This window comes from Thalassotalea marina, from assembly GCF_014656435.1.
GTDB lineage: Bacteria > Pseudomonadota > Gammaproteobacteria > Enterobacterales > Alteromonadaceae > Thalassotalea_C > Thalassotalea_C marina.
On the sequence record NZ_BNCK01000006.1, the window covers coordinates 173015 to 288357 of the forward strand.

The window sequence follows — 115343 nt, forward strand, 5'->3', positions numbered from 1 at the left end:
ATCAAATAACATGGTGGTTATACCCATTAATCTGTTTGAAGTGAGAGGTTTAAGCGAACTAGCTTGTGACTCATTTTCAGGTGAAACCGCAACTAACTTAAACCTTTCTTTGATGTGCTCTGTGCTTTCTGCAAGCACAATTTTGCCGTCTTGAATAAAGGCGACGTCGGTTAAAATGTGCTCTATTTCTTCAATTTGATGAGTCGTGATTAATATACACTTCTCTTCAGTGTAAAACTCTTCCAGTAAGTGACTATAAAACTGACGTCTTGTTAATAGATCTAAACCCAACGTAGGCTCGTCTAGAACTAACACTTGCGCATCAATTGCTAAAATTAATGCTAAATGTAGTTGCACCACCATACCTTTAGATAACTGCCCGACTTTACTAGTTAAGCCAATATTGGTTTTTGCTAAAAATGATTCAGCTTTTTCGCGGCTAAATTTAGGATGTATAGATTCCATGTAACTGAGTAACTGGTTTGCAGTTATCCACTTTGGTAAAACGGCAACATCTGCGATATAGGCTACTTGTTCTAACATGGCTGTGCGTTGCGACTTTGGTTCAAACCCCAATACGTCAATTTCACCGTCGTAGTCAGTTAAGCCAAGTAAACTTTGTAAACACGTTGTTTTACCCGCGCCATTTGGGCCTACTAAACCCACAATTTGTCCTGCGCTTATTGTTAAATCAACCTGATCAACAACAGCTTTTTTACCATACTGTTTAGACACCTTTTTAAGTGAAACTAAATTTTCCATTAAGCTTCTCCTTTGGTTGATAACAATTGTTCAGCAGACAATTTAAGACGATTGATTTGCGCTAACACTTGAGGCCATTGCTCGGTTAAAAAGATATCTCGCTCACGCACTAACATCAGCTCTTGCACACCTTCTTTGACAAACAAACCTTTGCCACGCTGTTTTTCAACTAAGTTTTCATCCTGCAACATTTGATACGCCTTTGAAATTGTTAATGGGTTTAGCTGATATTGCGCTGCCACTTTACGAACAGAAGGCAATGCTTCTCCCTCTTTAATATGCCCATCGATAATCCTCAATACCACCTGCTGATATAATTGCAGGTATATCGGCTTATCGTCTTGCCAGTGTATTGTCATATCCTTCTTCCATCATAAACAACCTAACAGTGTTATACATCACCAACACACCAAAACACAAGTAACTCAAAACACAAAAAATAGTTCTTATTGACGATTTAGCTAAAAAATAAAGTAAAAGCCCTTAATGGATAAGGGCTTGAATAGGGTTTTCGAAAATGTAAAAAAATATGAATGATTTTTAAGCAGTGAATAACAAACTAACTAGAACGCCACAGCTTTTGTGAGAATTCACCTGCACTGGCTTTGGGCTCATTAACTAACCAATTAACAATTTCTTTAGCAACATCTGGTGTTTTTCGTCTTGGCTGAGTCGGTAAATGTTTTAGCCAATGTTCAATCCTGTTTGGTTCAATGTCGCTCATGATTTCGCCAAGCCCAAGTTGTTTAAGCGCTAAAGCATTAGACTCCTGCTCCATTTGCCCACTGATAGGTTTGGTTAATATTGGGATGCCCAAGTGGATACATTCGCTGTTTAGTTCAAAACCGCTATTACAAATCACACCACTGGCGCGCTTTAAATCCGCTTTAAAGCCTTCATAACAAGTTTTACGTAAGTCCACATTGCCAAGCTGACTATTGTCTAGCTCCTGTGAATACTGAACAAAATGAAATTCTGGGAATTCGTTTAATACTTCAGTGACATAGTGCTGATCTTCAAACGGCAAGTAGACTAAAATCGGTCCATTGTTTTCCGTTTTTTCTAATTCAACATCGATGATTGGCGGTAAAACGTTTTCGTCAAACTTTGACCAATGTAAACCAAACGACTGCTCAGCAGGAGCAAAGTGTTGCATAATTTTGCGCGCTATATACGTTTCGCCAGCTACTGGGGTATTGGGGCCAAATGCGTATTGATGGCCAATTGCTAAAGATTTAACCCCTTGGCGCTTGGCAGCCCATGCTGTGATGGGTTCAAAATCTGTAATCACCAAATCATATTCACTGACATCAAGCGAATAAATATCACGAATAAAACCAAAAACATTGTTAGTAAACAGTGTTTTAACATAGTTCATTTGCCCAGCAGACGTTGAAAATGTCAAACCTCGGCGATACAGGTAATCACCAAATATTTCCATATCAAACAACTTTTCTTGCTCTCTACCTGAGAATAAATACGTCACATCCACCTTGTGTTGTTTAAGGTATTTTGCCATCACCCTAGAGCGAGAAATGTGGCCATTTCCCGTTGCTTGAATACCATAAAGTATTTTCATAAAGTCACTACACCATAGGCAATTGAAGTACCTAACAAGGCACCTGCAATTGTGTCTGAAGGAAAATGCACCCCTAATATCACGCGTGACGCGGCCACTAGGCATGCCCAAATATAAAGTGGAAATGCAGCTACCCCAATCGACATGGCGGCCAATCCAGCCAATAAAAACGCTGCCATGGTATGTCCAGATGGAAAGCTAAATTGATCAGATGCTCTAATAATACTCGTGAAGTCGGGCACAACCTCAGGTGGCCTTCTGCGCTTGAGCACATTTTTTAATACATAATAAATCGGCCGCTCAATGGCAAATGCTAACAGCGCCAGCATAAAAAATGCTTTACCTGTTATGGGACTAAACAACCAGTACATTGCAGGAAAAATAAATTGCATGTAACCGTCACCCGTTTTAGATAAGGCTCTAACGGCTAAGATAAATTGCGGATAGTATCTCGACTTCCTGCACCAAAGCAAAAGCCTGAGATCCGCTCGATAGATGTTGTCTAGCATCGCCATAAGTACAAAAAGTAGCCCCTTTATATGACAATGACATGACACAATCTTTGAAGTTAAATGACAAAATTTAGACAAAATTGACAAGTTTTGTCACATAACAATTGCCATGAACTACACTTGAGTGATTGGGAGGGGCTTATGTGGTTACGCTGGTGTGAGTTTTTCGGTATTTTTTGGTTGTTGCCAATGGCTCTGTTTATTTTTCGTGAGCACCTTGGAGCTTTTGCTGTTCCTATTATTGTCGTGATCGCCCTGTGTTGTGCTCAGCTGTTATATCGGCGAGGAATTTTACAAAAGCACTGGCAGCGCATGAAAAAAATGCAACTAGCTGATCTCAACCCCCTAGTTAAAACCTTTGCTGCAACCTCTTCAGTATTATTGTTATTAACGATATTGTTTTTACCTGATAAGCTCCTGACGCTGCCCTTTGAACACACTAATAAGTGGCTGCTGCTGTTATTGCTTTACCCCATTTTATCGGTCATTCCACAAGAAATTGTCTTTCGTACTTTTTTCTTTCATCGTTATAAAAAAATTATTCAAAAGAAAAAACACCGAGCCTTACTAGGGAGCGTTAGTTTTGGCATTGCACATCTAATTTACGGTAATTGGGTTGCGGTATTACTGTCATTTATTGGCAGTTTATTGTTCAGTTTTCGCTTTATCGAATCTAAATCAACCGCTGTCGTTGTTATTGAACATAGTGCACTTGGCCTGTTTGTTTTTACTATTGGTTTAGGACAATATTTTGTCGCGCACCACTTAATTTAAACAAAAAGTGTCGCGAATTTGTCACACTAGTTTCATCTGTCATTCATATTGTGTTCGCAAACTAATCAGTAATATTCATGGCCAACTAAACATCAATGATAAATAGCCTTGCTTATTCACCAATAACACGAACACCTACCAGTGAAGATTTTAGCCAGACTCTTTTATATCGCCATTTACATACACTATTAAGTAAACCATCAATAACGCCCAATGATGCTGGTTGTCAGCAATACTTAGCTGAGCAGCTTGTAGGTTTAGGTTTTAGCTGCCATCAATTTACCGTAAATGGTGTAAGTAATTTAGTTGCAAAAATTGGTCATGGTGACAAACGTATCGCCTTTGCCGGCCACACAGATGTTGTACCGCCAGGCGACTTAGCACGCTGGAAACACCAAGCATTCACGCCAACGATTGATCAGGGAAAAATTTATGCTCGAGGTATAGCCGACATGAAAGGTGGTATTGCCACCATGTTGCATGCCTTTTCACGAGTAAAGGAAACTCTAGATTTAGTCAACAATCAGTTTTTCTTTTTGATCACCAGTGATGAAGAAGGTGAAGCAGACTTTGGCACCAAAGAAATTGTCGCCTATCTGCAACAACAGCAATTGATGCCACACCTGTGTATCGTCGGTGAGCCAACGGCTTCTGAAGTAACCGGCGATGTCATCAAGGTTGGTCGCAGGGGTGCAATTTCAGGGGATATCGTTATTCAGGGCAAGCAAGGCCATGTTGCTTATCCTCATGTCGCTAAAAACGCCGCTCACGGTGCAGCAAAGCTCGCCTATTTACTCAGTGAATTAGCTTGGGATGAAGGTAGTGTCGATTTCCCAGGTTCAAGTTTACAAGTAACGTCTATTGATACCGGACCTTGGACAGATAATATAATTCCGGGTAGTGCAAAAGTCAGTTTTAACGTCAGGTACAGCCATAAATACCATCAAGAAACAGTAGAGCAGCGCATCAAACAAATCGTTGATGAAATGATCAATGATGAGCTGACCCTCTCTTTAACTTGGCAGCGCCCCTGCATTCCTTATTTTACTGAAAAACCGAACAATAACAGTATCTCGTTGATTACCGCAGCAGAACAGGCGATATATCAGGTTTGTCATCGCTTCCCTCGCCTTTCAACGTCTGGCGGCACCTCAGATGGTCGATTTTTAGCTCAATCAGGCTGCCAAGTTATTGAGCTAGGTGTTCCTAATAAAACAATCCATCAAGTTAATGAATCTGTAGAAATTGAAGATATCTTAGTGTTAGATAATATCTATCAACAGCTGCTATTAAACTTAATGGCGTAACAAAAAACAAAACCAGACATAAGGTCTGGTTTTGTTACACGGCTGATTGTTTATATCTTGAACACCATATTAGAAGTAAATTTTATTTGTTGTGTAGTCAACGACCAATTTGTTGTTCGTGAAGTTTGACAAACCCATCAATAACACAGGTTTATCTTTGTAACCTAGTGCATGAAATACCGGTAAATCTGAGGCAACATTTTTCACGCTCGTTAATAGGTTTTCTCCAACATGAAAGCTGACATTGCCTAACTTTTGCTTAGTAACACCGTGGTTATTTAAACCTTTTAGCTCTTTTTTCTCTAGTTGCTCGGTATCCACTTTTGCCAACAACGCCGGATTTAATATATTAACCGGAGAGCCCGTATCTAAAATCGCCTCAATGATTTCACCTGAAAAGCGAGTATTTAGTTTAATCATGCCATCTTCAAGCCAAAACTCGCTAACCTTCAATTCGCTGACCAGCTCATTAGGGCAACCATTTTTAGCAAAAGTTACTTGTTTATTTTTAAAATCAAATACAGTGCAGTAGTTTTCTAAAAAGCCTTTGCCGATAATGCCTGGAATTCTTCCATCGGGTAAAGCAAGGGATGACATATCCTGCACCACATACCCTAAGTCGCTAACTTGAGCCTCTGCAATTTGAGTATTATTTAATTCAGCTTTAGTTAAAGTTACCTTGCCAACTGCTCCCTGGGTTTCTTCTGTAAATAGTTTATCTTTTGCAATGTTTAACTCGTTAAACCAAGATTTAGGAATAACTCCAGCCGTCGCTGCAGTATCTAGTATCATAGCTTGCTCAACGCGGTCATTGATTTGTGCTGATACATAAACGTGACCATACTTATTCAATTGCATCGGTACTGTGGTTACGTTATGTGTAGGGTCTGCCAATACGTTAGTTGAAACCATTGAGATAAAAGCTGCTGATAATGTTGATAATCTTGTTTTCATAAGTCACTCACCTGTTTTAATTCTTGTTGATGGTGAGAACTTTACAAAGCAATTGTTAAGCAATTATCAAGAAATGTCAGAAAATCTTAACGTAAAGGTTGCTCCTTTATTTGGTGCGCTATGTAACAGCAACTGTGCATCCATTAATTCAGCCAGTTGACGACAAATAGCTAAACCTAATCCTAAGCTATTTTTATCACTGCGAGATTGTTGAGCGCGGTAAAAGCGACCAAATACCGCTTGTTGTTGCTGTTCATTCATCCCCTGCCCTTTATCGCTAACCACAATGTCTGTATATTGCTCAGAACGCTCTAATGTTAAAGCAATAACTTTGCCTTGAGCGCCATATTTAAAGGCGTTATCTAGTAAATTCACCACGATTTGCCGCACTCTTAAGGCATCAATATTTGCAATAACATTCGATTGAATATTTACCTGCAACTCAATTCCCGCTTGTACAGCTTGTAATTGATATCGGGCAGCGATTTCATCAAGCAGATCAGACAAACTGATTTTACTCAGTTCTAACACCAGCTGTTTTGACTCGGTAAGCGACAACAAACTTAAATCATCAACTAGCTGATTTAGCGAATTAAGATCAGCCGATAATATACTGAGTTGCTCGGCATTCATCGGCACAATACCATCTTCCATTGCTTCAATTCTTGAGCGAATAGCATTAATTGGCGTTCTCAACTCATGAGACAAATCTGAATTCATTTGACGGTATTGCTGATGCAAGGCATGAAGCCAAGCAGCAAGGCGATTAAAACCCGCGACAATATCGGCCACTTCATCTTTGCCTTTTACTGCAATTTGGGTATCAAGCTGCCCTTGCTCAATGGCGGTAAAACCTGACTTCAAACGTTTTAGTGGTCTTAAAAAATACCAAGCACCTAACCACGAAAGCCCAGCTGCCAAAAGTGATAACACTAACAAACTCACCATAAATTCATCCGCTAACCTAGACATCAATAAAGACTCTTGTTGTTTGCGATCAAGAGAGTCACGCGGTAACCAAAAAAGTGCGTAAGCCTTATTCTGCCAATTGAGCGTTAACTGTGCTCGGCTGTACTGAACTAAAAACGGAGAATGTCCAGGCAAAATCACCTTGAACTGGTGGCCATCGTCTACCGGAACATATTGAAATTCAGCATATGAGTTTTTGCCTTGAATGACCATATGTTGTTGTTCATCAAGCAAGACAAATATCTGGTCGTTATGTTTGGCCGCTAGCGCCGCTAGTTGCTCATTGATATTTAATGATTTGGGTATTTCCTGCCAAGAGGCTTCAACAATGTCGTCCTCTAACATGGCATTGGTAATTAACATCACACTTTTTTGGTTAAATTCAACAAAGGCATGACTGGCAGAGCGAATGGAAAGTAAATAGTAGCTGCCTAGCAACATTAACATGCAGCCCGCCACCAGTAGCGTAAACTTAGTTTTTAGCTTCACGACACTTTACCTGCGATAAATTGGTAACCCTGCCCATAATGGGTAGCAATAAATTTAGGTGCTTTTTTACTGTCGCCAAGTTTTTTGCGCAAATTGGCAAGATGGGTATCAACCGCTCGGTCAGTAATCTCTGCCGTATCGCCCCACACTTGGCTAATCAGCTGATCTCTCGAAATAATGTGTTGTGCTTTATTGGCTAAGTAAGTCAACATGGAAAATTCAACCGCGGTAAGTTTGATCGCTTGTTCGTTAACTTCAACCAGCTTGGTTTGTAAATCGATTTGTAAGCCTTGAAAGCGTAAGTTTTTTGTTTGCACCGTTTCACGATAAGTACGTTTTAATAAGGCTTGTACACGTGATACGACTTCTCTGGGACTATAGGGTTTACACACATAATCGTCTGCCCCTAAATCAAAGCCATTGATGCGATCATTTTCAGCAACCTTAGCAGTAACCATCATACTAGGGAGCGATTTCTCAACGGCCTTTTCCAACAGTGTTCTGCCGTCACCGCCAGGCAACATAATGTCGAAAATAGCTAAATGAAAGGAAAGGTTATCAAGTGCTCTGTTTGCATCAATGGCATTGTCGCAATAGGTCACTTTGTAGCCCTGCTTTTGTAAATACAAAGTGAGAATTTCTGCGCTGCTTTTATCGTCTTCTACATATAAAATGCAAATATCGTTTAGCAAAATGTTGCCCTTTAACCAATATTAAAGGGCAACAAAATAATACAGATTCAGTGACTTAACAAGTTGAGTGAAGAAAATCTATTCTGCGGCTTTTAAATACCGTGCTCGTTTTTTTGCCTTCAACTTTTCAATGTCTAGCAATACTAAGCCATCAACACAATTAGCAAAATCACAATCAACGCCAAAGTCGATAAACTGCACACCACCCGCTTCTGTTAGTTCACTATATTGCTTATAAAGCGTTGGCACTGTTGTCCCCATATTGGCGAGTAAATGTTTAAGCTGAGTGAAATCGGCTTTGTAATCATCGCCAGTAAATTGATGTTTAAGCTGCTCTACCACCGATTGCTGCAAAGTAAAGGGCGAACGTGAAGGAGCCAATGCTTGATCGCTACCAAAGTACAATTTGTAAAAATACACCATTAGTTCTTTTGCAGCCTGAGGCATATTGTTACTAATACTGACAGGGCCAAATAAATAGCGGTATTTAGGGTATTTGCTGATAAAGGCGCCAATGCCATACCACAAGTAATCTAAACTGCGTTTTCCCCAGTATTTGGGCTGAACAAAGCTTCGTCCAAGCTCAAGCCCTTGTTCTAAATAAGGGTTCATTTCATTGCTTAAAGCAAACAAAGTATGAGTGTATAAACCTTTGATCCCTTTATTGGCAATAACGTCTTTGGTATCAGCCAAACGATAAGCACCAACAATTTCTAAGTCTTCTTCATCCCATAAAATGAGGTGTAGATAATGTTTATCATAAACATCAATATCACGGCGTAAATTTGACCCTTCTCCTACCGCACGAAACGCTTCTTCTCTAAGCACACCTATTTCGCGCATAATCGGATCGTCTTCGCCAAAACGGTGCAGGTAAATCTGTTTGCCGTCTTGGGTTTGTCCTAAATGTTCACACGCTTTAATTGCCTTTTTCAGTAACTTAGGATCTTCGCGATTTGCGATCGCTGACTGTGTTTCAAAGATATCTGACTGGTTTTTCTTTAATCGATACAGATGACGCTTAAACAACTTAGTTTTGGTTTTAATATCTAATTTAGCTTGCTGATAACTCTCAAATGGAATTTTTCGACCCACACGCATGGCAAGGTTTTTCTGCTGCTGTTTAAACATTTCATCAACTAACAATAAAGTTGATGCTGGTTTATACATCATAGAAACACCATAAAAAGTTGCCGAGTTTTTTGCATCAATATACACAGGTACAATTGGCGATTTGGTTTGTTGGGCAAACTTTAAAAAACCCGAATGCCATTTAGTATCCCTAACTCCAACAGGTCTAAGTCGTGATACTTCCCCAGCAGGAAAAACGATAATTGCCCCTTCGTGTTGTAAGTGTGCATTGATGGCTTTTAAGTTATCTTTTGGAGTTTTACCGCCCATATTGTTTACTGGCAGCAAAATGGGTTGTAGTGGTTTTAATGCCATCAACATACTGTTGACCACTACTTTAACGTCGCGACGAATATCGCTCACTAATTTAATCAAAGCTAAACCATCAATTGAGCCAATCGGGTGGTTTGCAATAATCACCACTCGACCTTGGCTAGGAATATTTTCCCGTTCTACGTCACGCACAGAATAACTGATGTCTAGGTGCTCTAAACATTGCTCAACAAAATCAAAACCCGTTAAATGCGGATACTTTTCCTCAAATGCTTGGAATTTCTTTTCATGAAGTAAACTTTTTAGAATGGCTTTAATCGGTTTTTCAAGCCAAGGTTTGCCTTGAAGTTTAGGTAAGTTTTGCTCTACGACATCATCTACTTTTATCATCAGTGTTTGCTCAATTACTGCACTAAACTCACGATAGTGCGAAATAATGACACTCATGTTACTTTTGTATGACGCTTTTATTTCAAGCAGATAAACATAATAAGAATACAATCGCACTTTACTGTCAGTTGATAAAGCCGCTATGCTAAAACCACAACCAATAACAAGGTTAACCCCATCATTTAACTATGTATTTGCCATCATCAATTAAATTACAGGCTGATCCGGTACAACTTGAGCAACTTGACTTAAACAGTAGTGTTGTGGACAACAAAAAACATTATTTAAGCCGGCTAAACAAACTACAAAAGCAATTATTAAATATTCAACAGGCGTTTTATCACCAAGATGAAAGAGCAATCATTGTATTAGAGGGGCAAGATGCCAGCGGTAAAGGTGGCTTAATTCGCCGGCTTACAGAAAAACTTGATCCAAGAGGGTATCGCGTCTATCCAATATCAGCACCCAACAAAGAAGAACAAAGCAGACACTATTTATACCGTTTTCAAAAGCATCTACCACCTGCAGGAAAAATGGCTATATTTGACCGTTCATATTACGGGCGAGTATTAGTTGAACGCGTGGAAGGTTTTGCAAACACTACAGAGTGGCAAAGAGCCTATCAAGAAATAAACGAATTTGAGCGTATGTTAGTCGATGATAGAGTAAAAATTATCAAACTTTACTTACATACTTCACCTGAAGAACAGTTAAAGCGATTTGTTGAACGATTAAATAACCCACTAAAACGCTGGAAATTGACAGAAGAAGACATTCGCAACAGAGAAAAATGGCCGTTCTACATTGAGGCTGCCAACGAGATGTTTAAATATACCTCAACCGAAGCAGCGCCTTGGCATGCCATAGCGGCAGAACATAAATGGTTTGCTCGCTTATCAGGTTTAGAGGTCATTGCTAAAGGTTTAAGCAACAACTTAGACACCACACCGCCGCCAATTGATCCTGCTATCGTTAAATTGGCAACGGATAAACTTAGGATCTAATTTAATAATTACCGACGGTTACTCTCGCATCCACATAGCAGGCCACTGGTATACTTCAGATAATGTTCGGCTAATTTCATGTATAAGCCTAAAGCCATTATCTGAGTTGGTCATCACCACAAAACCTTTACCTGAATTGGCAAAAGACACGGCATAACAGGTAAACCCTGCGTTTCCGCCACTATGTCTAAAACGAAAAGCTTGTGCTTTACCATCAATACCTATACCAGTACCACCGGCACCTGGCACTCGAGTTAACATTATTTTTGCTGACTGCTGTGATAGCAATTTTTCACTCTCACCGCGATAAGCTTGACCCAAAGCAATCATAAACGTTGCTAAATCGCTGGGCGTACTCCATAACCCTGCTGCAGCTTTTTCTGGATAAAAATGGTGGCCTGCTGCAATCAATTTACCATCGCCATCGTAACCACTCGCTATATTTGACAAGGGAATGTGTTTGGGCTGCAACTCAAATGTACTGTTTGTCATAGTCAACGGTTCGAGTAATTGTTGTTTTAATAGCGCAGCAAAGGATTGTTCACTGCTATCTTCCATTAATAACTGCAATACCGTCATTCCACCACCAGAGTAATATTCTGACTGTCCAGGTGTTTGAAACACCCTAACTGCAGCTGAATTACTGCCATTTTCACCGTTTAAAATGTCTATTATCGAAGGAACTTGCTCTTTAGTTTCATAACCGGCAAAACCAGAAACACTCAAACCTGATGTGTGGCTCATGATATTACGAGGGGTTACTTTATGTTTTTTTGTATATTGGTTTTCTGGCACTTGCCAGTGCTTTAGCTTGTTATTGACATTTTCATCAAGGTCAAACTTACCACGTTCAATCATCTGAAAAGCGGCAACGCTAGTGACAGCCTTCGAAATAGACGCCGCCTGAAATACCGTATCGATTGTGACTTGTTGTTTTGGTGCTTTCATTGAAACACCATACCCCTGTGCCCATAGAATTTGATTATTATCAAAAACAGCAATGCTAACGCCAGGTACCGCCAATGCTTGCATACGAGATTGTATAGAACTTACTGTTTCACTACTTTCACCATTGTTATCAATCGCTCGAATACTGTTTTCAAATATTTTTTGTTTTGCTTTTACTGTGTCTGAGCTCGATTCATTTTCTTTAGCGCTAACGTTTACAGTAAAAGCAACTAGCAAAAATACCGTCGATAAATAATTTAACTTCATTGAATTCCCCCAGAAAATAAACATCTTCTATTAATGACGAGTTACTTGAGCAAATAGTTTGAATTGTTAATCAGCATCATAATCAAGTGCCTGAAAGGTGAATGTTTACAAGTTTCAAGGTTTAGCCATTGAATAGCATCAACAAAACATTCATATTGTTAGCGTAAGGTTTGAATTAACACAGTTGAATCATCAAAGGATGGAATAATGGCACCTTTACCTCCAGGACAAAAAGAATCAAATTCGTTTCATCGCTTTGGTCTACTACCATTTGCCACTCGATTTCCTCGCGAAACTAAAAGCCAACAAATTCGTTTATGTGGTGCTCTAGCCAATGAAATCGACCTCAATAATCCATTTGAAGGGCTTGAGCGTGTTAAACAAGTATCTGATTTTCATTGTGTTACCACATGGAGTTATCGAAATCTTTGCTGGGAAGGCGTTAGGTTTTGCGACTTTTATCAACAAGTAATCGAACCTCAAGCTAATCCAAATCAAACAGCTACACGTGTTGCCCTTAAAGCACAAGATGGCGCACGCACCGGCATGTATTTAGAAGATTTGCTCGATCCGAGTGTGATGTTAGTCGACCATTTAAATGGCGAGCCACTTTCGGTTGATCATGGTGCCCCGATTAGGTTAATCGCCCCTAAACATTACGGCTATAAATCGGTTAAATACCTAAGGGAGATAAAGTTTCTTTTACCAGAAGAGGATTATCGGGTATCGGGATTTCGCTTTATGGATCACCCAAGAGCAAGGGTTGATTTAGAAGAAAGAGGTCGAATATTACCGGGCTTTTTATTGCGATATTTATATCGCCCGCTCATTAGCACAACGGCAAAACGCTTTAAGGTAGCGTCTGATTACAGAAAGAATGAATCTAAATAATTCGTTAGTCACTAGAAACTAAGGAGCAAAGCCAGTTGACTTGCTCCTTGTTTATATCAGTTATAAGGCAAGTGTAAGTATTTCTCTTGCTTTAGTTAAGTCGATATCACCGTGTTCACCTAATGCCGTCATGCCATTTTTTTCTAGGTTGGCAATCACTGCATCAACCGCACTTTCGTTTAGGTCATAATCAGCTAGGCGTGTTTGTACCGACATTGATTCAAAGAAGTCTTGCACCGCTTTAATGGTTTGATCAATTTGTACTGCTTTATCATCTTGAGCAAGGCCAAACACACGTTCACCCAGTTGCAGTATTTTCTCAGCTTTTTTATCACGTTGAACATACATCACTGCAGGTAAAACAATCGCTAACGTTTGTGCATGATCTAAGTTATAAAGTGCAGTTAGTTCATGTCCAATCATATGTGTAGACCAATCTTGTGGCACACCCTGACCAATTAAGCCATTTAACGCCATGGTTGCCGACCACATGACATTGGCTCTAACGTCATAGTTTTCAGGCTCACTTAATGCTTTGGGACCTTCACTAATTAAGGTATGCAAAATACCTTCGGCAAATCTGTCTTGCAGTGGCGCATTAACAGGATAAGTTAAATACTGCTCAATAACATGGACAAAGGCATCTACCACACCATTACTCACCTGACGAGGCGGTAAAGAATAAGTATATTCTGGATCAAGTACGGCAAATTGTGGCTGTACTGTAGCAGAAGCAAAAGCACGTTTTTGTGACGTTGCTTTTTTAGTCACCACAGAATTACCATTACTCTCTGATCCTGTTGCTGGCAAGGTCAGCACAGCCCCAATTGGTAATGGGTTATGAAAAGCAGCGCCTTTGACTAAAATATCCCAAGGGTCGCCATCAAAATTAAAGGCTGCAGCTACAAATTTTGCACCGTCAATAACACTGCCACCACCAACAGCTAAGATAAAATTAACACTATGTTGTTTTGCTGTTGCAACAGCTTCCATTAAAGTTTCATACGTTGGATTTGGCTCTACACCCGAAAATTCAATAACATCAACATCGGCAAGTGCGCTCATTGCCTGATCATAAACACCATTTTTTTTAATTGAGCCACCACCGTACAACAACAAAACTTTCGCCTGCTGCGGTAATCTTGTAGTAACTTCACTCATTTGCCCTTTACCAAAAAGAATTTCTGTTTGGTTTTTAAATATAAAATTAAGCATGCTTAATTCCTTCTACGTCAAAATGCATTTATTTAATACGCTGTGTAATACGTTATTGCTGCTTTCTGCAGTTCATCGACTAAAATAATTAGCGTTAACACATCAAAATTATTATCACTAGTGCAATATTCAATAGTGATATGAATTAAGGAACTTTCCTTAAAGCAATTGTGTGGAGGCATACTAGATGATTTGCTAGGCTTTGTGAATTCGGATAAATTGGCAAGAGCAATCAGAATATTTATGGCTTGATAATTTTATGTCTCACCTAACACAATTAAAAACTTTTGTTGAAGTATATCGCTGTAGCAATATTACGAAAGCGGCCGCAAATTTAGGTATGTCACAACCTGCGGTCACTGCACATATTCAAACCATGGAGTCAGTTGTTGGGAAGCCCTTATTTGAACGCCAAGCGCGTGGTGTTAAACCTACACCAACGGCACATGACTTAGCCCTCCAAGTTTCTAGTCATATTGATATTCTTGAACAAAAAATCACGTCTATCCGCGCTCGTTCAGACGCTGTTTACGGCACATTAAATATTGCAGGCCCTGCAGAATACCTCAGCTTGGTTTCAGGGCCACAAATTGCCAACCTTCTACAAGCAGGCAATATCAATGTTGTACTGCACATTGGCAATAAAGTGAATATTTTTGAGTCACTTGTAAATGAAACCGCCGACATTGCAATTGCCGCTTCAGCGCCAGATCCTACACTGTTTGATTACGAAGTATTAGACAAAGAACAATTATGTTTAGTGATGAATCGCCTTGAAGGCAGAGAAATTCAAGATATAGATATATCTGCAGAATTACTAGCTAACTACCATGTTGTAACCTATGACCAAGATTTACCACTAATTAGACAGTACTTTGACCGAGTATTTAATACCAGATGTAGCTCAAACGTGATTGCCATCTGTCCTGATATCCGTGCCATCGCTAGCCTAATAAGGGCAGGTATTGGCTATTCTGTATTACCTGATTATTTATGTCGCGACCATATCAAAACTGGTGAATTGATCCAACTTGGCCCAATCGGACCTGAAAACAACATCTATTTAGTGTGGAAAAAAGGCGCGTTGAAACATCCAAGAATCGCCTTCGCCAAAGACGTGATATCAGCCTTTGCCAACCTCAATTATTTATCAAATTGAATGCGCTGCTACCAGTAACTTTCGATTAAGCTTTAAAAAGCTGCCAATTACCACCAAGGTAAACTAGCAGCTCAGATAGGGTTTTATAAATTTAAGGTTTTGATTTCGTTTTTGGTTTGTTGCTCAAGCTCTTCAAGCGTTTTGCCATGTGGTGCAGGTTGACCTGTTTCAGGATCAATTTGTACAAAAACGATATCATCTGCTTGGCAGATGGTTTTTTTGGTGATTTTATTGCGAACAAGACAAGAAACGGTGATCGATGTTCGACCCACTTTGGTTGTCTCCAAACCAAACTCAACCACATCACCTTGCATTGCTGGTGCTTCAAATGAAATTTCACCAATATGCTTAGTGACTAAGTAGTTTGTTTCAAGCTGACAAATGGCGTAAATTGCCGCTTCTTCGTCAATCCATTGTAACGCTCTGCCACCAAATAAGGATAAACCGTAATTCAAATCACTTGGCATCACCAGGCGTCTTGATAAAAATCGCATATATATACCCGTTTAAAAAATATCGACGCATTATACCTGATAGCAATGAAAATAAGAATTTATCTCACTTAGCTACAATAGATGTTCACTACATAGATTAACCTTGTTGATTTATTCACTTTGGCTTTGCCATGTCTTTTGTAAATCTATATAGGCATCTAAGTTTGCAACTTGTTGTTCGGTCGCCAGCACAATCGCTTTGTTTAACACTAGCATTGCTTTATCTTGCTGGTTAAGCTTTTTCATTAATTTAGCTGTTGCTAATTTTGCTTCCGCTGAATATGGCCAATCTTGTTGCCATCGGTTGGCAACCTGCAACGCTTGTTCTAATTTACCGGCACGCTCTAAACGAACACTCGTATGCCTAAGGTTGTTAACGCTATTCCAACGATCGCCTCTGGGTAATACTGTAAAACCAACTTGCTCACTTAATGTTTGATAAAATGCATCTATATTAGCCAAGGTATTTCCTGGTTGAGCTTCTAAATGTCGGTACTTGGGCGCCCATAAAGATTCAGGGTATTGCAACTCAAACACATTCATTAACGTTTTAAGCAGTGCATCGTAATGGCGTTCATTTTCAATACTAGCGACTTCTAACTGAAAGCCCGCTTTGGCTAAATCAGCTTTATACTGCTTAATTCGTTGATGGTTTTTAGCCGACAATTGATTTTTTTCAAGGTCATCATCAGCATCTGCTAAATATATTAGTGATTTATGTTTTATATTGTTCTTTTGCGGGAGGCTTGCAAGCTGTTCAATAATATCTACGTTTTTATCAAAGCCCATACCTATCATGTCACTCGACGCCAAAAATACATAATCACTAAAAAGATCACTGTCGTTTAACAAACTATAAAGTGGGTAAATTGAGCTACCTGAAACACCAATGATCATTCGCTTGTCGTTTGCTCGGTATTGCTGGGTTAAGTAGGGCAATAATTCTTGTTTCATAAACTGATTAAACAATTCAGGTTTACCGTATCGATCGATTACTTCCCTGCTTGTCCACATACCATTTGTGTTTATTTCAGGATAATGGCCGCTGTAATTTAAGCTGATCACAATGGATTCTGGCATGCGTTCAAAACGAGAATAGAATTCAACAAGTCCTGTTACCGCATGAAAAAACTGATTGCCATGCGCACCATTAATAAAAATAACAGGGTAAGTATGTTGTTTAGATTGTAAATGATAGTGTTTAGGTAAATAGAGATTAAATGGAATATCTTCATCGAGTAACTTGGAATGAAATTTCCCCTGCTTAGCAATGGTAATTTCACTCTCAAAAGTCACAGCATTGTTATTATTGGTTGTTGCTAAAGCGGTTGCACAAAAACAAGTAGCCGCCAATATTAAGTATATAAGTTTCATTTTTTTCAGCCCTATAGATAGACACATACAGTGTTTGCAAACTATTACCTAATCTTCATTAGTCGTCCTTTTTTTTGGCTGATTTTTCGCTGATTATTCACTGAAAACATAAAGTTATAGCTTATACTTACAATTAAAGTGTTAATTTACAGCTTCGCTATTTGCAAATTTATGTCATTCATTTAGCCTATAAGATAATAATAAAAGCATAAGAAATAATATGAGCCCGCAATTCTACCTTGATAACTTTTATATCGATTGCAGCCGAAACTTGGTTATTGAACAACATAACGATGGCCAACAAAAAGAGCAAAACCTGCCACCTAAAACCATTGAAGTGCTGTTTTACTTAGCCAGTCGTCAAGGTGAAGTGGTTAGTGTTGATGAATTGTTAGATCGGGTATGGTCAGAAACAGTGGTTTCAAACAATTCATTACAACGCTGTATTGCACAATTGAGAAAAGCCTTTGGTGATGACAGTAAAAAACAAGCCTTCATAAAAACACATGCAAAACGTGGTTATAGCTTGGAAGTAGCGGTTGTTTACCCGGAGGCAGTTAAAGTTGCTGTAGACAATGATAAAGCAAAACCGTATTTGCCAGAAAAAGAGGCTAATCAGCATAACGACGCAAATACCACCGATATTCAGATAACAGCGGCAACTTCTCATTCTTATAAAACAACAGCAGTTATCGTGTTTTCATTGCTGTTCATTACTGTCATTATTTTTTATTTACATGATAGCGCAGACACATGGCAATATAACAAGCTCACACCATTAACTAGCCATGACAAAAAAGAAACACATCCCCTATTTTCACCTGACGATAAATACATCACCTTTCATCGTTATGATGGCATGTGTGCCAACAACATTTGGGCAAAAGAGTTATCGACTGAGCGTGAGTTTCAATTAACACAAAGTACAGGATTTTATGGCGCGCATACCTTTGCTGAACAAGGCAATAAAATCGCATTTATGGCAAAAAACAATTGCTCAGGTGTTAGCGAACAAAGAGCCTGTTGGAGCTTGATGACCATAGATTTTCAACAAGCGCTAAATTCACCACAAGTACCTCAAACCGTTGCGACTTGTGATGACGGAAAACTGAGCTCGCCCGTATGGTTAAACAACCAAGCAATTGCAGTGTTACGTACCAACGAAGGAAAAACCCGAGTTGCCAAATATCAAGCTGACGCTCCAGATGCCACCGACATTTATTCTCCCGATAATTTAACGCTTTACCATTTACTGCAAACAGAAAACCGCCAACAAATTGCAGCGTTAGCGTTTGATCAAAACAATCAGCAGCAACTTATTTGGTTAGATAATACAGGGCAATTGCTCGAACAATTTCCTATACAGTTTCCAGAGTCAATCGCTGAAAGTCAGCTTCTAGATGCTCGCTATGACGTTCAAGGTGAGCAGTTTATTTTTAGTTTAGGCAACACCCTTTACGCACTTAATTATCAAGGGCAAATTTCCAAACTTTCTACTTTAGCATTTAATCATATTTTTGGTGTACAAAAAGCCAACAAACATAATCGACTCACCGCCAGTCAGGGTTTTGTCGACGCCGATATCGCCATGGTTAACATCAACATTCAAACAAATAAACCACCATTATTGGCGTCTGAATTAAATCAAACCGTATTGCCCTACCCGAGTATTTCTCGTTCAACGTTTAACGAACAACATGGTCAATTTCAGCCGAAAGGTCAAGCTATTGCATTTTACAGTGACAGAACCGGTGAGCAGCAGCTTTGGCTACAAAACAGTAATAATGAATTAACCAAGCTGACCAAATTTAACAGCGGCGATTTGTTGTCACGCTTTGTATGGAGCCCTAACGGCGACAGTATGCTATTAGCTAAAAACGGTGTATTAACTCAGGTATTTCTCGATAAGAGCGAAAAAACAATCGCGTTAAACTTCCCCGTCACTGAAGTTTACCAATGGACAGACAAGCAACAGCTGTTGATCAAAGTGAGATTAAACGGCCAGCTAACTTTAATAAAACTAAACCTTAAAGACCTCAAACCTACAGTATTGCTTGCTCAAGAGGTGTTATGGGCACAACTAGCAAACAACGGCGTTTTATATTATTTAGATACTGAGCAGCAAATTTGGCAGCTACAGCTAACAGGTGCCAGCCCTGTCACGTCTTTGCGACACCAAGTTACAGGCTCAGTATTTTTAATGCAAAACAATGACATTATCGGTATGAATGGCAAAGACGAATTGTGGCGATACCAAGTAATAACCGAAAAATTTCAGTTGTTAACGACAGTTGCACCACAATTTAGCAGGCTAAGTGATATCAAACATCACAGTGTGTTGGGTACACAAATCGCCTCATCAAGAAAAGATATTGTCTTGCTAGAAAAGTCCAATGACTGATCCTGAGGAGCTAATCTGTATAAGTATATACTTGAATATTTTTTGCTGATTGCAATATTTTCATTATTTTAGACTGGCTTGCTATGTGTCCGTCTCCGCCGATAGATGCTAACATGTCGTTGTCAATATCATGGTAAAACGCCACATATGGCTGAGTGAACTCAATAACCTTGGTAACTTGTTTCATTTGTGCAATAGATACATCAGGCTTAATAATCGGCTTAATATAATGCCTTAGTGTAGACAAGTCGTGTTCAGTTAATTCTATTTCTGTGGCAATTTTCAAGTAGTTAAAAACTTCTTGTTGCGTTAAATAACGCTGATTTTGAGTATCGTATATAAACAAAGCGGGAAAACTTAAACCAGCTTTACTTTCCTGCAATTGATAAATCCGCTCAAGCTCTTTCGCATTAACGGTTACCTTTTCGGCATACGCATTCTGAACACTAAAACCCAACAGTAATACTAATAACGAAATAGATTTCATGTTTACCTCCCTTTTGTACATTTCAACTATTGAAACTTATAAACATTAACGCTTTCAGCTTGTTGTAATACAGACAGAAACTTCTTTTCAGCTTCTGCAAAAGGTATTGCACTTTCACCTAACATGGCTAACATTTCTTGACCAACATTGTGGTAAATCACTAAATAAGGCTTATCAAACATAATATTGCTTGATACGGCTTTAATTTGCTCTTTTGAAATATCAGTTTTTTCTATCGCTTTTGATAAGTTTTTCATCATTTTTAGCTGTTTTTCAGAAAGCGAATGTTGAGCGATTTGTTGGATCCAAACCTCAGCTTGTTGCTTGGATAAGTAGTGTTGTTTCTCTGAGTCATACACGTAAAGCCCAGAGATAGGCAGAGATTTTTCAGACTGTTGTAACTTGTATAGATTAAGCAATTCTTGAGTTAGCGTTTTTACTTCCCCAGCTAACGCTACTTGGCTTATTAACAATATTAATCCGCTTATTATTATTTTCATGTTATTTCCTTATAGAGTGTCACTATTGCTTTTAATATTTTGATAGGTGTTTAAAGACTCGATTAACCTGTTGCTTTCACACCATGTAAAAAGCACATTTTTTAACCTACACAAGTTTGCATTATTATGTCAACTAATGTCTTCGTACAATGAAATAATAATATTTACAGTTTAAAAATTGCTTGAAACTTAATCATTTGTCCGATATGTTTTTTAGACCTACGAGGAGTTTACTAGGTTTAAAATCATGACAAGGACTGATATGAATTACAAAAATTTTAAAACACTTTCCGTAGCTTTCACCCCAGTTCCAAAGCACATAACTCAATGTAAAACATCAGATTTAATTTACTTAAACGCCTTAATGAATAGTTGAGGTGTGACATGTTTAGCATTCCAGAAGATAAAAAATTATCGATTAAATACCCTGTAATATTTACGACAGCAATTGTAATAAGTGTTTCAGTTTGGGCGATTTTTTTTCGTCACTCATCAATAGATGAACAACAAACACATCAAGTATTTAAGGGCGATTTGGTTGAAGAGATCCGCGCGCATGGCAAGTTAAAAGCCAATACCCGTAACAGTTTAATTGCACTTTCATCTGGCATGATTGAAGAAATTACCTTAAAGCCAGGGGCAAATGTGGTGAAAGGCCAGCCAATCATTAAGTTATTCAATCCTAAACTTAACCGACAGGTCGAGGAAGCTAAGCTGCAACTACTTGAAGAACAATCCAATATCGATGCCTTAAAAACTGAGCTTAATCAAGCCTATTGGCAGCAAGAATCCAGTATCGATATCGCTCAATCTGATCTAAGCATTTTAAAAGCTGATTTAGATGCTAAAACTCAGTTACATGAGAAGAACATCATTTCCAAGTTAGATTTACACAAAGCTAAAATGGCGTATGAAAATCAAAAGCTAAAAATACAAGTGGCTAAAAACAAACTGATTTCTATGGAGAAAATCAATAAAGCCAATTTAACTTCACATCAATACAAGTTACAGCGAGTTACTAGCCAACTAGAGATGTTAAAAAAAGACTTAGCTAATTTGGTGATCACAGCCCCTATTGACGGCATTGTATTGCAATTAAATGATAACTTAGAAATTGGCCAACAAATTGCCGAAGGTGTGCTGCTCGGCATGATAGTTGATAACAGTGACTTGTACGGAGAAATGACCATAAGCGCAAGTCAGGCTGATAAACTTCAAATAGAACAGTCTATTGCTATTAATATTCGAGGAGACCACTACCCGGCCAGCATCAGCAGAATTTCGCCCAATGTTAACAATGGTGAATTGGAATTCGACGTGGTATTTGAGCGCCCTTTACCACAACATATTTTACCCAATACCGACGTGTCCGGCAGCTTACAAGTTACCTTAGCCAATAGCACATTATTAGCCAATCGTATGCCCGCAGTTAATCGCCCCTACAGTTATTACGACTTGTGGGTGATGAACAATGGCGAAGATACTATGACAAAAACACAGATTCAAATTGGTGCCATTACCACCAATCATATGGAGATTTTAACTGGCGCAAAAGAAAGCCAATTATTGATGATACCGGCCAACAATTAAGGATAAAAAATGCACGAAGCAACAAGAAAAATAATCAGTGTACAAAATCTAAGTAAAAGTTTTGCTCAAACAGGCCAACCGCTAAACGTATTGCACCAAGTTAATATGGATGTGTTTGAACGAGATATGTTGGCCATTGTTGGGCCTTCTGGCAGCGGTAAATCTACATTGTTGTCTTTGTTAGGCCTACTCGATGAGCCAAGCAGTGGACACTACATGTTATGTAATAGCAATGTAGAAACGTTAAGTAATTATCAAAAAAGCCGACTGCGCAACGAAAACATTGGTTGGGTATTTCAAAACTTTAACCTGATTGAAGACATGACAGTGGCAGAAAATATTCAATTACCACTACGATTTAATAAAAATATTGCCAAAGCTGAATATGCCAAACGTACCACTGACGTGTTAGCAAAAGTAGGGTTACCGGACAAAGCCAATGCCTACCCAGCGCAACTTTCAGGAGGTCAACAGCAACGAATATCAATTGCACGCGCTCTAGTCACTCAACCAGATATTTTATTGTGTGACGAACCAACCGGTAATTTAGACAGTGAAAATTCAGCCGCTATCATGGCATTGTTTAAGTCACTTAACGACAGTGGTGTAACCATAGTGATCATTACCCACAGTGATGACGTTGCCAACGACTGCCACCAAATCTATCAAATGAAAGATGGTCACCTATCGAAAAAGTTTAACGCATAAGGATTTGCTATGTTTGATGTTATTTATGGTTGGCGAAAATGGCAGCACCAAAGGATAAAATATTGGCTGTTGTGTATTTCTAGTGCGCTTTTTGTAGCCATTATGAGCGTGGCATTAAACCTGTATTTATTGATTAACAGTGATAGGCCAGATTGGGTTGAATCAAACGCCCCAATGGCAACCGTTGCAACAAAAACAGCATTAGGTTTAGTCAGCCCCACTTCTCATTACAAAATAAAATTATTAGAAAAGGCACCTGCGGTAAAACAAAGCGCCAGCTTTTTCTTACAACAAATTAAACTGCGTGTTGAAGATGCCAACTTGGCGAAAGTGAATGTGGCATTTTACTCTGAAAATCTATTTTCCTTATTAAGTGCCAGTGCGCCATTTTCATCGTTGGCCTATCAAGAAAACCATGTATTTATCAGCCAAGATTTTGATCAACGTATTCTAAAAAATGCCAAGATAAACGCTCTTAACCAACAAATATTTTTAAAAGAACAAGCATTGCTCATCACGCATATATTGCCCAAGCAAGTTGGCGTTTTTGCCAATAGCCAAATTGATATTTGGATACCAGACAGGGACTTAGACTTGTTGGTGCCCTCTTTCGCAAAATCATCTGCTACATCATTTATTAACAGCCAACATCAGTTTTATGGTTTTGCTGAACTTCATACTGCGACAGAGCTTAAAACACTTGAAAACGACTACCGCCAACTATTACAAGACTTTCCTTATCGAGATGCTGTATTTGTCGATCCTGGAAATCAGGCATATCTAATTGACGGAATAGAGTTATCGCCAAGTCAAAAAGCCTTTTTAATCAAACAATGTTGGTCGCTGTTAACCTTGATCATTGGCTTTGGGTTTGTTCTTTTTTCAACGCTTTTGTCTTCATTTATCCAACAAGCCATTCAGCGTAAAAAAGAATATGCCATTAAGTTTTCATTAGGCGCTGATTTTGCCACTTTGGTGGTAAACCAAATACGTGAGAACATGGTATTTTTCAGCCTAATTGCACTGTTTTCACTTCTGTTTATTTATTGTGCCAATACTGTATTGCAACAAGGTAGTGTTTATCAAAGCTACTTTAATAGCGAGTTTGCATTAAACCCTGCTTATAGTGCCATTTCATTTATCGCCACCTTTTTAGTGATAACCCTGTGTAATGTCTATGCGTTACATAAGGTGGCAAATTCCAATTTGTTTGGCCGAAGTTTTCAAGCAGGCCTGTCAAAAAAACAAACCCGCTTTATGCTGGCCAATTTTAGTGTGTTTTTTATTATTTGTTCACTTGCTATTGTTTATACCCTCAATATTATTGGCATAGAAAAGCAAAAATTCACTCTAAGCAATATTGATGTTTCAGCCCAAGAGTTTTCAACTAAATTGCAAGCAAAACAAAAATTCTATACACCTAAAGATTTGCAGCAAGGTAACACCAGTATACTGGGCAATTTAGATATCGCCTTGAGTTCAAAAGCTTTTACAAAAACTAACTCTAGCGGCGCTAAGTATGCAACATTTGATCAGCGCAACGAACTTCAACCAGTGGCAAGTGGCTATGTATCTCCCAACTATTTTTCGGTATTAAGCATCCCATTTTTGGAAGGAAAAACCTTAGAAACAACCAGTGTAGTGATTAATGAAGTATTGGCTCAACAGATAATGCTAAACAAGGCCAGCGCTTTACCAATGAGCAGTTTACTAGGCCAACAACTGCGCATTCAGGACTTTATGCTTGATGGCAACTTTACCATCGCCGGTATCGTAAAAAATGCGCCACATTTTGGCGCGACCAATCATGCCCCTGTTTTATATCTGCCATTTGAAAAACAATTGCCAATGCAGGCCGAGTACATGGCACCATACTTTTATGCTAAGCAAATTGACGCTAACAGTGCTTTAACCATGATTAATCAATGGCTTGCCAAAGAACAAAGTAGCGTAATAAGTTATAGCAAAACAGGGACAATTAACCAGCTAGTTGAACAACTGAACCAAGGTGGAAAAATACTGCTATTTACCAGTGGCTTTATGTCTTTAGCTATTGTGACCTTGTTGGCCATTGCCTTGTATTTTCAAATTAAAGCCAGCTTTAAGCAAAACCAGCATAAATACGGCACTATGTTAGCGTTGGGCATGAGTAAACTTGAACTTTATAAACGAGTATTAGCAACACCGCTTTTAGCCCTAGCAATTGCGACAGCGGCACTGCTGTTTTTAATGATCTTGGGCTACAAACCAGCTCAAATTGATTTGAACCTTGCTGGCTCAGTGACTTTTATCGCATGGGGCATAATTTTCTTGATGGTGATGGTTTTTGGCCATTTGGCTTTGCACAAAGATTTGAAAAAACCGATTCGTGATTACTTCATGTAAATCAAGTGGTTCGGGCATTACTAATGATGCCCGAGTCACAGAATTTTTTTCCATCATTATGCTGTAAATACTGTCACATATGGGCTAGAGGCTAATCAGTTTGAGGGTAAAATAAACGGTCGCTAAACTTAAGGCTAAAAATAACACACTAAAAATCACAGTGAAAAGTGACGATAATTTGCGTTTAATACCAGCAAAAAACCCCTTTTTAGGCGTTGCACTTTCGGTTTCAGGCTGAAAACTCACCACCAATAAATTCAGCCAAACACCCCACAATAACATTAGTAAAATGGGCTCTAAATAGGCTTGTTGTTGCGTAACATCATTGCCAACAAATAGATAAATTAATGCCATTATCGAAGCAATGATAACAAAGCGAATGATCAGCGTTATAGGTGTAAAAATAGCAGAGAGTTTAATAAAAAAAGCGTTCATTTACTTAATGCAGTTAGTCAATTAACTAACCACATCATAATGGCGCAGGTGGAATTTTGCACTCAAAAACTTGTAAACAGCAAATTAGACGTTAAATTCAATGCCCTTTTCTTTCAACGACTTGTAGATAAAATTAAGCGCTTTACTGTTATCGATAATCGAATCTTGCCATTTATCACGCTTTTCAATCCCCATATCAGTGACAACAAAATAATGATCAACATTCACTGAGGCATTATCTAAACATAGCTTGGTACAGGAAAGTTCACAGCCATCAATAGCAATGGTTTGATATGCAGAAGTAGCTGTGGTTTTCATTTCATCAACATTGGCAGCAACACCTGAAACACATGACATTTCAGCTAAGCCATCACTGTCTAAATTCAACGCTATATCATGCGCTATACGTGCTACGTTTGAACAACCTGAGCAGGCATAAACAACGGGTTTTGACATCTAATAAATTCTTGCATAGGGGTGGTAGTTTGATGCTACCAAAGACGTCAAACAAGTTTTTGATTCAGATCAAATAGATCGATATTGCTGGTTAGTAGCCGCGATTTAAATTTACGGTCGCTGGCAATTGCCCGCCATTTATAAACTGATCAACGTTGTTAACCACAATGTCACTGGCTGAATTTACATTGGTTGGCGCCGAAATATGCGGTAAAACAGTGATGTGATCATGGCTCCAAAAAGCATGCTCTTCATCCAGTGGCTCAACGGCAAACACATCTAAGATCGCATGTTTAATTACACCATCATCGAGGGCTTCTAATAAGTGGTATTCATCAATAATGGCACCGCGACCAAAATTAATTAAGGTTGCCTGTGATGGCATTAACGCTAGGGTGTGTTGGTTAAATAAACCGTGAGTTTTTTCAGTCAATGGCAATAAACACACCACGATATCTGCTTGAGATAACACCTGAGGTAATTGTTCATCTCCGTTAAAACACTCAATACCCGCAATATCTTTAGCAGAGTTACTCCAGCCTATGACTTGAAAATTATTCGCCAGTAACTGCTGTGCCGCTTGTTGCCCAAGCTCACCTAAACCTAAAATTGCCACTTTAGTGTCACAAGCAAGTTTTACTGGATGTTGCTGCCAATGCTGTGCTCGCTGCTGCTGACGATATAGCGGCATGTCACGCATGGCATAAAATGACCAAGCCACCACAGCCTCACTCATGGTTTGTGCTAAGGTAGGATCAACTAAACGACTAATTTTTAATTCAGAACCTGCAAAGGTTTGCACTAGCTTTTCAACCCCAGCCCATACACTTTGCAGCCATTGAAGGTTAGCAAATAAACGAACGTGTTCTGGTTTGGGATTAGCAACAATAGCTACGTTGACTAATTCACGCTGAGCTTCACTGATCTCTTCCACCAATACCACTTTGGCGTTTATTTGCCGCTGTGCAAACTTATCATTTAAGACCACAAGCCATTGCTGTTGCTCGACTTTTGGCAGTTGATTAATAAAGGGAATTAATATCATTAGTTCAGCTTTACTTCCGTGTTATTTTTTTAAAGAAAGTACGTTACGTTTACTTTCTTTAGCATCCTCTAACTTTTCTTCTGCTTTAGCGTATGGATTAACATACAGCTTTTTCGGCGTAGGTGGTTTTTTGTTTGCTTTTGGCTTCGCATTGCTTTGCTTTGTATTGCCTTGTTTTGCTTTTGCCTTGGCAGCTGGCTTACTGTGTTTAAGCTGTAACGCCATTAAAAAGTTTCGCAATATTTGCGCTTTACAATGACGATAATTTTTATGATCCGGGTTTCTGAAAAACGCGGTTATTTCACCATTGCCAAGTTTGACATCAACACTAGCCAATAGCGCAATAATATCGTCAGTTTGCAACTCCAACGCAATTTTCAGTTTTTTCAAAATAAGATTTTTAGTTAGCTCTTTTTCAGGCGCTGGCATTGCTTTATCACCACGACCACGTTTTTCAACGATAAAACCGTTTAAAAAGCTCGCCAATTCGATATCAGCTAACGGCACCATCTCTGGCTCGTCGTCTTTTTTTAACCAAGCGGTGATTTGCTCTAGGGTAACCTGGCGGTTTGCTAAGGCAAAAATGTCTTTAACTTTTTGATCTTTTAAAGAAAAGGTATACCTTAAGCGGCGAAGAACATCGTTATTGGTCAATGGGGCATCTCAACATCATAAATTGCTAGCTGGCTATTATAGCGTTATTGCACGGGCAATTCGAAATAAATGTCGTCGATCCTTAACATTACTAAATGACTCGGGCGTTTTCCTCGCTTCTATTACATTTTTTTATACAAAATAGTGTTAAATAACAGCGGTTGCTGGGGTATGATCAGGCAGATTTTTTGTTCAGGGATTTAAAAAACGTATTTTCATGAGTAAACAACATCTTCTATTAGAACCCGTTTTGCCTAAACGCCGTGGTCAACAAGCCGACAAAAAAACTTGGTATAACCTGCTAGGCTCTAGCCGTTCGCTAGCTATTTATCAAGCAGCCAAATCAGCACAAGGCCCTGTATTGGTGATAACTCATGATACGCCAGCAGCCCTGCATTTAGAGCAAGAACTACACAGTATTAATCGCCAAAAGGCGCTTTCAGTTTGTTTATTTCCTGACTGGGAAACTTTACCCTACGATACCTTCTCGCCACACCAAGACATTATTTCACAGCGTTTAGCGACTATGTATCAGCTATCACGCATGAAACAAGGTATTGTCATCGTTCCTGTCTCTACTTTGTTGCAGCGCCTTGCCCCCAAAAGCTACCTTGAACAAAACAGCTTATTGGTAAAAAAAGGCGATAGAAAAGATCTACATCAACTAAGAGTTGAACTTGAAGCCAGTGGCTATCGCTGTGTTGACCAAGTGATGGAGCACGGCGAGTTTTCCGCTCGAGGTGCTATTCTCGACTTATTCCCTATGGGCAGCAATACCCCGTTCAGACTTGATTTTTTTGATGACGAAATTGATGAAATTCGCTTATTTGATCCTGAAAATCAACGTTCGAGTGACAAGGTAGAAGTGATAGAGCTTTTGCCAGCGCATGAGTTTCCAACTGACCAAGAAGGGATAAACACCTTTAGACGCCAATACCGTGATTTATTTACCGGCACGATTGATAAAGAGTCGATTTATCATCAAGTCAGTAACGGTATTATGCCTGCAGGTATTGAATACTATTTGCCACTATTTTTTGAGCAAACGAATACCCTATTCGATTATTTAGCTGACAACACCACCATCGTCATTACTGGCGATCTTGAACGTGCCATTACCAATTATTGGCATGATGCCGAGTATCGTTATGAAGACAGGCGATACGATCCTACACGGCCACTGCTTGCACCTGAGCAGTTGTTCTTAAATACTGATGAACTTTTTTCCTCGCTTAAACGCTTTGATCGCATCACCATTGAGCAGCAAATCAAAGATGAAACTGAACAGTCAAGCGCCCGTGGCTTAATTCATTATGATGTAAAGCCGCTTCCTAACATTGCGGTTGACCATCAACTAAAACAGCCTTTTGATTTACTAAATATCTTTTTAAACGATAAAAACTCACCGGGTAAAATACTGTTTGTTGCCGAAAGCCAGGGTAGACGTGAAAGTGTGCTTGAACTGTTAAAGCGCAATAAAATCACCACGCCAGTTTTTAAAGATATTGAAAGCTTTATCGACAGTGAAGACAAGTTAGGCATTACAGTAAACAGTTTAAGCCAAGGTTTTATTTTCCAGGCTAAAGGAACCTCGGCAAAAAATGCCATTGCGATTATCACCGAAGCAGAACTATTGGGTGATAGAGTCAGGCAATCTAGACGTCGCAAATCACAACAAGACGGTCAAGCTGATGCAATATTTAAAAATCTCGCCGAGCTTTCCATTGGTCAACCTGTTGTACACATTGAGCATGGTATTGGTCGTTACTTAGGTTTACAAACACTTGAAACTGGCGGCATTACCACAGAGTTTTTAACCTTAAGTTACGCCAACGACGCTAAGCTTTATGTGCCTGTTGCCTCTTTGCATTTAATTTCTCGCTATTCAGGTACCGATGCTGAGAGTGCGCCTCTTCATAAACTTGGCAACGACACTTGGAGTAAAGCCAAGAAAAAAGCGGCGGAAAAAGTTAAAGACGTCGCCGCAGAACTACTCGATATTTACGCCAAACGAGCGGCCAACAAAGGTTATAAATTTAATCGCAATAAAGAAGATTACCGCGCGTTTGCCGACAGTTTTGGTTTTGAAGAAACCTTAGATCAAGAACAAGCTATTAATGCGGTTGTTAGCGATATGTTATCTGACAAAACCATGGATCGCCTTGTTTGTGGTGACGTGGGCTTTGGTAAAACTGAAGTAGCGATGCGCGCAGCTTTTGTTGCGGTAAACGACGGCAAACAAGTAGCGATGTTAGTGCCAACTACCCTGCTTGCTCAACAGCACTATGAAAACTTTAAAGATCGCTTTGCCAACTGGCCGGTTTCAATTGAAGTATTATCGCGCTTTAAAACACCTAAAGAGCAAAATCAGGTGATTGAAAAAGTAGAAGCTGGCCAAGTTGATATTTTAATTGGAACACACAAGCTACTTCAAAACTCGATAAAATATAAAGCACTCGGCTTGTTGATTGTTGATGAAGAACACCGTTTTGGTGTTAAACAAAAAGAGAAGATTAAAAAGCTTCGAGCCAATGTTGATATTTTAACGTTAACAGCAACGCCAATTCCTAGAACACTTAACATGGCCATGGGTGGCATGCGTGACTTGTCGATTATTGCAACACCACCTGCCAAACGTTTAGCGGTAAAAACCTTTGTTAGACAGCGTGACGACAAGCTTATTCGTGAATCTATGCTGCGTGAAATTTTACGTGGTGGCCAAGTTTATTTCTTGCACAACAACGTAGATACCATCAACAAAACCGCGGCCGATATTGAAAAATTAGTGCCAGAAGCCAAAGTCACCATTGCCCATGGTCAAATGCGCGAGCGCGAACTTGAGCGTATCATGAGCGACTTTTATCATCAGCGCTACAATGTATTAGTTTGTACCACTATTATTGAAACAGGTATCGATGTACCAACAGCCAATACTATTATTATGGATCGCGCCGACAACCTTGGTTTAGCACAGCTGCATCAACTAAGGGGGCGTGTTGGTCGTTCACACCATCAAGCTTACGCCTACTTATTAACGCCGCACGAAAAACGCATGACTAAAGATGCCAAAAAACGCCTTGACGCCATTGCCTCTTTAGAAGATTTAGGTGCAGGTTTTACCCTAGCAACACACGACTTAGAAATTCGTGGCGCTGGTGAATTATTAGGTGAAGAACAAAGCGGCTCAATGAGTCAGGTTGGTTTTAGTTTGTATATGGACATGCTAGATCACGCGGTTAACGCCTTAAAAGAAGGCAAGCAGCCATCACTTGATCAAGTATTGTCAAAACAAACTGAAATTGAACTGCGTGTACCAGCGCTATTGCCAGATGATTACATTTTTGACGTTAGTTTACGTTTAAGTATTTATAAACGAATTGCCAGCAGCAAAGATAAAAATGAGCTCGATGATATTCAAGTAGAGCTTATCGATCGATTTGGCTTGTTGCCACAAGCAACCAAAAACCTAGTTCATATTGCTAAAATGCGTTTAAAAGCACAAAAAATTGGCATTGCAAAAATAGAGGCCAGCGCCGGTGGGGGTTCATTTGAATTTAGCGAAGATACCCAAATCGATCCTGTGCAAATTATTGGTCTGATCCAACAACAACCCAACATTTACAAAATGGAAGGTGCTAACAAATTGAAGTTTGTAAAAACCATGGAAGAAGCTGACGCTCGATTCACCTTTATTAATGGATTGATTGCTGAGCTAGCAAAAAATCGCGATTAACAGCGTAATGAAATCAAGGTATGATGCTAAGGCTTAACGACTTAGCATTGTTGAAACACCCCAACTTCTTGGTATTTAGATGAAAATAAAACAAACGATCGCATTACTTACCGGTGTATTTGCAGCCAATGCTTTAGCTGCAACCAGCAGATGGTCTGGTGATTGGTTTGAAATCGAAGTGATTTTACTGTCTAACCTTTCAGACAAAAATGAGGTCAAAGAAGTATTTGATCGTGCTAGATCCATGCCTGAATATAGCCGCTCATTAGATATTCTGCGATCAGTATTATCACCAGAAATATCAACGTTAAAGCAGCAACTGCCCTATTGTGATGATAAATATCAACGAGCGCCATTAATTACGCCGGCAAAAATGCCACAAGCTTTTCCATTGTTATCGCTTGAACAGATCAGCGCTCAGTTTACCGACGCAAGTATTTTTGAACGTTTAATGGCTGACGAACAAGCCAGATTAGAAAGCACCGATACCGTTGTTGACGATTTAAGCACTCAAGATACAGAACTCTCACAAGCTGTTGATGCAAGTATTAATACTGACGAACAAGCTCCACAGGCTGAGTTAGTGTTAACCGATGAAGAGTTAGCGTTAGTTGAACAAGCTGAGCAAAGGTTTTCAGAAATACAATTACGTTATCATGCTCAAACTAAACCTTTGTCAGCGTCGTTATGCGCTATTCACCCAGAAGCATTTCATGACTTAAACCCCAACCCACAGCTTTATACTTACAATGGTATTCCAACTGATGTGATGCCGCCAAGAATAGGCCAAGCAGAAGATCTTTACAGCAACACGCCTTATATTATTGACCGTGACTCTCTTGAATTAAAAGATGTATTTTTAAATTTAAGACGCAGTAAAAACTTCCGCCCATTATTGCATGTAGGGTGGCGACAGCAGGTATTTGAAGAGAACAAAAGTACGCCAGTAAAACTATACGCTGGTGACAATCTAGCGCGCATTTATCAATTGGCTTTAGCGCAATATCAGCAAGAATTAGAGCAAGAACAACATTCCGAAGCTGCGCTGCAACAAATTTTAGATGGTAGCGAAGCTGTGGAAAGCGGGCTTACACCAGCACAAGAGAAGCAACAGGCAAAACAGCAAAGATTAAACCAGATGTTTTCAACACTGGATAACTTTGATGAAAACCAAAGTATCGATATTTTAAATCGACCAGCGACACCTTTGCGCATTGGAAACAACGACGTGGCGATGGATGCGGCGCCTACCCCACCTATTCAGCCTTGGTATCTTGATGGCTTCTTAAACATATTTTTGGTGGGTAACTACTTAAACATTAAAGCTGATTTTTCAATTTTAAATTTATCCTTGGCAGAGCAAGAAACACTAAAATTAGTTCCTGATAGCGTCATTGATTTAAAGCCGATTAGGCTTTCACAGCAGCGACGTTTGATCAGCCGAGAAACCCACTATTTAGACCATCCTTATATGGGGCTGATCGTACAAATTCGCCGTCATGATCGTCCAGTAAAACAGGATGAAACAACAGATTTACTAGATTAGAGATAACAATAAATGGAAAAAGAAATAGAGATCCAAGCCGCGGTATTTAGACGTTTACTTCGCCATTTAGACAGCCGAAAAGACGTGCAAAACATTGAATTAATGAACTTAGCAGGTTTTTGTCGCAACTGTTTTTCAAAATGGACAGTCGCTGAAGCAGAAAAGCTAGGTGTTAATGTTGATATCGACGAAGCGCGTGAGCAAGTTTACGGCATGCCATACGACGAGTGGAAAGAAAAATACCAGCTACCAGCAACCGAAGAGCAATTAGCTAAGTTTAATGAACTACAAGCCAAAAAAGCCAAATAATACATTGGCTTGATTGTTATGTTTACAGGAGTAATTAGAAAGTGTTGTGGAGTCGAAAAGGCTGGTTAGCTCCAGTTGTTATAATTGGGACAATGGCGTTAGTTCAAGCTAGTTTCAATTTTGTTTATGGTAAAGATTTTTATATCCAAAATGAGTGGCCAAAAATGTTAGCTGCATTGGTAGGTTCAGCATCGGTAGGAATGCTTGGGTACTATTTAAATTATAAAACTAGAGAAGTACTCCATGAAAATACTAGATTGGAGAAAAAAGCTGAATTACACAAATTTATTGGTATACCAATTGAGTATTGGGCAATTATCTTTCCTGCAATGATCGCTTTTTCTATTTTAAAGTAAACATAACAAGACCGTTATGGCAATTGGACGCAAAACGCTTGGCTTGCGCTCATTTTTTAATTAATTTTAGCCAAGCATTTATGCGCCCACGTGGTGGTTTTTTATGCAAAGGAGAGCACAGTGGTAGCCGACAAATGGAGCCAAGTTGATAAGGCATTCGCCTTCTTTTCTCAAAAGTATGCACAAAAGAATTGTTTTCACCTAGAAGAATTAGCTGAAAACACAGGTTGGAGTTTGTCCACTGTTAAAACTTACTTACGTAAAAAGTGGTCGAAATTATTGGTTAAGGGCGAAGCTGGATACTCTGTAACTGAACTAATATCAAAATATAGTGAAGTAACTTTTAGACAACACCAAAGTCAAAACGTAGAAATTGAAAAATACTTTTATCAAACACTTGTAGATAAAGCTATTTCAGCCTGTATATCTGCCATTGAAATTTACAACAAACCAAACTTTGAATATCGTGAAGAAACATTTTCCATCTTAATGGTAAATGCGTGGGAGTTACTACTCAAAGCTAAACTTGTTAAAGATAATGATGATAACCGAAAAAGTATTTATTTCTACATTAAAGGCGAATCTGTAATTACACCAAGTGGAAACGCAAAAACAATTGGTGCTGTTCAAGCGATGAACCGCTTGATTGAAACTAAACAAATACCTAGATCTGTAGAATTAAATATTAGATTGCTTTTAAACATAAGAGATGACTCAGTTCATTTCATTCATGATGATGTTGAACTAAGCACCCAAATACAAGAAATCGGAACGGCTTCGCTCCAAAATTTCATGGCTTTAGCTATGAACTGGTTTAGTTACGATTTTACGCAGTTTAACTTTTATTTAATGCCTGTATCTTTCTTTCATTTGTCAGATGTCACTAGTTTCAGTATAGATAACGAGGTTAAAAGCAACCTTCTTTCATATTTGAAAAAAATCGAGAAAGAAGAAGAAAATTGCAATGATCCTAATTTTGCAATTTCATTGAAATTAATGACTAAGTTAGTGAAAACAACAGCGGAAGAAGCTCTTCAAGTAAGAGTTACAAATGATCCTGAAGCACCTGAAATTGTATTCTCAGAAGAAGAAGCTCTTAGAAACTACCCGAATGATTATTATCAAGTAATAGAAATATTTAAAAAACGGTATAAAGATTTTAAACAAAATAATAAATTTCACGATCAAATGCGCTCTTTAAAAGCTGAAGGCGAAAAATACTGTAAAGTTAGAAGGTTAGACCCAGATAATCCGAATAGTATTAATAAAACTTTTTACCACAACCGCGTAATTGATAAGTTTGATGAATGGTACGATCGTGTGTAGTCATTTGCATATAACACGCTGTATAAGTGCCCAATATTAGGGGACAGACCACGATTAAACATACTTTTTTCGAGGTCTACCGGCTTTAGCTGGTGTTACCCTTCTACCTAGTTCATTTTCAATCTGGTTTTTAAATTTATCATTACCTAATACAAAATTTCCATTAGTTGATTCTCTAATATCACTAATCATTCGTGAAGTCGGTGCTAGTAAAAATAACTCTCGGTAGGCTTTTAGTCTGGCGGTCGTATTAACTCCTAACGCTGTATACACAATATGCTCAGTTATTAAGTTAGATTCAGCGCCAAATGCGTTTACCTTATAACTACTCCATGGGTAGTCACTTGGCTGAGTTGTCATATTGGCGCGTATAGGATTTAACTCAATGTAGCGATAACAGTTAAGCAAATAATCTTCGCATTGAACCATACACGACTTAAACCTTCCTTCCCACAACGTACCTGAGCGACCATATTTGCGATTTATATATTGAACGTATCGTTGACCTAGTTGCTTCATAATTTGACATAAGCTATTTAATTTTCGAGGTGTTATTAACAAATGTACATGATTTGTCATCAACACAAAGGCGTGCACATCACAGAAGTATCTTTTAGCATATTCTTCAAGCCACTTGAGATAGTACTGATAATCTTTATTGCAGAAAAAACAGACTTGTCGGTTATTACCTCGTTGAACTACGTGATGAGGTACATTGGGTAACGTAACCCTTGCTCGTCTTGGCATAATAAAGCGTCCTTGCTTTTAAAACTTTTAACTATAGCAAGTAAAGAAGCAAGCGCCAGTTGATATAAAGCGAAAGAGAAATATCGATTTAACGAGAAAGACAGACCAATTAATCGTGGTCTGTCCCCCATTTACTAAAGCCAAACAATTTTATTGAGCTGATTTTCACCTTCAGCCAAATTCATCTTAATGACCTTATTTTCTTTTGTTACGGTAATTAGCCTTGGAATACCACCTTGGGCAAATTGCGCATAGATCTTTCTATCTGGATCAACGGCCAGTGGTACTTTAATACCATTTTCATCACGCCACTTAATCACTTGTTCTTGTGTTTCTTCTCGTGCTATGGCGATGACTTCAATATTTTCATCTTGTAATAACGGTGATTCATTCAACGCTTTTAGCGCACGGTTGGAGTCTGAACACCAAGTTGCAAAAAGAATAACCAGCTTTTGTTTATGTTGATTGCTTAGGTCGATAACCTTACCGTCTACATCAACGATGCTAGTAAGCGGTAACGTTTGTCCTGATTGAACGTACTCAGGGTATTTAGGGGTATTGTGAACCACGGTATCTTCCACTGAACTGCTATTGAGTTGACAACCCGTTACCACTAACGAAAGTATTGATGCGCCTATTAGTCGTTTCATTATTATCCTTATTTTTATTTAGACACTGCGCCAGCATTCTATCAAGTTATGCTGTGCTAACAATAAGTTTTAAAAGATGTTTACTAAAAGGATTTGTTTCAAAATATAAAGGTGCAAAGCTACAGAACTTGATTAAAAAAACGGTGACACAGGAATAGTTCACTGCGCCACCGCTCCCTTAAGCCCTCACAAAAGCTTTTGTGTTATTCGTATCTCAAGGCATGAACAGGGTTTTTGCGAGCAACTCGTGCGGCATTGCCACCAACGGTTAGCCAAGCGATGCTTAAACTCAATAAACCAACCAGTAAACAAATTGGCAGCAAGTACCATTGTTCTATACGATATGGAAATTCTTCTAACCACGAGTTCATGGCATACATTGCAATCGGCCATGCAATAAGGTTTGCCAAGGCAACAGGCTTTGAAAACTGCCAAATCAATAGTTTTACTATTTGGCTTACGTTCGCGCCCATAACCTTACGCAACCCTATTTCTTTAGTTCTGCGCTCAACTGTAAATGCTGATAAGCCATACAAACCTAAACATGACACCAAAATGGCTAAAGCGGAGAACACTAACAACAATTGTGCCGTGGTGGTTTCATCGCGATATTGTGCTGCCATCATTTCTGATAGAAATTGTAAATTCATCGGTTGTAATGGTACTTGTTGCTTCCAAATACGGTGAATATCGTCCATCAAGCCTGACACGTCATTACTTTGAAAAGCGATATTAGCCACTCTAAATCGGTTTTCATCCAATAAAAAAGCAGAAGCACGAATACCAAATTTAATCGAGCGAAAATGAATATCTGGAATAACGCCAATTACGGTTAGCTCGTGATCATTTAACACTAAGGTTTTACCAATAATTTGCTCAACGTCCGTAAAGCCAAGTTTGGTGACAGCTGCGCGGTTTAAAATTACGCTTGCTTTGCCCATGCCCTCATGGCCTTCAGGTAACTGAGTAATAGCGTCAGTACCATAGTTTTTATCGAAGAAACGACCTGCTAACAAATTAACGCCATAACTTTCAAAAAAGCCATAATCCATATGGTGATAGTTCAACAATAATGGCTCGAGTTTTTCACCTTGTTGATTAGGTTCAACTAACGAAAAATAATTATTGTTTTCGTTATCTTGGGTGGGTGATTCCGATGAAAACGCGACGTCTGTCACTTGCGGCAAATTCAATAGTTCTTGTTTAAGGCTATCAAGGTTGTCACCTGTGGCGCGAATGTTTAATACCAGCTTGTTATCATATTGATACCCCACATCAACCGAGGTTGAATACAAGGTTTGGCTATAAACCACTATGGTTGAAATCACTAGGATAATAGAAGTCGCAAATTGTCCAACGACTAATCCCGTTCTAAGCTTTGCAGAACTTTGCGACTCTGAACTTTTACTGGCCTTTAAGATATGGCCAGGTAAATATTTTGATAGATACAAGGCGGGATATAAACCTGCCCCAATGCCAACGGCAGTTGCAACTAAGCACAAACTGACCAGTAAATAAGGGTCGCTAAACAACATTAGCTGCAAGTTTTTGCCAATGATCTCATTGTAAAAAGGTAAAACAATTTCGGTTGCGGCAAGAGCAAACAGTAATGCAATAAAAACCAACGCCACCGCTTCACTTAAAAACTGAAACGCCACTTGTGTTCTTGAAGCGCCCAACACTTTTCTCATTGCCACTTCTTTAGCACGTTTGCTCGCTTTAGCTGTAGAGAGGTTCATAAAGTTGATACAAGCAATCACCAAAATCAGTAGCGCGACAACGACAAAGGTATTAATCATGTTTTGATCTCCCATAGGCGTTAGATCTCCCATATTGCCAGCATCATTTTTTGCGTTTAGGTGCAAGTCGGGAACTGACATGACATTGAGTTGGAAGGTATCTGTTACTTGCAAACCGTTCGCCGCATCACCTAAACGCTCTTTCAGCATGTTAACCATTGGGCTTTCATTATTAAGCCAATAGTTGATGCGATCTTGTAATTGCTCAACACTTATACCTTCACGCATTTTAAAGTAGGTATACACATTTAAGCTGCTCCAGGTGTTAAGCACGTTATCATTTTCACCAAACATCGCAGGGTTTAGATAAATAATAAAGTTAGCGTCTAGATGTGTCGCGTCAGGCAAATCTTTTAGTACACCAGTAACTTTCAGTGTTATCGGGTTGCCACCAAGGCAACAAAAGCTAATGGTTTCACCAAGCACGTTGGTGCGGCCAAAATATTTAGTTGCCATTTCTTCCGTGATAACTAAATCCATTGGCTTGTTAAAAGAGCTTTCAATATCACCGTGTAAAAATGGTAAGGCAAAAACATTAAAGAAGCTGTTATCCACCATGGTAATTTGCTCAGCAAAGCCTTCACCATTATGTTGAACTGTCGTGCCCCACTGAATTAAGCGCATGCCAGTTTCAACTTCATTGGTAGCGTAATCGCGAATTGCTTCCATCATGCGTCCGGCAGATCGCACCGTTAAAAACGCGGGTTGGTTTGGAATATTCACCGCGGTATGCATACGAACCAAACGATCTTTATCTTTGATCCAATCGTCGTAGCCCGTTTCTTCTCTAACAAATAACATGATCAAAATGCAGCTCATTAAACCCACTGCCAGACCAAAGATGTTGATCGCAGAAAACACGCCATTTTTAACAATGTTGCGCCAAGCGATAATTAAGTAATTTTTAAACATAAGGTTACCTTTAAGCTGCTCGAACGTTTTCTGTCACCACACTGCCATCAAACAAGTTGATGGTGCGTTTAGCGTAATCAGCATGGGCTGGGCTGTGGGTTACCATCACAATCGTGGTACCTTCTTTGTTTAGTGCCTGAAGCATTTCCATAACCTCTTCACCGTGCACACTATCGAGGTTACCTGTTGGCTCATCCGCCAAAATCATTTTTTGTTCGCCAACAACCGCTCGTGCAACGGCCACACGTTGCTGTTGACCACCAGATAATTGGCTAGGCATATGTTTTGCGCGATGTGCTATACCTACTTTGTCCATTACCTCAGCTACTTTAGCTTTACGCTCAGCGCTTGGAATGTTGTGGTACAACAAAGCCAATTCGATGTTCTCTTCAACCGTTAATTCATCAATCAAGTTAAAGTTTTGAAAAATAAAGCCTATGTTGCGTTTGCGGATACTTGCTAACTGAGCTTCTGAATAACCTGCAATGTTTTCATCGTTAAACCAGTATTCTCCTGAAGACGGCGAATCTAGCATGCCAATCGTGTTTAAAAGGGTTGATTTACCACAACCTGAAGGCCCCATAATGGCAACAAACTCACCTTGCGCAATTTCTATATTCACGTTGTTAAGCGCTAAGGTTTCTACATCTTCAGTGCGATATACGCGTGTTAAGTTGTGTAATTTAAGCATGGTTAATTCCTCTAAATTCTGTGCATTAGTTTAGTTTTAATGTGTCTATGTCTTGGTAACTACTGTAAGGACTGGTAATGACTTGCTCGCCAACTTCAAGCCCTTCAATAACTTCAATGTATTGATTATTTCTGCGACCCAAGCGAACTTGTCGTTTAACCGCTTTAGAGCCATCACCACTGACAACAAATAACCATTTACCGCCGGTGTCTTGATAAAATGCGCCATTAGGTATTAGCAAGGCTTTGCTCGCATCACCCAAGGTTAATTTGGTTTGTACGGTTTGACCTCGGCGGATGTCAGTTGGCTGCTGACCATCAAACGTCAGATCCACTTCAAATTGGCCGTTCACTACTTGTGGGTAAATTTTGCTGATCACCAATTGGTAACTATCAAATGAAGCCGATTGGCCAATATCAACTCGTCCTAAATAAAACTCATCAATAAAGGCGGTGATCTTATAATCGTCTGGTGTATCAATTTGGCCTAAACGTTCACCTCGGCCGATACTTTGACCTATTTCAATGTTAAATCCTGACAACTTACCGGCAACTGGCGCTTTAACACTCATGTTGTCTAGGTTTTGACGAGAAATCTCTAAGTTACTTTCTAATCGCGAACTGGTTTCTTTTAAAAACTTTAGTTGCTCTTCTTGCATACGAGTATCTGATGCTTGGCTTTCTAAGGTGATTTGTCTTCGGCTTTTATACCAATCTAATCTGTCTTGGGTGTCTTCAAACTCTGATTGATTTACCGCCCCAGTCGCCAATAGCTCTTGTTGCTGCTTGACTTGACGTGATAACACTTTAATTTGATATTCAATATCAATTAGGTTGCTTTTATGTCGAAGACGATTTTGTTCTAGATTCAACTCAATGGAACGCATACTGTTTAACTGTTCAGCCACGCGCGCTTCGTTACTTAATACGTTTAGCTGTAAAGACGCATTGGACAATTCAACAATTAACTGGCCAGCTTTTAATTCAACACCATCTTCAACCAGTATTTTTTCAACTCGTCCACCTTCTATCGCGTCTAAGTAAACAGTTTTTGCTGGTGCCACTCGACCACGAACGGGAATAAAGTCTTCAAAGGTTCCCTCAGTTACCTTAGATAAAATGATGCGCTGATCATTAACAGATAACACTTTGCCGTTGTTTGATGAAAGGCTTGTTAATAACAACCAAATCAAGGCGATGCCGACCACGCCATAAACAATCCAGATCAGTGTTTTGTTTTTACTCGTTTCCACTTTTCTATCCATGCCAGAGCCTGACACTGTTTGTGGCTTTGACTCATTCACCGCTTTCAAGGTATTCCCCATAATATTCACTTCGCTGTTAATGCCGTAAATCTTCTAGTTATCTAGTTACAAGAAACGTTCCAAAACATATCTAATTGAATTTTATTGATTTTTTAAAATAACGTTAGAATTTCAAAGAAAAAACTGTACGTTTACGAACACTAGGTGTACGTTATTGAACACTATGCAATGGGGAGTAATATCTTGAAACAACCGGCAAAAATCTTAATCGTGGATGATGATCAGGACATTCTAGTCGCAGGAAAGTTGCTCCTTAAACGCCACTATTCTCAAGTCGATATTTGTAATCGACCCGAGCAATTACCTACTCTGCTCGCTGACTGTGAATTTGATTTGATCTTACTTGATATGAACTTTGGTCCAGGTGAAAGCAGTGGTGAACAAGGTTTTTATTGGCTATCTCAAATACTGAAACTTCGCCCCGACAGCATCGTAATTTTGATCACCGCTCATGGTGGCATCGACATCGCCGTAGAAGCTATTAAACAAGGGGCAACCGATTTTATTGCCAAACCTTGGCATAATGAAAAAGTTCTGGCGACCATCAGCACCGCATTAGAGCTACATAAGTCACGACAAGAAACCAAGTCTTTACGTGCAGCAAACCAAGCTTTAGTGCAAGCTAGTACCGCCAGCGCCCAACACATTATTGGTAACTCCAGCGCTATGCAACAGGTACACGAGTTGGTGAACAGAGCCGCTCCAACAGACGCTAACGTACTCATTTTAGGAGAAAATGGTACTGGCAAAGAGTTAATCGCTAAAGAGCTACATTTAAAAAGCGCACGAGCACAACAAGTGTTTTTGTCGGTTGATTTGGGCGCTATTACTGAAACCTTATTCGAAAGTGAATTATTTGGTCATAAAAAAGGCGCTTTTACTGGTGCTCAACAAGATCGCGTCGGTAAAATTAAAGCCGCCGATGGTGGCACCTTGTTTCTTGATGAAATAGGCAATTTACCCCTTCATTTGCAAGCTAAATTGTTAACGGTATTAGCTCAACGAAAAGTAACCCCAGTCGGCGCTAATCAAGAAGAAGCTTTTGATGTTAGGATCATCGCCGCCACCAATGTCGATAAACATGCTCTACTTGATGAAGAAAAATTCAGACAAGATTTATTATTTCGCTTAAATACGGTCGAAATAACCTTACCGCCCCTAAGAGAGCGAAAAGAAGATATTGCAGCTATTGCCCAGCATTATGTTGATATCTACGGCAAAAAGTACCAAAAATCACCACTAACACTAGCAGATAACGCCGTTGAAGCACTGACTCATTATCATTGGCCTGGTAATGTTAGAGCGCTACGTCATGCGGTTGAACGTGCCGTTATCATGACAGACAACCAAGCCTTATCCGCAGACGATTTTCAACTTAAAAACACTGATGTTTCAGTTTCAGCTCCAGCTTCGTCATCACAAGTGCAACCAACCATTACCGCACCAGAAAATGATAGCGGTGAACTCAATTTAGAAATCATCGAAAAACAAACCATCAGCCGCGCTTTGAAACAACATAAATACAACATCAGTCACGCAGCAAAAGCATTAGGGTTAACCAGAGCGGCCTTGTATCGAAGGATGGAAAAACATGGACTTTAAAAAGTTTTCAATGCTCATCGCTGGAAGAACTATTCTAGCCATGATAACCCTAGTATTTTTAGTGCTATGTATTACTGCTGATGGCTATCACGCAGCTTCGATTATTCTCACCGCCTTATTAGGCATTCAGTTGTACACACTAATTCAATTTGTCAGCCGAACTAATGCTGAGTTAACACGATTTTTCAGTGCTGCTCGTTATGCAGATTTTTCTCAGCGCTTTGACTTATCAAAACTAGGCGCAGGGTTTGATGAACTCGGTGATGCCTTTGGCGACATATTGTCACAACTACAAAAAGCAAGAAATGAGCAAGAGCAAGGGTTACGGTATGTTAAAGCCGTGGTAGAGCATGTACCTGTACCACTATTAAGCGTTAACGAAAAATACCAGTTAACCCTGTGGAACAATAGTGCAAGGCGCTTGTTTGGTACACATGCGGTTATCAATATCAATGACCTTGCTCAGTTTAATTCAGATTTCCCAGCGCGGCTTTTATCACTAAAGCCAGGTGAACGTTCATTACTAACTATTGCAATTGATGGGCAACAACAGCAACTTAGCATTGCCGCTACACAAGTTACGGTTGATGGCAAAATAGAGCAGCTGATCAGTTTGCAAGACATACACTCAGAATTAGCGTCAGCACAACTTGATGCGTGGCAAGATCTAGTTAGAGTGTTAACCCATGAAATCATGAACAGTATTACGCCAGTCGCTTCACTAGCCAAAACAACGGTCGATTTGGTTGACGACATCAAACCTAAAGTTTCGCCGCAATGCCAAGATGACTTAAACGATATTAGTGAAGCGGTGCAAACCGTAGCAAGGCGCAGTGATGGATTAATGCAGTTTGTCTCTAGTTATCGAAAATTAACTAGGCTGCCAGCACCAAATAAACAAACAATTTGTGTCAAAGATCTACTGACCAATATGGCGTTATTAGCTGAACAAAACTGGCAAGATAGCAATATTGCGCTGAAGATTTCAGTACTGCCAGACACATTAACCCTTTTTGCCGACCGAGAGATGATTGAGCAGGTATTATTAAATTTACTGCAAAATGCCCAACATGCGGTCAATAAAGTACAATCAGCAACAATTACGGTATCAGCCTTTATTAACATTCGTGGCAATGTAGTCATCGAAGTACAAGATAACGGCACTGGGATCCCTGACGATATAGCCGATAAAATATTTATTCCTTTTTTCACTACAAAACGAGATGGCTCAGGCGTTGGTTTAGCATTAACTCGCCAGATTATGTTAGCCCATCAAGGCCATATCAATGTGAAAAGTGAAAAAAATCAAGGTAGTAGTTTTAGTTTGACGTTTTAAATATTGCCCCTGTGGTATACAGTTATCTAGTCAGGGAGATTTAGCTGGTAGTTTAAGGTAACAGCAAAACAGTTATTTTGCTGTAACAAGCACCTTTAACGGAATATTATCTACAAGCTAAACCCAAAAAAAGCAAGGAGAGCTAACATTATGCAACCATATACAAAAGTATTAACAAAATCTAAACACGGGCTAGTCACAGGTACATTGCGAGGCATGGCCGATTACTACAACTTAAATCTTGCTGGCCTGCAATTTGTCTTTTTAATCGCCGCATTTTTTGGTGTTGGTATTATTTTATACGTCGTACTGTGCATTAGTATCCCTTCTTATAAAGACCGAGCCGCTTTATTAAAAGAACGCCAAAACCAATCTTTAACACGCTAGCTTACGGCCCTATCATATATTACTGCGGCACTTTGCATATCAAACCTACATGCACATAGTGCCTTTAAAAACTTCACGTCTTATTGCGCATTGAAAAGTTTTTGACGATGCGTCACAATAAACAACATTACTTTGTACTCTTAATAGTTTTTAAGCTATTTTTCACAAACACCGATGAATATAAGGCACAAATTAATATCACATCTAACCTTTAACCACCTTCTAAACTAAGGCAAAGCATTTACCATGATTCGATTAATTCATTTGTTGAGTGTTGTTTTTATACTTGCTTCATTAAGCTTAAGTCAGCCAGTTGTCGCTGAAACAGCAGAAAAAACCGAAACAACCCAAGAGCCAGAAATTAAAGAGCCTTTATTTAAGCCTTTTATTGAACGGTATATTCTTGATGAATTAAAACAGCTTCGCCAAGATCAACAAGCGATGAAAGCCGAACTTGCCGATAAGGTGGCGACAATTCGATTAGATGCATCAGATCGCGCTATTCGCTACACCGCAGATACAACAAACAATATTTTTTACATTATTACAGCCGCAGCTTCGATCCTTGTTTTATTGGGTTGGAAATCCATTAAAGATATCAAAGACTCAACGGAACTCAGCATTAAAAAACGTGTTGATGAATTAACATTAGAGTACGAAAAAAGACTCGATAAATTAGAAGAAACGGTAAAAGAACGTTCTGATCAAATATTTGCTACTCAGAAAAAAATATCTGATAGCAATACTATTCACTCGCTGTGGATGCGCGCAGGGCTTGAGAAAAATGACACTGAAAAAATCAGAATTTACGATGAAATCTTAGAGTTAAGCCCGCAAGATGTTGAAGCTTTAACATACAAAGCAGATACCTTGCTCGACATGGACGAGGATTCTTGGGCACTGTCGCTAACAAATCAGGCTATTGAATGTGATAATGAATACGCCCTAGCCTATTGGCAACGTGGTTGTGCTGAAGCCAAATTAGGCCAACATTCACAGGCCATAGAAGACATTAAAACGGCGTTAACACTGGCCAGCAATTTAAAAGAAGAATTAACCGACGAATCGTATTTTGACAGTTTACGAGACAATGAAGCGTTTCAAGAACTCCTACAAAGCTAAGCTTTATTGACTTGGGCATGATTTACATCACTGTTTTTGTAACGCCATGCTATCAGCCAAGTAACTAGGCAGGGAATAATAATTGCCTGCAGTGAGAAAAATAAAAGCGTTAACAAGTTATTAAATTCGATGGCTTCCCCTTGTGGGACAAGCCATTGGTTGCCGATAGCTCCTGATGAAAATACAACCGCAGTGACAAAATTCCAGCCAAAATGTAAACCAAGTGGTGCGTATATCGATTTCGTTTTTGCAAAGGCAAAAGCAAACATCCATCCACCACTTGCTGTTAACAAAAATATGTAAATCATTAAAACTAGGTGCGCGCCAAACAGTCCGTAACTAAACCAGTGGTAAATTCCAAAAGCAATTGCGCTTAATATGCACGCTTTAATCGAACCAATACGCTGAATGAGCAAATAAAGAATAGCCCCTCTAAACACCAGCTCTTCAAAAGCAACCGATTTAAACAGCCAATATGATGCATCTAACAAAGCTAGCCAATCATAGGAAGGATTGATTTGATAATGGATATTTTTAAAATGCGCCTGCCATACAAAATTGATGGCGGCAAAACAGCCCATAATGACAATGCCAAGCACACATTCGAGCAGACGAGTTTTAGTAGGTAATATACCCAGTACAGTGATAGGCTCTTGCACCAGCCACTTAAGCAAAGCCCAAGAAATAAAAAGTAACACGACTAAGCCAATCATTAATGAGTTCCTTTTTCAGTCTATTCCTCGTGTAAATGATATGACCTAATAACAGCTTATTGTATTAACCAAGCTGTTGCATCACCTAGGTTGTCAAAATATTTAATGTCGCCAGATATAAACCATGACCCGACTTTTGCAGCGATCTCCTGCCAATTTTTATTACCAAAGATCGCAATTTTACCAAATTCATTGTTGTGTTTAAGGCCTAACTTAAAATCGTCCCAAGCAGCCCTTACTTCCCAACATTCAAGCTCAGTCGCGTCAATCAGTGCATCAACTTTTGGATCTTTTACTGAGGCTAGTGCTGAATCAATCATAGGCGTAATAATTTCATAATCAGCGTGAGTAAGTTTGCCTACCGCTTTTAAATTAAGAAAGAAATGGTTATCTATACGCTCAATCCCAATGGACAAGCCATGTTTAACTGTATTCATCTTAAGCTCTCCTTTAAATTACTGATGTTATTTCAAGCTTGCTCCTTACCTAATGGTTAAGCGAACAACAGAATTTATATAAAGCAAACTTTGATTATAGGTATAAGCTAACTTTTTTTAATCGCCAATAAATCCATAGCATCTATCAATAACTCATCTTCCGCACTAGGAGAATTGAGTTGTAAAAACCGACCAATAAACAAACCACCAAGCATTAAAAAACCAGATGTATCCGAATGTTCAAGAGTTAAATCAAAAACATTGAAGATTTCAGGAAAAAAGGCAACGATAAAACTTATGATTGCACATGCTAAATGTGTCCATTTATCTCGTTTTTGCTTTTTAACATAACTTTCAACTTTGTTTGCAAATTCCATTTTGGTCATGATTTTTCCTTAATAATTAAAAGTTAACGCCTGTAATATGGCGAGTAATTAATTGACTAAAACGTGTGATAAAGGAATGTAAGTCAACTATAACGCATTCTTTAACTTACTTTTTATAAGCCAATATAGTCAAACACTTTGTTTTGTTTTTTAAAGTTCAATATTGACTGTTCATGTTCGAGCTTATCACCAACTAAAACAAAGTTAACACCAAGTTCTTTACAAGCTTCTAAATCCCAACTGCCATCACCAAAATATGTGAACCCTAAACCACAACTCTTAACAGCTCGCTTTTCCGCAATTTTCATAATTTCAATTCTTGAGTAATGATCATTAGCAGAACTAATTGGAATGCTCGAAACATCAATGCCAGCAGACTCCAGCTTTAAAATAGCACTTTCATACCAGCCTCCTGTTGCAAGCGAAATTGCAACATTTTCCTTCTTTTTTAAACTGGCAATAAATGCAGCAGCACCAAGTATTTCATTAATTGGCTTTTTTGCGATTCGAGTTTGTATTTCAGATAAGAAGACATGTTTAATGCTTTCGAGAGCACTTTCAGTATTTTCAATATGCTTTTCTTTAAAAAATTGATTGAGGATCCCAGAATCTGTCACGTGTTTATAGCGAGACCAGTTTGTATCAATCTCATATCCAGTAACTTGCTTCACGGCTTCGACAAAACACTCAGTATCAAAATCATATGATTCGATAAGCGTTCCATCAATATCAAACATTACATGGATCATTGTGAATGTTCCTTTAGCTCATAAAGCTGCATAAGCATCAAAAGCCCGTTTTACACTTCAGCGGATTCATCGATATTTAGTTCGAGTAATGCAGTCTTCAATCTAGCTCTATCCACAAAACTTTCTCATATTAGTTTGTGATTAATGAATATTGCTTAAAAATTTAACAATAAGAATCTACTAAACCGAAGACACTGCATAGCTCGTTTAGTTTGCTTGTAATGAGTTTTTAACATCACTAATGTGCTTGCAAATATGAACGTATAGAAAAATAAGCCATATTTGAAATGGAATTACATCGATTGGCGTAGTAACAATCTCTTGATTCCCGGGGAAGGTATACATGTAGTAAGCAAGCAAAGCTATAAGCATTGGTATTAGTAATGCGATGAACCTGATTGAGACCACAAAGTTAATACTGAAAAAACGACCGAGAAAATCTGAGCCATTGGCACCACCATTTGCTTTGTAGGCGAAAAAAGTACCTGCGATAGGAATAATGAGATTGCTAATTGAATAAACAGTATCCCAAATATTAGGGCTTTCAATTGGCATATACATCATAGCTTCCATGCCGATAACACTTAGACTTATGTATATAAATGCATAAATGAACCGATCATTTTCCCTAACGTTGTCAGTTCTTATATCTTCTTTTAATTTTTCTATTTTCCAAAAATACATCGATATTCCTTATAACTCGTGACGCTAAACTAAGCCGAAAAATATAGTTTGGTTAAAGTATTGAACGTGGTGAAATTAACCAGCTGTAACTGTTCCGTTTGATCACATTATTGAGATTGTTTGCTTAATTCTGACTGCAGTTCTTTATGTAGTGCCTGCATTTTTGGAATAATGCTCTTTGAAGTTTCTTGCATTACTTGCATTGTAGCGTGCATTAGCTCAGGCATTTTTTTAAGCATCTTTTGACCTAGAGGAGACTGATAAAAAACTATTAATTCATCAATTTCCGCTTTAGTATAGACCTGAGAATAAGCTTCTATAATTGGTTCCTTGATTTTATCCCAGCTCATTGACTTAGCTAACATAGCGTGGAATTTTTTCTTATGTTTTTCATAGATTGGCTTTTGTTCGTCAGTAATATTTTTATTATCCGTCATTTGAGAAAATATCTGATCCATTTGCGCATAAGAAGCATCCAACATTGCTTGCATATCCGTAACTTCAAACATTTTTTCAATCGATTCCCTAACTCCAGAATCAGCATGACAGCTGCCTGAAATAGAAAAAGCAAAGACCAACGATACGATTAATTTTTTCATAAAACACTCCATAGTTTAATTACATTCCATTTGACCCATTCTAGGGCTTTTAATAGTTGGTTAAAATAACGAAAACAGTGAGAAAGTCCAGCTTTAAAACTTTCGCACTGTAATGGCTTATTATGTGTTCTTTTGCCCAGACGATTGAGAGTCAATCAACTGAAGCAATGCATCAATTCTTTTATGGACTTTGATATCAGAATTACTAGAACCAAACAAAAGAATGACCAGCATTACAAGAATGAATTTAGGATCCACAAATATAGAGTCTTCAGGCATATAAAAGGTTATGTAAAACATAAACGCTGATTGTATGACTAAACTTAACAGCCAACTATATTTCCACGGTTTGAGAGATTCTATCTCCAAAATAATCTTATCTTGCCTATCTTGAGAAATAGATTCTAATAATTCTTTTGCTTTATCTTGACTCATACTATTGACCTTCCTTGAATACGTTATGCCGTAATTTTGGGCATAATAATGCTTGCTTACAATTACCGAATAATGAACGCAAGCCAAGCGTTATGCGTTCAATGGCCTTGATGGACTTGTTAAACTCACTTTAACATTTCAATAAACTGAGCACCTTCGGGTGAAATCAACCAAGCAAATGCGCCAATATTTATTATCACCGTCATCCAATAAACAAACCTAAACTCTTTCTTCTTAGATTTATGCCTGAGTGTTTGCTGTGCGATAGCTGCACCTGGCCATCCTCCAGCTATTGAAAACAAGTGAAGTGTACTTTCAGGGGTACGCCAAGCCCCGCTTTGAGCTTTGGACTTATCAAATGCATAGATAATAAAAGTGATCAGGCTTAAGCCAAGATAGGCCAAGCATAATTTTATAGGCACATAGCCAAGAATAAACAGAATAAAAATGGCAATTAAAAACATAATGGACAAGTAAATTGAAAACTTACTTGCATGTTTTGTCTGTTTTTTCTTTAGCTTTTCCCCTGAAAAAGTAGCATCCTCGGCGCAATATCGTCCTTGTTTATCTTTAGCAATGGAGAAGGTTATGACATCGTTTAGTTGAGGTGTTCGCTGACGATTTGAAAATGCAGTTTTATGGATAAATACATGGTCGCCGCCACCATTTGGCGATATAAAGCCAAACGCTTTTTGAGCATCCCAATTGATTAATTTCCCTTTTAATCGCATTTAATTAAGTTCCTATTGAAGCAAAGTACAGCATGCCTATGATGCCACAATTAATCTGCTATTTTAAAACTGATTTTTTAAATGCTAACAAGGTATATTTGTAGAAGGTTGATGTAGTGATAAAAATAACTAACCGAGAAAACCCTAAGCCTATTTATCGATATAACAACATCAGCTTTAAAGTTTTGTAGTAGCGTAAAAAAATAGTGACCAATGCTAAAACATAAATCACTATTTTCATTTTGAACATTTGGTTGAAAACAACGCTTAAACCTGCAAAAAGTTTGCTCAGATAAGTACAAACCAGCTTGTCAAATACTAATCTGAAGTGGCTTTTTAACGTTCTCTTTTCGTCTATCTGGTGAAATACGAGAATCTAACCAACGACCTCTATTTTTCTGATGCTGACGGCGATCTTCACCAGATCGTCTTTCTACACTGTTCCAATTAGCAGCGGCTTCTTTTGTCTGTTCTTCTTGAATAGACTCTTCTTGCTCAGTGTCATGCTTTTTTGTTTTATGTTTTATCTGATGTTTGTTTTTTCTGTCTTTCGCCGTATTTTCAGACTTTGCCAGATAAGATGACGGTAATAATTCAGCAATAACATCCATTATTTTTTATATTCTCCATGTTAATCGTTGAAACCTGTACATTTAATCGGCAGAAAATTATCAAACTTTAATCTTTTTTATTAATTTTTTGACAAATTACACCAGTTCTACTACTGAAAGCTCTCAACCTCTTCGTCAGTTAAGTAACGCCATTGCCCTTCTGGTAAATCACCCAGTGCAACTTCTCCAATTTTTTCGCGATGAAGCTCCACCACTTTATTGCCAACCGCAGCAAACATACGCTTTACTTGATGATATTTTCCTTCCGTAATGGTCAGTAATACTTCTTGTTCGCTTAGTTGCTCTAATTTTGCAGGACGAGTGAGATTAGCTTCACCTTGTAACTGAACACCTTGTTCAAACTTTTCTGCCGTACATGCTTTTAATGGATCTCTAAGGCCAACTCGATACACTTTAGGGCAAGATTTTTTAGGTGAAATAATATTGTGTGACCACCTACCATCGTCAGTCACTAACACTAGCCCTGTGGTATCAGCGTCTAATCGTCCAGCAATGTGCATATCAAAAGCGCGGTCAACGTCAATATAATGCAATAAAGAGGGATACAGTTCGTCAACATTAGAACAAATCGTGTTTTGTGGTTTATGCATCATAATATAGCGAGATTGGCGAGCGGTAAGTTCAACACCTTCTAAGGTGATGCTATTGTTTTCATGCACTTGTAATGCAGCATCCCTAGTCACTTCACCATTAACTCTAACAGCACCTAACTTTAGTAATTTTTTTGCTTCGCTGCGCGTAAGCTCGGTACTTTTACAAATAAATTTATCTAATCGCATGAATAACGTATGTCGCCCTGTTCGATTTGAAGCCCAAGAAGTTTTACTTAACTCATTTTACGGCTATGATGTTTGACGCATTTTAATGTTTTACCTTGGAGAATCCAAATGGATCTAGTTTCTGGCCTATTATTAATTACCACGGTGCATTTACTCGCCGCTGCGTCTCCCGGTCCTGATTTTGTATTAGTGTCGCAACAAACCCTAACACACGGTAAAAAAGCTGGTTTATTGTGTGCGTTAGGCATTGCACTTGGTCTATCAATTCACATTATTTATTCAGCTTTTGGCTTGGCAGCAATCATCGCCAATTCAACCACTATTTTGTGGGGCATTAAAATTATAGGTGCTGGCTATTTGTTTTATTTGGGTTACCAAGGCTTACGTTCAAAACCTAAAGGTGCTACAACTCTCAATACTGAAACATCGCCAAAGCAACATTCGGCATTAAAAACTATAGGATTAGGCTTTTTATGTAACGCACTAAACCCTAAAGCTCCTATTTATTTTGTGGCATTATTTACGGTTGTACTTTCACCCGATTTGCCTCTAGAGCATATGATTATTTACGGTGTTTGGATGATGTTTATTCAGCTATTTTGGTTCTCTTGTGTTGCCATGTTGTTGTCGCAACCTAAAGTGAACGCGCAGTTTCAACGTGCCGGACATTGGCTTGATCGCATTATGGGCGGAGCTATGGTACTTTTGGGTATCAAAGTCCTTACCAGTAAGATATCGCAATGACCCAAAAACGTTTTCAACGTTTTAGTGAGTTTTACCCTTACTATTTAAGCGAACATAAGAATCGTACTTGCCGTCGCCTGCACTTTGTTGGCTCTTCTCTTGTGTTAGCTATTTTGCTGTACGCTTTAATAACAGCAAGCTGGAGCCTGCTTTGGCTAGTGCCACTAGCAGGTTATGGATTTGCTTGGGTCGGGCATTTTTTCTTTGAACACAACAAGCCTGCTACTTTTAGCTACCCGCTTTATAGCTTGCTGGGTGATTGGGTATTGTTTAAAGATATTTTGCTAGGAAAGATCAAATGGTAAGAGTATGCAACCATTGTACATACTCTTAACCAGTTACATTGTTCAAATTAAGACGAAGATTGTTGTTTTAACAACGCTTTAATTTCAGCCAGTTCAGCTTCTAACTTTTCAATTTGCGCACGACTTGCGGGTTCTCCACCTTCAGCGCTTTCGCCATGTTGTAATGCTCTATGTTGCTCATGCTCTTCATTCATTACTTCTAAAATGGTACCTACCATCATATTTAAAAAGATAAAGGCAGTTAGAAATATAAACGACAAATAAAACAACCAACTCATTGGGTAAACAGCCATGGTTTCATACATGACATCGGTCCAATCTTCAAAGGTTGCTACCCTGAACAAAGTTAACATTGAAATTGATACATCGCCCCAAAGCACTTCATTGATTTCATGAAATACAATGCTCCCAATCGCGGCATAGATGTAAAAAATAACAAACATCAACAAGGCAATGTAGCCCATTCGTGGGATGGCTTTGATTAGTGCATTTATTAACAAGCGTAGCTCGGGCACCATAGACACTAAACGCAGTACTCTAAATACTCGCAATAAACGTGCTAACAGCACACCTGAACCGCCATCTGGCACTAAACTACCGATAACAATTAACGTATCAAATATATTCCAACCATTTTTGAAAAATTGTGATTTTTTCGGCGTAGCTAAAAATCGGATGACAATTTCAATTAAGAAAAACACGGTTACCGCGTTATCTAGAAAGGTCAATATTCCTATCACAGATGGCGGTAAATCGTGTGTTCTAGCACCAATTAACAGAGCAGAAATAATAATGACCGATATCACTGTCCACTGAAACAGAGGACTCGAGTCGATTCTTTTTAATCGCTCTTGAAACTGAATAACACTTGTCGTCATGGCATATTACCTTGCATGATCACCAACAAAAGGATTAGAACGACGTTCTTCGCCAAATGTGCTCATTGGGCCGTGCCCTGGAATAAAACGCACTTGATCCCCCAGAGGAAACAAGTTTTCACGGATCGAGCGAATTAATGTTGCATGATCGCCACGAGGGAAATCGGTACGGCCAATTGAGCCTTTAAACAGTACATCACCTACTTGCGCCAATTCACTGCCTTTATGGTAAAACACTACGTGTCCTGGTGTGTGGCCAGGGCAAAAATATACGTCGAGCGTTTCCTTGCCTACAGTGACGGTATCACCTTGCGCTAACCAACGGGTTGGCTCAAAAAATTCAGCATGGGCAAAACCGAAGCGTGTCTTTTGTTCAGGGATAAGATCTATCCAAAATTTATCTTCTTTGTGAGGCCCTTCAATAGGTACTTCAAACTTTTCAGCTACGGCTTTTGTTGCGCCAGCATGATCGATATGGGCATGGGTTAATAACACCTTCGTTAGTTTAACGCCATGATGCTCAATCGCTTGTACAATTAACTCTATATCACCGCCGGGATCTACCACCGCAGCTTCTTTTGTTTGATCACACCAAAACAAGGTACAGTTTTGTTGAAATGGTGTAACTGGGATTATTTGATACTGCAACATAATTTGCTCTGTGTTGTTTTTTAACTTTGCTATTTTCCTTGGCAATCAAGATGGGTGCAAATAATTTTTTATTCAATATGTGTTTGTATCTTTTTACAGCATTACAACAGCAAAAAATGCGAAATTCCTTCCATAATCGGCTTTTACTCGGTAAGCTCGGCCACACATAAAAACAATAATTTACAAGTTATGGCACAACTTAGAGATTCATTTCATTCCCGTATCGGCTTTGTACTCGCGGCAGCTGGAGCAGCAATTGGCTTAGGTAATATTTGGGGTTTCCCAACCAATGCAGCCAATAATGGTGGCGGTGCATTTTTATTTGTTTACTTGGTTGTAACTGTATTGCTAGCACTACCAGCACTCTATGCTGAAATATATATTGGCAATCAATCACAAAAAAATCCCGTTTCTGCCTTAGGTGATGCCTGCAAAGGTGTCTCTGAACAATTAGGTCGAAAAGTAGGTGTCATTGGGCTTTGTGGCGCTATCATGATGCTTAGCTTTTACACCATAGTTGCTGGCTGGATGTTAGCGCATGCCTTGGCGGCCATCACTCAACTTATCGGGTTAACTGATATCTCAACTTGGCTTTCAAGTTCTAGCACCGAGAGAAACTTAGTTTTTACACCTATTTTTATTTTGCTTGGCGCCGCTATTATTTTCCAAGGCGTTAATGCTGGTATTGAAAAGTGGTCAACTCGACTTATGCCGGTCTTGTTGATTATGTTAATTGGTTTAATCATTTACATTTTACAACAACCGGGGGCAATGAAAGGTGTTGAAACCTACTTAGTGCCTGACTTTTCTAGAATAACCGACCCTAAACTGGTGGTTTCTGCGATGGGACAAGCGTTCTTCTCGTTGTCTATTGGTGTTGGTGGCATGATGGTTTATGGCTCTTACATGGCCAAAGATAAAAACCTAGGTAAATTAGTTCTTTCTATTACAGCACTTGATACTGGCATCGCATTTTTGGCTGGTCTGTTAATTATTCCTGCGCTTTTTGTTGCGCAACATGCAGGTCAACAAGTGTTTAATGGTGACCAACTCATTGGTGAAGGCCAATTAATTTTCCATATTTTACCTGAGCTATTTAACTCAATGGGCACTATCGGCCTTATTGTTGCAACGGGTTTCTTTTTATTGCTCTCTATTGCAGCGTTAACTTCTACTATTTCATCAACCGAAGTACCGGTTGCATACCTAGTGGAAGATAAAAACGTCACGCGTAAAACTGCCACTATTTGGGTTTCAGCAACCGTGTTGTTTTTCTCGATGTTGTTAATTGCGTTTTTTGACGTGTTATTTGGTGCATTTATTCGAATTCTAACCACCATAATGCAGCCGTTAAGCTGTTTGTTTTACTTTATCGTTGTAGGCTGGTTGTGGAAACGTGGTAATAAGCTTAGAGATGTGTCATTACAAGAGGGACGCCCGTGGTTAGTTCAATGGGGTAACTATTTACGTTTTGTTTGCCCTGTTTTATTGACGGTTGTATTTGTAAACGTTGCAATTTTAAATTAATTCACCATAACCACTAAAACTAATTGAAATAAGTAGCCACTTTTAACAGTGGCTATTTTTTTAACTTTTCTAAACCTTCATCCAACGCTTTAATAATCTTATTAGAAATAGGAAGTTTGCGGCTAAAGGCGACATAAATATCACTTTGGTGGTTTAATTCTCCCTTAGTGATGCTGTTGTCGGGCAAAGCCATTGCTTCTAGCGTATGTGTGGCTACCTTATCGAACATAATGGCCATATCAATGCGCTGAGCTCGCAGTAAACTCACCAACTGCTCTTGCGTTGAAACCCTTAATTCTTGAAAGCGATGTCGATGCTGCTCATAAGCATTACCATATTCGTAACCTCTGATAAGCCCGATCCGCGTGGCATCTGGAATTTGTGCAGGTGATTGATATGATTTTGGTTTGTCAGATGGGTAATAATAAGACGCTTGAGCAATGAGCAGTACTTGTTCACCAAATAAGAATCTTTGTTCGGTATCTGCTTGCCTTGTAACATTAAAGCAGCCATTTACTAAGCCGTGCTCTGTCAACTCTAGAGCTCGTGCGTAAGGTACAGCAATAAACTCTACCTCAAATTGACTTGCTGCTAAGGCTGCTTGAATAAGCTTTTTTGAAATGCCATTACCCGCTTTATCTGAATAAGGTGGCCAGCTATCTTCTGCGGCAAGGACAATAGTTTCTTTTGCTGCAGTTACTTGAACAAATGCCAAGCAAAACAACACAGCAGTGATATATCTCATTAGCGCCCAACTCCATTATTGGCTAACATTATTTCGGCCTTTACGCTTAGCGCGATAAAGCGCCTCGTCTGCCGATTTTACCACTTGTTCAAAGGAGAGTGCAGATTCTTTTTCTGCTAAGCCAATTGAGATAGTAACACTAACAGCTCTAGTAGTGTCAGCGCGCTTGTTATTACGCGATTTTTTATCTTTGCGAATAGGATGTCGAATAATGATTTTGTAATCGGCAATTAATTGTCTGATCTCTTCTAAAGCTGCTTCGGCTTCCTTTAGGTTTCGACGAGGAAATACAACAGTAAATTCCTCGCCACCGTAGCGAAAAGCTCGTCCGCCAGCTGAAACTTTCATGATCTTCGCAGCCACCAGCTTTAACACTTGATCGCCAATATCATGACCATAACTGTCATTAAACTTTTTAAAATGATCAACATCTAACATGGCGACACAATACTTACGCCCTAACGACAAGGCGTATTGATTTAGTGCTCGCCGAGACGGTATACCCGTTAGTTCATCACGATAGGCTAAATAATAAGAATCTATTACGACCACCAAGATGTAATGTACTAATAATAGGCTTAGCAATGCACTGAGCGGGATATCAACGTGTTGATGAAACACCAGTGATGCTAACACTAAACTAGTTAATAATGATGCAACAAGCAGGCTTGGATGCCTTAACGATTTATATAAAATAAATAGCGCAACTAAAAACAGCGGTAACTCTACAACAAGACTTTTTGCGTGTACTTGTGAAATTCCTACGCTAATTGCCGTTTTGATAAAATACGGCTCTGACATTAACCAAAGTTTTGCCAGTGCTATACACAAACAAATGCCTAAAATTCTCCATAAACCGTGAATGGAGAACAAGCCACGATCTTTAACACTGGTAAGAAATGCTAAGGTAAAGGTTGCGGATAAAAAGAACCAATCTTGTTGAGCAATCAACTGCTGTTCACCGCTTAATACACCATTATTGACCGCATAATATACCCCCAACATGGCGATAATTAGCGTGTAACGACTGCGACTAAACTGTGCGGTAAACAATACACCAACTAACAAAATGCCATAAACTACCTGTTCGATAAGGGAAATTTTTGCCATCCAATAAGGTTGGCTGACCATAGCAAAAACATAGGTAAGTGATACTGCTAACCCAGTCCAAAGGGTTGTTTTTAATCCTTCAAGTTTTTGAATCAAGATAAATGCCCTACCTCTAATACAAATTCAGCTACTGGCCAATTACTCGTTTAATACGTGTTCTAATGCGTCTTCTGTAGATGCTATATCGACTTGCTCAATCTTGTCAAAACGTGCGGTAATTTTATCTGCCGATGTATGAATTTGTTTAACATCGGTTGAGGCTTGTTCGATATGACGAGCCAAGTTGCTAAATCTTTGCCTGAAACGGCCAAAATCTTTAGACAATTCACCTAAATGTGCTTTGATCACATGCACTTGTTCACGAGTTGCCTCATCTTTTAATACCGCTCTTGCCGTTGTCAACACCGCCATTAAGGTTGTTGGCGATGTGATCCATACACGGCTTTTGTTTGCATGTTCAACAATGTCGGGAAACTGACTGTGAATTTCTGCAAATATTGCTTCTGCTGGAATAAACATGATAGCGCCATCAGCGGTTTCACCATCGATTAAATATTTGCTACTGATATCTTCTACATGCTTTTTAATGTCTGCCTTAAATTGTCGTTCAGCCGCTTTGCGATCTAATTCACCTAATTCAAGGTTGGTCATACGCTTGTAGCTTTCTAACGGGAATTTAGCATCAATCACCACGTTGCCTGTTGGCTCAGGCAGCCACAATATACAGTCAGCAATTTTTCCGTTTGATAAGGTGTGTTGCAGACTAAAGTGCTGCTCAGGCATCACGTTACGAATCAAACCGTTAAGTTGCACTTCGCCAAACGCCCCACGCGATCGCTTATCGGAAAGCACTTCTTGTAAGGAAACCACATTTGAAGAAAGTTCGGTAATTTTTTTCTGTGCGTCGTCGATTAACGCTAACCTTTTTACAATATCAGTAAAGGTTTTACTGGTTTTTTCAAAACCGTCCATCAAGCGTTTATCAACTTGTTCACTTATTTCTTTCAAGCGATTATCTGTGGTGCCAGTGAGCTCTTTTACTTTTGCTGAAATCATTTCACTGGCCGCATTTAACGATTTTGCCTGCTCTTCACGGTTTGCTTGATTAGTTTTAGTGAGTACGTCAACAATATGTTCTAGTGCTTGATTTTGACTGCGTAAAAATTCTTGCTGAAATTGATGCAACAGTTGCTGCGACTTGTGAGCATCGTCACGTAACCTTTGTTGCAACTTACTATCTTGCTCCGCTAATTGTTGTAACTGGCTCACCTTCACATCAGTTAATTGTTTATGTAGCCCATGTTGAAGTTGGTTTAATTGGCTGACTAACCATTGCTGTTGCTGATGCTGCGAGTTTTGCAAAGCTTGCTCTAGCCCTTGTGATATTTGACGATTAACCAAACGAGATTGACGAATATGCAAATAACAAAGCAATAACATGACACAGACAAGTGACAGTAAAACTAAAACAGTTTCAGGAGATTGAGCAAGGCGCTGGGTAATTGTTTCGAACATAGGCACAAACACACTGTAAATATTAACAGTTATTTAATCACATGTATTTGTTAAAACCAACAAAAAAGCGGACTATGTTATCCATAGTCCGCTTTTTTTTAACGCTCGTTTATCGGAATAAACTACTTAGAAAGCGCTTGATCTAATTCTTCAATTTTAGCTTGCCAAATTGCAGGACCTGTAACGTGTGCAGATTCACCCGTAGAGTCAACCGCTACCGTTACCGGCATATCTTCAACTTCAAATTCGTAAATCGCTTCCATACCTAACTCTTCAAAAGCAACCACTTTGGCTTTCTTGATTGCTTTAGACACTAGGTAAGCAGCGCCACCAACAGCCATTAAATACACTGACTTGTGGTTTTTAATACTTTGAACAGTCGCAGGGCCACGCTCAGCTTTACCAATGGTGCCTAACAAGCCAGTGTCAGCCAACATCATCTCAGTGAATTTATCCATACGTGTCGCAGTTGTAGGGCCCGCAGGACCGACTGCTTCATCACCAATGGCATCTACAGGACCTACGTAGTAAATAAATTTATTGGTGAAATCTACACCTTCAGGTAAACCTTCACCAGAAGTTAATAGCTCTTGAATTTTCTTATGTGCCGCGTCACGACCGGTTAAAATTTTGCCCGATAACAATACAGTTTCGCCGGTTTTCCACTCAGCGATATCAGCTTTTGATAAGTCATCAACGTTAACACGACGTACGTTTTCACCAACTTCCCAAGTGATTTCTGGCCAATCTTCCAATTTTGGAGGCTGTAAATCAGCTGGACCTGAACCATCTAAATGAAAGTGTACGTGACGTGTTGCTGCGCAGTTAGGGATCATAACCACTGGTTTTGACGCAGCATGAGTAGGAGCTGAGTTAATTTTCACATCAACTACCGTCGTTAATCCACCTAAACCTTGTGCACCAATACCTAACTTATTTACTCGATCGTAAATTTCTAAACGTAATTCTTCTTCGGCATTTTCTGGGCCACGGTCAATTAATTCTTGAATATCAACAGGATCCATTAAGCTTTCTTTTGCTAGTACTGCAGCTTTTTCTGCTGTACCACCAACACCAATACCGATCATACCCGGTGGACACCATCCCGCGCCCATTGTTGGTAAGGTTTTAACAACCCAATCAGCGATTGAATCACTTGGGTTTAACATCACCATTTTGGTTTTGTTTTCACTGCCGCCGCCTTTAGCCGCAATCATCACTTCAACTTCATCACCAGCTACCATGTCAATGTGCACAACTGCTGGTGTATTGTCTTTAGTATTTTTACGCGCACCTGTTGGGTCTGCAACAATTGAAGCACGTAATGGGTTGTCAGGGTTCAAGTAAGCTCTTCTGGTGCCTTCATCAACCATCTGCTGAACCGTCATGTCAGTTTTGTCCCACTTAACGTCCATTCCCACTTTTACAAAACAAGTGACAATGCCCGTGTCTTGACAAATAGGTCGTTTGCCGTGTGCTGACATACGTGAATTAATGAGAATTTGAGCGATTGCGTCTTTCGCTGCTTGGCTTTCTTCTTTGTGATATGCCTTTTCTAAGGCTTGAACAAAATCCAGAGGATGGTAATAAGAAATGTACTGCAAGGCGTCTGCAATACTGTCGATCATATCTTGTTGTTTGATAATAGCCATGATTGCCCTTTTCTCTATTTGTTTTAGTCCCTTTCAACATGGTCAGCCCGAAAATGTTGAAAGTTAAAATTTTGCCGATATGATACCCTGCTTGAAACGCACTCGCTAGTAGTGACGCTCGATTTAATATGCAGGTAGTAACATTGTCTGATCATTGTAGAACATTAATTTCAGCTAAGCCTTTGCACTTTAGTCAAACGCTTGCACCAGAAACTGTTTTTTCATCATTTGCTAACGAAAGTTGGGCGATATGGCTCGATTCTGGAAACAGTGATCATATAGACAGCCGTTATGACATTATGGTTTGGCAACCAGAAATCACATTGGTCACCGATGAACAGGCAACATGCATTAGTTACATTGCCAAGCAAACCAAGGAAACGTCGTTTGAAGATCCAATCAAACTGCTTCAAGTAGCCTGCGACGAGCTGTTTAGTAAATTCAAATTTGAACCCTCTGTGTTACCTTTTATAGGTGGAGCAGTTGGTTATTATGCTTATGATTTAGGAAGAAGATTTGAAGTTATCCCAACAATCGCAAGCAAAGACATTGAAATTCCTGAAATGGCGCAAGGCCTGTACACTCGGGCTTTAGTGTTTGATAAAACAACATCAACTTACTATTTAATTTGCCCAGAGCTAGAGCGCTGCACCATTGAGCAAGCACTTTACGCTAAAGTTGCGGCAAATCATGTTAAAGAAACATTTTCATTAACCACAAATTGGCAGGCCAATATTAGCAAAGCGCAGTACGGCGAAAAATTTGACAGTGTTCAACGTTACCTTAAAGAAGGTGACTGTTATCAAATTAACTTAACACAGCGATTTAGTGCCAAATATACCGGCAATGAATTTTCGGCCTATTTAACCCTCAGACACGCCAATAAAGCACCATTTTCCGCTTTTATGCGTTTTGACGACTTTGCCGTGCTGAGTGTTTCACCGGAGCGTTTTTTACAAGTTAAAAATAGCCAAGTTGAAACCAAACCAATCAAAGGCACCTTACCTCGCTCAGCAGATCAAAAAACTGATAAAGAGTTAGCCCTGCAATTACAACAGTCTGAAAAAGATAGAGCAGAAAACTTAATGATTGTTGATTTGCTGCGCAATGATATTAGTAAAGCCTGTATACCCGGTTCGGTTAAAGTGCCTAAGTTATTTGATATAGAAAGTTTTCCAGCCGTACACCATTTGGTTAGTACCGTTGTTGGCCAATTAGCCGAAGATAAAAATGCTTTAGATTTACTTCGAGGTGCTTTTCCTGGTGGTTCGATTACCGGCGCGCCAAAAATTCGCGCCATGGAAATTATTGACGAATTAGAGCCGCAGCGCAGAAGTTTATATTGCGGCTCTATCGGCTACATTTCAGCCTGTGGCAATATGGATACCAGCATTACCATTAGAACTTTAGTGTGTGAACAACAAAACATACACTGCTGGGCCGGTGGTGGTGTGGTAGCAGACTCTAATGTGGACGCGGAATATCAGGAAACATTAGATAAGGTTAATAAAATACTACCGATATTAACCAATAAGGCATAACATAACCCTATGTAAAGACCAGTTGTGGGAGAGATTTCGAAAATGAAAGCACAGGATTTTCTCAATAAATTTCATCTATCTCCCACGCTAGTTAACCAACATCTGCCTAAATTTATTGTCGATCAAGACGTAAAACAATCTGCAGTGTTAATCCCTTTGATTGAAGTGAATAATGCATTACAAGTATTGTTAACCAAACGAGCACAACACTTAAAACACCACCCGGGGCAAATTAGTTTTCCTGGCGGCAAAGTTGAGCCTACTGATATATCTCCTATAGAAACGGCATTGCGCGAAGCGCACGAGGAAATAGGACTAAAGCCAGAAAATGTACAAGTGATTGGCCAGCTCGATAATTATCAAACCCTGACAGGATTTAATATCAGACCAATTGTTGGTTTAATCCAACCACAAGAAAAATATATTATCGACCAAAACGAGGTAGCTGAAATTATTCAGGTGCCATTACAACACTTCATTAATAAAGAGCAACACGTCACGCTGATGGTTGAGCGTAAACAGCTGAGCTACCCACTGCACTTTATGCCTTATCAGGGACACAACATTTGGGGCGCAACCGCTGCTATATTAAATGACCTTTGTTTACATCTAGTGTAATTCAATTGGTATTACCGGCTAATATTAAAGTGTGTTGCCACTTTAAAAACATAAACAACTCAAACGAACTCCCATTAAACTTCTATACTGGTAAGTGAACATTATTTAAACGTTTAAATAGTTTTAGTATTAGTAAACTTTCAGTTATCATTACCGAAGAAAATATAATTATTAATATTAAAACAGATAAATATTCAGGTTTAACGCATGATTAGTGTATTTGATATGTTCTCTATCGGTATTGGGCCATCTAGCTCACATACTGTAGGGCCCATGAAAGCCGCCAAACTATTTGTCGATCATTTAGCAGAGCAAGGTTTAATTGATCAGGTTGATGGTATACGCACAGAGCTATTTGGTTCACTTGGGCAAACTGGCATTGGCCATGGCACAGGTAAAGCAGTGATATTAGGGCTATCAGGTGAAACACCTGAAAATATTGCTGTTGAATCGATTGATCGCATTTTGGCAGAAGTTAATGAAACTGAAGTCATTAAAATTAATGACAACAAAACCGTCAATTTTCCAAAAACAAACGCTATTGTTTATCATCGCAGGAAAACATTGCCAGCACACGCTAATGCCATGACCTTGTTTGCGTTAAAAAACAATGAAGTCATTTTTGAAGAAACCTACTATTCAATTGGTGGTGGTTTTATAGTTCAAGATTGTGATTTTGAAAAGGAAAAAGACAAAGCTTTGTCTATCCATTCAAACATCGTTAGACCACATAGATTTTCTAGTGCTGACGAATTAATAGGTATTGCCTCGGAAAAAGGTCTTAGCATAAGCACTATCATGATGGACAACGAGAAGTGCCTAGCTAATGAAGCAGACATTAGAAAGGGGCTTATCGATATTTGGCAAGCCATGAAAGAAAGTGTTGAGCGTGGCATGAAAACTGAGGGAATATTACCTGGTGGTTTAAAAGTGACACGCAGAGCGCCAGCGCTATTTCGCTCATTGTCGGTGGAAAGTAATAACGATCCATTGTCTGCCATGGATTGGGTAAACCTATTTGCTCTTGCAGTGAATGAAGAAAATGCTGCAGGCAGCCGCGTTGTGACAGCGCCTACAAATGGCGCAGCTGGCATCATCCCTGCCGTACTGTGTTATTACGATAAGTTTATTAAACCAGTTTCTGATGATGATTGTATTCGTTATCTTTTGACTGCAGCAGCAATTGGTATTCTGTACAAAACGAATGCTACCATTTCAGGCGCTGAAGGCGGTTGTCAGGCCGAAGTGGGTGTAGCTTGTTCAATGGCTGCAGGTGCACTGACTGAGATTATGGGTGGCAGTCCAAAACAAGTGGAAAATGCTGCAGAAATTGGTATGGAGCATAACCTTGGTCTTACCTGCGATCCGGTAGGTGGTTTAGTTCAAGTGCCTTGCATAGAACGAAATGCGATGGGTTCAGTAAAAGCCATTAATGCATCTCGCCTAGCACTTCGTGGTACAGGAACACAAAAAGTATCCCTAGACAAGGTGATTAAAACCATGTGGGAAACTGGTAATGATATGAAAACCAAGTACAAGGAAACATCTCGTGGTGGCTTAGCCGTTAATATTATCGAGTGTTAACCTTTTCTGAACTACTCTTGTAACTTCACAAGAGTAGTTCAATAAATCAGAACGTTATATTCAAATCAATTCGCTTTTCTTATTATTAAACATCCTGCATCATTACTACATCAAATATTTAGCGGCTAAGCTAAATAACAAGATTAACGACAAAGGTATGTGTAATGTTAAAAAATAAAGAAGGCCAATCAATTCCAGCAGTTTCATTTCCAGTACGTCAAGGAGATGCGTGGGTAAAACTGACGACAAGCGAACTTTTTGATAACAAAACGGTAATCGTATTTAGCCTACCAGGTGCTTTTACTCCAACATGTTCATCAAGTCATTTACCTCGCTACAACGAATTGTTTTCAACCTTTAAAGCTCATGGTGTTGACAATATCTTGTGTGTTTCTGTTAATGATACGTTTGTCATGAACGCTTGGCAGCAAGAACAAGATGCCGACAACATTCAATTTATTCCAGATGGGAACGGTGAGTTCACTGATGGTATGGGCATGTTAGTCGATAAAGCGGAGTTAGGCTTTGGCAAACGTTCTTGGCGTTACAGTATGTTAGTTAAAAATGGGATCATTGAAAAAATGTTTATTGAGCCAGATGAACCAGGCGACCCATTTAAAGTTTCTGATGCTGACACCATGTTAAGCTATATTGCGCCAAATGTTCGTTTACAAGAATCAATTACTGTATTTACTAAACCAGGATGCCCTTTCTGTGTTAAAGCAAAGCAACTATTGATTGATAAAGGCCTTCAATATGAGGAAGTGATTCTAGGTAAAGACGCAACCTCTGTAAGCTTACGAGCTATAACTAATCAGACAACTGTACCGCAGATATTTATTGGCGGAAAACATATAGGTGGCAGTGAAGCGTTAGAAAGCTTCCTAAATTAAACATGAAAAAAAAGCCCTGCTCTAAAAAAATAGAACAGGGCTTTTTATCAGAATTTTATTACCTAACTGGCAATTGAACGTCTGCGAACATTTCTTCAATTTCAGCATTGTTTTTCAACAATACCGCTCGCGTTACAACATCTCGGTTTAAGTGCGGAGCAAAACGTTCGATAAAATCAAACATATAACCACGTAAAAACGTACCGCGTCTGAAGCCAATTTTGGTGGTACTCGCTTTAAATAGGTGGCTAGCATCAAGTGTAACTAAGTCATCATCTAATTTAGGATCCATCGCCATCGTCGCGATAACACCAATACCTACTCCCATGCGGACATAAGTTTTAATAACGTCAGCATCTGTCGCAGTAAAAGCAATTTTAGGTTCAACACCTGCCTTTTTAAACGCATCGTCTAACTCTGAACGACCAGTGAAACCAAAGACGTAAGTAACTAATGAAAACTTTGCAATATCTTCAATGGTTAAGTCACGTTTATTTGCTAGCGGATGGTCTTTTCTAACAATAATACTTCGGTTCCAATGATAACAAGGCAACATGATCAAATCGTTGTATAAATGAAATGACTCAGTGGCAATTGCAAAGTCCGCTTCACCTTTAGTGGCTGCATCACTAATTTGAGCTGGCGTACCTTGATACATATGCAAAGAAACTTTTGAATATTTCTTCATAAACCCCTGAATAACATCTGGTAGTGCGTATCTAGCTTGTGTATGTGTCGTCGCTATTCTTAATTTACCTTCGTCAGGTTGCGTATGTTCTCTAGCAACCGCTTTAATCGCTTCAACTTTTGACAATATTTCGGTAGCAATCTTTATGACTTCTTGCCCTGCCGTTGTTACGTGCGTTAAGTGTTTACCGCTACGGCCAAAAATTTGAATACCCAGTTCGTCTTCAAGCATACGAACTTGTTTACTGATACCAGGTTGAGAGGTAAATAGACTCTCTGCGGTTGCAGAGACATTTAGATTGTTGTTTTGTACTTCGACGATATAACGGAGTTGTTGCAGCTTCATAATATGTATTAAACGTGACTTATGCCAAAAATATATACTTAAATAACAATTTATTCCATAGATTTATTCACATTATGTAAATAAATTTCAAAAAAAACTGAATAAAAAGACGTTATGAAAGAATATTACAACATTAAGAGAATTTAAAGCTCAAGTTTTAATCTTTTTGAAAAAAATCTAATATTCTTTCAAAATTAGTAAAGTAGACTACATTAAATATAAGGCTATGCTTATCTTTACATTTTTTGTAGACTGAGTGTATACAGGTGTAAAAAACTGAGTTGAGTTAAACGCATGGGAATTATAATAGGTTTAGTTATTGCATTGATTGTGATTGTTGTGGCAGTGAATGCCATCCAGCAACATAAAGAAAAACAAGATCAAGAAAAGCGTGCAAAAGCAGCTAAACAAAAAGCAATTATTGATGAAACAGAAGAGTTAATATTAAATTTAGCTCATTTACCCTCTAACCCAAAAGTTGTGGAAATTCTGAATCAACGCAGTTTAAATGCCGCCAAAGCGATGGCACAGATTTCACCAGAAATAAAAGGGTTGAAAAGTCGCATTAATGAAATGGAAGCACGTGTTAATGCGTCTAAGGATATATCGGCTGCTACCCCAGGTGATGATCGTTTTATTTTGCCGGACAATGAACAACAGCTAGTAATGATACTGCAAACCATTAAAAAGCTAAGAGTTACTTTAAAGTCAGAGCAATCTAAAGGCGCATTGGACGCTCAGACCTTTATGGCCGAAGATCAAAAATTAGAAGGTATGCAGCTCAAAATAAACGTTGAAAGCTTATATAAACGTGGATTAATTGCCTTTGATAAAGAGATGTTGGGCTCTGCTAGACAATACTTTGAAAAAGCGCTGCAGACGCTATCAGAGACTTCATTACAGGGTGAATATACAACAGCTAAACGCATGGAAGTTCAAGAAAAGCTTGACGAAATTACCAATAACCTGAAAAACAGTAATGCAGCAGACGCAGCTAAAAAAGCAAAAGCTGAAGAAGATGATTTAGACGTGTTATTCCAACCGAAAAAGAAATGGTAATAGTTTTCTACTTAAATAAAAAAGCTCAAGTTATTACTTGAGCTTTTTTATTTATATCATTGAATATGATTATTAAAATGGCATTTTAAAACCTGGAGGCATTTGCATACCGCCAGTTAAAGCGCCCATTTTTTCTTTATTTGTTTCTTCGACACGACGTACTGCATCATTAAATGCTGCAGCAACTAAGTCTTCAACCATTTCTTTGTCGTCTTCCATTAAGCTTTCATCAATTTCAACACGACGTACACTGTGACTACCTGTCATTGTCACTTTTACCATGCCAGCACCGGCTTCGCCCACTACTTCCATATTCGCTAGCTCTTCTTGCATTTTTTGCATCTTAGCTTGCATTTGTTGGGCTTGCTTCATGATATTGCCCATTCCACCTTTCATCATAATATTTCTCCAAATCGCTAATGAGGCAAAGATATGGCCATTTAGGCTAAATTTCAAGTGCAATAACTCGGTATATTAAGATATTGCCATTAATAGAACAGTTTAATCCTTGATGTTTCTATAACGCTTGTACAGATTCTTCATCTAAGATTGCATCGAACGAAGATTCAAGAGCTTTAATCAAGGGATCATCTCGTAACAACTGTTTTGCGTACTCATAACGCTTGTCATCTATGGTGTGCTGAATTTGAGCAGGATCGGCAATTGTTTGCTCTACTACTTGCAATTCGACTTCAACAGGTCGAGAGAAATAATCAGAGACAAAGGTATTTAATTGTTTGTGAGCTGCGTCAGAAATTAAATGTTTAATCGCTTGGTTTAAGCACAAAATGAGTTTGTCATCATTTGTCTCAGGCGAAATGGTTGCGTTTAACGCCAACTGTCGTAACCGGCCATTTAATGCCATTGCATCAATCATATTGGCCCATTTATCTACTTGATTAGCTTTTTTAATCGTTGCTGGATCAATCACTTCTTCCGTGAATGGTGTTTGAGGTAAAGTTTCAATTGCAGGAAGGTCTTCAACGACCTTAGGCTTAACCTCAATTTGCTCTAGTTGACGCTCTGACGCGCCATTAGACTTTTTTTCATCGCTCTCCAACGCTTTCTTTTGGCTTCTCAACATGTTCCGATTAGCCAACACCTTGCTAATCGGCGATTCTAACGGCTCTACCTCAGCTGGCTGTTCTTGCTCAGTTATGTTGCTAGGCTGTTGTACCTCTTCAGGTTGAGGTTGAGCTATTTCAGCAACCTCGATGTTAGGTAAAACTTCTGTCTCTTCACTGTGATTAGCTGTTGGAATATCTGTAGTTACAATATCGTCTTGTTGCAGTTGTTCATCATTTTTAAGACTCTCATCTTCATTCTGATGAGTTACTTCAAGAGCTGCTGGCTCAGGTAAGTCAGGTGCTAGGCCTGTATCTAATTCTAAATCATCAAACGTAACCTGCACTTCTCGTTGCTGGCTTTCTGGATTTTGGCTGACCAAGTCAGCTGCAGTTTGTGGTTTAAAAGCCAACAGCCTCAATAACACCATGTCAAAAGCAGCTTGTTCATCATATGCGTACGGCAGATCCTTACGACCATTCAACACAATCTGATAATACAACTGAACATCTTCTGGACTCATGGCTTGAGTAAATTTGTCGACTAAAGCGTTATGTTCCGGTGTAAGTTCAAAATGTGTATTAACAATTTGATTCATCGCAATTTGATGGAGTAATTGCAGTAACTCTGCCATCAAACGTCCATAATTAGGTGAATAAGACGCAATCTCTAACGATAATGCCATTAATCCGGCTGAGTCTTGCTTAATCAAGGCAATGAGTATTTTGAAAACCCAGTGATGATCTACCCCCCCCAACATTTGCTGAACATTTTGCCCAGTAATAGTTCCTTGCCCCTGCGCAATCGCTTGGTCGGTTAAACTCAAGCAGTCACGCATACTACCACGAGCAGCTTTCGCTAACAGTGATAGCCCTAAAGGCTCAATACTCACCTTTTCAGCTGTTAAAATTTCGCTTAACTTAGCTGAAATTTGTTGTACCGTTAGCGCTTTTAAGTGAAATTGTAAACAACGTGAAAGTACTGTTATTGGTAACTTTTGTGGATCCGTTGTTGCAAGAATGAATTTTACGTGTTCAGGTGGCTCTTCTAGGGTTTTAAGCAGTGCATTAAAACTGCTTCTCGATAACATGTGAACTTCATCGATTAAGTATACTTTGTATCGTCCTCTTGTTGGCGCATACTGCACGTTATCAAGGATTTCTCTTGTATCATCTACTTTGGTACGAGATGCCGCGTCAATCTCTAATAAATCGACAAAACGTCCCTGATCAATATCAATACAAGCATCACATTGGCCACAAGGGCTAGCAGTGATTCCTTTCTGACAGTTTAAACTTTTAGCAAAAATACGAGCAATGGTAGTTTTACCTACACCTCGAGTTCCAGTGAATAAGTATGCATGGTGCAACCTTTGTTGCATTAATGCATTAGATAAAACAGCGACAACATGCTCTTGACCACTTAGCTCCTGAAAACTTTTAGGACGCCATTTTCTTGCTAGAACTTGATAACTCATTGTTAATTATTCACCTACGTATTCAAGAAGTGCATAAACGTTTAAACCCAATGCTTGGAGTTTATCTTCACCGCCCAAATCAGGTAACGAAATGATAAATCCGGTATCTGTAACTTCAGCGCCAATTTTGTTAATCAGGTGGAAAGTCGCTTCAATAGTACCACCCGTTGCCAATAGATCATCGATAATTAACACCTTGTCTTGTTTGGTTAACGCATCTTGATGAATCTCTAGAGTATCAGTACCGTATTCTAATGTGTAATCTTGGCTATAAGTCTCGCGCGGAAGTTTGCCCGGTTTACGAACGGGTACAAACCCTATGCCTAATTTAAGCGCTAATGGTGCACCAAATAAAAAGCCACGAGCTTCTGTGCCTACTATTTTGGTGAAGCCTTTGTTTTTAAACTTATCAGCAAGTAATTCAATTGATAAGGCGAAGGCTTCAGCGTCATCAAGAATACCCGTTACATCACGAAACATTATTCCCTCTTTAGGGTAATTAGCAATGGTATGAACGGCGTTTAATAGAGTGGCTTGTTGTGTTTCAGTCATTTTATTATCAATAATTTTTACTCGTTGCGTAAGGATAATAGAATTATGACTATTTTTATATAGGAAGTGGCGGTAAAAATACCTAGTAAAGCAGGCAAAAGCTTTTATTGTTGAGATAAAGCTAAGAAGCTAGCTTCGGAAAATGTCAATGTATTAAGGTTGAAAACAAAACAGGGACATCAGTCCCTGTTAAATCAATATGCTTTTACTTTATTGTTAGTTTAATACTGTTAACCAGCCCATTAACATTGGAAGCAAAGGAGCAGCGATTAAAGCGGTTATCGCACCAAACAAGTGGCGCTTTGAAGAACTATCTTTAAAGTTATCATTGTGTGACATCATTAACTTCCCAATAAACTACAAAATGAACGGCGCGAATTCTAACCGATCAAGCAACATAAGCCTAGCATTATTTGATCTAGATCAAGTTTTCAAAGCTAACACAATAAAAATAAAGCAAAAAAAAACCAGCTAAGTAGCTGGTTTTTTATCAGTATAAAAGCTTTAAATAGGCTTACCTTTACGCTTAGCCGTATCTTTGATATGAGATACCCATCCACGAGCACTTTTGCGCGTTTTTGGATCTTTCATCGCTTCTTGTATCGCTTTATGAGCTTCCTTAAATTCATTAAGGTAAAAATGCGATATAGCGATTTCCATATAGATACTGCCTTTGTCTGACGCGCCAAGCTCAAGTGCTTTTTCAAGCGCTATAACAGCTTTTTTGTACTGTTCGTCTTGAGACAATAACTTACCAACTTTGGCATAATGTTTATATTCATTTGTTAGCTTAGCTAATTCATTATAAACATTTGCTGCCTTATCGATATGTTGTGCAGCGTGCCAAGCGTTTGCTAGAGCAAATAAACTTTGGTCATCACGTTTGATTTCACCAGATTCAATATGCTTTTCTAACAAAACTGCAGCTTTGTATGGAATATTACGCTGTGCGTACAACTGAGCCAACATTTTAAAATGTTGCTCTTTCTCAAAAAAGCCTTGTTTGTAGGCTAAATCAAGCGTTGCCATACCACGATCATAATCTTCCAATAGCAAATACATGTTACCAAGTTGGATCCAGAAAGCTTTTTCTTCTGGGAACAACTGTAACGCCGTTTCAAGCACTTTTGCCGAATTTTTATAATCTTTACGCTCATAGTACGACGTAAGTTTTAACAAATACGGGTTTTTATTATGCTTGTCGCCATAAGCTGCAATCGCTTTATCAGCAGGAACGATCATTTTGTCAAGCTGCTTTAATTGGTAGTGAGCATTAGCGATTCTTGTCCAAGTATCGCCATCTTCTTTACCAGTAAAGTCCATCCACGCATAAAAGTTCTTAATTGCATTGCTATAGTCTTCAGTCTGCATTTCTAACTGAGCTAATAACTTAAGTGCTTCACCATGATCAGCTTCATTAAGAATGTCTGGTTCAATAGCTAGCTTAAGACGTTTAATAGCTTCATCTGTATCACCTTTCATCGCATACATATTTGCAATGAAACGCTCAGTGTAAGCTTTATCGTAGTCTTTCTTTGCTTCTATTTCTAAAAGTAAAGCTAATGCGCCGTCAAGATCATCTGCTGAGTAAAGCTCGAAAGCTTTAGCTATTTTCTTACCAACACTTTGGCCTACTAATTGAACCTTACGCTTAGGCTTTTCTGCACTCTGTTCTGCAGCAACTGTCTGCATTGAAACAGGTAATTGCACTAAAGTTACAGTAGCTAGGAGCATTAATGATTTTGCTAATTTATGCATAATTAGTTACTCCCATCCATTTTAAAGTCCAACTGAACAGTAAGGCCTGTTTGTCTAACAGGTTTACCATCAACCACTTTAGCTTTGTATTTCCACTTTTTAAGTGCACGACGTGCCTCTTTGTCGAAAATACGCTTAGGTTCAGCATCGATGACTTCAACATCTTCAACACCACCTATTTCATTGATAGTAAAAGAAAGTTTTACCCATCCTTCGATACCATCACGTGCAGCTTGCATTGGGTATTTTGGATTAATACGTACAATCGGTGCAGCATCACCATCACGTGCAAAGCCAGCTCCAGGAGCGCTTAAGCCAGTGTCAGCTCCACCTAAGTTGATACCTGGTAAGTTAAAACTCATACCAGAGTTATCACTGCTCACCTCTGGCTCAGGAGTCTGAGGCTTAGGTGGCTGTTTAGGCGGCGGCGGTGGCGGTGGCGGCGCACGACGTCTAACTTCTGCTTTTGATTCCGGTGGCGTAGTGTTTACCTCTACAACGATGTTCTCAAGCTTTTCTTCTTCATTTCGATCACCACTAGCGATCAAATATGCCATAAAAGCGAACAACCCAAAGGTAACAGCTGCGCCCAGTAGTATTGATACTAAAAAGCGAACCATATTTACTACCCCCTTGAAGCAGCGATAGATATTTTGTCGATGCCTGCTTCTTTTATTGCGTCCATGACTTTAACAACTACACCATGTTTGGCATCTTTGTCAGCTTGAACGATAACAACTTCACTTGGCTGCTCTGCTAATAGCTTTTCAATATTAGCTGCAACACGCTCCACATCAACTCGGCGCTTATCTAACCAAATCTCACCAGTATCTCTGATTGCGATAAAGATATTGGCAGACTTTTGTCTTGTTTGATTCGCCGCTTTTGGTTTAGTTACCTCGATACCAGCTTCCTTGATAAAGGAAGTAGTAACGATGAAGAAGATAAGCATAATGAATACGATGTCTAGCATCGGAGTCATATCAACTGCCGCTTCTTCTTCTTCACGAATACGTTTACGTGCCATATTCAATCTCTCTCTAGTGGTGAGGCAAACTGTCGATCAGTTTGGCCTTAGCTAGTTTCACTTTAGCGTCTAAACGGCTGCTAAAAAATACACCAGATAATGCTGCAACCATGCCCGCCATTGTCGGAATAGTTGCCATTGATATACCCGCTGCCATTAGACGCGGATTACCTGTACCTTGTTGAGCCATAGTTTCAAATACTGAAATCATGCCTGTCACTGTACCAAGCAACCCGATAAGTGGACACATAGCCACTAAGGTTTTGATCGTAAGCATGTTACGGTCTAGTAATTCTGTCGCTTCGGAGATCCATGTATCTCTAATTCGATGTGCATACCAAGATGTAGTATCTGTTCTTGCATCCCATTTAGCGATAATGTTATCGCGCATTTTGGGATAAACAGATGCTAAGAACCAAAAACGTTCTATCATCAGTATCCACATCAAGAAGAGAGCAACGGCGACAAAGTAAAGTACGTTACCGCCGGTTGCAATAAAACTCCTGACAGATTCTAAAAGCTCCATCAGGAATAACATTATTTAGACTCCTTCTCAGCGATTTCAGCAATCAAACCAGCGCTTTGCTCGTCTAATTTGTGAAGAACCGCTTTACTGCGACCAGCTACAACACTGTGTACTAAAATTAGTGGAAGTGCTGCAATTAGACCTAGTGCAGTAGTTACAAGAGCAAGTGAGATGTTACCTGCCATGATCTTAGGATCACCTGTACCGAACAATGTAATTGTTTGGAACGTCATGATCATACCGATAACCGTACCTAATAGACCCATTAGAGGAGCGATAGCCGCAAACATCTTGATTAGGTTGATACCACGATCAATTGTTGGTGTTTCACGTAAAATTGCTTCATCCAGTTTAAGTTCTAACGTTTCAGCGTCAGCGCCTTTATTCTCATGATAAACTTTTAATAGGCGACCAAGAGGGTTATTTTCGTTTGGTTGACCCATGTTCTTCTGTTGAGCTTTCATCTTAGACGAAATTGAGCTAAGAACTACAAAGCGCTCAAGAGCAATTAATAAACCAATGATAAGTAGTGCAGTAATACCGTAACCTACTTGTTTACCTTGGTGGTAGAACTCTTCAAGAGTTTTCTTACGAGTTTCAAGCGTTAAGATAGCACCACGTGAAGGATCTAAATATAGAGGGTGGTAGCCAGAAGTTTCACCGAAGAATGAAGAAGCTGTATCTGAGATATAACCCGCTGGTTGTTTAGCTAGAGGTTGAATTTGAGATACTTCGTCATTGTAGTTCATGAAACCATTTGCCGAAACAAGGTTAAATGTACCGATACGAGTGATTGATTCAGTAGATTTTGAACCGTCTAACGCAGTAACTTCAGCAGTAAATTGTGAAATTTCACCTGATTGCGTCATTTCAGTTTGTAATGAGAACCAAAGTTCTTCAAGTTGTTCTAACTGAGGAATTTCTTTTGCATTCGCAATTTCATTTAGCTTGTCAGCACGGCCTGGGTATTCAGCACTTACGATTGAAGTAACGATTTGACCATAGGCAGTTGCAGCAGCCGCACGGCTAACACCGAACATTTCACCTAAAGTACCTTGAGCAGCTTCTAACTCAACTTCTTTTTGCGCTAACGTAATTTCGTTTTGTGCATATTCTTTAGTCAAACGGTCGTTACGATCGCGTTCTGCTTTTAGTTGTGCTTTAGCTTTGTTTAATAAAGCTTGTTTGTCTGCACGAGCAGCAGTGAATTCTGCTTCACGTTTTTTATCAAGTTTTGCTTCTGATAAACGGTCAGCTTTAACTTGCTCTAACAATTTGTTTAGGTCATTAGCATTAGCTGCTGAAACCATACCCGCTGTCATTGAAGCAGCAAGCAATACATAATTGATGATCTTTTTCATTATTGTGCTCCTGCTGCAAATACTGGCAACTTAGTTAAGTCCATTGGCAACTGCTTACGTGCCATACGGATACCGTCTGTAATAGGTTTAAGGTATTCATCACCTAGTTTTTCCCAAGAGCGAGAGCTATTATTCCAAACCCAAGCATTTTTCATGTCTAGTGACTGAGCAACTAGTGAAACACGGCCCATATGTAGGAAATCAACAGTTAACTTTTGACCACCAAGATCTAGTTCACCTTGATAAGCATCAAAAACAGTACCGTAGTTTGATTCAATTTCGTACGCTTCAAGTACTAAACGGAATTGCTCAGAAACACTTACGTTAGAATCGTTCATTACGTCACGTAACATTTGAACACGGTCTTTACGCGACTCAAATTTTACTGGAACGTCCAAATCGATGAATTTTTCTAGTGTATCAATCATGCGATACATTAAAGGAACAACACCTTGCTTAGTTTTATCGATACCAGCAATTTGCTTTTCTAAAGAAGCAAGACTTGCTCTTTGATCGTCAACCATACGTTGAACGTGATCATTGTATTCAGCTAATACTTCAGCCTCAGTAACTGTGTTGCGATATTCAACCAATAACTCAAGCGTTTGCTCATAGATATTGTCAATCTTAGCTTGTGATTTTTCTGACGCTTTGAAAATTTTTGATTCAGCTTTTTGAAGTTCAGTTAAGACATCTGCAGAAGCAATGTTGCTTACTGTCAATGCTAATGAGCCAACTATCGTTGAAGCGATGAGGCTTTTCTTGCTTAATATGGACATAGTTCCCAACCAATTGTTATTGAATTTAGATAACAAATTTCATTGTTATGGTAAATACTACTAAGTATCACCAAATTGTAAGTTTTAATTTCTCTAGAATAAAACCATGCAATATTCCCAAAGGACATGATTCATGTCAACCAGGCACACAAAAAAGACCGATAATTTTCAAACAATCTTCATAAAAATTTTGCCATTTGTAACAGCGCGAATAAAACGACGCTTAAACAAACTCAGATTGATTTTTAATCGGTTAACAAGTGTGCCAAGAATATTGGCTACCCTATGTTTTACTAATTCATTCGTACTAAGTCAAATATAATTACAATTTCTTAGGTGTTTTTTGAATAATTTTTATCAATTAATGTATAAAACCACAAAATCATCACTTCGAATTTAAAGATATACACCATTGTATTTAAAGTAATTTAGTTTGATTTAGAAATGTTTCTCTAAGTTTATCTTTTAAAATTGAACAAATTTGAAATATTTTTCTAGAAATTCATCACAACAACACCACTCGTCGTATTTTTGAGCAACTCTATCGCGTTTCTCATCCTCTTATTACGTATAACGATTGACTCTATTGATGCCAGGTTAACTATGTTAATATTGCCGCTTTATTTTCCCAAGTCACCTCCTACCCTACTATGGAAATTGCATTCGATTTAAATTTATGGCTGACATTATGTAGCATTGGCTTCATAGCTGGTTTAATCGATGCTATTGCTGGTGGGGGTGGTATGTTAACTATTCCAGCTTTATTAACTGCTGGCCTGCCTCCACATTTGGCTCTAGGTACCAATAAAGTGGCCGCTTCGTTTGCCTCTTTTACCGCTTCGGTTACTTTTTATCGCAAGAAACTTTTTGATATTAAATTTTGGCGATGGTCAATCTTCGCAACGGCAATTGGCGCAGTTATAGGTGCATTAACGGTTGATCATCTTCCAGTGGAGTTATTAGAAAAGGCACTACCTGTTATTATTGTCATGACGGCAATATATACACTTATTGCAAAAAATGCGGTTTATCAGGAAAGTAGTTTACCTAAAAATTCTAATAGCTTGAGAATCAAACAAACCGGACAAGGGCTTGTGCTTGGTTTTTATGACGGTGTTGCAGGACCAGGTACAGGCGCGTTTTGGACTGCTAGCTCTAGTGCACTTTATAAAATCAATATTTTGCTTAGTTTAGGATTAGCTCGCTCCACCAATTTTGTCAGCAACATAGTGAGTGTCGTTGCTTTTGTATATTTGGGTTATGTTAATTTTTTAATAGGTATTTCTATGGGAATATTTATGATGCTCGGTGCATGGGTCGGAGCTCACTGGGCCATTAAGTTTGGCTCAAAATACATTCGTCCAGTATTTATCTTTGTTGTCATTTCAATGTCAATTAATCTTGGGTATCAAGCTTGGTTTTAAAAATATAAACTACCACCTTACTGTAGCCCCCTAGTTGTTCAAAAACTGCTTCAACTAAACAAGCCTAATCAGTCACTTTCAATCAGCTTACCGATAAGCCATATTCGTTACTTCGCCAAACAGCTAAATAATCTATAATTTATGCTTAGCGTTTGCTATGGTTATAATTAAAGATAAATCAGTCTCATACTAGAGGAAGTTATGAAAATTTCTGACGATATTCACAACTATTATGAAAAGTTAGTTATGCAGCGTTTCATAGAGCTAAAACTGGAAGAAGCACATGATGCCGACTTTATTGCGGATTTAACTTGTGTTGTGCTCAATCAACTTCCAGCGCGATACATTAGACACGAAGTAGATATGGCGTTTTATTTACCAGCTTCCGAGCGGTTTGAGATGGAAAACAAAGTTAAAAAGGCAGTAAGTAAAGCACTAGAGTTTATGAAACTTCACTACGATGCTTAATAAGAAAATTTGATAAAAATCTGATTGGGTGGTAACCCAATCAGCCACATCATCATAGTCTTAGGCATTTAGATGATTTTGTGATGATGCGACGTAACAGTTTGAATTAATTAGAAACTTACACATGCATTTATACTAAATCATTTCTCTGCTTCCTCTCAATATTACCAACTGTGATACTGAGTGTGATACCAATGTCAAAAACAACACCTAAATATACAACCCTAAGAGGCCAAATTTTCTGGTTCCATTACAAGTTACCCTCTGCTATATATACCAAAAGCAACTTGTCATCACCACTAGTAAGACTATCGCTTAATACTAGAGATTCCGTAAAAGCTGGCTCAATCGCTCAGATTTTAGTCATAAAGCTTTGCGAATTTTATAATTCAACTCCAACTAACAACATAAATAAACTATCGATTAAAAAAGTGATAATCGATACCATGATAAGCCTAGGCGAAGCCACTACGCAGTCATTCAATAGAACAAATAGATGCACAAATACAATACTCATAAGTTCAGCCTTTGAGCGCTACAAAAGAGAGATGGTAGGTGCTAGTGTTTGGCGAATAAAAACTGAAAGTGATTATCACGCGGCTATAGCTAACCTTATAGAACTAATGACGGATATTGAGATAACTTCAATAGACGCAAACTTTTGCAGAGAATATAAAGATAAATTAATCCATTACCCACTTCACCGCCCTAAAACTCGCCATATAAAAAACGCTGAAGTCAACGAAATAATTAATTCTAAAACAATTTACCCCAAAATTAGTACGACAACTGTTAACAATCAAATTCGAAAGGGAACACTTTTTTCAATTGGTTAGTAAAACAAGGCTACATTCCCAACAACCCAATCTGCGGTATGAAAATAAAACAAAAAATGTCACCGAAAAACGCACGAACATCTTTCACTGATGACGAATTTTTTTGATTTTTTCAAGCACAATTTATACTGAACACAAATTCAAAAAAGATTATCAATTTTGGCTTCCCCTTATAGCTCTGTATAGTGGAGCTAGACTAGAAGAACTATGCCAATTACACCTACGTGACATACAACTAGAAACTACCCCACCTTACATTGACATCAACGACAACTTCGATGGGCAGCACATAAAAAACAATAGTAGTAGAAGAAAAATACCAATACACCCAGAGTTGATAGCCGTTGGCTTTGATAATTTTGTATCGCAAAAAAAGCTTTGCGGTGAAAAGATGTTATTTGGATACCTTGCACCACAAAGACAACAACTTGGTCATAAACCAAGCCAATGGTTCAGCAAATACAAAACAAGATTAGGCATCAATAACAATAAAAAGGTTTTTCATAGCTTTAGACACACCATGGTAGACCACCCAAAGAAAGCCAGAGCACGTGATTACGAGATAAAGTCGCTACTAGGACACAAGAATGGCTCCATCACTCATGACATTTATGGCTCCATCGACCCTCCTATTGATACAGTAAGTAAAATGCTAAACGAGTTATCTTTCAAAAAATTGACCAGTCAAATAAAAAAATGGAGCTAAACACATCTAAAACCTGCATCTATCAAACAGTATAAAAAGAACACTACAGCCTAGTAATACGTTGTTTTTTATATTAAATTAGACTTTTAACAATTAACTAATGGAATATACATGCCGCTACTGGAATCTATAGCACTAAAGAGCCTTACTGTATTAGCAACCTCAATAACGAAAAAGTTCACCGAAAGAGGGTGGAGTGCGCTAGCTACTGAATTTGAAGCTGCTTTCACCCGGAAAAGTATCACCGACTACTGTAAAGCTTGTAATGAATACGTAAATTTAAGAACGCTTTACTCTAGCCAGCATGACATTTTTATTGATGATGTGTACGTCCCTCTCTTTATGTCTCCCACTAATGACGACGAAGTAAAAATAGAAATAACCAACCTAAGTTTTTATAGCTCTGGAATAACGAACATCATAGGCCAAGCTGGTCAAGGAAAATCAACATTTTTACGAAAGATGCTAATCAATGAACTAACAAGCGGGAAGCACCTGCCTGTATTTTTCGAATTAAAATACCTTGACTGCAATGAGCCATTATTAAATCAAATCGTAAATTGGTTCAAAAGGCATGGCATCAACTCCAACAATAGAGGTATAGGCCGACTACTAAAAAGTGGATACATCAAACTATTTTTAGATGGTTTTGATGAAATGCCTCCATCATCACACGACCTCGCATTAGAAAAAATTAAAGACCTATCAAGAGACTATCCTGATACAACAATAATTGTTACTACAAGACCTGACACCCTGATAACTACCGAATCATATATCAGCAATTACAAAGTGTTAAACCTAACCATCGAAAACGTAAACCAGCTATTTTTAAATATATCGAATAACAACGTAGAAGCCACAAAAGATGCAATGGCTCAAATTGAAAAGTATCCCCGCATCAAAAGCATTGTAAAAACCCCTATCCTAGCGATATTACTTTTCATAACATACAGAGCATGGTCTAAAATCCCTGACAACCTTTCTGATTTTTACAAAAAAATATTCATCACTCTACTAACCCATCACGACTCACTTAAGTCAGGCAGAAAAATCGATAGAGGAATAGACATCCCACTAAACGACTACCAGATTGAAGAAACCTTCAGCATATTTTGTTTTAGAACCTTTAGCGAGGGGTTGACTTCATTTAGCATTGGAGAAGCAACACATTTCATGAAGCAAGCACTTGATAGTGAAGCTATAGAAGAAGTGTGTCCCAAAAACCTTGTTGAGGTTATAAAACAATGTACAGGGATAATTTGCAGTAACGGATATGATGACCTAACGTTTTCTCACAAATCACTTCAGGAATACTACACGGCACTTTACATCAAACAGCAAAGCCTTTATGACAAAAGGAACTTTTATAAATCTGTTCAAAACCATCTTGAGGAGTCAAAATACAACGCTGTTTTAGAATTCTTAAAAGGAATCGACACATACGATTACGTCAAGTACTACTACATCCCCTGCTTTCAAGAAATGTTCGATATTCATAAAGTCGACGTAACACCTGAAGAGGAGACCATCTCACGAGGGTTGGTCAAGGTATTCGAGTCCATTTCTGTTCCTTTCATAGTTGAAGAAAATGGCGATATAAAAGATGAAATGATTGGCTTATCGCTTCATCTAGATAATGATAGCTCCACATACTTTTACGTAAAATTAATAGCCGCTATCGCTATGTCTTTAGACAAACTAAAGCTCTATTCAAACTACATAAAACGCAACAAACAAAACATCGTAGATAACGCTGATGATAACGGTGAATCTTCTATAGGTGTAATTGATATTATTGCTAATGTTGATGATGAGCTTGCAGAAAAATTTACAGAGGTCATCGAAGGCTTCTTCGACAAAGTCATCCTCACAGAACATGAATATTTAATCAAAAAGCACAACCAGAAAAAGAAGCCCAGCTTACTAAAACAAGTATTCGACAAAAAGAAAAAGGCTGCTGAAAGCGCATAATTAATTCAAACTGTTACGTCGCACCATCACAAAATCATCTTACGAATATCTGAATAATGAATTTCGCCGTGGGCATCATCAGAATGGGAAATTACTCACAACACCCTTGATACGACTAACAACTTTTGATGAATGGGAAGCTGATACCGATAGCTACACAAGTATTGCGTTGATGATGAAGTATTATTGTTTTTGAAACTGTGATACCAATTGTGATACTTTCAGTATTAACCGAGAGGAAAAACTTGTTTTCTATGGCTTGTAAAGCAGGGATAAGGTTTGGGTGGTAACCCAATCAGCCACACTCCGGCACATGAGTCGTCTGCTGCGGTTGCTTCCTTCCGGACCTGGCCGAGTTCACAGAGTATCATTGCGGAGGGACCGAAGGGGTCACCATAATGAATGCTTCTTGTCGAAGCGCGGTGCATTATCACCAATACATTAAACGGTTGCAAGCCTTAGTTGATAATAAACAAATCAACCGTTTATAAATTAATCAGCACCTTGCTCTTCTCGTGCTCTTGCTAACTTCTCACTAATTTCTAACAGCACTGACTTAATCACTAAAAGGTTATCTTTGCCCAGTCGCAACATCAGCTTGTCTGCATCGTCTAAGCTTTCATACTCTTGATCTTTAAACTGATACATAACACTTGGGCGTTCGAGCTCTAACCTTTCCTTGGGTATTTCCATATCTAGCACTTTGGTTATTGCATCTTGCAAGATGTCGGTAAAATCTTCATTTTGATAACCAAGCTCTCTGTATGCTTCATCAACAAGAGGCTTAAGTTCAAAATACCAATCTACCAAAGTGTCGGTGTCTACTGTTCTTAATAAGTCAACATATAAACTGAAACGACGAGTAGTTGTTTCATCCCACTTCATTACAACTTCACCGTTCTGATTAATTTCTTTCGCGGTAAATGAAGAACTAGGCTTGATTAACGGGCTATGTTCATATGCCAATACACCCTGAGAAAAGTTATCGGTGAACACAACAAAGCGTCTGATCATATCGTCGTCTACAACCAGTTTTAGCAACTCCTTTCTCCAGGTAATAGTTGGTAACTTTTCTTTTAACCAATCATCACTCTCACTCAATGTCGGTAACATTGGCTTAGGTGGTTCAGGATGTTCGACAACAACCGGTTCTGGCGGAGGTGGTAATTCTTCAACAACTGGCTCTGGCGTTTCTTCAACCTTTTCTTCTACAATAGGGTCAGGTTGTTCAACTTTTGGTGGTTCGATTACAACGGGTTCTTTGGGCTCTTCTTGGTTTAAAAACCAAACTGCAGCAATTACAACGACAACAACAATTGCGCCAATGATAGCCCATGGAGTAGACGATGTTGATGAAGGTGATGAAGGTGAATTTTCCATACTTCCTCAAAAGATATCACACAAATAAAAATAAGGCGTTCAAAGCCATGTAAACTCTATTGCAACGCTTTTTTACTTATGTTGCAAGTGCCAATTTCAGATATTTACATTTTATTGCAAACTAAACTTGTTATTAAAACTAACAATTGTGCCCAAAGCACTCGCTTTGAGGAGGTTAACACTCAGTCAAGTCATGGGCCAAGATTTAAGGAAATAATGATAAATGCAAATAAGCACTAACCTTATTTCCACTAAATCCCAAACAATACTGACTTTTATTTGTTGCCGTTAACTAGCGTCATCTTGATTTTCCGGCAACGCAGAAATAAATGCTGGCAATAAATTGCAATTATCAACAATTCGACAAATTGTTGGAAATTCACTTAAATCAACATTAAAACGTCTAGCGTTATAGATTTGAGGCACTAAGGTTATATCTGCCGCTGTAACTTGGTCACCGAAACAGTATTTACCAGCAGTTGCTGCAAGTTTCTTTTCAAGTGCGTGAAAACCAAGTGTCATCCAGTGATGAGACCAAGCTAACTTTTGCTCTTCAGAAACATTAAGTTCCTTAACTAGATATTGTTGTACCCTTAAGTTATTAATTGGGTGTATTTCGCAAGCAATATCGAGTACCGCAGCTTGCACTTGAGCTTTTTGCGCTAGTTCTGAAGGATATAAAGGAGTTTCGGGAAACTTTGCTTCTAAGTAATCAATAATAGCTAAAGATTGGTTTAGTGTTACTTCACCATCTATTAAGGTAGGGACTAGCTCCGTAGGGTTTAGTTTTGCATATTCTACTTTATGCTGTTCGCCACCATCCTTAACTAAGTGCACAGGAATAGATTGGTAATTAATTCCTTTTAAGTTTAATGCAATTCTTACTCTGTAGGCAGCTGAAGAGCGCCAGTATCCGTAAAGTTTCATCTTAGGCCTCAATAGATAAAAAGCTATATCTTAATGAATCATGAATTCGCCTGCTAGCACATGGTGGTGAATTCTAATGCAGCAGGCTGTTGGTTTATATTTACAGTTATATTTTTACTGTTTTTTTGTTGATGTCGTATTCACGCAATTTGTTGGCAATAGCGGTATGACTTAAGCCTAACTTTTTAGCCAACTGACGAGTACTTGGATATGCCGGATAAAGTTTTCTTAACAGATCAGCCTCGAATGCTTTGACAGCTGAATCTAACGTCCCTTCAAACTCCTGCTCCAAATAGCCATGCTCTCTTGTATAGGCAGGTAATTGCAAATGAGAAGTTTGAATTATATTGCCTTCCATTAGCGATACTGCTCGAATAAGCACATTTTCAAGCTGTCTTACATTGCCAGGCCAAGGGTAATGCTCAATAAAATCACGACAATCATCTGACATACTAATATTCGACTTACCAATTCGTTGACCGAATTTAGCAATAAAGAATTCAGCTAGAGGAATAATATCAGAACGCCTTTCCCTTAATGACGGGATATTTAATCCTAATACATTAAGCCTGTAATATAGATCTTCACGAAACTCGCCTTGTTGCACCATGTTTAACAAATCATGGTTTGTAGAGCTAATGATACGAACGTTAACTGATATCTCTCTTTCATCATCTACTCGGCGAAACATGCCATTTTGTATTACACGAAGCAACTTAGTTTGTAGTTTAGGCGACATCTCCCCTACTTCATCAAGAAAAATGGTACCGCCATTAGCCAGTTCAAATAGCCCTTTTTTAACTTGCTCAGGGTTAGACGACCCCATACCAAACAACTCAGTTTCAGCGGCTTCGTCGGGTAAAGAAGCACAATTTAATGTCATAAATGGTTTATCAGCCCTGTCGCTTGCTGCGTGACATGCATGTGCAATGAGTTCTTTGCCAGTCCCTGTTTCACCAACAATTAACATTGATGACTCTAATAAAGCCATGCGTTTAGCTTCTCGAATTACTTTGCGCATTGCACCACTGGATGCCTGTATACCTGCAAAGTTATTTTCATTTGCTTGTTTAAAGGCACTTATCTGTTGCCCTAACCTCGCCTCAGATTTTAGAATTAAAACTGCGCCAGCAAGAACCGAATCACCATCATTATCCTCGACATGAATTGGCATAATATCGGCTACATAATCATCATCGACAAACTTCAACCGACGAGTTTGAGCCAGCACCTCAACACTGTCTAACCACTTAGAAAAGTTAAAACCTTTTAACCACTGTCCGACATGCTGACCTACAATATCAACTTCATTGCAACCAATAAGGCTTGCAGTAACATGATTAACAATACGAATATTCCCCTTAGCATCGATAGACACAAAGGGATCGGGAAAAGTTTTGATTAATGTTGATAATTCATTTTTTTCACGCTCTGATGGCATGTAAGGTGTTGTTTTTACATCTTCAACACCATCAATTAATCGGAGTTGTGGCATAAAGCTTTGTAATTCAGAAAAGTCTAAATCAGGAATATTAATAAAAATTTTTCCTGGACGTTTCAGTTCAATACCACGTAAATCTATGCCCCTTTCAACAAAAATACTGAGTACATCTTGGGCAATACCCACGCGGTCAAGACAACCAATTTCTAGACGCATTTAAGAAACTCTCCTGAGTTCAAAACAAACCAGCACATTGTAAACTAAAATTTACAACAAAAAAAAGCCCCCTGCTAGAGAGAGCTTTTAAAATATTATTCTAACAATGTAACTAAGTATTACCGATTATAGCAATGCATCTGTTTTTGCTGCACAAATAAAGTCATTCTTGTGAAGACCTCTGATGGCATGTGTCCACCAAGTTATTGTCACCTTGCCCCACTCTAATAGAATGGCAGGGTGGTGGAATTCTTCTTCAGCTAAGGTTGAAACTTTATTCGCGAACTCCCAAGCCAACTTATAGTTTTTGAATTTATAAACGCGCTCTAACATCATAACGCCATCTCTTACCTCTGGTACCCAATCAGGAAGTTGAGACATAAATGTTTGCAGCTCTTCGTCTGTTACTTTAGGTGCGTCAACATGACATGCTTCACATTGTTGATTCGATAAATTACTCATATTATTCAATTCCTAGCTTGCAATTTTATTTTCTTTTGGAGGAAATTTTGCTTCAAACAAACCGAGCTCTTTCGCTTGTTCTACCATCTCAAAAATTTCTTCTATTTCATATTTTCGAATTTCATCAAGATCAGAAACCTTACTTAACATAAAATAAATAGGTTGTAGTATGTCTATGCGATAAGGTGTTCTCAATACGTCAATTATATTTTCAGCACTCAATGGTTTACGCTCAACTTTAGTGTCGTTTAATGCATATTGCGTTTCGCTTGGTGATGATAAAATTCCACCACCATAAACTCGAAGACCTTCTGTTGTATCTAGCAGGCCAAACTCTACAGTAAACCAATATAATCTGGCTAAAAATACTCTTTGCTCTTTAGAGGCATTTAACCCCATTTTTCCATAAGCTTCAGTATAATTTGCAAATGAAGGATTGGTTAACAAAGGACAATGTCCAAAAATTTCGTGAAAGATATCGGGCTCTTGCAGGTAGTCAAATTCTTCGCGAGTACGAATAAAGGTAGCAACTGGGAATTTTTTTTCCGATAACAACCTAAAAAATTCGCCAAAACCAATTAGCGCAGGAACTGGCTCGCATTGCCAACCAGTTTCTTTACGCAATACTTCACTAACCTCTTCTAGTTGCGGTACGCGATCCATTGGTAAGTTTAGCTTTTGTAATCCTTCAATATATTCATCACAAGCAGCTCCATCTATACAAGAGAGTTGACGAGATATTAAGTCGTGCCAAATTTTATTTTCTTCATCACTCCAATGAATAAAGCCATTTTCATCCGGTTGATGAGATACATAGTTGGTTGATTTTGCCATGTTGTAACATTGTCCTGTCTATAAGAGCCGCCTTTTTTGTGTCGTTATTATTTCCTATTGGATCGGCGATTCTTTATCTTGCATGTATAACTATATATTAAGCGAGAAAAACCAAAAAAATCACCAAATATTATTCGTACATTTATTGAGCACCATAATTTTCCGTAAACAAAGTGTTACATCATCTTTTACAAGCACTAAAATAAGTCGTAAAAATGGCGAATCATGAAGATATTTACTTCACACTCCGCCTATTTTCACCGTATTTTATTCAGGACCTTTCGGAGATGTTCTTGATCTTTGCAATCAATTGTTTACGAACATCTTTAATTTTTGGTGAGTTTTGAGAAGAAAATGGAATGGGTCGACACATTTTCATGGTTTGAATACCAAGTCTTGCTGTTAACATTCCAGCACCAAGCCCTTGCGCCAACCTAGAAGACAATTTGCCAAGTAAATCTGCACCAATTAGATCAGCACCGACATCGACGATTAATTCACTAGCACCAGCATATGCCATGTTAATAAATACTTGTTTAATTAACTTAATACGCGCCCAATAACTTAGCTGTAAACCATAAAGCTGAGATATTTCATCGATCATTTTTAGATTTCGCCAAAACAAAATCATCATATCAACAATTGCAATTGGACTTAACGCAACTAAAACAGTAGCTTCAGCCGAAAACTTAGTGATTTTATCAATAGATTTTGCATCTGTTTCTGCTAAAACAGTTGATGAGAAAACACTAATCACTTCTTTTTGAGACAACTCAGCAGGAATAGTTGTTGACCATTTATTTTCAATAACTTGTTGCATATCACTGGGCAACTGTGCAGCAATCTCGTCACACATTTTTCTTGCATCTATATCACTTGCACTATGCAGAGCACTTATTATTTTTTCTTGTTGGTGTTTTCTTTTTTTAAGTGATCTAAGTGATTTAATTTCTTTATAAACAGTGTGCCCAAAAACCGTAGCGATTAAAGCAAACAGTAATGCATATATACTGGCAATAATTGGCGTATCATTGAAACCTTCTTGGAAGAAAAATACTGCTTCAATAACAATTAGCAGCCCGATAAGAGAAAAAATTAAACGACGTAGCCAGTTTTTCTTTCCTTTACTTTCAATGACGTCACTTATTTCAACCAAGTCATCTTCACGTTCGTCGACTTCTGTAAATTGCTCATCAGCAATCACAATTTGACTTTTAGGTTCACTTGCAACCGATAATTTTACTTCATCGGCAGGCTCTTCAAATAAAACCTGTTGTTTAAAGTCTTTTTCTGTGGAACTCATGACATCTTATCTCCAATTAAAAACTCTAACACTTGATCCATACGCAAGTGTGGTAACGCTTTAACTTCTGAAGCACTATGTAAAGGTGAAAAGGCAATAAAATTAAAATGATTCTTTTGCCAATAATTCTCATTAGGTAACTCAGCTGGGACTTCTCCGGGAAACAAAGTTATTGTCGAATTGTCGGCTAACTTGCATCCTTGAATGACTGAAATATCTTCACCACGATAGCTGCTTTTTCCAGCTTTGGTTGCTTTTATTGAGGCGATAGCTAAGGTATCAATTTGAATGTTCTCAAAACTTACTTGCTGCCGAATGGGCTGAACTAATTGATTTAACAATGACACTAAATTGCTATGTTGTTCAGGCGTAGTATGATCAGATTTAGTTGCCACAAACAATAGCTTATCGATTTTAGGAGAAAATAATCGGCTTAAAAAATTAGATTTTCCGTAACTAAAACTTTGGCTAATTAAAGCCAGTGTTTGTTGTAGGTCTTTGAAACTGTCAACACCCTGGTTAAGTGGCGTCAGGCAATCTGCCAGAATAACTTGACGGTCAAAATGGGCAAAATGCTTTTTATAAAACTGTTTAACAACCCGTTCTTTATACTCTAAAAATCGAGCTCGCATCATACCAATCATGGTTTCATCATTGGATTTTTGATAACGCTCAAAAGCAATGTCAGAAAAGTTAATAAAAGGCACAAATTGTAATATAGGCGCATTTTCAAGCTCTCCCGGTAAAATAAACCGACCAGGTTGTATCAGTGATAGCCCCAATTTTTCTCGAAATATATGTAAAAGTGCCGTGTATTCAGATGCTAACTCTGCTAAAGCATTTTCATCAGTCGGAGCGAAAGGGTCTAGCTGCTTTACTTTTTCAATGAATGATTTGGCAAATTCATGCCTAGGAGATGATTCAAGTAACACTTGCATCGCCTCACTCCATTCTTCATAAGTTTGATTTAGCATAGGCAAATCAAGCAACCATTCACCGGGATAATCTGTAATATCTATATTAAGTGTTGCAGTGTCAGTAGCATATTTAAGTATTGAACTATCTGGTTCAAATTTAACTGACAATCTCAGTTGAGTAATACCTTTGGTGGGTTCTGGCCACGCTGGTGGCGTTTGAGATAGAGCTCGCATAGCGCTCTCATAATCAAACCTAGGTACATGCAGATCTTTTTGAGGAACACGTTTTGCCGCGATAAAACGCCCATGATTAATCGCTTTAAAATAGCTCATATCAGACTGGCTACTTTCTGCCACTAATTGATTAACAAAAGAAGTAATAAAAGCAGTTTTACCACTTCGGCTTAATCCTGTTACCGCTAAATTGATATGCTGATCTAGGGCTCTTTTAGCCAGTTTATTTGCTTTTGATTTGAGTTGTTCTATATGCTCGTTATTAATAATTGCCATTGGAAATTCAATAGATTGTGATACAAGCTTGTTCACATCTTAACGTGAAAAAGTTTTAAAATATATGATAAAGCTTTTGAATAGAAAGAAAAAAGCGGCCAAGGCCGCTTTTATTATAGTTTGTTGATTTCTCTAGAAACAGTGAACTCTGGTGAAGTAACATATCGCTCGATTTTTCTTAACTCCTGTTCCATCACCTTAAATTTACGACTAATATCATGGAAGGCCTGTTTTGGCGGTTCACCGGCTTGCCAAATTCTAGCTTTGACCTTTATAGATTCAGAGCTCAATTCTTCCTGTACCGGCGAATCAGTGCTTTGTCCTTGAACATGGCTAGCGGTACTTTTATCTTTCAAAACCGCTTTTTTATCTAAAATAAACCAAGCAGCAATGTAAATAACAATAAACCAACCCATTCCCAGCAACACACCTGAAACAACAAGTATGCGCACTAACCAAGTTTCCCATCCAAAGTAATCAGCTACCCCAGCACAAACACCTGCAATTTTACCTTTGCTGGGAATTCTAAATAATTCACCACGGCGTTTGTTCATCATACTTTACTCCTCCAATCTGGAGTTTCAGCATCTAAAATAGCTTCTAACGTTTTGATACGGTCGGCCATTTTATCTGCCATTTCTGAGAGTTCTGATAACTGCTCGTATTCTTCCTGTGATAACCCTTGGCTAATTTGCCTTTTACTTCGATAGTGCAAAATTAACCAAATCGGCGCTACCACAAGCATGAATATAATCACTGGGGCTACAATAATTTCTTCCACGGAACTTCTCCTTCTATCTGTTTAGCCGAAAATTGATGACGATTACTTAGTTTTGCCTTTTGACTCAACCTTAGCTTTTAATTGAGCTAATTCATCATCGATCTTTTCGTCAGACTCTAATTCCGCAATTTCATCTGATAATGTCTTGCTTCCTAAATCGTATGATTCCACTTGAGCTTCAATATCATCGATTTTACGTTCGTAACGGTCAAAACGACTTAGTGCATCATTTACACGGTCACTATCAATTTTCTTTTTCACTTTAAGACGAGAACTCGCAGTTTTCTCTCTCATGATAATCGCTTTTTGGCGAGCCTTTGCATCGGCTAATTTTTCTTGCAACTGCGTAATTTCATCCTGAAGCTTTGATAAGTGCTCCTCAATGTGGTTTAACTCATCACGAATCGCTTCTGCATTTTCAGTACATTTTTTCTTTTCAATTAACGCTGATCTAGCTAAATCATCGCGGCCTTTACTTAAAGCTAGTTCAGCTTTTGCTTGCCACTCGTTTGCGTCATGTTCAAAACGCTCACTTTGTCGAGCCAACTCTTTTTTATCTGCTAGTGTTTTAGCTGAAGAAGAACGGACTTCGACTAAGGTATCTTCCATTTCCTGGATGATTAAGCGCACCATTTTTGCTGGGTCTTCAGCTTTATCCAACAAACTATTGATATTTGAGTTTATAATATCGGTAAATCTTGAAAAAATACCCATCTTTTACTTCCTCTTTCTAAACGAAATATTGAATCTGACAAACAACTATTCATTAATTAAGCCAACATTAAAAATTAAAATAAACCCATGTTTTTATTAACTTTATTTTAAAACACAAAAACTCTTTATTATCTACGCTTAATAAAATACACTATTTGTTAGTGAAAAAAACCAATAATTAGGCTTGAAATGTCTCGATTCAACCAACAAGATAATCTCATCGGACAATCCAATAGTTTTTTAGAAGTATTGGAACAAATTTCTCAAATCGCCCCATTAAGTAAACCAGTACTTATTATTGGCGAACGGGGTACAGGTAAAGAATTAGTTGCTGCCCGCTTGCATTACTTATCACAACGTTGGGATCAAAACTACCTGAAACTAAATTGTGCTGCATTAAATGAAAACCTATTAGAAAGTGAACTATTTGGCTATGAAAGTGGTGCTTTTACAGGCGCAACCAAAAGACACGAAGGTAGATTTGAGCGAGCAGATAAAGGCACATTATTTTTAGATGAGATTGCAAACACCTCGGGGTTAATCCAAGAAAAGCTGCTTCGAGTTGTAGAATATGGTGAATATGAGCGTGTTGGTGGCTCTCGTACCTTAAAAACCAACGCAAGGCTAATTGCAGCAACCAATGAGGATTTACCTTCAATGGCTGAAATTGGTGAATTTAGAGCCGATCTATTAGACAGATTAGCTTTTGACGTAATAACCCTACCGCCGTTAAGGGAGCGTATTGAAGATATTTTGGTACTCGCTGAGCATTTCGCTATCAATATGGCACGAGAACTAGAATTTGAACTTTTCAGTGGTTTCACTGAAAAAGCAAAACGTACCATGCTCGACTATCATTGGCCTGGTAACATACGAGAATTGAAAAACGTGGTAGAACGCAGCGTCTATCGCTGTAACAATCCTCATTTACCTGTGCACGAACTAGTTATCGATCCTTTTGAATCGCCATTTCGCCCGTCTAAGCGGGTCAAAACAGCAGATAGAATCGTGTCGCAGTCTTCCAACTCCCATGATGTAGAAGTACCTAGCGCAAATGATGAACAAGCAAAACAGTCACAAGTTCAAGAGAGTCCAGCTCTTGTGGCAAGCTTTCCATTGTCTTTAAAATCGCTATCGCAACAATATGAGGTTGACCTTATTAAAGCAGCGTTAGAAAATTGCCAGTATAATCAAAAGAAAACAGCTGATGCATTAGAGTTAACTTATCATCAACTGCGTGGTTATTTGAAAAAGTATAATTTACTCGACAGCAATAGTTCTGACATTTAACAAGGCGAACAAGTGGCAACAAATTTTGCTAATTTGCGATTTTATCGATGGCTTTCTTCACTAGTCCTAGTGTTAATTGCTGGCTGTGACTCTCAAGGCACTGCATCTTTAAGTGAAAATAGTGTTATTTACTGTAGTGAGGGTACACCAGCTATATTAAATCCCCAGCTAGAGACCTCTGGTGTTACCATTGATGCCACTGCAAAACAATTATATAACCAATTAATCGCCTTTGATCCCAAAGACAATAGTATTGCACCTTCATTAGCAAAGTCATGGCACGTTACAAAAGATAATAAAAAAATTACTTTTTATTTAAGGCAAAATGTCTTTTTCCATCAAACCGAGTACTTTACACCTACTCGGCCACTTAACGCTGACGACGTGCTTTTTAGTTTCAATCGAATTTTGGATAGAACACAAGTATTCCATTATGTTTCAGGCGGAAAATACCCATTTTTTCAAAGTGTTGGTTTCGCTGAGTTGATTGAATCTATCGAGCGAATTAATGACCACACAATTCGTTTTACGTTAAAACGCGCTGACAGTTCTTTTTTAGCTAATTTAGCAACAGATTTCGCCGTGATACTGTCAAAAGAATATGGCGAGCAGCTGATAAAAACCAATGAATTGGAAAAGCTTGATACTCAGCCTATAGGCACTGGACCATTTAAATTAAAAGAATATCGTGCTGGGTCTTATTTACGCCTAATGCCACATGACAACTATTGGGCGACACCGTCTTCATTAAAACAACTGATTTATGATATTACACCAAGTAACACAGGTAGATTAACTAAACTGCTTGCAGGTGAATGTGATGTAATTGCTTACCCGATCGCCCATCAAAAGATTACTGAAAATCCATTATTAACGCTTGAAAGCGTAACCGCGATGAATATAGGTTATTTGGGATTTAATACCACTAAGCCTCCATTTAATGATAAAAGAGTACGGCGAGCAATTGCTCACGCGATTAACAAGCCTGCAATATTAAATACTATTTACAAAGGTGATTCAGCGGCAGAGCCTGCAGTGTCAATACTTCCCCCCTCTTCTTGGGCTTACAACGACAACGTTGATACGATTGATTACTCTATTGATAAAGCGAAGGATTTACTTGAACAAGCAGGTATAGGTAGCGACTTAACCTTAAACCTTTGGGCCATGCCCGTTCAGCGCTCGTACAACCCTGATGCCGTGACTATGGCTAAGTTAATTCAAGCCGACTTAAAAAAAGTTGGTATAAGCGTGAAAATCGTAACCTATAACTGGCAGGAATTTTTACGCCGTTTAGCGCTGGGTGAACATGATGCAGTATTGCTTGGATGGTCAGCAGATCATCCTGATCCCGATAACTTCTTTTCCCCCTTGCTAAGTTGTGCCTCTGCAGAAACGGGCAACAACAGAACATTTTGGTGTAATGAAACTTTTGATGACCTGTTGCAATCTTCACTAGATACAACTGACATGAATGCGAGACGAGAATACTACCGTCAAGCACTAAACATTGTGGCAGATGAAATGCCGCTATTTCCAATCGCCCACTCAAAACGGTTCCAAGCAAAGAAACACAACCTAAAAGGGAACATTTTGCGCTCATACGGCGGTATCAGCTTTGAAGGGGTAGAAAAACACTAATATGTTTATTTTTACTCTACGGCGCTTAAACCTTTTTTTATTCACTATGTTTATCTTAACGATACTCACCTTTAGTTTAAGCTTTTTCTTTCCAGGTGAGCACTTAGCGAATATTTCTGGTCAAATAAATGCAACACCTGAGCAACTTGAACTTGTCGCGCTAGAATATGGTAAACACGAGTCAGTGTTGTATCAGTACTGGTACTATTTGAACCACCTGTTTCAAGGTAACCTTGGTGTATCGATGAATAGCCAACTACCTGTTGCTGATGAAATCATGAGCCATTTACCTGCAACGATCGAACTTACACTCGTTGCACTGTTTATTGCAATGATTGCTGGCATTCCAATTGGATTTATTGCCGCTATTCGACACAGAAAAAAAACAGATAACTTAATTTTATCGTTTTCCATGATTGGTTATTCAATACCGGTATTTTGGCTCGCTTTGTTGGCCATTTTGGTATTTTCAATCCAACTCGGATGGTTGCCTTCTGCTGGTCAAATTAGCTTGGTATACGAGATTGAACAAGTTACTGGCATCCTATTCATTGATATATTAATTAGTGATACACCGTATAAATGGCAAGCCTTTAATAATGCAACTACACATATTATTCTACCCGCTTGTGTTATCGCCCTAGCACCGGCCACCATTTTTGTTCGCTTGGCCAGAACGGCGATGCTGTCAGTATTAGATTCACATTACATAAAAGCAGCTATGGCAAAAGGGTTGAATACAAGACAAATTGTCTTCAGGCACGCAATACGTAACGCCATGGTCAATGTTATTAGAGATGTAGGACTTCAGTTTGCTAACTTGGTCACTTTAGCCATGGTAACAGAGGTTATTTTCAACTGGCCAGGAATTGGTAACTGGTTAATACAGAGCATATATCAACGAGACTATACGGCGATACAAGGTGGCTTGTTGGCGCTTTCAAGCTTTATTTTTATTGTGCACATATTAACTGATTTTATCTATGCTAGCTTAAATCCACTTGCTAGAGGTTCCAAACATGCGTCGTGATAATATCTATACAGAAGAAGAGTTTCCTTCTCCGCTAGCTGAACTTTGGCAAAATTTTAAACAATCACCAATCGTTATGGTGGGATTTTCATGTTTTGCGTTTTTGATATTATTTTCGATATTTTCACCAATAATTTCCCCTTACTCGCCAATTGAAAATAATTTAGACCACATACTATTGCCCCCAGCATGGCACGATGACGGTAATGTTAGTTTTCTACTTGGGACCGATAACTTAGGTAGAGACATGCTTTCACGCATCATACATGGTACATCATTAACTTTTGGTTTAAGTTTTGTTGTCGTTATTTTATCCATGATCATTGGGGTAATCATTGGCTCACTTTCAGCGTTAACTAGGGGAATTAAGTCCAGCTTCTTAAATCACTTTTTAGATGTTATTTTATCAATTCCCTCTTTATTACTAGCTATTGTAATTGTCGCTATCTTAGGCCCTGGTCTTAATAATACTCTGTGGGCTATCGTTATGGTGTTAATCCCACAGTTTGTGCATATAACGCGTAATGCCGTCGTTCAAGAGTTTAAAAAAGACTATGTATTAGCATCTAAGTTAGATGGCGCAAGCTCAATACGCATTTTGCACTACTCTATTTTTCCGAACATCACCGAGAAAATAATCAGTCAAGCAACGTTGGCACAATCAGCCGCCATTCTAGACATTGCAACCTTGGGCTTTCTAGGACTTGGGGCGCCAATTCCCATGCCTGAATGGGGTGCCATGTTAGCAAATGGAATAGACCTATTTTATATTGCCCCTTGGACCGTTTATTTACCTGGTTTAGCAATATTATTTGCAATAATTGCGACAAATCTTGTTGGTGAAGGCATGAAACACGCACTGAAGATGCAAAGGGAAAATTGATGAATCTATTAGATATACGTAATTTATCAATTAAGCTACTTTCGCCTACCGCCCCCATTTTGGCAGTTGATAGAGTTAGTTTAACCATGAAAGAAGGGGAAGTTCGAGGCCTTGTTGGTGAGTCCGGTTCCGGAAAGTCTCTATTAGCACAAGCTATCATGGGTGTTCTTGACGATAAATGGGAAGTACATGCTGATCGTTTTCATTGGCGTGGCCAAGATCTCATGCGTTTAACACCTGACGAACGTAAACAAATTATCACACAAGACGTCGCAATCATTTTCCAAGAGCCAATGGCTTGTTTAGATCCAACAACAACCATAGGTGAACAACTAGAAGAAGCAGTTTCAGTTGAAAAACTTTCAGGGTTCTTTTGGCAGCGAGGTAAACAAAGACGTTTGGCCGCAATTAACTTGCTGCACAAAGTAGGTATTAAAAACCATGAAATTTGTATCAAAAGCTACCCTCATGAATTAACAGAAGCATTGTGTCAACGAGTGATGATTGCCATGGCACTTGCAAGGCGACCTCTGCTACTGATCGCAGATGAACCAACTGCGGCAATGGAAAGTACAAACCAAGGTCAAATATTTAGACTTTTAGCCAGTTTGAACCAGTTAAAAAACATGTCTATTTTGTTGATAAGTCATGATTTGGAAAATCTTACACATTGGACCAACACAGTAACGGTGATGTATTCAGGACAGTTTGTTGAAGCCGGTACTACTGAGCAAATTTTTAACACGCCGTTTCACCCTTACACACGTGCACTTGTTGACAGTAGCCCGCGGGCTAATATGCATATTCCAGCCAAATCTCGATTGATGACTTTACCTGGAAGTATTCCTATATTACAGCATTTGCCAATTGGCTGTCGCTTGGGCCCTCGCTGCCCAAAAGCGCAACAAGCATGTGTGCAAGCACCCAAAGTTAAAAATTATCATGGCCATCAGGTCAGCTGTCACTATTCACTCAAGGATAGCTACTAAATGTCTTCTTTGCTCCAGGTCTATGACTTAAGTAAGTCATATCATGTATCTCAAAATATATTTAGTCGAAAGACCATTGTTGCTCTAGAGCCTGTCTCCTTTTCGCTAGAAGCACATCAAACTCTTGCAATAGTGGGCGAAATAGGCTCAGGAAAGTCTACGCTAGCAAAGCTATTAGTTGGTGCTGAAACACCCTCTTCGGGCAAAATAAAGTTAAATGGCCAAACATTACAACCTGGCAACTTTAAACAAAGATGCCAACACATACGCATGATTTTTCAAGATTCGGCAACAACGCTCAATCCAAGTTTAACAATTCGCCAACTTTTAGATGAACCTCTTTACTTAAATACTGATTTAAATGAAACCGAACGTTCTGAGCTAATTACGGCGACATTAAAAAAGGTAGGTTTGTTGGCTGAACACATGAACTTTTATCCTCATATGTTTTCTGGTGGCCAAAAACAACGAATTTCGCTGGCTAGAGCGATTATTTTACAACCACAAATCATTATTTTAGATGAGGCACTTGCTGCTTTGGATCCTTCCCTTCGCTCTCAAATGATTAATCTGTTACTCGATCTACAACAACAAATGGGACTGGGGTTTATTTTAATTTCTCACAACTTGGGTATAGTGAGGCACTTTAGCGATACCATGATGGTGCTATGTAATGGCCAAATGGTTGAAATGGGAAATACTCATGAGTTGTTAAAAGCCCCTAAGCACAAATACACTAAGAAATTGATCATGAGCCAACGTTTCCAGTTAGCCAATAAATAGACAACAAAACTTTATACGCCTATTTTTCTACCTCCGTAAGATACAGGCATTTAATCGTTTAGCATTATAAATTTGCATCCATAAAAAAAGCTGCCAAAGCAGCTTTTTAAAAAACAAATTCATTTCATCATTAGTACTGATTAGTCGCTTGAATTGAGCTACTACGCTTTATTTCCGCATCAGCTTTAAGCGCTTCAACATATCCTCTAAAAGCGATTTGTGCCACTTGCTGAGTTAATTGCTGAGCTAAACGAGGCGACTTTTCAGCTGTCTCGTCATTTTTCACAGCAGTTACTTCAACTACAGCTAAATCGCCATTTAACATGGCAACACTGCTCACAACGGTATTGTCTGCTGCAGGATGAGGTAATTTAAATGCTTCTCTTACAAGGTTAGCGTCTAATTGGCTACCATATCGAGCCACGTCTGCTTTTTCTTCAAATGTTGCGTTCAATTCAGTTAACTTAGCTTCCACAGTTTCGCCAGCTTGCAATGCAGCTACAAGCTCTTGTGCAGCATCCTGTGCTTGTTGTTGTGCTTTCTCAGCAACCAATAGTGCTTTGATTTCGTCAGTAACTTCAGCTAAGGCTTTAACATTAGCTGGTTGGTATTCATTTAAGCGTACCACCATTGCCAAGCTATCGCTGACTTCGATGATGTCAGAGTTCAACTGCTCTTGTTTTACAAGATCAGAAAATGCTGCATCTAACACTTTAAAATTATCAAATGGAGCATTGTTGCCATTTCGAGTTAACCAATCAGAAGTTTTTACTTCAACACCTATAGCATGTGCAGCATCGTCTAAACTATCTGGAACTTCAAAACTAAGTTGACCTGCTTGTTGCTGTAATTCAAAGTATTTATTTTGAGCTTGTTCTGTACTTACTGTAACTCTTAACTCATCAATTACGTCTGCCAATGGCTTAGTCTGCTCAGCTTTGTAGTCAGTTAGTTTAATTAAGTGAAAACCAAATTCAGTTTCAACAACATCTGAAACATCACCCACGTTTGTTAAAGCAAACGCAGCTTCATCAAACGCTTCATCCATTGCGCCCGGCTCAATCCACTCTAAATCACCACCGTTTTCACCACTAAAAACGTCAGCAGAAAGCTCTTGAGCTAATGTCGCAAAGTCTTCACCAGCATCTAATCGAGCTTTAATTTCTTCTATTTGAGCTTTAGCTGCAGCTTTATCTTCACTAGCTTCGATCAAGATATGAGAAACACGTCTTTGTTCAGTTTGACGATAATTAGCAATGTGATCGTTGTAGTAATTTTCTAAGTCTTGCTCCGTCACTTCGATAGTTTTAGCTATTTCATTTACATCGATAGTAATGTAGTCAAGTTTGATTTTTTCTTCATTTTGGAAGTTAATCTGGTTAGCTTGATAATAGTCACTAATTTCTGTCTCTGAAACTTCAATTACAGACTCGAATTGTTTGGCTGAAATTGTTGCGTATTTCAGATCACGCTTTTGACTTTGTAATGATTGAAGTTGTTCAACTTGGTATGGCAAGCTAAATTCAGTTGCTTCTACAGCAAGTGCAAGCTGTCTTCTTGTCATGTCCACACGAATGGCATCACGAAAATCTGAAGACTGGTAGTAACCCATTTGGTTTATTCTTGCTAAATAGGTGTTGTTATCAAACTTGCCATCAACTTGGAAAGCAGGAATTTCACGAATGTATTCCTTGATTGTTTCATCACTAACTCGAATAGCTAATTGATCCGAAGCTTGGTCTAACAATTCGCTGGTAATTAAATTATCAACAACGCCATTTCTAAAGTTAGCCATATAATTTTCGTCAGCAGCTAATGTTTCAAACATTTCGCCATATTGCTGAGCCATGCTGTTGCGTTGATTTTGATATGCTTTATCAAATTCTGCTTGAGAGATCTTTACGCCATTAACCTCTGCAACAGACGTATCGACACTATTGGTATAGCTTCCAATACCTGCAACAGCAAAGGTCAAAATAATAAAACCTAAGATGATTTTAGCAACCAATCCCTGAGAGTTTTCTCTTATATTTTCTAACATTGTTTTCTCTTTACACTATGTGTGTATGTTTATCGATAATTTAGCTTCGCGCGATTTTAACAGAAGGAAGGCTTTGCTTGAAGCCCGCCAACCGTACTATTTCACATATTGATTCACAAAAGCAGCGCTTAGAATCAATAGAAAAATAAAAAACCACCTAAAGGTGGCCTGTTTAATTTTCTAGTTATCTATACTAAACAACTAAGATTGGTTAAACCATTAAATAACGGAAATTATTAGACTTTTCATCAGAATTAGACCAATTTACGAATGTTTGTTTAGAACAAAGCTCTCATAAATAAGGTCGTTAGCTATCTAATGTATTTAACTCTGGTATATATAACAGAAATAAGGCCAAATTTTCTGCTGGAAAAAGAGTAATGGAAAGCCATAACAAATACAATGTGTTTTTATTAAGTGCTTAAAGTTTGAACTATCAAAAACTTGCATTGTTTGTAAAGCTTAAATAACAATAAGTTTTTTATTAACAATGAAACATCAAGGATTTACAATAACCACATATTATACGATGTCGAAGATTAAGGCCCATGGATTATATTTCACAATACAAACTTGCCTTTACAGTTTGCTTGATCATTTGGGCGGTTATCTTAAAGTTTGTCGTTAGCAAGGTGCTAAAACGCAAATACATTAAAAAAGGCGTAGACAAACGCTACCTAGTTAACAATGTTAAAAATACCATTAATTTTGCACTGATATTAACCTTAGTCGTATTTTGGAGCACTGAGCTTCAACATTTTGCCCTTTCCATCGCTGCTTTTGTTGTCGCTATTGTTATCGCCACTAAAGAAATAATCCAATGTATCATCGGTTTTATTTACCTATCAACAAGTGCACCATTTAGAATAGGTGATTGGATCCAAGTCAATGATACCTGTGGGGAAGTTTCAGAAATAGACTGGGCAAAAGTAACCTTGCTAGAAGTCGACTTGGACACCTATTCTTATACAGGCAAAACCATTTATTTGCCGAATAGTTTGTTGATGATGAAATCAATAAGAAACCTTAACTTTATGCGACGTTATGTAAACCATTCATTTAACATCGTTCGAGAAGATAAAGGTGTCATGCCAATAGACCTTGTAGCTAAGCTGCAAAGTAATGCAGAAGATTATTGTAAACGCTTTAAAGAAGTTGCTGAACGTTATAACACGTTAATTGAAAATAGGCTTGAAGTAAAAATTCCTGGACCAGCGCCAAACATCAGTGTATCAACCACCGATTTGGGCAGGATAAAAATTTCAATTAGTATCTTTTGCCCCATTGAAGAGGCGATTGAAATTGAACAAAAACTAACAGCAGATTTTTTTAGTATTTGGCAATTCAACGAAAGCTAAATTTAACAAGGGAAACGTATGGAAAACCTTACCCAAAGCGAAAGCTTAGATAATTTAATTGATGCCCTTGCCATTGAACCATTTCAATTAGAAGACGAGTATAAAGAATTAAACGCAACGCAATGGGCATGGGTGATTGAGAGTTTAACTAAAGAGCAGCGCCTAATATTGTGGCCTCACTTAGACTCCTCAATGCTAAGCAGTATTTTATCAGAGCTGCATGAAGATGTTAGGCAACAAATAGTCGCTCTGCTACCTAAAAAGGATATTGAAGCAACAGTCTGTGCTGGCACCTCTGTTGAGGCTCTTGATATTCTTGAAGTTCTACCTCAAAAAACCGCATCAAATATTATTAAAAAGCTCTCTTCAGAGACTCAAAGTGAAGTTGAAGCATCACTCAGTTACGAAGAAGATGAAGTGGGTCGTTATGCCAATAAACATGTTTATACCATTGCTGATGATGCTCTTGTTTCTACTGTTATTACGGCGATAAAAAATAGCGATACGAACTTAGAATCTAACGCACTTTTTGTCGTTTCAAGCGACTTAAAATTCTTAGGGGAAGTGTCTTTAAACGACTTATTAAATGCACCTAAAAGCTCTAACGTTTCAGCGATTGTTGAACGTTCAGACATGGTTCTCAATGACAAAGAGTCACTAATTGAAGCGTCAAAAGCAGTTCAAAGTACACAAAAAAGTTTAGTGCCTGTTATCAAAGAAAATGGACAGTTTGTTGGTGTATTCTCCATTCACGACGCCCTTTATATTTTTCAGGAATTTTATGAAGCACAAATGGCTCATATGGGTAAAGTTAACGATGAAGACTTATTTTCTCCTGTTTTGACAAGTACAAGACGTCGTGCCGTATGGTTAGGTATAAATTTACTAACAGCATTTTTAGCATCCTTTGTGATTGGTATGTTTGATAAAGTACTTATCGAAATCGTTGCGCTTGCGGTACTCATGCCAATAGTCGCTAGTATGGGGGGAATTACCGGGAGTCAGTCGCTAACCTTAACCATTCGAGGATTGGCGACAAATCAGATCAGCCAAGGTAATTTAAGCGCGTTACATAAAAAGGAGTTTTACGTGGCTTTGCTTAACAGCTTATGTTGGGCAACTGTCGTTGCTGTTATATGTTATTTTTGGTTCGAAAATTCAGTGTTAGCTGTCATCATAGCAATTGCAATTATCATTAATATGATTGTTGCAGCCTTTTCTGGCGTTTTTATTCCTGTCATTTTAGAAAAAATGGGGGTAGATCCGGCAATAGCTGGCTCAGTGATATTAACTACAGTTACCGATGTCGTGGGATTTTTTGTGTTTTTAGGTGGTGCTAGCATCATTTTCCTTTGGTAAATTCTTGAATTTCACCACAGGCTCTTTTAACTAATACCTCAAAAGAGCCTTTAATCCCCCTATGCACAAAACGAACATAACATTTTCCAACTAGTTTGTTTTTTATCACTATATATATCAAATCAACATCAAAACGCCGGAACTATTTCACAATTTTACTGGCGCTTAACAAGTCCTATCCTATTATTAATAAATAAGCAGAAAAAATAGAAAAGCTCAGTTGTAAAAAGGAATTTTACTCGTGTGCCAAAATATTTCCCCAACAACTGAATCAAATACTATTAATCGGCAGAAAATTTGTACTTTGCAAGTACAACAATAATTGACGGCCTAAAATTGGCTATTATCTGTTTTCTTGGCAACAGGGAGGTTGTAAATGGTAAATATAAACTCAATCGGATCTCGTATTTCATTGGGCATTTTTACCATTGTATTGATTTTGTGTACCATCGTTGGCATTAATGCAACACAACATGCCTCCATTAATCAGTTTTCAAAGCAAAGTTTTGAAGAAGACGTGCCCGGCACACAAATTAGCCTTAATTTAAAATTCCAGCTAGCACGAGCTTTAAACGCATTGAGCGGCTGGAGCGTAAATGGCGCCGAACAATACAAAAGAGATTTTAATCTCGCTTGGGATGAGATTACTTTTTACAAAAATGAATTAAGTAGTATCGCTAAATTTAGTGATAGTCAGCATAAAAAATCAATCGAATTTCAAGTTTCTTTACTGCAAGAAGTGTTAAATCGGCTACATAAAGCTCAGCAAGACGTGCTTGAAGTTGCTCAGTCCAGTAAAAACTTTCCTGGAATCAGATTACTCAACCTAGAAATTGCGCCAGCGGTAGATAGAATTAATGACCTTGCTTCTCAATTGATCAATGTAGAATCTAAAAAAGCACAAGCTCAACAAAATACTTCAAGGTTAAAGTTGATGGCGGACTTTCGGGCCAGTTTTGCTAATGCAACATCAAGCCTTCGCATTTACCTATTATCTAGTAACGAACAATATAGGATAGACCACCAATCGCAGTGGAAAGAAAATACAATACATTTTAATAGGTTACTCGATTCATCAGACATTCTTCCCGTAGAGCAACAACAAATTTTAGCTGAAATAAAAGTTCATCGTGATCTGTATGAACCAATGATTGACAAACTTATTGAGCTAAGAGCAGCTAATAATTGGAATATCGCGCAACATTTGTTAAATGGCGTAGTTGCGCCGCTGGACAATGAAGCTAAGAATTTAATTGATGATATTTATCTGAAAAATGATAAACATATGAAAGACAACATGACAAATATTGCAGATAGCCAAAAGTTTGCTTACCAAGTTTCGATAGCGTCGTTGTTGTTCGCCATTATCCTTGCCGCCATTTTAGCCTACTTTTTAACACGAATGATCACCAACCCAATCAAGGAAGTGCTAAATGTGGCCACTAACATTAGCAGGGGTAATTTTAATCAATCTACTACACCAAAAGGCGCAATCGAAATAAAACAAATGTTCGAAGCCTTGAGTAGCATGATCCGCATGTTAAGAAAAGTAGAAGAGCATGCAAAATCAGTATCACAAGGTGACTACTCCCATCCTTTTACACCTATTAGCACAGAAGACCAACTTGGTTTTGCCATTCAAAAAATGTCAAAAAATTTAGCAACCACTACGCTACAAAATGAAAAGCAAAATTGGGCGAATAAAGGCATTGCAGATTTTAATTCACACATCCAAGGACAAATTAACCTTGATGATATGCTGTCATCGATCAGTAACTTTATAGGTGATTATTTTGATGTTTCTGTTGTTGCACTATTTCTAGCACAAGGTAACACATTAAAACTGACTTCTTCATATGCCCTAAAATATCGTTCAACAACTGTTACTGAATATAGCATTGGTCAAGGTTTAGTAGGTCAATCAGCATTAGAAAAGAAAACACTTATTTTTAGAGATTCTGACACAGATCAAGATTGGCTAAATGTCGACACTGGCGTATCCATTGCCCACGCCCAGCATATTGCTGTTGTCCCAATGGTAAACAAACAAAGTAATGAAAACACCTTGGTTGGGGTTATCGTTGTTAGCAACATGGATAGGTTTAACGAAACTGAAATTCAAACACTTGAAAACATCGCACAAAGTGCTGCTGTTGCCATCGAAATGGTTGAGTCTAGAAGCCAACTTCAAGATTTATTGGAAGAGTCCCAAGTTCAAGCAGAAGAACTACAAGCACAACAAGATGAACTAAAAACAGCTAACGAGGAATTAGAACACCAAACTAATACTTTAACAAAAGCTAAAGCAGATCTTGAAGAGCAGAGTAAAAAGTTAGAAGAATCTAACTATGAGCTAACTTTACAATCAAAGATGCTTGAGGATCAAAAACACAGGTTAGAAATTAAAAACACAGAAGTGGAACAAGCAAAACAGCTAGTAGAACAAAAGGCTGAAGAGGTTGCACAAGCGAGTAAATACAAGTCAGAATTCTTAGCAAATATGTCACATGAGCTTAGAACACCGCTAAACTCACTGCTAATTTTATCTGAAAATTTAAAAGAAAATGAAACAAACAACCTCACTCAAGAACAGGTGGAAGATATCGACATTATTCATAGTGGCGGTACAAAATTACTCAACCTGATTAATGATATTTTAGACCTAGCTAAAGTAGAATCAGGAAAACTTTCCGTTAATTATGAAACATTGCCTTTAGAAAGTTTTATTAACGAAATTAATAAAGAATTTCACCCATTGGCTCAACGTAAACAATTAAAATTTAAGATATCTATTGCTGAAAACCTGCCTAAAGTTATTGAAAGCGACATCATGCGCTTATCTCAAATTATTCGAAACCTATTGTCCAACGCGATTAAGTTTACTAATGAAGGAGAGATATCATTAAAAGTCTCTCAATCGAACAAACAAAATATCATCGAAAGGCTTGCCAATGACAATACTCATCACCCCAAGCAAGCATTACTATTTGAGGTAAAAGATTCAGGAATAGGTATAGACAAATCGGTCCACAAAGCAATATTTGAAGCGTTTCAACAAGCAGATGGCTCTACGAGCAGAGTTTTTGGCGGGACCGGATTAGGACTGACGATATCTCGAGAGCTTGCTAACTTACTCGGCGGTTATATATCTATAAAAAGTAAACCCGACCATGGCTCAACATTTACTTTAACATTACCCTTGAGGAACTTAGAAGAAAAAGCTGTTGCCAATGATCATTTGTCGGCTTCTCAGGCCTTAGCTAAAGAAATAGAACAACCTATTATTGCTGATGATAGATATAATGTTTCAAGCAATGAACAACCTATTGTACTTATCATTGAACATAATGCTCAAACGGCTAAAGCAATATTGAGTATTGCTCACAACCACAACTTTCTAGGAATTGTTGCAAGTTCAGGAAAATCTGGTCTTGCTTTAGTGAACCAATACCAAATTTCAGCCATCATTTTAAATTTAGACTTACCTGATATCCACGGCGCTAAAGTCTTAGAAGGCTTAAAGACATCCCCTTTAACCCAAAATATTCCTGTTCACTTAATCAACGAACGACACGAATTCATTGAAAAGGTTGATGGCGCTGAAGGCTTTATTACTAAACCACTTGATACCGACAATATTAGTGAAATATTTAATCACGAACATAACGCCAACGCTCGTATCTTGATTATAGAAAATGACCAAAATAATTGTCATGCACTGAAAAAACTATTTAACAAAAAACAATTTCAACTAGAAACTACCGGAAGTGGATTAGAAGCCATTGAACTACTTAAAGAAATAAGTTTCGATTGTATAGTGTTAGATCTAACCCTAGATGATATGACAGGTATTCAATGGCTTGAACAGTGTCACAACAAAGAATTCACCCTACCACCAATTGTTATTTATACCGCGGAAGAGCTTAGCGAAGAGAAATACAAACAGCTATTAACATATACACAGAGCATTGTGATTAAAGGCCAACGCTCTGCAGAGCGATTACTAGATGAAGTGATTTTGTTTTTAACAACTAACTTAGCTAAAGCCAACATTGACGTCCCTTCCCAGTCAAAACAAGAAAATCCATTTCTTGATAAAAAAATATTACTGGTCGACGATGATATGCGAAACACTTATGCCCTATCAAAAATATTAAAAGCCAAAGGCATGAAAATCGTCATTGCTGACGATGGGCAAATGGCGGTAGACCAAGTTGCTCAACAGCAAGATATAGATCTGATCCTTATGGATATCATGATGCCAGTTATGGATGGCTACCAAGCAATAAAAAAGATTAGGGAAAACAACCAACATCCTTATCCGATCATTGCACTTACTGCCAAAGCAATGGCAGAAGATAGAGAACGCTGCTTAAATGCTGGAGCCAATGATTATCTTACCAAGCCCGTTCAAACTCAAAAATTGTTAGAGATGGTAAAATTATGGTTATACCAGTAAAAACTGACAATGTAACGGTTGATGAACAAGGCGTAGACGAATTACTTTCAGTGATCAAAACAGAGTTTGGTTTAGATTTCTATGACTACACACGAAGTTCAATTGTGCGCCGTTTGACTCGCAGAATGCAACTTTGGCATTTACAAGATATTAGAGACATAGCGCCCATCATATTAAATGACACCAACAAGTGGCAGCAACTTCTCAATGACTTATCAATATCAGTAACTTCACTATTTAGAGATCCGGCTGTTTTTAAGTCAATACAGCAACATGTATTTCCATTACTAGAGACATTCCCGTTTTTTAAAATATGGATCGCTGGTTGCTCTACTGGCGAGGAAGTTTATTCACTTGCAATTTTGTTACACGAGCACGGCATATTAAAACGAGCTCGAATTTATGGTACTGACTTCAACGATGCCGTTCTTAAACAAGCAAAAGAAGGGATATTTGATCAAAGTATTATTGAGCAAAATATAAAAGCATATTTAATGGCTGGTGGCCAATACTCGCTCGATCAATATTTCCACCTAGCTTACGGTAAAGGAAAAATTAAACCACATATTCTGAATCAAATTACTTTTTCAAATCACAACTTAACCACGGATGGCGCATTTGGTGAAGTTGAATTAATTCTCTGTAGAAATGTATTAATTTATTTTAATAAAACGTTAAAACAGAAAGCTTTTTCTATTTTTAACGAAAGTTTATACCCACGAGGATTTCTGATTTTAGGGACCAAAGAATCAATTATCGATAAAGACTTATCTATACTTTATGAGGAAATTGACAAAAACTCGAGTATTTACCAGAAAGTGATGACAACAGATGCAAACGCTTTTACCAAGTAAAGCTGCGGCATGGTTTTTACAGGCACATGATTAGTCACGATTTTTTAAAAGGAAGTAAAGCCAAATGAATTCATTAGCTGAAATTGAAGAAAATTACCTTGAAGACGAACAACATCAAGCCAAAATATTAATTGTAGATGACGGTCAAGAAAACCATAGAGTGATAGAAAGAATTCTAAAAAATACCGGGGCCAAATTTTACAATGCACTTTCAGGGCAAGAGGCGATCAAATTAACGCTAAGACACGATTTTACCTTAGTACTGTTAGACGTCATGATGCCAATAATGGATGGATTTGAGACGGCTGCCATTCTAAGAGTCAATGAAGCGACAAAAGACTTGCCCATCATTTTTATCACAGCTGCCGACCAAAATAATACTTTTGAACTGCAAGGTTATGAGTTAGGCGCCGTCGATTATTTGTCAAAACCAGTAAAGGCAACATCACTACTTAGCAAGGTGAATGTTTTTATTAAACTTGAGTCACAAAGATATCGTCTAGAGCAAACACTAGATGACATAAAACGCTTAGAAAATAGAAACAAATTGATTTTAGAGTCAGTTGGTGAAGGCATCATTGGTCTTGATATTGACGGCAAGATTACATTTTTAAATCCTGCAGGTGAAACCATTTTAAATGATTCATTTGAAACCGGCCGATTAAGACATTTCTTTGACATTATTTACATAGACGAAGATGACGGTCTTAAAACTAAGTGGACCAACACACCTATATTTGAATACTGTCAAACAGGGAAAAAATTTGTTGAAACAGCGGCAACCTTTAAGCGAGATAAAAACGAATTGTTTGCCGTTGAATATACCGCTACACCGATTGTTAATGGTGGCGATAAATTGTCGGGAATTGTGATTGCATTTCAAGATATTACAGAAAGAAAAAAAGCAGAAGAGCAACTAAACCATTTAGCACGCTGCGACTCTTTAACAGGTTTACTAAATCGGCACGCATTTGGTAATAACCTTAAGCAGATGATTTCACGAGCACAAAGAAATCAATCTTCCTTTGCCCTACTCTTTATCGACTTGGATAAATTTAAACAAATTAACGATACTCTGGGTCATGAAACTGGCGACTCTTTATTACAGGAAGTCGCGGTAAGGTTTCGCTCTGTGATTAGAGATTGTGACCTGCTGAGCCGTTTAGGCGGTGATGAATTTACCTTAGCTATTGAAGCAAATAGAAATCGTATTACTGGCGACGCCATTGTGGTATCTGAAAAGCTAATTAAAGTATTAGAGCTACCGTTTGTCATTTACGATCACGAAATATCCATTGGTGCAAGTATTGGGATTGCCATTTATCCTGATTCAGGATTAGAAACTTCTCAGCTAATGCAAGCCGCTGACTTAGCAATGTATAAAGCAAAAGACAAAGGCAGCAATCTTTTTCAGTTTTTTACCGAAGATATGCAACGTGAAGCTATTGAGAACATCGCTCTTGAAAGAAGGTTAAAAGCAGCTGTCGCGAATCAAGAGTTTACGCTAGTTTATCAGCCTAAAATAGATCTCGACAAAAACCAAGTGACAGGCGTCGAGGCTTTACTTCGTTGGCAAGTTAATGGCAAAAACATTCTTGGTCCTGATAAGTTCATCCCTGTTATAGAAGAGTTGGGATTAATCGAAAAGGTCAGTGAATGGGTTATTACTGCCGCTTGTCAATTCTCTAAAAAAATTAATCATGACAGTGCTGCTGCGCCGATTAAAACGGCAATAAACCTATCACTAAAAGAAATTAAAAACCCTCAGATCACGACCATTTTTTCCGAACAGCTCAAAGTACACAATTTACCTGGGGAATACTTTGAAATTGAAGTGACAGAAACCTCCATGATGCTTGAACCTACACAAACGCTTGAGCACCTCAATATTTTTAATGATTTAGGAGTTGCCATTGCTATTGATGACTTTGGTACAGGTTATTCCTCTCTCAGTCACCTGAGTAAGCTACCGTTAGACGTGCTAAAAATTGACAAATCTTTTTGCCAAGATATAGGAGAAAACCAATCAACCGAAAGCATCATAAAGTCAACTATTGCATTGGCTCATTCACTTAATTTACGAGTCATCGCTGAGGGTGTTGAAACTTATCATCAATTAGACTTTTTACGCAAACTACGATGCGATATTGTGCAAGGTTATTTATATAGCCGTCCTTTGTCCTATGAAGACTTAATTGATTTTATTGAACATTTTTCCAAAGATTCAAAATGATTAAATAATGCCGATAAAGTTAGAGCCTAGTTTATCTGAATAATGGCAGCGGCATACTTAGTTTGCTAGTGAATAAGCCTTTTTAAGAATGAAACACTAAGGTGTATCTCGGGATGTCATTAGTTCCTAGGATGCTGTTATTATTGCATGATTTCCTGAACCTGATCACGGACTCGATTCGCGTGTAAAAACCATCGGTTAATCAAGGTTTCTCCGCTTTTTTACATACATTCGCTCATCAGCAAGCGCATAAAGCTCTTGTGCACTTTGCACATCATCAACACCCCAAATCGCGCCACCAAAGCTTAAAGACACATCAATGTTTACAACATCACCTTTAGCACCTTTTATCGCATAACTATTATTTAAATGCTTTTGTTTTGATTCTATAAATTGATTTAACTCATTCGCTGTAGAGACTTTGTGCAAGATCATAACAAACTCATCGCCGCCAACCCGAGCAACAAAATCAGAAGCTCGATTAAAAAATGCTAATCGATCTGCAACCAGTTTTAGTATTTTATCTCCCGCCATATGACCAAAATTATCGTTTATGCTTTTAAATTCATTAATATCCGCAAACACCAATCCGAAACTTTCGCCATAACGTTTAAATGTTTGGATTTTATTGTGTAAAAAATTATCAAAGGCGCTGCGATTATATAATGTCGTTAATTGGTCTCTAAGGGAGTGCTCTTTTAATGCAGCATTCATTTGGAAGCGTTCTTTGGCAAACAACAATGTTCGGCGAATCAAAGACGGGATTAATTCGCTTTTAATTAAATAATCTTGTGCCCCCAATTGAATCGCCTTTATTGCATCTTCATCATCTTTGCCAGTTAACACGACAATAGCGGACTTGGGAGCAAGTTTTTGAACTCGTAAAAGGGTATCTAATCCTGAAGATTCAATTAAGTTTAAATCTGTTACGACAATATCAGGAATACAAGCTTGCACCGCTTTATCAAGCGTATTTAATTCACTAAAAACAGAAACAGAGAATAGATTTTGTGTATCACTGGTCATCATTTTTTGAAAGAGGTATTGATCCTCATCACAATCTTCTAACAGATAAACCAGTAGCCGTGTCATACCTGTGGTTTCCTTAACAATAAATTAAACTCAAACCAATAAACGTAAACACTCCTTATTAAGAAATTTAATTGCTCCTGCGAATTGGGCTTTTGAATAAAAGACTTTGCCCCCAGTCGATAAGCCTGTTCAACATCTGTCTTACGAGCAGATGTCGTGTAAACAATAACATTTAATGGATAAACTAACCCAGAGCTTTTTAACCTAGTCAACACCTCAATTCCACCAACCTTGGGCATGTTCAGATCTAGCATAATAAGATCTGAGGTGCAGTTGTTGGCATCAATATAATCCAGTAATTCACTACCATCATTTAAAATGACAATTTCGACTTCCACAGCTTCGCGCCGACAAGCATTTTTAAAAAAGTAGATGTCATCTTCATCATCTTCAACAAGAATTAATTTACTCATGTTAAAGGCAACTCAATGACCATAGTTGTGCCTTCCCCTTTTTTGCTAAAACAGGAAATTTTACCTCCATGTATTTTTATTGCTTGCCTACATATAGCCAAACCTATACCGCTGCCTTCATAAGCCTGTCTGCCGTGTAACCTTTTAAATGGCTCAAAAATTTTTTCACAAAATTGTTCATCAATGCCAATTCCATTATCTTGAATACTAATCGTTGTACCTTGCGCTGTGGTTTTTACCTCAATTAAAATTTCTGGTTTCCTAGACTCCTTACAAAACTTTAAAGCATTACTAAGTAGGTTTTGTAAAACTTGCTCCATCAACGACACATCGACGACTATCTCTGTCAACTCCCCTTTCAATTTAATACTAGCAGCAGATTGCTCAATTTGAAGTGACAACACATCTGAGACCACATCAAATAAAGACTTAACGGTAGTCTTTTGCAAATGCAGTGAGAAGTAATTTATTCGAGACAGTTTTAGAACATCATTAATCATTTTTTGCATTCGATGTGCTGCACTGTGAAGCCGAGACAATTCAAAGGTTGCATCTTCGTCTCCTTTTAGCTTGTCACTCAGTCGCTGCGATAACGCTTCAGAAAATGCCATAATTTTTCGAAGCGGTTCCTGCAAATCATGGGAAGCGACAAAGGCAAATCGCTCGAGGTATTCATTCGAATCTTTAAGTTGCTGCATCAATGAAACCTCATCGGTAATATCAATAAAGGTTCCTAACATTTCCACAGGCTCACCCTTCGAATTATAGTTAAGTATTCGATCAGCAGAATAACACCAAATCCAATGGCCACTTTTATGCTTAAAACGGTATTTTAAGTAGAACAATTCACCACTAATTGAGCTCGAAACTGCACTCATATGCTCTTTGACAAGGGAAATATCATCAGGATGAAATAGGCTATAGATATCAGCAAAGTTATTTAATTCATCGAGGGTATAACCTAGAATTTCAGTATACCTTGCATTGATAGTTGTATTTTTAGCACTTTCAAAACTAAATATATATAAACCACAAACGACAGAGTTTAATACTTTTTCCAACACCTCTTTATGATGTGAAAGTGCCTGTTCTGATGCTTTTTCAGCTGTAATATCGATAGCGGTTCCGACAATGAAATTGATTTCACCATGAGAATCGTAAATAGGATAAAGCGTTGTATTAAACCAAGCATTCACTTCACCAAAGGCGATATGTTCGATATAGTCAACTTTAGCTCCTCCCAATAAACACCTGTTATAGTTGTGACGCAAATTTTTAGCAATTTCTATTGGAAAAACAGTCCCTGTTAATTGATGTAAATTCTTACCAATAACCTCCTCTTTATTAGTGCCTAGCCACCGACACGCAGTATCGTTAAATACGTGATAAATATAATCTTTGTTTTCATCTAATGCTAAAACCCAAATAGCATGACTATTACCTTCATAAATTGCATTTAAAAACTCAGCATTTTCCTGATATTTCTTTTCTAATTCTTTTGCATAATTGATATTTCTCAAAGATCCCGACATCACAATGGGATCACCGTTGTGGTCAAACTCACTATCTCCAATACTAATAAACCAAGAGTATTTTCCTTGTTTATCTTTACCCAAGTATTCAACGATATACTTTTCTTTGGTGCGAAAATGCTCCTCTATGGCATTTTCTACTCGCAATTGATAATCAGGGTGTATGTGACTAAACCAATCTTCGAAACGCGGCTGCTCTATATCTGGTTTACCAATTAAAGTGAGTAGTTGCTTGCTATAAGAAACTGTGTCATCTGTAACATACCACTCCCAAATTCCATCTTCTGTAGCTGAAACTGCTCGCTCAAGCTTTTTATAGGACAGCGCTAACTTATCTTTGAACTCGTTGATTTCTTCAATACTTTTTAGGGTAACCACAATATAAACATGTTGTTCAAATTGCGAAGCAGTAGCGGTAAGTTCAATCGGAATAATAGAATGCTTGTTTATTTGATACGTCGTCGATATAAAAAAAGCGGACTGATTAACACCTGTCGCCGTTGAACAGTACTGTAATAATTGTTCTTTAGCATCGTTTGGCAAAGCGTCTAACAATGTTACTGCGACGCCATCAATATCTTGGCAAAAGTATTGTTCAAACGTTTTGTTACTGTATATGGAAGTACAATTTTTATCTAACACTAAAGCGCCAACAGGCATGCTATCAAGCATGAACTGCGAAAACTTAAAGTCATCTAATTTACTTCGAAGTGTGTTGCTTTGCGCTTGTTCTAGAAAAAGTTGCTGTTTTACATTTTTATATTGAGAAAGTGTCGGAATTGCAATTGCCGTAGGAATAAGTTTATAAACATAAATTGCCGTAACCAATGAGACCATTGCGGTTAATATTTTACTGATGGCATGAATTCCGTAGATACCGTGCCATATGGTTAAAATACCAATTAGGTGGGTAATACCACAAAACAAAATGAAGGAAGAAAATAAGTAAAATAGTTTGTTTTCACCGATATCTTTACGTTTAAGTGCAAATAAGATAATCGCTACAGGCAAAGAAAAATATGAAACGGCGATAACAAAGTCAGCAACGACATGACTCCACAATATATGGGGTTGCCACAAGTAACAATGGCCATGAGGCATGTAATTGCTGTTGAAAAAAGCTTCTAGTGATGAGGTAGTCATTAGCATAAATCGTAACGCTCTAATTTATGCTAAGTATCATCTATTTTAGCGTTTTTTCTAGCTTAAAAGTCAGATAGAACAACGCGTCTGTTGCTTTAGGCAATATTGTCAACTAACTCTTTTATTAACGTTTCTTTTTGTTCTACAGTCAAAGTTGCTGATTCTTTGGTAGAAATTGAAAAAACATTTTCCGAACTTTCCCCCAATGAACTTATTTTGGCGGAATGAACGGTAAATTGATTACGCTTAAAGACATCGCATATTTTTTCAATCACCGAAGGTGTGTCTAATGCATTAACTCTAAGCAACGCTCTTTTACTGTTTACTGAGTTTAAAAACTCAACTTCAGGTGAATTATCGAAGTTGTTGACAAACCTTGGTTTCATTGGTTTATCTAACCTGTAATCGCCATTGAGCACTTGATTAATTCGATCTACAATTTTTTCGCTGCGATAAGGATCCACAATTGGTTCATCATTGTGATCTAGTATTTTGATGACTTCTAATACTTTACCATTTTTTGTTTTATATAATTGAGCTTCTTTAACTTTCACTTTTAATGAGGCAAGACTGTTAAATAGGTCAACAAATAACATACTGCGATCATTGGCATAAACCAGTAAATCAGTACATTCTAAATTTGTATTGTCTGATAAAGAAACAACATTTTGAGTATCATTTTTGTTTAACAACTGTTGACTAAACTCAATGATTTCGTTCAGTTGGTTTGATACAAAAAAGCTAGAGGGAATCACAGACCAGAGCTGCTGAACTTGCTCAGCGCAATAGTTTAAATCGCTAAGCTGCACCAAAGCCTCTTGTTTATTTTCACGGATCAAAGTACGTTGATGAAAAACGTTTTCAATACCATTTTTTAATGCTGCCCTTAAGGCCAAATATAACTTATTAAGTAAACTCTCTTGCCAATCATTCCATGTATGATCATTGGTCGCTTGTAGGTCTGCAACGGTAAAACAATATAAAGCATTAAGTCTTGATTCTGTTCGAATTGACTTTGCGACAGACTTAATAACTTCAGGGTCATGGATGTCGAGTGTCTGTAAAGTACTAATGAGCAAAAATTGATTTTCCACCAACCAATGTATCAGCTCAACTTCTG

At 38.4% G+C, this 115343-nt stretch carries 107 protein-coding genes and 1 other RNA gene (2 of these 108 running past the window's edge); 42 read left to right on the forward strand and 66 right to left on the reverse strand.

What is annotated here, in order from left to right; genetic code table 11:
• The 4 genes from IE199_RS14095 to IE199_RS14110 all read right to left on the reverse strand — a co-directional run.
• On the reverse strand, positions 1–762 hold the 5' portion of the coding sequence (locus IE199_RS14095) for an ABC transporter ATP-binding protein (protein WP_189771709.1). It extends 96 nt beyond the left edge of the window; only the first 762 of its 858 coding nucleotides appear in the window; it begins with the start codon at positions 760–762; its stop codon lies beyond the left edge, outside the window.
• Positions 762–1121, reverse strand: a complete 360-nt coding sequence (locus IE199_RS14100) for a GntR family transcriptional regulator (protein ID WP_189771711.1) — start codon at positions 1119–1121, stop codon at positions 762–764. Before IE199_RS14100 ends, IE199_RS14095 begins: the two co-directional genes overlap by 1 nt.
• A 200-nt stretch (positions 1122–1321) precedes the next feature.
• Positions 1322–2341, reverse strand: a complete 1020-nt coding sequence (locus IE199_RS14105) for an MJ1255/VC2487 family glycosyltransferase (protein ID WP_189771713.1) — start codon at positions 2339–2341, stop codon at positions 1322–1324.
• Positions 2338–2856 carry a phosphatase PAP2 family protein gene (locus tag IE199_RS14110; protein ID WP_229854736.1) on the reverse strand — a complete coding sequence of 173 codons (519 nt, stop codon included), beginning with the start codon at positions 2854–2856 and terminating at the stop codon, positions 2338–2340. Before IE199_RS14110 ends, IE199_RS14105 begins: the two co-directional genes overlap by 4 nt.
• Before the next feature lie 138 nt (positions 2857–2994).
• Between IE199_RS14110 and IE199_RS14115 the strand changes: the two genes are divergently transcribed.
• Together IE199_RS14115 and dapE are read left to right on the forward strand one after the other, a co-directional pair.
• Positions 2995–3627: a CPBP family intramembrane glutamic endopeptidase gene (locus IE199_RS14115; RefSeq protein ID WP_189771715.1), complete on the forward strand. Its 633-nt coding sequence runs from the start codon at positions 2995–2997 to the stop codon at positions 3625–3627.
• A gap of 95 nt (positions 3628–3722) precedes the next feature.
• A complete protein-coding gene (gene dapE / locus IE199_RS14120; protein ID WP_189771722.1) occupies positions 3723–4934 on the forward strand; it encodes a succinyl-diaminopimelate desuccinylase in 1212 nt (403 codons plus the stop codon).
• A 69-nt stretch (positions 4935–5003) separates the two neighbouring features.
• On the opposite strand, the gene IE199_RS14125 is transcribed toward dapE, so the two are convergent.
• The 4 genes from IE199_RS14125 to olsF all read right to left on the reverse strand — a co-directional run bounded on the left by IE199_RS14125 (position 5004) and on the right by olsF (position 9832).
• Positions 5004–5888 carry an aspartyl protease family protein gene (locus IE199_RS14125; protein ID WP_189771724.1) on the reverse strand — a complete coding sequence of 295 codons (885 nt, stop codon included), beginning with the start codon at positions 5886–5888 and terminating at the stop codon, positions 5004–5006.
• A gap of 66 nt (positions 5889–5954) precedes the next feature.
• Entirely contained in the window at positions 5955–7346 is a 1392-nt protein-coding gene (locus tag IE199_RS14130) for a sensor histidine kinase (RefSeq protein WP_189771726.1), read from the reverse strand.
• Positions 7343–8038, reverse strand: a complete 696-nt coding sequence (locus IE199_RS14135) for a response regulator transcription factor (RefSeq protein ID WP_189771728.1) — start codon at positions 8036–8038, stop codon at positions 7343–7345. The genes IE199_RS14130 and IE199_RS14135 overlap by 4 nt, the downstream gene beginning before the upstream one ends.
• 78 nt (positions 8039–8116) lie before the next feature.
• Positions 8117–9832, reverse strand: a complete 1716-nt coding sequence (gene olsF / locus IE199_RS14140) for a bifunctional ornithine lipid synthase OlsF (protein WP_189772038.1) — start codon at positions 9830–9832, stop codon at positions 8117–8119.
• A 188-nt stretch (positions 9833–10020) separates the two neighbouring features.
• On the opposite strand from olsF, the gene IE199_RS14145 reads away from it, so the two are divergent.
• Entirely contained in the window at positions 10021–10836 is an 816-nt protein-coding gene (locus IE199_RS14145; RefSeq protein WP_189771730.1) for a polyphosphate kinase 2 family protein, read from the forward strand.
• Between the two features lie 18 nt (positions 10837–10854).
• Here the strand turns inward: IE199_RS14145 and IE199_RS14150 are convergent, their stop codons facing one another.
• Complete coding sequence (locus tag IE199_RS14150) at positions 10855–12051, reverse strand: serine hydrolase domain-containing protein (RefSeq protein WP_189771732.1); 1197 nt, start codon at positions 12049–12051, stop codon at positions 10855–10857.
• 207 nt (positions 12052–12258) lie between these two features.
• Here IE199_RS14150 and IE199_RS14155 point away from each other — a divergent pair, with 207 nt between their 5' ends.
• Positions 12259–12942, forward strand: a complete 684-nt coding sequence (locus IE199_RS14155; RefSeq protein ID WP_189771734.1) for a molybdopterin-dependent oxidoreductase — start codon at positions 12259–12261, stop codon at positions 12940–12942.
• 60 nt (positions 12943–13002) lie between these two features.
• On the opposite strand, the gene IE199_RS14160 is transcribed toward IE199_RS14155, so the two are convergent.
• Positions 13003–14157: an iron-containing alcohol dehydrogenase gene (locus IE199_RS14160; protein WP_189771736.1), complete on the reverse strand. Its 1155-nt coding sequence runs from the start codon at positions 14155–14157 to the stop codon at positions 13003–13005.
• Between the two features lie 259 nt (positions 14158–14416).
• On the opposite strand from IE199_RS14160, the gene IE199_RS14165 reads away from it, so the two are divergent.
• On the forward strand, positions 14417–15316 hold the full coding sequence (locus tag IE199_RS14165; protein ID WP_189771738.1) for a LysR family transcriptional regulator: 900 nt from the start codon (positions 14417–14419) through the stop codon (positions 15314–15316).
• Between the two features lie 83 nt (positions 15317–15399).
• On the opposite strand, the gene IE199_RS14170 is transcribed toward IE199_RS14165, so the two are convergent.
• Together IE199_RS14170 and IE199_RS14175 are read right to left on the reverse strand one after the other, a co-directional pair.
• Positions 15400–15810 (reverse strand): acyl-CoA thioesterase, encoded by a 411-nt coding sequence (locus tag IE199_RS14170; RefSeq protein WP_189771740.1) that lies wholly within the window; start codon positions 15808–15810, stop codon positions 15400–15402.
• A gap of 111 nt (positions 15811–15921) precedes the next feature.
• Positions 15922–17184: an alpha/beta hydrolase-fold protein gene (locus IE199_RS14175; protein ID WP_189771741.1), complete on the reverse strand. Its 1263-nt coding sequence runs from the start codon at positions 17182–17184 to the stop codon at positions 15922–15924.
• A gap of 220 nt (positions 17185–17404) precedes the next feature.
• Between IE199_RS14175 and IE199_RS14180 the strand changes: the two genes are divergently transcribed.
• On the forward strand, positions 17405–19585 hold the full coding sequence (locus IE199_RS14180) for a winged helix-turn-helix domain-containing protein (RefSeq protein ID WP_189771743.1): 2181 nt from the start codon (positions 17405–17407) through the stop codon (positions 19583–19585).
• A 10-nt stretch (positions 19586–19595) separates the two neighbouring features.
• Here IE199_RS14180 and IE199_RS14185 read toward each other — a convergent pair whose 3' ends face one another.
• Together IE199_RS14185 and IE199_RS14190 are read right to left on the reverse strand one after the other, a co-directional pair.
• Positions 19596–20072: a hypothetical protein gene (locus IE199_RS14185; RefSeq protein ID WP_189771745.1), complete on the reverse strand. Its 477-nt coding sequence runs from the start codon at positions 20070–20072 to the stop codon at positions 19596–19598.
• 26 nt (positions 20073–20098) lie between these two features.
• On the reverse strand, positions 20099–20572 hold the full coding sequence (locus IE199_RS14190) for a hypothetical protein (RefSeq protein ID WP_189771747.1): 474 nt from the start codon (positions 20570–20572) through the stop codon (positions 20099–20101).
• A 384-nt stretch (positions 20573–20956) separates the two neighbouring features.
• On the opposite strand from IE199_RS14190, the gene IE199_RS14195 reads away from it, so the two are divergent.
• Genes IE199_RS14195 through IE199_RS14205 form a run of 3 tightly spaced genes read left to right on the forward strand, consistent with a single transcriptional unit; the run spans position 20957 to position 25255 of the window.
• Positions 20957–22162, forward strand: coding sequence for an HlyD family secretion protein (locus tag IE199_RS14195; protein ID WP_189771749.1), 1206 nt, complete (start codon positions 20957–20959; stop codon positions 22160–22162).
• 9 nt (positions 22163–22171) lie between these two features.
• Entirely contained in the window at positions 22172–22870 is a 699-nt protein-coding gene (locus IE199_RS14200; protein WP_189771751.1) for an ABC transporter ATP-binding protein, read from the forward strand.
• 9 nt (positions 22871–22879) lie between these two features.
• Entirely contained in the window at positions 22880–25255 is a 2376-nt protein-coding gene (locus IE199_RS14205; RefSeq protein WP_189771753.1) for an ABC transporter permease, read from the forward strand.
• 84 nt (positions 25256–25339) lie between these two features.
• Here IE199_RS14205 and IE199_RS14210 read toward each other — a convergent pair whose 3' ends face one another.
• The 4 genes from IE199_RS14210 to IE199_RS14225 form a co-directional block, all read right to left on the reverse strand.
• Positions 25340–25690, reverse strand: a complete 351-nt coding sequence (locus IE199_RS14210) for a hypothetical protein (protein WP_189771755.1) — start codon at positions 25688–25690, stop codon at positions 25340–25342.
• Positions 25691–25774: 84 nt separating this feature from the next.
• Positions 25775–26146 (reverse strand): putative zinc-binding protein, encoded by a 372-nt coding sequence (locus IE199_RS14215; RefSeq protein WP_189771757.1) that lies wholly within the window; start codon positions 26144–26146, stop codon positions 25775–25777.
• 91 nt (positions 26147–26237) lie between these two features.
• Positions 26238–27191, reverse strand: coding sequence for a 2-hydroxyacid dehydrogenase (locus tag IE199_RS14220; protein WP_189771759.1), 954 nt, complete (start codon positions 27189–27191; stop codon positions 26238–26240).
• Positions 27192–27212: 21 nt separating this feature from the next.
• On the reverse strand, positions 27213–27845 hold the full coding sequence (locus IE199_RS14225; RefSeq protein ID WP_189771761.1) for a YehS family protein: 633 nt from the start codon (positions 27843–27845) through the stop codon (positions 27213–27215).
• A gap of 217 nt (positions 27846–28062) precedes the next feature.
• On the opposite strand from IE199_RS14225, the gene mfd reads away from it, so the two are divergent.
• The 5 genes from mfd to IE199_RS14250 all read left to right on the forward strand — a co-directional run bounded on the left by mfd (position 28063) and on the right by IE199_RS14250 (position 35115).
• Entirely contained in the window at positions 28063–31578 is a 3516-nt protein-coding gene (mfd, locus tag IE199_RS14230; protein WP_189771763.1) for a transcription-repair coupling factor, read from the forward strand.
• Positions 31579–31657: 79 nt separating this feature from the next.
• The gene (locus tag IE199_RS14235; RefSeq protein ID WP_189771765.1) at positions 31658–33124 is read left to right on the forward strand and encodes a CsiV family protein; all 1467 of its coding nucleotides are present in this window, start codon (positions 31658–31660) and stop codon (positions 33122–33124) included.
• 12 nt (positions 33125–33136) lie between these two features.
• Complete coding sequence (locus IE199_RS14240; RefSeq protein WP_189771767.1) at positions 33137–33433, forward strand: DUF1244 domain-containing protein; 297 nt, start codon at positions 33137–33139, stop codon at positions 33431–33433.
• A 44-nt stretch (positions 33434–33477) separates the two neighbouring features.
• Complete coding sequence (locus IE199_RS14245; protein WP_189771769.1) at positions 33478–33789, forward strand: hypothetical protein; 312 nt, start codon at positions 33478–33480, stop codon at positions 33787–33789.
• A gap of 120 nt (positions 33790–33909) precedes the next feature.
• Positions 33910–35115 (forward strand): DUF3644 domain-containing protein, encoded by a 1206-nt coding sequence (locus IE199_RS14250; protein ID WP_189771771.1) that lies wholly within the window; start codon positions 33910–33912, stop codon positions 35113–35115.
• Positions 35116–35169: 54 nt separating this feature from the next.
• On the opposite strand, the gene IE199_RS14255 is transcribed toward IE199_RS14250, so the two are convergent.
• The 5 genes from IE199_RS14255 to IE199_RS14275 form a co-directional block, all read right to left on the reverse strand.
• Positions 35170–35862 carry a transposase gene (locus IE199_RS14255; protein WP_189771773.1) on the reverse strand — a complete coding sequence of 231 codons (693 nt, stop codon included), beginning with the start codon at positions 35860–35862 and terminating at the stop codon, positions 35170–35172.
• 134 nt (positions 35863–35996) lie between these two features.
• Positions 35997–36512, reverse strand: coding sequence for a TlpA family protein disulfide reductase (locus IE199_RS14260; protein ID WP_189771775.1), 516 nt, complete (start codon positions 36510–36512; stop codon positions 35997–35999).
• A 203-nt stretch (positions 36513–36715) separates the two neighbouring features.
• The gene (locus IE199_RS14265; RefSeq protein WP_189771777.1) at positions 36716–39223 is read right to left on the reverse strand and encodes an ABC transporter permease; all 2508 of its coding nucleotides are present in this window, start codon (positions 39221–39223) and stop codon (positions 36716–36718) included.
• 10 nt (positions 39224–39233) lie between these two features.
• Positions 39234–39914, reverse strand: coding sequence for an ABC transporter ATP-binding protein (locus tag IE199_RS14270; protein WP_189771778.1), 681 nt, complete (start codon positions 39912–39914; stop codon positions 39234–39236).
• Between the two features lie 25 nt (positions 39915–39939).
• Complete coding sequence (locus IE199_RS14275) at positions 39940–41238, reverse strand: efflux RND transporter periplasmic adaptor subunit (RefSeq protein WP_189771780.1); 1299 nt, start codon at positions 41236–41238, stop codon at positions 39940–39942.
• A gap of 183 nt (positions 41239–41421) precedes the next feature.
• Between IE199_RS14275 and IE199_RS14280 the strand changes: the two genes are divergently transcribed.
• From IE199_RS14280 to IE199_RS14295, 4 genes are all read left to right on the forward strand, one after another.
• The gene (locus tag IE199_RS14280) at positions 41422–42840 is read left to right on the forward strand and encodes a sigma-54-dependent transcriptional regulator (protein WP_229854738.1); all 1419 of its coding nucleotides are present in this window, start codon (positions 41422–41424) and stop codon (positions 42838–42840) included.
• Positions 42830–44176: a sensor histidine kinase gene (locus IE199_RS14285; RefSeq protein WP_189771782.1), complete on the forward strand. Its 1347-nt coding sequence runs from the start codon at positions 42830–42832 to the stop codon at positions 44174–44176. The genes IE199_RS14280 and IE199_RS14285 overlap by 11 nt, the downstream gene beginning before the upstream one ends.
• 150 nt (positions 44177–44326) lie before the next feature.
• A complete protein-coding gene (locus IE199_RS14290; RefSeq protein ID WP_189771784.1) occupies positions 44327–44563 on the forward strand; it encodes a PspC domain-containing protein in 237 nt (78 codons plus the stop codon).
• Between the two features lie 246 nt (positions 44564–44809).
• Entirely contained in the window at positions 44810–45685 is an 876-nt protein-coding gene (locus tag IE199_RS14295; RefSeq protein ID WP_189771786.1) for a tetratricopeptide repeat protein, read from the forward strand.
• Here IE199_RS14295 and IE199_RS14300 read toward each other — a convergent pair.
• From IE199_RS14300 to IE199_RS14345, 10 genes are all read right to left on the reverse strand, one after another.
• Positions 45682–46398 carry a CPBP family intramembrane glutamic endopeptidase gene (locus IE199_RS14300; protein ID WP_189771788.1) on the reverse strand — a complete coding sequence of 239 codons (717 nt, stop codon included), beginning with the start codon at positions 46396–46398 and terminating at the stop codon, positions 45682–45684. The two genes, IE199_RS14295 and IE199_RS14300, sit on opposite strands and share 4 nt — an antisense overlap.
• Positions 46399–46454: 56 nt before the next feature.
• Complete coding sequence (locus tag IE199_RS14305; RefSeq protein WP_189771790.1) at positions 46455–46835, reverse strand: SpoIIAA family protein; 381 nt, start codon at positions 46833–46835, stop codon at positions 46455–46457.
• A gap of 107 nt (positions 46836–46942) precedes the next feature.
• Positions 46943–47221 (reverse strand): hypothetical protein, encoded by a 279-nt coding sequence (locus IE199_RS14310; protein WP_189771792.1) that lies wholly within the window; start codon positions 47219–47221, stop codon positions 46943–46945.
• Between the two features lie 113 nt (positions 47222–47334).
• Positions 47335–47958 (reverse strand): HAD family hydrolase, encoded by a 624-nt coding sequence (locus tag IE199_RS14315; protein WP_229854740.1) that lies wholly within the window; start codon positions 47956–47958, stop codon positions 47335–47337.
• Between the two features lie 219 nt (positions 47959–48177).
• Positions 48178–48654 carry a hypothetical protein gene (locus tag IE199_RS14320; protein ID WP_189771794.1) on the reverse strand — a complete coding sequence of 159 codons (477 nt, stop codon included), beginning with the start codon at positions 48652–48654 and terminating at the stop codon, positions 48178–48180.
• Between the two features lie 107 nt (positions 48655–48761).
• Positions 48762–49253, reverse strand: a complete 492-nt coding sequence (locus IE199_RS14325; protein WP_189771795.1) for a DUF2059 domain-containing protein — start codon at positions 49251–49253, stop codon at positions 48762–48764.
• Positions 49254–49373: 120 nt separating this feature from the next.
• A complete protein-coding gene (locus tag IE199_RS14330; protein WP_189771796.1) occupies positions 49374–49688 on the reverse strand; it encodes a hypothetical protein in 315 nt (104 codons plus the stop codon).
• Positions 49689–49813: 125 nt separating this feature from the next.
• On the reverse strand, positions 49814–50419 hold the full coding sequence (locus IE199_RS14335) for a cold shock and DUF1294 domain-containing protein (RefSeq protein WP_189771797.1): 606 nt from the start codon (positions 50417–50419) through the stop codon (positions 49814–49816).
• 311 nt (positions 50420–50730) lie between these two features.
• Positions 50731–51030, reverse strand: a complete 300-nt coding sequence (locus IE199_RS14340) for a hypothetical protein (RefSeq protein ID WP_189771799.1) — start codon at positions 51028–51030, stop codon at positions 50731–50733.
• A 110-nt stretch (positions 51031–51140) separates the two neighbouring features.
• The gene (locus tag IE199_RS14345; protein ID WP_189771801.1) at positions 51141–51830 is read right to left on the reverse strand and encodes a pseudouridine synthase; all 690 of its coding nucleotides are present in this window, start codon (positions 51828–51830) and stop codon (positions 51141–51143) included.
• A 108-nt stretch (positions 51831–51938) separates the two neighbouring features.
• On the opposite strand from IE199_RS14345, the gene IE199_RS14350 reads away from it, so the two are divergent.
• Positions 51939–52574: a LysE family translocator gene (locus IE199_RS14350; RefSeq protein WP_189771802.1), complete on the forward strand. Its 636-nt coding sequence runs from the start codon at positions 51939–51941 to the stop codon at positions 52572–52574.
• Entirely contained in the window at positions 52571–52879 is a 309-nt protein-coding gene (locus IE199_RS14355) for an Mpo1-like protein (protein WP_189771805.1), read from the forward strand. The genes IE199_RS14350 and IE199_RS14355 overlap by 4 nt, the downstream gene beginning before the upstream one ends.
• Positions 52880–52926: 47 nt before the next feature.
• Here IE199_RS14355 and IE199_RS14360 read toward each other — a convergent pair whose 3' ends face one another.
• On the reverse strand, positions 52927–53757 hold the full coding sequence (locus IE199_RS14360) for an ion transporter (protein ID WP_189771807.1): 831 nt from the start codon (positions 53755–53757) through the stop codon (positions 52927–52929).
• Positions 53758–53763: 6 nt separating this feature from the next.
• Positions 53764–54405: an MBL fold metallo-hydrolase gene (locus tag IE199_RS14365; RefSeq protein WP_189772042.1), complete on the reverse strand. Its 642-nt coding sequence runs from the start codon at positions 54403–54405 to the stop codon at positions 53764–53766.
• Positions 54406–54597: 192 nt separating this feature from the next.
• Here IE199_RS14365 and IE199_RS14370 point away from each other — a divergent pair, with 192 nt between their 5' ends.
• Positions 54598–55935: a sodium-dependent transporter gene (locus IE199_RS14370; protein ID WP_189771809.1), complete on the forward strand. Its 1338-nt coding sequence runs from the start codon at positions 54598–54600 to the stop codon at positions 55933–55935.
• A gap of 52 nt (positions 55936–55987) precedes the next feature.
• Here IE199_RS14370 and IE199_RS14375 read toward each other — a convergent pair whose 3' ends face one another.
• From IE199_RS14375 to IE199_RS14390, 4 genes are all read right to left on the reverse strand, one after another.
• Positions 55988–56680 carry a substrate-binding periplasmic protein gene (locus tag IE199_RS14375; RefSeq protein ID WP_189771811.1) on the reverse strand — a complete coding sequence of 231 codons (693 nt, stop codon included), beginning with the start codon at positions 56678–56680 and terminating at the stop codon, positions 55988–55990.
• A gap of 15 nt (positions 56681–56695) precedes the next feature.
• Positions 56696–57886 (reverse strand): GGDEF domain-containing protein, encoded by a 1191-nt coding sequence (locus IE199_RS14380; protein WP_189771813.1) that lies wholly within the window; start codon positions 57884–57886, stop codon positions 56696–56698.
• Positions 57887–57928: 42 nt separating this feature from the next.
• Positions 57929–59305: a DNA recombination protein RmuC gene (locus IE199_RS14385; RefSeq protein WP_189771815.1), complete on the reverse strand. Its 1377-nt coding sequence runs from the start codon at positions 59303–59305 to the stop codon at positions 57929–57931.
• 122 nt (positions 59306–59427) lie between these two features.
• On the reverse strand, positions 59428–60957 hold the full coding sequence (locus tag IE199_RS14390; protein ID WP_189771817.1) for a fumarate hydratase: 1530 nt from the start codon (positions 60955–60957) through the stop codon (positions 59428–59430).
• Positions 60958–61100: 143 nt separating this feature from the next.
• Between IE199_RS14390 and pabB the strand changes: the two genes are divergently transcribed.
• From pabB to IE199_RS14410, 4 genes are all read left to right on the forward strand, one after another.
• Positions 61101–62498 (forward strand): aminodeoxychorismate synthase component I, encoded by a 1398-nt coding sequence (pabB, locus tag IE199_RS14395; protein WP_229854742.1) that lies wholly within the window; start codon positions 61101–61103, stop codon positions 62496–62498.
• 42 nt (positions 62499–62540) lie between these two features.
• Positions 62541–63116, forward strand: a complete 576-nt coding sequence (locus IE199_RS14400; protein WP_189771821.1) for a CoA pyrophosphatase — start codon at positions 62541–62543, stop codon at positions 63114–63116.
• Between the two features lie 207 nt (positions 63117–63323).
• Entirely contained in the window at positions 63324–64700 is a 1377-nt protein-coding gene (locus tag IE199_RS14405; RefSeq protein ID WP_189771824.1) for an L-serine ammonia-lyase, read from the forward strand.
• 164 nt (positions 64701–64864) lie between these two features.
• Entirely contained in the window at positions 64865–65593 is a 729-nt protein-coding gene (locus IE199_RS14410) for a glutathione peroxidase (protein WP_189771829.1), read from the forward strand.
• A 58-nt stretch (positions 65594–65651) separates the two neighbouring features.
• Here the strand turns inward: IE199_RS14410 and cysB are convergent, their stop codons facing one another.
• Entirely contained in the window at positions 65652–66626 is a 975-nt protein-coding gene (gene cysB, locus IE199_RS14415) for an HTH-type transcriptional regulator CysB (protein WP_189771835.1), read from the reverse strand.
• 294 nt (positions 66627–66920) lie between these two features.
• Between cysB and IE199_RS14420 the strand changes: the two genes are divergently transcribed.
• Entirely contained in the window at positions 66921–67685 is a 765-nt protein-coding gene (locus IE199_RS14420) for a hypothetical protein (protein ID WP_189771837.1), read from the forward strand.
• A 72-nt stretch (positions 67686–67757) separates the two neighbouring features.
• Here IE199_RS14420 and IE199_RS14425 read toward each other — a convergent pair whose 3' ends face one another.
• The 10 genes from IE199_RS14425 to IE199_RS14465 form a co-directional block, all read right to left on the reverse strand.
• Positions 67758–68087: a YbaB/EbfC family nucleoid-associated protein gene (locus tag IE199_RS14425; protein ID WP_189772044.1), complete on the reverse strand. Its 330-nt coding sequence runs from the start codon at positions 68085–68087 to the stop codon at positions 67758–67760.
• Between the two features lie 115 nt (positions 68088–68202).
• Positions 68203–70227, reverse strand: coding sequence for a DNA polymerase III subunit gamma/tau (gene dnaX / locus IE199_RS14430; RefSeq protein ID WP_189771839.1), 2025 nt, complete (start codon positions 70225–70227; stop codon positions 68203–68205).
• A 6-nt stretch (positions 70228–70233) separates the two neighbouring features.
• Entirely contained in the window at positions 70234–70779 is a 546-nt protein-coding gene (gene apt, locus IE199_RS14435) for an adenine phosphoribosyltransferase (protein WP_189771841.1), read from the reverse strand.
• A 216-nt stretch (positions 70780–70995) separates the two neighbouring features.
• Entirely contained in the window at positions 70996–71121 is a 126-nt protein-coding gene (locus IE199_RS22090) for a hypothetical protein (RefSeq protein ID WP_268245324.1), read from the reverse strand.
• 162 nt (positions 71122–71283) lie between these two features.
• Positions 71284–72537, reverse strand: a complete 1254-nt coding sequence (locus IE199_RS14440) for a tetratricopeptide repeat protein (protein ID WP_189771843.1) — start codon at positions 72535–72537, stop codon at positions 71284–71286.
• 2 nt (positions 72538–72539) lie between these two features.
• A complete protein-coding gene (locus tag IE199_RS14445; protein WP_189771845.1) occupies positions 72540–73157 on the reverse strand; it encodes an energy transducer TonB in 618 nt (205 codons plus the stop codon).
• A 5-nt stretch (positions 73158–73162) separates the two neighbouring features.
• Complete coding sequence (locus IE199_RS14450; RefSeq protein WP_189771846.1) at positions 73163–73564, reverse strand: ExbD/TolR family protein; 402 nt, start codon at positions 73562–73564, stop codon at positions 73163–73165.
• Between the two features lie 13 nt (positions 73565–73577).
• Entirely contained in the window at positions 73578–74102 is a 525-nt protein-coding gene (locus tag IE199_RS14455; protein ID WP_189771848.1) for a MotA/TolQ/ExbB proton channel family protein, read from the reverse strand.
• Positions 74102–75451, reverse strand: a complete 1350-nt coding sequence (locus IE199_RS14460) for a MotA/TolQ/ExbB proton channel family protein (protein WP_189771850.1) — start codon at positions 75449–75451, stop codon at positions 74102–74104. Before IE199_RS14460 ends, IE199_RS14455 begins: the two co-directional genes overlap by 1 nt.
• A complete protein-coding gene (locus IE199_RS14465) occupies positions 75451–76230 on the reverse strand; it encodes a DUF3450 domain-containing protein (RefSeq protein WP_189771852.1) in 780 nt (259 codons plus the stop codon). The genes IE199_RS14460 and IE199_RS14465 overlap by 1 nt, the downstream gene beginning before the upstream one ends.
• A 650-nt stretch (positions 76231–76880) precedes the next feature.
• Between IE199_RS14465 and IE199_RS14470 the strand changes: the two genes are divergently transcribed.
• The 5 genes from IE199_RS14470 (at position 76881) to IE199_RS14490 (ending at position 81638) form a co-directional block, all read left to right on the forward strand.
• Positions 76881–77654 (forward strand): sulfite exporter TauE/SafE family protein, encoded by a 774-nt coding sequence (locus tag IE199_RS14470; RefSeq protein WP_189771862.1) that lies wholly within the window; start codon positions 76881–76883, stop codon positions 77652–77654.
• 201 nt (positions 77655–77855) lie between these two features.
• Entirely contained in the window at positions 77856–78122 is a 267-nt protein-coding gene (locus IE199_RS14475; RefSeq protein WP_189771864.1) for a late competence development ComFB family protein, read from the forward strand.
• 194 nt (positions 78123–78316) lie between these two features.
• Positions 78317–78958, forward strand: a complete 642-nt coding sequence (locus tag IE199_RS14480; RefSeq protein ID WP_189771867.1) for a hypothetical protein — start codon at positions 78317–78319, stop codon at positions 78956–78958.
• A 103-nt stretch (positions 78959–79061) separates the two neighbouring features.
• Positions 79062–79664 carry a site-specific integrase gene (locus IE199_RS14485; protein WP_189771869.1) on the forward strand — a complete coding sequence of 201 codons (603 nt, stop codon included), beginning with the start codon at positions 79062–79064 and terminating at the stop codon, positions 79662–79664.
• Positions 79665–79775: 111 nt separating this feature from the next.
• On the forward strand, positions 79776–81638 hold the full coding sequence (locus IE199_RS14490) for an NACHT domain-containing protein (protein WP_189771871.1): 1863 nt from the start codon (positions 79776–79778) through the stop codon (positions 81636–81638).
• Positions 81639–81928: 290 nt separating this feature from the next.
• Here IE199_RS14490 and ffs read toward each other — a convergent pair.
• The 11 genes from ffs to pspA all read right to left on the reverse strand — a co-directional run bounded on the left by ffs (position 81929) and on the right by pspA (position 91123).
• Positions 81929–82025, reverse strand: an RNA gene (ffs, locus tag IE199_RS14495) — signal recognition particle sRNA small type.
• A 105-nt stretch (positions 82026–82130) separates the two neighbouring features.
• The gene (locus tag IE199_RS14500; RefSeq protein WP_189771873.1) at positions 82131–83018 is read right to left on the reverse strand and encodes a DUF3014 domain-containing protein; all 888 of its coding nucleotides are present in this window, start codon (positions 83016–83018) and stop codon (positions 82131–82133) included.
• 288 nt (positions 83019–83306) lie between these two features.
• Positions 83307–83945: a maleylacetoacetate isomerase gene (maiA, locus tag IE199_RS14505; RefSeq protein ID WP_189771875.1), complete on the reverse strand. Its 639-nt coding sequence runs from the start codon at positions 83943–83945 to the stop codon at positions 83307–83309.
• A 106-nt stretch (positions 83946–84051) separates the two neighbouring features.
• On the reverse strand, positions 84052–85602 hold the full coding sequence (tyrR, locus tag IE199_RS14510) for a transcriptional regulator TyrR (RefSeq protein WP_189771877.1): 1551 nt from the start codon (positions 85600–85602) through the stop codon (positions 84052–84054).
• 126 nt (positions 85603–85728) lie between these two features.
• Positions 85729–86064 (reverse strand): 4a-hydroxytetrahydrobiopterin dehydratase, encoded by a 336-nt coding sequence (locus IE199_RS14515; protein WP_189771879.1) that lies wholly within the window; start codon positions 86062–86064, stop codon positions 85729–85731.
• A 12-nt stretch (positions 86065–86076) separates the two neighbouring features.
• Positions 86077–86898 carry a phenylalanine 4-monooxygenase gene (phhA, locus tag IE199_RS14520; protein ID WP_189771881.1) on the reverse strand — a complete coding sequence of 274 codons (822 nt, stop codon included), beginning with the start codon at positions 86896–86898 and terminating at the stop codon, positions 86077–86079.
• Positions 86899–87169: 271 nt separating this feature from the next.
• On the reverse strand, positions 87170–88201 hold the full coding sequence (locus tag IE199_RS14525; protein ID WP_189771883.1) for a YcjF family protein: 1032 nt from the start codon (positions 88199–88201) through the stop codon (positions 87170–87172).
• On the reverse strand, positions 88198–89628 hold the full coding sequence (locus IE199_RS14530; protein ID WP_189771885.1) for a YcjX family GTP-binding protein: 1431 nt from the start codon (positions 89626–89628) through the stop codon (positions 88198–88200). Before IE199_RS14530 ends, IE199_RS14525 begins: the two co-directional genes overlap by 4 nt.
• Positions 89629–89741: 113 nt before the next feature.
• Complete coding sequence (gene pspC, locus IE199_RS14535) at positions 89742–90182, reverse strand: envelope stress response membrane protein PspC (RefSeq protein ID WP_189772046.1); 441 nt, start codon at positions 90180–90182, stop codon at positions 89742–89744.
• On the reverse strand, positions 90182–90409 hold the full coding sequence (gene pspB, locus IE199_RS14540; protein ID WP_189771893.1) for an envelope stress response membrane protein PspB: 228 nt from the start codon (positions 90407–90409) through the stop codon (positions 90182–90184). The genes pspC and pspB overlap by 1 nt, the downstream gene beginning before the upstream one ends.
• Before the next feature lie 42 nt (positions 90410–90451).
• A complete protein-coding gene (gene pspA, locus IE199_RS14545) occupies positions 90452–91123 on the reverse strand; it encodes a phage shock protein PspA (protein WP_189771895.1) in 672 nt (223 codons plus the stop codon).
• Between the two features lie 189 nt (positions 91124–91312).
• Between pspA and pspF the strand changes: the two genes are divergently transcribed.
• Genes pspF through IE199_RS14575 form a run of 6 tightly spaced genes read left to right on the forward strand, consistent with a single transcriptional unit; the run spans position 91313 to position 97739 of the window.
• A complete protein-coding gene (pspF, locus tag IE199_RS14550) occupies positions 91313–92413 on the forward strand; it encodes a phage shock protein operon transcriptional activator (protein WP_189771897.1) in 1101 nt (366 codons plus the stop codon).
• Between the two features lie 12 nt (positions 92414–92425).
• On the forward strand, positions 92426–94054 hold the full coding sequence (locus IE199_RS14555) for an ABC transporter substrate-binding protein (protein ID WP_229854744.1): 1629 nt from the start codon (positions 92426–92428) through the stop codon (positions 94052–94054).
• A gap of 1 nt (position 94055) precedes the next feature.
• Positions 94056–95084 carry an ABC transporter permease gene (locus IE199_RS14560; RefSeq protein WP_189771899.1) on the forward strand — a complete coding sequence of 343 codons (1029 nt, stop codon included), beginning with the start codon at positions 94056–94058 and terminating at the stop codon, positions 95082–95084.
• Positions 95074–95967, forward strand: coding sequence for an ABC transporter permease subunit (locus tag IE199_RS14565; RefSeq protein ID WP_189771901.1), 894 nt, complete (start codon positions 95074–95076; stop codon positions 95965–95967). Before IE199_RS14560 ends, IE199_RS14565 begins: the two co-directional genes overlap by 11 nt.
• Positions 95967–96956 (forward strand): peptide ABC transporter ATP-binding protein, encoded by a 990-nt coding sequence (locus IE199_RS14570; RefSeq protein WP_189771909.1) that lies wholly within the window; start codon positions 95967–95969, stop codon positions 96954–96956. The genes IE199_RS14565 and IE199_RS14570 overlap by 1 nt, the downstream gene beginning before the upstream one ends.
• Complete coding sequence (locus IE199_RS14575; RefSeq protein WP_189771918.1) at positions 96957–97739, forward strand: ATP-binding cassette domain-containing protein; 783 nt, start codon at positions 96957–96959, stop codon at positions 97737–97739.
• A gap of 130 nt (positions 97740–97869) precedes the next feature.
• On the opposite strand, the gene IE199_RS14580 is transcribed toward IE199_RS14575, so the two are convergent.
• The gene (locus IE199_RS14580) at positions 97870–99780 is read right to left on the reverse strand and encodes a SurA N-terminal domain-containing protein (RefSeq protein WP_189771920.1); all 1911 of its coding nucleotides are present in this window, start codon (positions 99778–99780) and stop codon (positions 97870–97872) included.
• 548 nt (positions 99781–100328) lie between these two features.
• Between IE199_RS14580 and IE199_RS14585 the strand changes: the two genes are divergently transcribed.
• The 5 genes from IE199_RS14585 (at position 100329) to IE199_RS14605 (ending at position 110043) form a co-directional block, all read left to right on the forward strand.
• Complete coding sequence (locus tag IE199_RS14585; protein ID WP_189771922.1) at positions 100329–101138, forward strand: mechanosensitive ion channel family protein; 810 nt, start codon at positions 100329–100331, stop codon at positions 101136–101138.
• A gap of 18 nt (positions 101139–101156) precedes the next feature.
• Complete coding sequence (locus IE199_RS14590) at positions 101157–102497, forward strand: magnesium transporter (RefSeq protein WP_189771924.1); 1341 nt, start codon at positions 101157–101159, stop codon at positions 102495–102497.
• 376 nt (positions 102498–102873) lie between these two features.
• Entirely contained in the window at positions 102874–106956 is a 4083-nt protein-coding gene (locus IE199_RS14595; RefSeq protein WP_189771926.1) for a response regulator, read from the forward strand.
• Positions 106941–107810: a CheR family methyltransferase gene (locus IE199_RS14600; protein WP_189771928.1), complete on the forward strand. Its 870-nt coding sequence runs from the start codon at positions 106941–106943 to the stop codon at positions 107808–107810. The genes IE199_RS14595 and IE199_RS14600 overlap by 16 nt, the downstream gene beginning before the upstream one ends.
• 64 nt (positions 107811–107874) lie before the next feature.
• On the forward strand, positions 107875–110043 hold the full coding sequence (locus IE199_RS14605) for an EAL domain-containing protein (RefSeq protein WP_189771930.1): 2169 nt from the start codon (positions 107875–107877) through the stop codon (positions 110041–110043).
• Between the two features lie 198 nt (positions 110044–110241).
• Here IE199_RS14605 and IE199_RS14610 read toward each other — a convergent pair whose 3' ends face one another.
• The 4 genes from IE199_RS14610 to glnD all read right to left on the reverse strand — a co-directional run.
• Entirely contained in the window at positions 110242–111135 is an 894-nt protein-coding gene (locus IE199_RS14610; protein WP_189771939.1) for a GGDEF domain-containing protein, read from the reverse strand.
• Complete coding sequence (locus IE199_RS14615; RefSeq protein WP_189771941.1) at positions 111132–111548, reverse strand: response regulator; 417 nt, start codon at positions 111546–111548, stop codon at positions 111132–111134. Before IE199_RS14615 ends, IE199_RS14610 begins: the two co-directional genes overlap by 4 nt.
• Positions 111545–114223 (reverse strand): PAS domain-containing protein, encoded by a 2679-nt coding sequence (locus tag IE199_RS14620; RefSeq protein WP_189771949.1) that lies wholly within the window; start codon positions 114221–114223, stop codon positions 111545–111547. The genes IE199_RS14615 and IE199_RS14620 overlap by 4 nt, the downstream gene beginning before the upstream one ends.
• Before the next feature lie 95 nt (positions 114224–114318).
• Positions 114319–115343 carry the 3' portion of a [protein-PII] uridylyltransferase gene (gene glnD, locus IE199_RS14625; RefSeq protein ID WP_189771951.1) on the reverse strand. It continues 1564 nt past the right edge of the window, so only the last 1025 of its 2589 coding nucleotides appear in the window; its start codon lies beyond the right edge, outside the window; it ends in the stop codon at positions 114319–114321.

Bases quoted from the DNA above. Each gene is read 5' to 3' on its own strand.
- IE199_RS14100 (WP_189771711.1), bottom strand. From the start codon at position 1,121: ATGACAATACACTGGCAAGACGATAAGCCGATATACCTGCAATTATAT.
- IE199_RS14105 (WP_189771713.1), bottom strand. From the start codon at position 2,341: ATGAAAATACTTTATGGTATTCAAGCAACGGGAAATGGCCACATTTCT.
- IE199_RS14110 (WP_229854736.1), bottom strand. From the start codon at position 2,856: ATGGCGATGCTAGACAACATCTATCGAGCGGATCTCAGGCTTTTGCTT.
- IE199_RS14115 (WP_189771715.1), top strand. From the start codon at position 2,995: ATGTGGTTACGCTGGTGTGAGTTTTTCGGTATTTTTTGGTTGTTGCCA.
- dapE (WP_189771722.1), top strand. From the start codon at position 3,723: ATGATAAATAGCCTTGCTTATTCACCAATAACACGAACACCTACCAGT.
- IE199_RS14125 (WP_189771724.1), bottom strand. From the start codon at position 5,888: ATGAAAACAAGATTATCAACATTATCAGCAGCTTTTATCTCAATGGTT.
- olsF (WP_189772038.1), bottom strand. From the start codon at position 9,832: ATGATAAAAGTAGATGATGTCGTAGAGCAAAACTTACCTAAACTTCAA.
- IE199_RS14145 (WP_189771730.1), top strand. From the start codon at position 10,021: ATGTATTTGCCATCATCAATTAAATTACAGGCTGATCCGGTACAACTT.
- IE199_RS14150 (WP_189771732.1), bottom strand. From the start codon at position 12,051: ATGAAGTTAAATTATTTATCGACGGTATTTTTGCTAGTTGCTTTTACT.
- IE199_RS14155 (WP_189771734.1), top strand. From the start codon at position 12,259: ATGGCACCTTTACCTCCAGGACAAAAAGAATCAAATTCGTTTCATCGC.
- IE199_RS14160 (WP_189771736.1), bottom strand. From the start codon at position 14,157: ATGCTTAATTTTATATTTAAAAACCAAACAGAAATTCTTTTTGGTAAA.
- IE199_RS14165 (WP_189771738.1), top strand. From the start codon at position 14,417: ATGTCTCACCTAACACAATTAAAAACTTTTGTTGAAGTATATCGCTGT.
- IE199_RS14170 (WP_189771740.1), bottom strand. From the start codon at position 15,810: ATGCGATTTTTATCAAGACGCCTGGTGATGCCAAGTGATTTGAATTAC.
- IE199_RS14175 (WP_189771741.1), bottom strand. From the start codon at position 17,184: ATGAAACTTATATACTTAATATTGGCGGCTACTTGTTTTTGTGCAACC.
- IE199_RS14180 (WP_189771743.1), top strand. From the start codon at position 17,405: ATGAGCCCGCAATTCTACCTTGATAACTTTTATATCGATTGCAGCCGA.
- IE199_RS14185 (WP_189771745.1), bottom strand. From the start codon at position 20,072: ATGAAATCTATTTCGTTATTAGTATTACTGTTGGGTTTTAGTGTTCAG.
- IE199_RS14190 (WP_189771747.1), bottom strand. From the start codon at position 20,572: ATGAAAATAATAATAAGCGGATTAATATTGTTAATAAGCCAAGTAGCG.
- IE199_RS14195 (WP_189771749.1), top strand. From the start codon at position 20,957: ATGTTTAGCATTCCAGAAGATAAAAAATTATCGATTAAATACCCTGTA.
- IE199_RS14200 (WP_189771751.1), top strand. From the start codon at position 22,172: ATGCACGAAGCAACAAGAAAAATAATCAGTGTACAAAATCTAAGTAAA.
- IE199_RS14205 (WP_189771753.1), top strand. From the start codon at position 22,880: ATGTTTGATGTTATTTATGGTTGGCGAAAATGGCAGCACCAAAGGATA.
- IE199_RS14210 (WP_189771755.1), bottom strand. From the start codon at position 25,690: ATGAACGCTTTTTTTATTAAACTCTCTGCTATTTTTACACCTATAACG.
- IE199_RS14215 (WP_189771757.1), bottom strand. From the start codon at position 26,146: ATGTCAAAACCCGTTGTTTATGCCTGCTCAGGTTGTTCAAACGTAGCA.
- IE199_RS14220 (WP_189771759.1), bottom strand. From the start codon at position 27,191: ATGATATTAATTCCCTTTATTAATCAACTGCCAAAAGTCGAGCAACAG.
- mfd (WP_189771763.1), top strand. From the start codon at position 28,063: ATGAGTAAACAACATCTTCTATTAGAACCCGTTTTGCCTAAACGCCGT.
- IE199_RS14235 (WP_189771765.1), top strand. From the start codon at position 31,658: ATGAAAATAAAACAAACGATCGCATTACTTACCGGTGTATTTGCAGCC.
- IE199_RS14240 (WP_189771767.1), top strand. From the start codon at position 33,137: ATGGAAAAAGAAATAGAGATCCAAGCCGCGGTATTTAGACGTTTACTT.
- IE199_RS14255 (WP_189771773.1), bottom strand. From the start codon at position 35,862: ATGCCAAGACGAGCAAGGGTTACGTTACCCAATGTACCTCATCACGTA.
- IE199_RS14260 (WP_189771775.1), bottom strand. From the start codon at position 36,512: ATGAAACGACTAATAGGCGCATCAATACTTTCGTTAGTGGTAACGGGT.
- IE199_RS14265 (WP_189771777.1), bottom strand. From the start codon at position 39,223: ATGTTTAAAAATTACTTAATTATCGCTTGGCGCAACATTGTTAAAAAT.
- IE199_RS14270 (WP_189771778.1), bottom strand. From the start codon at position 39,914: ATGCTTAAATTACACAACTTAACACGCGTATATCGCACTGAAGATGTA.
- IE199_RS14275 (WP_189771780.1), bottom strand. From the start codon at position 41,238: ATGGGGAATACCTTGAAAGCGGTGAATGAGTCAAAGCCACAAACAGTG.
- IE199_RS14285 (WP_189771782.1), top strand. From the start codon at position 42,830: ATGGACTTTAAAAAGTTTTCAATGCTCATCGCTGGAAGAACTATTCTA.
- IE199_RS14290 (WP_189771784.1), top strand. From the start codon at position 44,327: ATGCAACCATATACAAAAGTATTAACAAAATCTAAACACGGGCTAGTC.
- IE199_RS14295 (WP_189771786.1), top strand. From the start codon at position 44,810: ATGATTCGATTAATTCATTTGTTGAGTGTTGTTTTTATACTTGCTTCA.
- IE199_RS14300 (WP_189771788.1), bottom strand. From the start codon at position 46,398: ATGATTGGCTTAGTCGTGTTACTTTTTATTTCTTGGGCTTTGCTTAAG.
- IE199_RS14305 (WP_189771790.1), bottom strand. From the start codon at position 46,835: ATGAATACAGTTAAACATGGCTTGTCCATTGGGATTGAGCGTATAGAT.
- IE199_RS14310 (WP_189771792.1), bottom strand. From the start codon at position 47,221: ATGACCAAAATGGAATTTGCAAACAAAGTTGAAAGTTATGTTAAAAAG.
- IE199_RS14315 (WP_229854740.1), bottom strand. From the start codon at position 47,958: ATGTTTGATATTGATGGAACGCTTATCGAATCATATGATTTTGATACT.
- IE199_RS14320 (WP_189771794.1), bottom strand. From the start codon at position 48,654: ATGTATTTTTGGAAAATAGAAAAATTAAAAGAAGATATAAGAACTGAC.
- IE199_RS14325 (WP_189771795.1), bottom strand. From the start codon at position 49,253: ATGAAAAAATTAATCGTATCGTTGGTCTTTGCTTTTTCTATTTCAGGC.
- IE199_RS14330 (WP_189771796.1), bottom strand. From the start codon at position 49,688: ATGAGTCAAGATAAAGCAAAAGAATTATTAGAATCTATTTCTCAAGAT.
- IE199_RS14335 (WP_189771797.1), bottom strand. From the start codon at position 50,419: ATGCGATTAAAAGGGAAATTAATCAATTGGGATGCTCAAAAAGCGTTT.
- IE199_RS14340 (WP_189771799.1), bottom strand. From the start codon at position 51,030: ATGGATGTTATTGCTGAATTATTACCGTCATCTTATCTGGCAAAGTCT.
- IE199_RS14345 (WP_189771801.1), bottom strand. From the start codon at position 51,830: ATGCGATTAGATAAATTTATTTGTAAAAGTACCGAGCTTACGCGCAGC.
- IE199_RS14350 (WP_189771802.1), top strand. From the start codon at position 51,939: ATGGATCTAGTTTCTGGCCTATTATTAATTACCACGGTGCATTTACTC.
- IE199_RS14355 (WP_189771805.1), top strand. From the start codon at position 52,571: ATGACCCAAAAACGTTTTCAACGTTTTAGTGAGTTTTACCCTTACTAT.
- IE199_RS14360 (WP_189771807.1), bottom strand. From the start codon at position 53,757: ATGACGACAAGTGTTATTCAGTTTCAAGAGCGATTAAAAAGAATCGAC.
- IE199_RS14370 (WP_189771809.1), top strand. From the start codon at position 54,598: ATGGCACAACTTAGAGATTCATTTCATTCCCGTATCGGCTTTGTACTC.
- IE199_RS14375 (WP_189771811.1), bottom strand. From the start codon at position 56,680: ATGAGATATATCACTGCTGTGTTGTTTTGCTTGGCATTTGTTCAAGTA.
- IE199_RS14385 (WP_189771815.1), bottom strand. From the start codon at position 59,305: ATGTTCGAAACAATTACCCAGCGCCTTGCTCAATCTCCTGAAACTGTT.
- IE199_RS14390 (WP_189771817.1), bottom strand. From the start codon at position 60,957: ATGGCTATTATCAAACAACAAGATATGATCGACAGTATTGCAGACGCC.
- IE199_RS14400 (WP_189771821.1), top strand. From the start codon at position 62,541: ATGAAAGCACAGGATTTTCTCAATAAATTTCATCTATCTCCCACGCTA.
- IE199_RS14405 (WP_189771824.1), top strand. From the start codon at position 63,324: ATGATTAGTGTATTTGATATGTTCTCTATCGGTATTGGGCCATCTAGC.
- IE199_RS14410 (WP_189771829.1), top strand. From the start codon at position 64,865: ATGTTAAAAAATAAAGAAGGCCAATCAATTCCAGCAGTTTCATTTCCA.
- cysB (WP_189771835.1), bottom strand. From the start codon at position 66,626: ATGAAGCTGCAACAACTCCGTTATATCGTCGAAGTACAAAACAACAAT.
- IE199_RS14420 (WP_189771837.1), top strand. From the start codon at position 66,921: ATGGGAATTATAATAGGTTTAGTTATTGCATTGATTGTGATTGTTGTG.
- dnaX (WP_189771839.1), bottom strand. From the start codon at position 70,227: ATGAGTTATCAAGTTCTAGCAAGAAAATGGCGTCCTAAAAGTTTTCAG.
- apt (WP_189771841.1), bottom strand. From the start codon at position 70,779: ATGACTGAAACACAACAAGCCACTCTATTAAACGCCGTTCATACCATT.
- IE199_RS22090 (WP_268245324.1), bottom strand. From the start codon at position 71,121: ATGATGTCACACAATGATAACTTTAAAGATAGTTCTTCAAAGCGCCAC.
- IE199_RS14440 (WP_189771843.1), bottom strand. From the start codon at position 72,537: ATGCATAAATTAGCAAAATCATTAATGCTCCTAGCTACTGTAACTTTA.
- IE199_RS14445 (WP_189771845.1), bottom strand. From the start codon at position 73,157: ATGGTTCGCTTTTTAGTATCAATACTACTGGGCGCAGCTGTTACCTTT.
- IE199_RS14450 (WP_189771846.1), bottom strand. From the start codon at position 73,564: ATGGCACGTAAACGTATTCGTGAAGAAGAAGAAGCGGCAGTTGATATG.
- IE199_RS14455 (WP_189771848.1), bottom strand. From the start codon at position 74,102: ATGTTATTCCTGATGGAGCTTTTAGAATCTGTCAGGAGTTTTATTGCA.
- IE199_RS14460 (WP_189771850.1), bottom strand. From the start codon at position 75,451: ATGAAAAAGATCATCAATTATGTATTGCTTGCTGCTTCAATGACAGCG.
- IE199_RS14465 (WP_189771852.1), bottom strand. From the start codon at position 76,230: ATGTCCATATTAAGCAAGAAAAGCCTCATCGCTTCAACGATAGTTGGC.
- IE199_RS14470 (WP_189771862.1), top strand. From the start codon at position 76,881: ATGGAAATTGCATTCGATTTAAATTTATGGCTGACATTATGTAGCATT.
- IE199_RS14475 (WP_189771864.1), top strand. From the start codon at position 77,856: ATGAAAATTTCTGACGATATTCACAACTATTATGAAAAGTTAGTTATG.
- IE199_RS14480 (WP_189771867.1), top strand. From the start codon at position 78,317: ATGTCAAAAACAACACCTAAATATACAACCCTAAGAGGCCAAATTTTC.
- IE199_RS14490 (WP_189771871.1), top strand. From the start codon at position 79,776: ATGCCGCTACTGGAATCTATAGCACTAAAGAGCCTTACTGTATTAGCA.
- IE199_RS14500 (WP_189771873.1), bottom strand. From the start codon at position 83,018: ATGGAAAATTCACCTTCATCACCTTCATCAACATCGTCTACTCCATGG.
- maiA (WP_189771875.1), bottom strand. From the start codon at position 83,945: ATGAAACTTTACGGATACTGGCGCTCTTCAGCTGCCTACAGAGTAAGA.
- tyrR (WP_189771877.1), bottom strand. From the start codon at position 85,602: ATGCGTCTAGAAATTGGTTGTCTTGACCGCGTGGGTATTGCCCAAGAT.
- IE199_RS14515 (WP_189771879.1), bottom strand. From the start codon at position 86,064: ATGAGTAATTTATCGAATCAACAATGTGAAGCATGTCATGTTGACGCA.
- phhA (WP_189771881.1), bottom strand. From the start codon at position 86,898: ATGGCAAAATCAACCAACTATGTATCTCATCAACCGGATGAAAATGGC.
- IE199_RS14525 (WP_189771883.1), bottom strand. From the start codon at position 88,201: ATGAGTTCCACAGAAAAAGACTTTAAACAACAGGTTTTATTTGAAGAG.
- IE199_RS14530 (WP_189771885.1), bottom strand. From the start codon at position 89,628: ATGGCAATTATTAATAACGAGCATATAGAACAACTCAAATCAAAAGCA.
- pspC (WP_189772046.1), bottom strand. From the start codon at position 90,182: ATGAACAAACGCCGTGGTGAATTATTTAGAATTCCCAGCAAAGGTAAA.
- pspA (WP_189771895.1), bottom strand. From the start codon at position 91,123: ATGGGTATTTTTTCAAGATTTACCGATATTATAAACTCAAATATCAAT.
- pspF (WP_189771897.1), top strand. From the start codon at position 91,313: ATGTCTCGATTCAACCAACAAGATAATCTCATCGGACAATCCAATAGT.
- IE199_RS14560 (WP_189771899.1), top strand. From the start codon at position 94,056: ATGTTTATTTTTACTCTACGGCGCTTAAACCTTTTTTTATTCACTATG.
- IE199_RS14565 (WP_189771901.1), top strand. From the start codon at position 95,074: ATGCGTCGTGATAATATCTATACAGAAGAAGAGTTTCCTTCTCCGCTA.
- IE199_RS14570 (WP_189771909.1), top strand. From the start codon at position 95,967: ATGAATCTATTAGATATACGTAATTTATCAATTAAGCTACTTTCGCCT.
- IE199_RS14575 (WP_189771918.1), top strand. From the start codon at position 96,957: ATGTCTTCTTTGCTCCAGGTCTATGACTTAAGTAAGTCATATCATGTA.
- IE199_RS14580 (WP_189771920.1), bottom strand. From the start codon at position 99,780: ATGTTAGAAAATATAAGAGAAAACTCTCAGGGATTGGTTGCTAAAATC.
- IE199_RS14585 (WP_189771922.1), top strand. From the start codon at position 100,329: ATGGATTATATTTCACAATACAAACTTGCCTTTACAGTTTGCTTGATC.
- IE199_RS14590 (WP_189771924.1), top strand. From the start codon at position 101,157: ATGGAAAACCTTACCCAAAGCGAAAGCTTAGATAATTTAATTGATGCC.
- IE199_RS14595 (WP_189771926.1), top strand. From the start codon at position 102,874: ATGGTAAATATAAACTCAATCGGATCTCGTATTTCATTGGGCATTTTT.
- IE199_RS14600 (WP_189771928.1), top strand. From the start codon at position 106,941: ATGGTTATACCAGTAAAAACTGACAATGTAACGGTTGATGAACAAGGC.
- IE199_RS14605 (WP_189771930.1), top strand. From the start codon at position 107,875: ATGAATTCATTAGCTGAAATTGAAGAAAATTACCTTGAAGACGAACAA.
- IE199_RS14610 (WP_189771939.1), bottom strand. From the start codon at position 111,135: ATGACACGGCTACTGGTTTATCTGTTAGAAGATTGTGATGAGGATCAA.
- IE199_RS14615 (WP_189771941.1), bottom strand. From the start codon at position 111,548: ATGAGTAAATTAATTCTTGTTGAAGATGATGAAGATGACATCTACTTT.
- IE199_RS14620 (WP_189771949.1), bottom strand. From the start codon at position 114,223: ATGACTACCTCATCACTAGAAGCTTTTTTCAACAGCAATTACATGCCT.